At 54.2% G+C, this 114,119-nt stretch carries 114 protein-coding genes and 1 pseudogene (1 of these 115 only partly in view); 59 read left to right on the top strand and 56 right to left on the bottom strand.

Annotated features, from left to right (window positions below; all coding sequences use genetic code 11):
• Window positions 1-220, top strand: the 3' portion of a protein-coding gene (gene ssb1, locus D9980_RS17665) for a single-stranded DNA-binding protein SSB1 (protein ID WP_024483970.1). 323 nt of this gene lie to the left of the window's left edge; 220 of the gene's 543 nt are visible here — the last part of the coding sequence; its start codon lies beyond the left edge, outside the window; the stop codon is at window positions 218-220.
• A 97-nt stretch (window positions 221-317) separates the two neighbouring features.
• On the opposite strand, the gene D9980_RS17660 is transcribed toward ssb1, so the two are convergent.
• Window positions 318-629, bottom strand: a complete 312-nt coding sequence (locus D9980_RS17660) for a hypothetical protein (RefSeq protein ID WP_121607995.1) — start codon at window positions 627-629, stop codon at window positions 318-320.
• A 12-nt stretch (window positions 630-641) separates the two neighbouring features.
• Window positions 642-1,319 carry a hypothetical protein gene (locus D9980_RS17655; protein ID WP_121607994.1) on the bottom strand — a complete coding sequence of 226 codons (678 nt, stop codon included), beginning with the start codon at window positions 1,317-1,319 and terminating at the stop codon, window positions 642-644.
• Between the two features lie 390 nt (window positions 1,320-1,709).
• Between D9980_RS17655 and D9980_RS17650 the strand changes: the two genes are divergently transcribed.
• Entirely contained in the window at window positions 1,710-2,741 is a 1,032-nt protein-coding gene (locus D9980_RS17650; protein ID WP_121607993.1) for an IS630 family transposase, read from the top strand.
• A 27-nt stretch (window positions 2,742-2,768) separates the two neighbouring features.
• Here D9980_RS17650 and D9980_RS17645 read toward each other — a convergent pair whose 3' ends face one another.
• Both D9980_RS17645 and D9980_RS17640 read right to left on the bottom strand, forming a co-directional pair.
• On the bottom strand, window positions 2,769-3,518 hold the full coding sequence (locus D9980_RS17645) for a 3-oxoacyl-ACP reductase family protein (RefSeq protein ID WP_121607992.1): 750 nt from the start codon (window positions 3,516-3,518) through the stop codon (window positions 2,769-2,771).
• Window positions 3,519-3,724: 206 nt separating this feature from the next.
• Window positions 3,725-3,985 carry a YdgH/BhsA/McbA-like domain containing protein gene (locus tag D9980_RS17640; protein ID WP_121607991.1) on the bottom strand — a complete coding sequence of 87 codons (261 nt, stop codon included), beginning with the start codon at window positions 3,983-3,985 and terminating at the stop codon, window positions 3,725-3,727.
• A 363-nt stretch (window positions 3,986-4,348) separates the two neighbouring features.
• On the opposite strand from D9980_RS17640, the gene D9980_RS17635 reads away from it, so the two are divergent.
• Window positions 4,349-5,272, top strand: a complete 924-nt coding sequence (locus tag D9980_RS17635) for a LysR family transcriptional regulator (RefSeq protein WP_162304285.1) — start codon at window positions 4,349-4,351, stop codon at window positions 5,270-5,272.
• Between the two features lie 68 nt (window positions 5,273-5,340).
• Here D9980_RS17635 and D9980_RS17630 read toward each other — a convergent pair whose 3' ends face one another.
• Entirely contained in the window at window positions 5,341-6,687 is a 1,347-nt protein-coding gene (locus D9980_RS17630; RefSeq protein ID WP_121607989.1) for an adenylosuccinate lyase family protein, read from the bottom strand.
• A gap of 204 nt (window positions 6,688-6,891) precedes the next feature.
• Here D9980_RS17630 and dcuC point away from each other — a divergent pair, with 204 nt between their 5' ends.
• The 6 genes from dcuC to D9980_RS17600 all read left to right on the top strand — a co-directional run bounded on the left by dcuC (window position 6,892) and on the right by D9980_RS17600 (window position 13,626).
• Window positions 6,892-8,364, top strand: a complete 1,473-nt coding sequence (gene dcuC / locus D9980_RS17625; protein ID WP_121607988.1) for a C4-dicarboxylate transporter DcuC — start codon at window positions 6,892-6,894, stop codon at window positions 8,362-8,364.
• A gap of 104 nt (window positions 8,365-8,468) precedes the next feature.
• Window positions 8,469-8,945, top strand: a complete 477-nt coding sequence (locus tag D9980_RS17620; RefSeq protein WP_121607987.1) for a lipocalin-like domain-containing protein — start codon at window positions 8,469-8,471, stop codon at window positions 8,943-8,945.
• Window positions 8,920-9,588: a glutathione S-transferase family protein gene (locus D9980_RS17615; RefSeq protein ID WP_121607986.1), complete on the top strand. Its 669-nt coding sequence runs from the start codon at window positions 8,920-8,922 to the stop codon at window positions 9,586-9,588. Before D9980_RS17620 ends, D9980_RS17615 begins: the two co-directional genes overlap by 26 nt.
• 46 nt (window positions 9,589-9,634) lie before the next feature.
• Window positions 9,635-10,042 (top strand): VOC family protein, encoded by a 408-nt coding sequence (locus tag D9980_RS17610; RefSeq protein ID WP_024483962.1) that lies wholly within the window; start codon window positions 9,635-9,637, stop codon window positions 10,040-10,042.
• Window positions 10,043-10,430: 388 nt separating this feature from the next.
• A complete protein-coding gene (locus tag D9980_RS17605) occupies window positions 10,431-11,792 on the top strand; it encodes an NCS2 family permease (RefSeq protein WP_121607985.1) in 1,362 nt (453 codons plus the stop codon).
• A gap of 184 nt (window positions 11,793-11,976) precedes the next feature.
• A complete protein-coding gene (locus tag D9980_RS17600; protein ID WP_024483960.1) occupies window positions 11,977-13,626 on the top strand; it encodes a Na+/H+ antiporter in 1,650 nt (549 codons plus the stop codon).
• Between the two features lie 36 nt (window positions 13,627-13,662).
• Here the strand turns inward: D9980_RS17600 and D9980_RS17595 are convergent, their stop codons facing one another.
• Window positions 13,663-15,390: a SulP family inorganic anion transporter gene (locus tag D9980_RS17595; RefSeq protein ID WP_121607984.1), complete on the bottom strand. Its 1,728-nt coding sequence runs from the start codon at window positions 15,388-15,390 to the stop codon at window positions 13,663-13,665.
• Between the two features lie 252 nt (window positions 15,391-15,642).
• On the bottom strand, window positions 15,643-16,527 hold the full coding sequence (locus tag D9980_RS17590) for a LysR family transcriptional regulator (RefSeq protein WP_121607983.1): 885 nt from the start codon (window positions 16,525-16,527) through the stop codon (window positions 15,643-15,645).
• 134 nt (window positions 16,528-16,661) lie between these two features.
• On the opposite strand from D9980_RS17590, the gene D9980_RS17585 reads away from it, so the two are divergent.
• Both D9980_RS17585 and D9980_RS17580 read left to right on the top strand, forming a co-directional pair.
• On the top strand, window positions 16,662-17,084 hold the full coding sequence (locus tag D9980_RS17585) for a CidA/LrgA family protein (RefSeq protein WP_024483957.1): 423 nt from the start codon (window positions 16,662-16,664) through the stop codon (window positions 17,082-17,084).
• The gene (locus D9980_RS17580; protein ID WP_121607982.1) at window positions 17,077-17,766 is read left to right on the top strand and encodes an LrgB family protein; all 690 of its coding nucleotides are present in this window, start codon (window positions 17,077-17,079) and stop codon (window positions 17,764-17,766) included. Before D9980_RS17585 ends, D9980_RS17580 begins: the two co-directional genes overlap by 8 nt.
• 30 nt (window positions 17,767-17,796) lie before the next feature.
• On the opposite strand, the gene D9980_RS17575 is transcribed toward D9980_RS17580, so the two are convergent.
• On the bottom strand, window positions 17,797-18,486 hold the full coding sequence (locus tag D9980_RS17575; protein ID WP_121607981.1) for a CTP synthase: 690 nt from the start codon (window positions 18,484-18,486) through the stop codon (window positions 17,797-17,799).
• Between the two features lie 228 nt (window positions 18,487-18,714).
• Window positions 18,715-19,635: a kdo(2)-lipid IV(A) palmitoleoyltransferase gene (gene lpxP / locus D9980_RS17570; protein ID WP_121607980.1), complete on the bottom strand. Its 921-nt coding sequence runs from the start codon at window positions 19,633-19,635 to the stop codon at window positions 18,715-18,717.
• 279 nt (window positions 19,636-19,914) lie between these two features.
• On the opposite strand from lpxP, the gene D9980_RS27065 reads away from it, so the two are divergent.
• Together D9980_RS27065 and D9980_RS27060 are read left to right on the top strand one after the other, a co-directional pair.
• Window positions 19,915-21,819 carry a hypothetical protein gene (locus D9980_RS27065; protein WP_238393650.1) on the top strand — a complete coding sequence of 635 codons (1,905 nt, stop codon included), beginning with the start codon at window positions 19,915-19,917 and terminating at the stop codon, window positions 21,817-21,819.
• Window positions 21,768-23,315, top strand: coding sequence for an autotransporter domain-containing protein (locus tag D9980_RS27060; protein ID WP_238393649.1), 1,548 nt, complete (start codon window positions 21,768-21,770; stop codon window positions 23,313-23,315). Before D9980_RS27065 ends, D9980_RS27060 begins: the two co-directional genes overlap by 52 nt.
• 79 nt (window positions 23,316-23,394) lie before the next feature.
• On the opposite strand, the gene fis is transcribed toward D9980_RS27060, so the two are convergent.
• From fis to D9980_RS17525, 8 genes are all read right to left on the bottom strand, one after another.
• Window positions 23,395-23,691, bottom strand: coding sequence for a DNA-binding transcriptional regulator Fis (gene fis, locus D9980_RS17560; RefSeq protein ID WP_000462905.1), 297 nt, complete (start codon window positions 23,689-23,691; stop codon window positions 23,395-23,397).
• Window positions 23,692-23,712: 21 nt separating this feature from the next.
• Window positions 23,713-24,678: a tRNA dihydrouridine synthase DusB gene (dusB, locus tag D9980_RS17555; RefSeq protein ID WP_037411678.1), complete on the bottom strand. Its 966-nt coding sequence runs from the start codon at window positions 24,676-24,678 to the stop codon at window positions 23,713-23,715.
• 355 nt (window positions 24,679-25,033) lie between these two features.
• Window positions 25,034-25,768 (bottom strand): carbonic anhydrase, encoded by a 735-nt coding sequence (locus tag D9980_RS17550; RefSeq protein ID WP_121607979.1) that lies wholly within the window; start codon window positions 25,766-25,768, stop codon window positions 25,034-25,036.
• 191 nt (window positions 25,769-25,959) lie between these two features.
• A complete protein-coding gene (gene prmA / locus D9980_RS17545) occupies window positions 25,960-26,841 on the bottom strand; it encodes a 50S ribosomal protein L11 methyltransferase (RefSeq protein ID WP_021180783.1) in 882 nt (293 codons plus the stop codon).
• A gap of 10 nt (window positions 26,842-26,851) precedes the next feature.
• Entirely contained in the window at window positions 26,852-28,297 is a 1,446-nt protein-coding gene (panF, locus tag D9980_RS17540; RefSeq protein WP_024486309.1) for a sodium/pantothenate symporter, read from the bottom strand.
• A complete protein-coding gene (locus tag D9980_RS17535; protein ID WP_024486310.1) occupies window positions 28,287-28,529 on the bottom strand; it encodes a YhdT family protein in 243 nt (80 codons plus the stop codon). Before D9980_RS17535 ends, panF begins: the two co-directional genes overlap by 11 nt.
• 131 nt (window positions 28,530-28,660) lie before the next feature.
• On the bottom strand, window positions 28,661-29,620 hold the full coding sequence (locus D9980_RS17530) for a sugar kinase (protein ID WP_121607978.1): 960 nt from the start codon (window positions 29,618-29,620) through the stop codon (window positions 28,661-28,663).
• A 10-nt stretch (window positions 29,621-29,630) separates the two neighbouring features.
• Window positions 29,631-30,461: a DeoR/GlpR family DNA-binding transcription regulator gene (locus tag D9980_RS17525; RefSeq protein ID WP_024486312.1), complete on the bottom strand. Its 831-nt coding sequence runs from the start codon at window positions 30,459-30,461 to the stop codon at window positions 29,631-29,633.
• Window positions 30,462-30,863: 402 nt separating this feature from the next.
• Here D9980_RS17525 and D9980_RS17520 point away from each other — a divergent pair, with 402 nt between their 5' ends.
• The 6 genes and pseudogenes from D9980_RS17520 (at window position 30,864) to gatZ (ending at window position 37,787) form a co-directional block, all read left to right on the top strand.
• Window positions 30,864-31,718, top strand: coding sequence for a tagatose bisphosphate family class II aldolase (locus D9980_RS17520; RefSeq protein WP_121607977.1), 855 nt, complete (start codon window positions 30,864-30,866; stop codon window positions 31,716-31,718).
• Between the two features lie 68 nt (window positions 31,719-31,786).
• Complete coding sequence (locus D9980_RS17515; RefSeq protein ID WP_121607976.1) at window positions 31,787-32,677, top strand: substrate-binding domain-containing protein; 891 nt, start codon at window positions 31,787-31,789, stop codon at window positions 32,675-32,677.
• 222 nt (window positions 32,678-32,899) lie between these two features.
• Entirely contained in the window at window positions 32,900-34,393 is a 1,494-nt protein-coding gene (locus D9980_RS17510; RefSeq protein WP_121607975.1) for a sugar ABC transporter ATP-binding protein, read from the top strand.
• Window positions 34,393-35,382, top strand: a complete 990-nt coding sequence (locus D9980_RS17505) for an ABC transporter permease (RefSeq protein WP_121607974.1) — start codon at window positions 34,393-34,395, stop codon at window positions 35,380-35,382. The genes D9980_RS17510 and D9980_RS17505 overlap by 1 nt, the downstream gene beginning before the upstream one ends.
• Before the next feature lie 34 nt (window positions 35,383-35,416).
• A pseudogene (locus tag D9980_RS17500) lies at window positions 35,417-36,375 on the top strand (sugar kinase).
• A gap of 86 nt (window positions 36,376-36,461) precedes the next feature.
• Window positions 36,462-37,787 carry a tagatose-bisphosphate aldolase subunit GatZ gene (gatZ, locus tag D9980_RS17495; RefSeq protein WP_121607973.1) on the top strand — a complete coding sequence of 442 codons (1,326 nt, stop codon included), beginning with the start codon at window positions 36,462-36,464 and terminating at the stop codon, window positions 37,785-37,787.
• A gap of 312 nt (window positions 37,788-38,099) precedes the next feature.
• On the opposite strand, the gene accC is transcribed toward gatZ, so the two are convergent.
• The 6 genes from accC to D9980_RS17465 all read right to left on the bottom strand — a co-directional run bounded on the left by accC (window position 38,100) and on the right by D9980_RS17465 (window position 43,413).
• A complete protein-coding gene (gene accC, locus D9980_RS17490; protein WP_024483779.1) occupies window positions 38,100-39,449 on the bottom strand; it encodes an acetyl-CoA carboxylase biotin carboxylase subunit in 1,350 nt (449 codons plus the stop codon).
• Between the two features lie 11 nt (window positions 39,450-39,460).
• The gene (gene accB, locus D9980_RS17485; RefSeq protein WP_121607972.1) at window positions 39,461-39,925 is read right to left on the bottom strand and encodes an acetyl-CoA carboxylase biotin carboxyl carrier protein; all 465 of its coding nucleotides are present in this window, start codon (window positions 39,923-39,925) and stop codon (window positions 39,461-39,463) included.
• Between the two features lie 32 nt (window positions 39,926-39,957).
• Window positions 39,958-40,410, bottom strand: a complete 453-nt coding sequence (aroQ, locus tag D9980_RS17480) for a type II 3-dehydroquinate dehydratase (RefSeq protein ID WP_024483777.1) — start codon at window positions 40,408-40,410, stop codon at window positions 39,958-39,960.
• 276 nt (window positions 40,411-40,686) lie between these two features.
• On the bottom strand, window positions 40,687-41,295 hold the full coding sequence (gene msrQ, locus D9980_RS17475; RefSeq protein ID WP_121607971.1) for a protein-methionine-sulfoxide reductase heme-binding subunit MsrQ: 609 nt from the start codon (window positions 41,293-41,295) through the stop codon (window positions 40,687-40,689).
• Window positions 41,296-42,297, bottom strand: a complete 1,002-nt coding sequence (msrP, locus tag D9980_RS17470; RefSeq protein ID WP_021180768.1) for a protein-methionine-sulfoxide reductase catalytic subunit MsrP — start codon at window positions 42,295-42,297, stop codon at window positions 41,296-41,298.
• A 135-nt stretch (window positions 42,298-42,432) separates the two neighbouring features.
• Complete coding sequence (locus D9980_RS17465) at window positions 42,433-43,413, bottom strand: MDR family oxidoreductase (protein WP_121607970.1); 981 nt, start codon at window positions 43,411-43,413, stop codon at window positions 42,433-42,435.
• A 295-nt stretch (window positions 43,414-43,708) separates the two neighbouring features.
• Between D9980_RS17465 and csrD the strand changes: the two genes are divergently transcribed.
• The 9 genes from csrD (at window position 43,709) to tldD (ending at window position 57,090) form a co-directional block, all read left to right on the top strand.
• On the top strand, window positions 43,709-45,640 hold the full coding sequence (gene csrD / locus D9980_RS17460; protein WP_121607969.1) for an RNase E specificity factor CsrD: 1,932 nt from the start codon (window positions 43,709-43,711) through the stop codon (window positions 45,638-45,640).
• Window positions 45,641-45,962: 322 nt separating this feature from the next.
• The gene (gene mreB, locus D9980_RS17455) at window positions 45,963-47,006 is read left to right on the top strand and encodes a rod shape-determining protein MreB (protein ID WP_021180765.1); all 1,044 of its coding nucleotides are present in this window, start codon (window positions 45,963-45,965) and stop codon (window positions 47,004-47,006) included.
• Between the two features lie 96 nt (window positions 47,007-47,102).
• A complete protein-coding gene (gene mreC / locus D9980_RS17450) occupies window positions 47,103-48,095 on the top strand; it encodes a rod shape-determining protein MreC (RefSeq protein ID WP_024527964.1) in 993 nt (330 codons plus the stop codon).
• Complete coding sequence (mreD, locus tag D9980_RS17445; protein WP_024483772.1) at window positions 48,092-48,580, top strand: rod shape-determining protein MreD; 489 nt, start codon at window positions 48,092-48,094, stop codon at window positions 48,578-48,580. The genes mreC and mreD overlap by 4 nt, the downstream gene beginning before the upstream one ends.
• Before the next feature lie 10 nt (window positions 48,581-48,590).
• On the top strand, window positions 48,591-49,175 hold the full coding sequence (locus D9980_RS17440) for a nucleoside triphosphate pyrophosphatase (protein WP_121607968.1): 585 nt from the start codon (window positions 48,591-48,593) through the stop codon (window positions 49,173-49,175).
• A gap of 86 nt (window positions 49,176-49,261) precedes the next feature.
• Complete coding sequence (rng, locus tag D9980_RS17435; RefSeq protein ID WP_021180761.1) at window positions 49,262-50,731, top strand: ribonuclease G; 1,470 nt, start codon at window positions 49,262-49,264, stop codon at window positions 50,729-50,731.
• Between the two features lie 239 nt (window positions 50,732-50,970).
• Entirely contained in the window at window positions 50,971-54,783 is a 3,813-nt protein-coding gene (gene yhdP / locus D9980_RS17430; RefSeq protein WP_121607967.1) for an AsmA2 domain-containing protein YhdP, read from the top strand.
• On the top strand, window positions 54,780-55,637 hold the full coding sequence (gene nit1, locus D9980_RS17425; RefSeq protein ID WP_024483769.1) for a deaminated glutathione amidase: 858 nt from the start codon (window positions 54,780-54,782) through the stop codon (window positions 55,635-55,637). The genes yhdP and nit1 overlap by 4 nt, the downstream gene beginning before the upstream one ends.
• A 7-nt stretch (window positions 55,638-55,644) precedes the next feature.
• Window positions 55,645-57,090: a metalloprotease TldD gene (gene tldD, locus D9980_RS17420; protein ID WP_121607966.1), complete on the top strand. Its 1,446-nt coding sequence runs from the start codon at window positions 55,645-55,647 to the stop codon at window positions 57,088-57,090.
• Window positions 57,091-57,174: 84 nt separating this feature from the next.
• On the opposite strand, the gene D9980_RS17415 is transcribed toward tldD, so the two are convergent.
• On the bottom strand, window positions 57,175-57,633 hold the full coding sequence (locus D9980_RS17415; protein ID WP_121607965.1) for a GNAT family N-acetyltransferase: 459 nt from the start codon (window positions 57,631-57,633) through the stop codon (window positions 57,175-57,177).
• Between the two features lie 225 nt (window positions 57,634-57,858).
• On the opposite strand from D9980_RS17415, the gene D9980_RS17410 reads away from it, so the two are divergent.
• Window positions 57,859-58,989 (top strand): RNA-guided endonuclease TnpB family protein, encoded by a 1,131-nt coding sequence (locus tag D9980_RS17410; protein ID WP_121609044.1) that lies wholly within the window; start codon window positions 57,859-57,861, stop codon window positions 58,987-58,989.
• 121 nt (window positions 58,990-59,110) lie between these two features.
• On the opposite strand, the gene D9980_RS17405 is transcribed toward D9980_RS17410, so the two are convergent.
• The gene (locus tag D9980_RS17405) at window positions 59,111-60,445 is read right to left on the bottom strand and encodes an MFS transporter (RefSeq protein WP_202913963.1); all 1,335 of its coding nucleotides are present in this window, start codon (window positions 60,443-60,445) and stop codon (window positions 59,111-59,113) included.
• Window positions 60,446-60,587: 142 nt separating this feature from the next.
• On the bottom strand, window positions 60,588-62,129 hold the full coding sequence (locus D9980_RS17400) for a class I adenylate-forming enzyme family protein (RefSeq protein WP_121607964.1): 1,542 nt from the start codon (window positions 62,127-62,129) through the stop codon (window positions 60,588-60,590).
• Window positions 62,130-62,733: 604 nt separating this feature from the next.
• Between D9980_RS17400 and D9980_RS17395 the strand changes: the two genes are divergently transcribed.
• The gene (locus D9980_RS17395) at window positions 62,734-63,771 is read left to right on the top strand and encodes a hypothetical protein (RefSeq protein ID WP_121607963.1); all 1,038 of its coding nucleotides are present in this window, start codon (window positions 62,734-62,736) and stop codon (window positions 63,769-63,771) included.
• 188 nt (window positions 63,772-63,959) lie between these two features.
• Here the strand turns inward: D9980_RS17395 and D9980_RS17390 are convergent, their stop codons facing one another.
• From D9980_RS17390 to D9980_RS17325, 14 genes are all read right to left on the bottom strand, one after another.
• Window positions 63,960-64,919 carry a DUF523 and DUF1722 domain-containing protein gene (locus tag D9980_RS17390; RefSeq protein ID WP_121607962.1) on the bottom strand — a complete coding sequence of 320 codons (960 nt, stop codon included), beginning with the start codon at window positions 64,917-64,919 and terminating at the stop codon, window positions 63,960-63,962.
• A 12-nt stretch (window positions 64,920-64,931) separates the two neighbouring features.
• Window positions 64,932-65,462, bottom strand: a complete 531-nt coding sequence (locus D9980_RS17385) for a DUF3833 domain-containing protein (RefSeq protein WP_121607961.1) — start codon at window positions 65,460-65,462, stop codon at window positions 64,932-64,934.
• Window positions 65,459-65,968: a hypothetical protein gene (locus tag D9980_RS17380; protein WP_370454347.1), complete on the bottom strand. Its 510-nt coding sequence runs from the start codon at window positions 65,966-65,968 to the stop codon at window positions 65,459-65,461. The genes D9980_RS17385 and D9980_RS17380 overlap by 4 nt, the downstream gene beginning before the upstream one ends.
• A gap of 14 nt (window positions 65,969-65,982) precedes the next feature.
• Entirely contained in the window at window positions 65,983-66,468 is a 486-nt protein-coding gene (locus tag D9980_RS17375) for a DUF2878 domain-containing protein (RefSeq protein WP_121607959.1), read from the bottom strand.
• Window positions 66,465-67,685, bottom strand: a complete 1,221-nt coding sequence (locus tag D9980_RS17370; RefSeq protein ID WP_121607958.1) for a cyclopropane-fatty-acyl-phospholipid synthase family protein — start codon at window positions 67,683-67,685, stop codon at window positions 66,465-66,467. Before D9980_RS17370 ends, D9980_RS17375 begins: the two co-directional genes overlap by 4 nt.
• Before the next feature lie 5 nt (window positions 67,686-67,690).
• The gene (locus D9980_RS17365) at window positions 67,691-68,404 is read right to left on the bottom strand and encodes a DUF1365 domain-containing protein (RefSeq protein WP_121607957.1); all 714 of its coding nucleotides are present in this window, start codon (window positions 68,402-68,404) and stop codon (window positions 67,691-67,693) included.
• A gap of 1 nt (window position 68,405) precedes the next feature.
• Complete coding sequence (locus D9980_RS17360; RefSeq protein WP_121607956.1) at window positions 68,406-69,665, bottom strand: NAD(P)/FAD-dependent oxidoreductase; 1,260 nt, start codon at window positions 69,663-69,665, stop codon at window positions 68,406-68,408.
• Window positions 69,662-70,381, bottom strand: coding sequence for an SDR family NAD(P)-dependent oxidoreductase (locus D9980_RS17355; RefSeq protein ID WP_121607955.1), 720 nt, complete (start codon window positions 70,379-70,381; stop codon window positions 69,662-69,664). The genes D9980_RS17360 and D9980_RS17355 overlap by 4 nt, the downstream gene beginning before the upstream one ends.
• A complete protein-coding gene (locus tag D9980_RS17350) occupies window positions 70,378-70,812 on the bottom strand; it encodes a nuclear transport factor 2 family protein (RefSeq protein WP_121607954.1) in 435 nt (144 codons plus the stop codon). Before D9980_RS17350 ends, D9980_RS17355 begins: the two co-directional genes overlap by 4 nt.
• A gap of 168 nt (window positions 70,813-70,980) precedes the next feature.
• The gene (gene uraH / locus D9980_RS17345; RefSeq protein ID WP_121607953.1) at window positions 70,981-71,391 is read right to left on the bottom strand and encodes a hydroxyisourate hydrolase; all 411 of its coding nucleotides are present in this window, start codon (window positions 71,389-71,391) and stop codon (window positions 70,981-70,983) included.
• A gap of 96 nt (window positions 71,392-71,487) precedes the next feature.
• Complete coding sequence (locus D9980_RS17340; protein WP_121607952.1) at window positions 71,488-72,216, bottom strand: MerR family transcriptional regulator; 729 nt, start codon at window positions 72,214-72,216, stop codon at window positions 71,488-71,490.
• 102 nt (window positions 72,217-72,318) lie between these two features.
• Complete coding sequence (locus tag D9980_RS17335) at window positions 72,319-73,263, bottom strand: nucleoside hydrolase (RefSeq protein ID WP_202913962.1); 945 nt, start codon at window positions 73,261-73,263, stop codon at window positions 72,319-72,321.
• Window positions 73,264-73,395: 132 nt separating this feature from the next.
• A complete protein-coding gene (locus tag D9980_RS17330) occupies window positions 73,396-74,739 on the bottom strand; it encodes an APC family permease (protein ID WP_024483743.1) in 1,344 nt (447 codons plus the stop codon).
• A gap of 10 nt (window positions 74,740-74,749) precedes the next feature.
• On the bottom strand, window positions 74,750-75,652 hold the full coding sequence (locus D9980_RS17325) for an acetamidase/formamidase family protein (protein ID WP_121607950.1): 903 nt from the start codon (window positions 75,650-75,652) through the stop codon (window positions 74,750-74,752).
• Between the two features lie 13 nt (window positions 75,653-75,665).
• Here D9980_RS17325 and D9980_RS17320 point away from each other — a divergent pair, with 13 nt between their 5' ends.
• Window positions 75,666-75,926, top strand: a complete 261-nt coding sequence (locus D9980_RS17320) for a hypothetical protein (protein WP_162304284.1) — start codon at window positions 75,666-75,668, stop codon at window positions 75,924-75,926.
• A gap of 134 nt (window positions 75,927-76,060) precedes the next feature.
• Here D9980_RS17320 and aaeR read toward each other — a convergent pair whose 3' ends face one another.
• Entirely contained in the window at window positions 76,061-76,972 is a 912-nt protein-coding gene (aaeR, locus tag D9980_RS17315) for an HTH-type transcriptional activator AaeR (protein WP_024483740.1), read from the bottom strand.
• A 326-nt stretch (window positions 76,973-77,298) separates the two neighbouring features.
• Here aaeR and aaeX point away from each other — a divergent pair, with 326 nt between their 5' ends.
• The 6 genes from aaeX to D9980_RS17290 all read left to right on the top strand — a co-directional run bounded on the left by aaeX (window position 77,299) and on the right by D9980_RS17290 (window position 81,371).
• Complete coding sequence (gene aaeX, locus D9980_RS17310) at window positions 77,299-77,502, top strand: p-hydroxybenzoic acid efflux pump operon protein AaeX (RefSeq protein ID WP_021180732.1); 204 nt, start codon at window positions 77,299-77,301, stop codon at window positions 77,500-77,502.
• A gap of 7 nt (window positions 77,503-77,509) precedes the next feature.
• A complete protein-coding gene (gene aaeA / locus D9980_RS17305; RefSeq protein ID WP_024527938.1) occupies window positions 77,510-78,445 on the top strand; it encodes a p-hydroxybenzoic acid efflux pump subunit AaeA in 936 nt (311 codons plus the stop codon).
• Complete coding sequence (locus D9980_RS27320; RefSeq protein ID WP_370454271.1) at window positions 78,445-78,687, top strand: FUSC family protein; 243 nt, start codon at window positions 78,445-78,447, stop codon at window positions 78,685-78,687. Before aaeA ends, D9980_RS27320 begins: the two co-directional genes overlap by 1 nt.
• Window positions 78,624-80,411, top strand: a complete 1,788-nt coding sequence (gene aaeB, locus D9980_RS17300) for a p-hydroxybenzoic acid efflux pump subunit AaeB (RefSeq protein ID WP_370454346.1) — start codon at window positions 78,624-78,626, stop codon at window positions 80,409-80,411. Before D9980_RS27320 ends, aaeB begins: the two co-directional genes overlap by 64 nt.
• Window positions 80,412-80,617: 206 nt before the next feature.
• Window positions 80,618-81,067 carry a ribonuclease gene (locus D9980_RS17295; protein WP_121607948.1) on the top strand — a complete coding sequence of 150 codons (450 nt, stop codon included), beginning with the start codon at window positions 80,618-80,620 and terminating at the stop codon, window positions 81,065-81,067.
• A 4-nt stretch (window positions 81,068-81,071) separates the two neighbouring features.
• The gene (locus tag D9980_RS17290; RefSeq protein ID WP_021180728.1) at window positions 81,072-81,371 is read left to right on the top strand and encodes a barstar family protein; all 300 of its coding nucleotides are present in this window, start codon (window positions 81,072-81,074) and stop codon (window positions 81,369-81,371) included.
• A 33-nt stretch (window positions 81,372-81,404) separates the two neighbouring features.
• Here D9980_RS17290 and yjgA read toward each other — a convergent pair whose 3' ends face one another.
• A complete protein-coding gene (gene yjgA / locus D9980_RS17285) occupies window positions 81,405-81,953 on the bottom strand; it encodes a ribosome biogenesis factor YjgA (RefSeq protein WP_021180727.1) in 549 nt (182 codons plus the stop codon).
• A gap of 201 nt (window positions 81,954-82,154) precedes the next feature.
• On the opposite strand from yjgA, the gene pmbA reads away from it, so the two are divergent.
• Window positions 82,155-83,495: a metalloprotease PmbA gene (gene pmbA, locus D9980_RS17280; protein WP_121607947.1), complete on the top strand. Its 1,341-nt coding sequence runs from the start codon at window positions 82,155-82,157 to the stop codon at window positions 83,493-83,495.
• 527 nt (window positions 83,496-84,022) lie between these two features.
• On the top strand, window positions 84,023-84,409 hold the full coding sequence (cybC, locus tag D9980_RS17275) for a cytochrome b562 (protein WP_024527933.1): 387 nt from the start codon (window positions 84,023-84,025) through the stop codon (window positions 84,407-84,409).
• A gap of 43 nt (window positions 84,410-84,452) precedes the next feature.
• Here cybC and D9980_RS17270 read toward each other — a convergent pair whose 3' ends face one another.
• Window positions 84,453-85,217: a helix-turn-helix domain-containing protein gene (locus tag D9980_RS17270; RefSeq protein WP_121607946.1), complete on the bottom strand. Its 765-nt coding sequence runs from the start codon at window positions 85,215-85,217 to the stop codon at window positions 84,453-84,455.
• Between the two features lie 117 nt (window positions 85,218-85,334).
• On the opposite strand from D9980_RS17270, the gene D9980_RS17265 reads away from it, so the two are divergent.
• On the top strand, window positions 85,335-86,123 hold the full coding sequence (locus tag D9980_RS17265; protein WP_121607945.1) for a sulfite exporter TauE/SafE family protein: 789 nt from the start codon (window positions 85,335-85,337) through the stop codon (window positions 86,121-86,123).
• Between the two features lie 42 nt (window positions 86,124-86,165).
• Here the strand turns inward: D9980_RS17265 and rnk are convergent, their stop codons facing one another.
• A complete protein-coding gene (rnk, locus tag D9980_RS17260) occupies window positions 86,166-86,576 on the bottom strand; it encodes a nucleoside diphosphate kinase regulator (protein WP_021180723.1) in 411 nt (136 codons plus the stop codon).
• Window positions 86,577-86,997: 421 nt separating this feature from the next.
• Between rnk and D9980_RS17255 the strand changes: the two genes are divergently transcribed.
• From D9980_RS17255 to D9980_RS17210, 10 genes are all read left to right on the top strand, one after another.
• Window positions 86,998-87,345, top strand: coding sequence for a glycine dehydrogenase (locus tag D9980_RS17255; RefSeq protein WP_024483732.1), 348 nt, complete (start codon window positions 86,998-87,000; stop codon window positions 87,343-87,345).
• A 37-nt stretch (window positions 87,346-87,382) separates the two neighbouring features.
• Entirely contained in the window at window positions 87,383-87,748 is a 366-nt protein-coding gene (locus D9980_RS17250) for a glycine-rich SFCGS family protein (RefSeq protein WP_021180720.1), read from the top strand.
• Window positions 87,748-88,044, top strand: a complete 297-nt coding sequence (locus tag D9980_RS17245; protein WP_024483731.1) for a DUF4312 family protein — start codon at window positions 87,748-87,750, stop codon at window positions 88,042-88,044. The genes D9980_RS17250 and D9980_RS17245 overlap by 1 nt, the downstream gene beginning before the upstream one ends.
• 86 nt (window positions 88,045-88,130) lie before the next feature.
• The gene (locus tag D9980_RS17240) at window positions 88,131-88,907 is read left to right on the top strand and encodes a DUF4311 domain-containing protein (RefSeq protein ID WP_021180718.1); all 777 of its coding nucleotides are present in this window, start codon (window positions 88,131-88,133) and stop codon (window positions 88,905-88,907) included.
• A gap of 11 nt (window positions 88,908-88,918) precedes the next feature.
• Window positions 88,919-89,569, top strand: coding sequence for a DUF4310 family protein (locus D9980_RS17235; RefSeq protein WP_024483730.1), 651 nt, complete (start codon window positions 88,919-88,921; stop codon window positions 89,567-89,569).
• A gap of 54 nt (window positions 89,570-89,623) precedes the next feature.
• Window positions 89,624-90,763 carry an amidohydrolase/deacetylase family metallohydrolase gene (locus tag D9980_RS17230; protein ID WP_121607944.1) on the top strand — a complete coding sequence of 380 codons (1,140 nt, stop codon included), beginning with the start codon at window positions 89,624-89,626 and terminating at the stop codon, window positions 90,761-90,763.
• Window positions 90,747-91,865: a DgaE family pyridoxal phosphate-dependent ammonia lyase gene (locus D9980_RS17225; RefSeq protein WP_121607943.1), complete on the top strand. Its 1,119-nt coding sequence runs from the start codon at window positions 90,747-90,749 to the stop codon at window positions 91,863-91,865. Before D9980_RS17230 ends, D9980_RS17225 begins: the two co-directional genes overlap by 17 nt.
• Window positions 91,862-92,602 carry a KDGP aldolase family protein gene (locus tag D9980_RS17220; RefSeq protein ID WP_121607942.1) on the top strand — a complete coding sequence of 247 codons (741 nt, stop codon included), beginning with the start codon at window positions 91,862-91,864 and terminating at the stop codon, window positions 92,600-92,602. Before D9980_RS17225 ends, D9980_RS17220 begins: the two co-directional genes overlap by 4 nt.
• A 391-nt stretch (window positions 92,603-92,993) precedes the next feature.
• Window positions 92,994-94,223: a lactonase family protein gene (locus D9980_RS17215; RefSeq protein WP_121607941.1), complete on the top strand. Its 1,230-nt coding sequence runs from the start codon at window positions 92,994-92,996 to the stop codon at window positions 94,221-94,223.
• A gap of 51 nt (window positions 94,224-94,274) precedes the next feature.
• Window positions 94,275-96,191: a transcription antiterminator gene (locus D9980_RS17210; RefSeq protein WP_121607940.1), complete on the top strand. Its 1,917-nt coding sequence runs from the start codon at window positions 94,275-94,277 to the stop codon at window positions 96,189-96,191.
• 446 nt (window positions 96,192-96,637) lie between these two features.
• Here the strand turns inward: D9980_RS17210 and D9980_RS17205 are convergent, their stop codons facing one another.
• Entirely contained in the window at window positions 96,638-97,768 is a 1,131-nt protein-coding gene (locus D9980_RS17205) for an iron-containing alcohol dehydrogenase (protein ID WP_121607939.1), read from the bottom strand.
• 286 nt (window positions 97,769-98,054) lie between these two features.
• Between D9980_RS17205 and D9980_RS17200 the strand changes: the two genes are divergently transcribed.
• The 4 genes from D9980_RS17200 (at window position 98,055) to D9980_RS17185 (ending at window position 102,308) form a co-directional block, all read left to right on the top strand.
• Entirely contained in the window at window positions 98,055-98,882 is an 828-nt protein-coding gene (locus D9980_RS17200) for a LuxR family transcriptional regulator (protein WP_121607938.1), read from the top strand.
• A gap of 38 nt (window positions 98,883-98,920) precedes the next feature.
• Complete coding sequence (locus D9980_RS17195; protein ID WP_021806964.1) at window positions 98,921-100,222, top strand: FAD-binding oxidoreductase; 1,302 nt, start codon at window positions 98,921-98,923, stop codon at window positions 100,220-100,222.
• 206 nt (window positions 100,223-100,428) lie between these two features.
• Window positions 100,429-100,794, top strand: a complete 366-nt coding sequence (locus tag D9980_RS17190; RefSeq protein WP_021806963.1) for a cupin domain-containing protein — start codon at window positions 100,429-100,431, stop codon at window positions 100,792-100,794.
• 20 nt (window positions 100,795-100,814) lie between these two features.
• Window positions 100,815-102,308, top strand: a complete 1,494-nt coding sequence (locus D9980_RS17185; protein WP_121607937.1) for an aldehyde dehydrogenase family protein — start codon at window positions 100,815-100,817, stop codon at window positions 102,306-102,308.
• A 73-nt stretch (window positions 102,309-102,381) separates the two neighbouring features.
• Here the strand turns inward: D9980_RS17185 and npr are convergent, their stop codons facing one another.
• From npr to D9980_RS17130, 11 genes are all read right to left on the bottom strand, one after another.
• Entirely contained in the window at window positions 102,382-102,654 is a 273-nt protein-coding gene (npr, locus tag D9980_RS17180; protein ID WP_121607936.1) for a PTS phosphocarrier protein NPr, read from the bottom strand.
• A complete protein-coding gene (gene rapZ, locus D9980_RS17175) occupies window positions 102,651-103,508 on the bottom strand; it encodes an RNase adapter RapZ (RefSeq protein WP_021180704.1) in 858 nt (285 codons plus the stop codon). Before rapZ ends, npr begins: the two co-directional genes overlap by 4 nt.
• A gap of 129 nt (window positions 103,509-103,637) precedes the next feature.
• Window positions 103,638-104,099, bottom strand: coding sequence for a PTS IIA-like nitrogen regulatory protein PtsN (gene ptsN / locus D9980_RS17170; RefSeq protein ID WP_024483720.1), 462 nt, complete (start codon window positions 104,097-104,099; stop codon window positions 103,638-103,640).
• Between the two features lie 218 nt (window positions 104,100-104,317).
• A complete protein-coding gene (gene hpf / locus D9980_RS17165; RefSeq protein ID WP_024483719.1) occupies window positions 104,318-104,605 on the bottom strand; it encodes a ribosome hibernation promoting factor in 288 nt (95 codons plus the stop codon).
• A 23-nt stretch (window positions 104,606-104,628) separates the two neighbouring features.
• Window positions 104,629-106,065 carry an RNA polymerase factor sigma-54 gene (gene rpoN, locus D9980_RS17160; protein WP_021180701.1) on the bottom strand — a complete coding sequence of 479 codons (1,437 nt, stop codon included), beginning with the start codon at window positions 106,063-106,065 and terminating at the stop codon, window positions 104,629-104,631.
• Between the two features lie 50 nt (window positions 106,066-106,115).
• Window positions 106,116-106,841 (bottom strand): LPS export ABC transporter ATP-binding protein, encoded by a 726-nt coding sequence (gene lptB, locus D9980_RS17155; RefSeq protein ID WP_021806959.1) that lies wholly within the window; start codon window positions 106,839-106,841, stop codon window positions 106,116-106,118.
• 6 nt (window positions 106,842-106,847) lie between these two features.
• Window positions 106,848-107,387: a lipopolysaccharide ABC transporter substrate-binding protein LptA gene (gene lptA / locus D9980_RS17150; RefSeq protein WP_021180699.1), complete on the bottom strand. Its 540-nt coding sequence runs from the start codon at window positions 107,385-107,387 to the stop codon at window positions 106,848-106,850.
• Entirely contained in the window at window positions 107,356-107,934 is a 579-nt protein-coding gene (gene lptC, locus D9980_RS17145; protein WP_121607935.1) for an LPS export ABC transporter periplasmic protein LptC, read from the bottom strand. Before lptC ends, lptA begins: the two co-directional genes overlap by 32 nt.
• Window positions 107,931-108,485 (bottom strand): 3-deoxy-manno-octulosonate-8-phosphatase KdsC, encoded by a 555-nt coding sequence (kdsC, locus tag D9980_RS17140; RefSeq protein WP_024483713.1) that lies wholly within the window; start codon window positions 108,483-108,485, stop codon window positions 107,931-107,933. The genes lptC and kdsC overlap by 4 nt, the downstream gene beginning before the upstream one ends.
• 17 nt (window positions 108,486-108,502) lie before the next feature.
• Window positions 108,503-109,489 carry an arabinose-5-phosphate isomerase KdsD gene (gene kdsD / locus D9980_RS17135; RefSeq protein WP_121607934.1) on the bottom strand — a complete coding sequence of 329 codons (987 nt, stop codon included), beginning with the start codon at window positions 109,487-109,489 and terminating at the stop codon, window positions 108,503-108,505.
• Between the two features lie 15 nt (window positions 109,490-109,504).
• Window positions 109,505-110,482: a calcium/sodium antiporter gene (locus tag D9980_RS17130; protein ID WP_021806956.1), complete on the bottom strand. Its 978-nt coding sequence runs from the start codon at window positions 110,480-110,482 to the stop codon at window positions 109,505-109,507.
• Between the two features lie 381 nt (window positions 110,483-110,863).
• Here D9980_RS17130 and mlaF point away from each other — a divergent pair, with 381 nt between their 5' ends.
• From mlaF to mlaB, 5 genes are read left to right on the top strand one after another with little or no spacing between them, the layout of a single operon-like run.
• Entirely contained in the window at window positions 110,864-111,679 is an 816-nt protein-coding gene (mlaF, locus tag D9980_RS17125) for a phospholipid ABC transporter ATP-binding protein MlaF (RefSeq protein WP_024483711.1), read from the top strand.
• 4 nt (window positions 111,680-111,683) lie between these two features.
• Window positions 111,684-112,466 (top strand): lipid asymmetry maintenance ABC transporter permease subunit MlaE, encoded by a 783-nt coding sequence (gene mlaE, locus D9980_RS17120; RefSeq protein WP_021806955.1) that lies wholly within the window; start codon window positions 111,684-111,686, stop codon window positions 112,464-112,466.
• 4 nt (window positions 112,467-112,470) lie between these two features.
• Complete coding sequence (mlaD, locus tag D9980_RS17115; protein WP_121607933.1) at window positions 112,471-113,019, top strand: outer membrane lipid asymmetry maintenance protein MlaD; 549 nt, start codon at window positions 112,471-112,473, stop codon at window positions 113,017-113,019.
• A gap of 14 nt (window positions 113,020-113,033) precedes the next feature.
• Entirely contained in the window at window positions 113,034-113,663 is a 630-nt protein-coding gene (gene mlaC, locus D9980_RS17110) for a phospholipid-binding protein MlaC (RefSeq protein WP_021180691.1), read from the top strand.
• Window positions 113,663-113,965, top strand: coding sequence for a lipid asymmetry maintenance protein MlaB (gene mlaB, locus D9980_RS17105; RefSeq protein ID WP_121607932.1), 303 nt, complete (start codon window positions 113,663-113,665; stop codon window positions 113,963-113,965). Before mlaC ends, mlaB begins: the two co-directional genes overlap by 1 nt.
• Window positions 113,966-114,119 lie beyond the last annotated feature (154 nt).

The following is a 114,119-nucleotide window of genomic DNA, read 5'->3' as shown; positions in this document are numbered from 1 at the left end:
CACCATGCAGATGTTGGGTGGCCGCCAAGGTGGTGGTGCTCCAGCAGGCGGCGGCGCTCCAGCGGGTGGCCAGCAGGGCGGTTGGGGTCAACCTCAGCAGCCACAGGGTGGCAACCAGTTCAGCGGTGGTCAACAGCAGCAGGCTCGCCCGGCGCAAAACAGCGCACCAGCGGCCAGCAACGAACCACCAATGGACTTTGACGACGATATTCCGTTCTGAGTGTGCCGTTTTGTTGAAAAATACCAGCAGCCTTTGGCTGCTGGTATTTCAGTGTTAGTCACATCGCCATCTATCTCTTCGAGTTCAACTTGCTTACCTAAATGTTCTCACCGCGCGCACGTTTAATGTCTTGGTAAGCTGCGTTTGCCTCGGGGTCATCTGCTTTATAAACGATATCGGGCAAACTTGTCCTATTTCGACCATCCAGCCCAGATAGTGACATTAAGTGTTGCAGTAGATCTCTGTGCCGAGTCTTGGAGCAAAAAGGAAGGAGATAGTTATCGAGATGTTTTCCTTGGGGATTTTCAATCTCTAATGTGAGTGCTTTTAGGTAAGCATTTTTTTGTGAGGCGCCCCAGTCAATCGAAAAGCCAGCTCGGTGGCAAAGTTCGCTATGAATCAGCAGCATTGCTCTGCCGTTTCATAGTCGCCGAACGGATCGAACATTTTTCACTTCCCTCATATAATTGGTCATTAGACGGGCAAGCTGTCGCCCGCTAATCAAGTCCTTTTTCTTCAGTGCGATAAGCAGCTTCTCTGTTATGTCGAGCTCTATTTCGTCACCGGCCAATCGAGTAACGGATTCGGCAAAGTCATCCAAGCCTGTACGTTGATATCGAATGCCATGTGCAGCGGCAACTTTTTCGATAAACTTCCGTACACCTTTGGTTGGTAAATCATCGACATCTTGTGATAATAAACAATCCCAGTTAGATATTTTTTGATTATTACTATAGCGGATGGGGATCCCGTTTATTTCCAGCTTGCGTGAAACTCGCTGAGCGCCGATATCAACAATGCAAATATCTTGCCCAGCAATATGGTCTATTTTGATATCTTTGACCGGAGTGTCGAGTTTTTTAAATATCTCTTTGACTACTGTGATACAACGATCTGAAGTGTATAGCCCCTTATACTGCCGGTGCTCGTTTTTAACGTAAATGCCTAAGCCAGGCTTGGTCAGGAAGCCGGAAGCAACCAGATCCCTCAGGCTATCTGTGACTTGAGTGCGTCCGCCAAGGGCTGAAAGCTCATGGCGCAAAACAATGCTGTCTGGGCTGTTTTCTAACGCTTTTATTAATTTGTCTTTGATTGACATCTCCACACTCCGGTGGTGTGTATATTTTGACCATTTTAGTGCTTTTTAAACCTTTTTTCAAGTTGACTTCAGTTCGTGAGGTCGTGGCCTACATTGGCTCAGCTAGGATGAATGACTTTATTATTAAAATTTATTTTCAGCGTCCCTGGTCCTCTTGAAAGTACCGAAATATAATTCATCGGGTTTTACTCTATCTGATGATAAGAATATTATAGCGGTAGCGGGGATCTACAAACCGGTAATTAAGTACGTAACTAAACTGCCCCTTTTTAGTAGGAGCAGTTTGTCTAAATAGCTGTTCCAAATAGTAGATCACCAAGAGGGAACTCAGTCCGATTTAAGCGATCTGATCAATCGCTGAATATCCCAAACCACCAACCGGACTGAGTTATGCCGATCATAGCACCAATATCCGATGCCGAAAGGTCTCTGATGCAAAAAACCATCCATAAAACAGACGATAAGAACCATGCTCGCAGACTCACAGCTATGCTGATGCTTCACCGTGGTGACACGGTTAGCGATGTTGCCAAAACGCTTTGCTGCGCGCGGTCATCGTTGGGGCGCTGGGTTAATTGGTTCACGCTTTACGGTCTGGAAGGGTTGAAATCATTACCTCCAGGGCGCGGCCGACGCTGGCCGTTTGAGCATATTTGCGCGCTGTTACGTCAACTGATTAAGCATTCGCCAAGCGATTTCGGTTATCAGCGTTCTCGTTGGAGCACTGAGCTGTTAGCAATAAAAATCAATGAGATAACAGGCTGCACTTTGCACGCGTCGACGGTTCGTCGCTGGCTTCCCTCTGCTGGATTGGTCTGGCGAAGAGCGGTACCAACACTGCGTATTCGGGACCCACATAAAGAAGAGAAAATGGCCGTTATCGCCGAGGCTCTTGCCCAGTGCAGCGCTGAGCATCCCGTATTTTACGAGGATGAAGTGGATATCCACCTCAACCCAAAAATTGGTGCCGACTGGCAACTTCGTGGCCAACAGAAACAGGTTGTTACGCCGGGGCAAAACGAAAAATATTATCTGGCTGGTGCATTGCACAGCAGCACGGGAAAAGTCAGTTACGTCGGCGGCAGCAGCAAAAAATCGGGCTTATTTATCAGCTTGTTGAAACACCTTAAGGGCACGTATCGGCGGGCAAAAAGCATCACGCTGATCGTTGATAACTACATCATCCATAAAAGTCGCGAAACGCTTCGGTGGTTGAAGAAGAACCCCAAATTTATTGTTATTTATCAACCGGTCTACACGCCATGGGTGAACCACGTTGAACGGTTATGGCAGGCATTACATGACACGATAACCCGGAATCATAGCTGCCGTTCGATGTGGCAATTGCTGAAAAAGGTACGTCACTTTATGAAAACAGTAAGCCCATTCCCAGGCAGGAAGCACGGTCAGGCAAAAGTGTAGCAGTATTAGGATCAGCTATTTAGGGCATTACGCTGAGAAACCACCGTCAATCGTCAGGCTGGCGCCGGTAATATATCCTGCCTCTGGCCCCGCCAGATAAGCCACAAAGCTGGCGATCTCTTCATCCTTGCCATAGCGGCCAATGGCCATCATGGTTTTCATCAGTTCGGCAAAGTCGCCATCTGCCGGGTTCATATCGGTATCTACCGGGCCGGGCTGGACGTTATTGACAGTAATGCCGCGTGAGCCCAGATCGCGAGCCATACCCTTGGTTAAACCGACCAGCGCCGACTTGCTCATGGCGTAGATCGCTCCACCCGCAAACGGCATGCGCTCAGCGTTGGTGCTGCCGATATTGATAATGCGACCATTATCGTTCATATGGCGCGCGGCCTCCTGGCTGGCGACAAATACGCTGCGGACGTTAACGGCCAGCGTGCGATCCAGATCTGCTAACGACAATTTCTCCAGGCTACCCATTGCCAGCACGCCCGCGTTATTCACCAGAATATCCAGCTTGCCGAAGCTGTTTACCGTCTGGCGTATCGCCTGTTGCAGAGTTTCAGCGTCGGCACTGTCTGCACGGATGGCAATGGCTTGACCGCCAGCCGCCGTAATGGCTTCAACCACCTCATCGGCTTTATCGGGGGAGGAAACGTAGGTGAAAGCGACGGTAGCGCCTTCACGTGCCAGGCGTTTAACGATGGCGGCACCGATACCGCGTGAACCACCCTGGACAAAAGCCACTCTACCTGACAGAAATTGCGTTACTGACATGATATTTCTCCAGAAGTCGTGAAGGTTATTGAATCGCAAAAGCAGTATCGGGAAAGAACGGGCTGGGAATTGCCAGAGCATTCCGTGAGCAGGGCTCTGTCTGGAAAGTGCCGGTTGGCTGGTAAATTATAGAGCAGTTTGGTGAGTCTGGGTTTTGCCGCCCGCTAAAACGCGAAAAGCCCCTTGCGGGGCTCGTAATCTGACGATTAGTTAAAGATTTCTGCTGTGCCGTACAGTTTGTTCTGGCCACCGGCGGAAACGATGCGGTAAGAGTTGGCACCGGATGCGGCAGCTTTGCTTGCCAGTTCGGCTTCCAGAGCGCTCAGGTTGCTGGCACCGCTTACGGAAACCACCCCGATTTTTTGTGAGTCGGCAGTTGGTTGGCTGGTGACCTGGTCAGCGGCAACGCTGGCGAAAGAAGCGGAAGTTAACAGTACAGCGGTAGCAAAAATTTTGATGCTTTTCATGATTCAATCCTCAGGGGTTTTGTTAGGTGAGAGGCTGTTGTCTCTCGATGTGTTGAATGATAGGCCACTTGGCGGGAATGGAAAATCGGAGAGTTTTGAGTATCTACATCAAATAAACTGAATCATTGAAAGGGAGGACGAAAGTTGAAAGGGCAGCTATCTACTAACTGGCCGCTTGAGAAGTGTCTTTCATGAAAGCAGCACGACTTATTGGGTATCTAAAGGGGAGGGGGCAACGCAATACCCTTTGGGCGAACAAGTGCTGGGGCTTGTTTCTTCTTCAGTTTTACTCATTTTCCTTGTTACAATGACCAACCAGTTAGGTCAGCCCACTAACGTTAAGCTATGTATCGGGAAGCAGGCATGAAGAATAATCTATCGATAAGATCGGCCTCTTTGAGAGATTTTGAAATTATCAAGGCTATTATTGAGAAAGGTTCTGCGACCCAGGCTGCCGAGTCCCTTGGAATAAGTCAACCTGCAGTCAGTAAGGCGGTTGCCAGTATTGAAGAAAAGTTGGGTAAGACACTATTTACCCGTGAGAAAGGGCGCCTTAACCCCACCAAAGATGCTCTGTTTTTTTATGAGGAAATCGTTAATATCTTTAACTCCCTCGAGAGAATCGATGATAACAATTGGGCCAGTAAGTCCAGCAAGACGTTAAAAGTGATCACAACCCCAACCATTGCGTATTCCTATCTCGCCCCCCTGACAGCTCGCTATGCTAAAGAAAGGAGTAATGTCAAAGTCTCATTTAGTGTGGTGAACTCTGTCGATATGATGAATTTGCTCAGAGAAGGGCGGGCCGATATTGCACTGGCTAACGCAGATATAAATAACAACCTGGCAGAGTTAACGATAGAGCCAATATTTAAATCCAAAATTGTGTGTATGATGCACAAAAATCATGAATTGGCAAAGAAAGAAAAACTGGTGCTTTCAGATTTTAATTTCAGAAATATTATTATGTATACCACAAGGAATATTTTGTTTTCCAAAGTTATGAAAGCATTCAGTGGTTCTGGTGTCGAAACCAACGTTATAGCAGAGGTGTCGGATTCGCTGGTGGCTCTGAATTTTGTCAATGAAAATCTGGGGTTATGTTTGGTGCCGAATTTCCCAGTCATCCATCAGTCCAACGATAACATCATTATCAAAGACATTGATGTGGAGATTTACGATGAAATGGCCTTTTTCTATCTGCCCAATATCTTAAACCCCTACTGCAGTGATTACGTAGAGTATGTGACTGATGATTTGCAGTCTATACAACATTTTTCAAAATGAAGAAAGAGCTCATTGATGTATAAATGAGCCCTTCGGATATACCAGAGGCAGCATGGGTAAAGCGCTGTTTATCTTTTTACATTCTGCAAGACAAAATCAACACAGCTCTCGGCTTCCCCGATATAGCTTGCCTCATCAAGTAATTTATCGATGTCTATTGTTGCAACGACATCTTCCTTGATGAGTTGAGCACGAATGCAATCGGAAAACGCTGCGCCAGTTAACACCGACTCCATGGCGGCTTCGTACAATATATGGTGTGCTTCGGCACGGCCGATGTCTTTGGCAAGAGCCATCATGATAGATTCTGAGAGAATAAGGCCTTTGGTCAGCTTGATGTTTTCCAGCATTTTTTCCGGATAAACCTGTAATCCGTCGATCAGTTTAAACAGATTTTCACTGATCGAGACTGCCAGAATAGCCACTTCGGGAAGAGTGACATCCATCACATTACTTTCCGCAGCGTCACCTTCATTCATTTTGAGCATCGCCATGTATGATAAGGGAACACGGGCGCGTAGCAATTGTGAAAGGCCAACCAGGTTTTGCGCATTTTGCGGATTACGCTTCTGGGCCATCGTGGAGCTGCCAACCTTGCCATGATGGAAACTTTCTTCCAGTTCGGCCAGTTCCGTTCTTTGCAAGAAAATGATTTCCTGAGCGACTTTTTCAGTAAAGCTCGCCAATTGCCCAAGAATGGCGACGTAATGTGTTTGTGAGTCGCTGGAGGTGCGTACCGGGATCGTGTTGGATGTCAGATTAAGTAAGGCAGCCATGCCCTCCTGAATCTCCCGGCCTTTGCCTTCCATGGCAGAGAAGGTTCCTACGGCCCCTCCCAGGCTGACAGTAAAAGCCTCTGACGTGGCATTGGAGAGCCTGTTTTTGATGCGCTGAAGTTCAGCAAACCATGACGCGACCTTAAAGCCAAAAGTGATTGGCAGGGCGTGCTGCCCATGAGTTCTTCCCGCCTGAGTGTAGCTCTTTGATTTTAAAGCCAGTGCGGAAAAAGAGAGCAATGCCTTTTCCAGATAACCGGTGATGAGGTTATGGCTGGCACGAAGCTGTAAAGACGCAGCCGTATCAAAGATGTTTTGAGTGGTGGCCCCCCAGTGAATATAGCCCGCAGCTTGTTTGCCGCAAACACGTTCAAACTCTCTTAAGACCGGTACGAACGGGTGACAAGTTTCCCGGATCCCTTGCTTGATAGCGTCAATGTTCAGCAAATCTGCGTTAGCGGATTGAGTGATTTTTTGCGCACACTCTTCGGGGATAACCCCCAATTTTGCCTGTGCTTGAGCAAGAGCCGCTTCGACGTCTAGCCATGCTTGTATAGTTTTAACATCAGACCAGAGTTCAACCGCTTGGGGATTGAACCAGTGGCCGGTAATGCATGATTCGAACATACCCGTATTCATAACATACCTCTCATTACATTTTGGTTATGTATGTATTCCTTTTTTGATTATTGGTGTGAAAAAGCAGCGTAGTCAACCGTGATCTGCCGTTTTATTGCGTTTTATTGCTTTTGAGATCGTTATCACATGTTTTATTGGTTATGTGATCATATCATAAAGGTAATGATAGTTGTCGGGTGCTACTTCATGCAAAGGTGAGTCATCATGCAAAGGGTAATGTTGAATCAAGCTAAAAAGATATTGTTTATTATCATGGGGTTAATGGCGCTTGGCGCGTTGAAGCACCTGTTTGGTGACAAACCCTTTATTCTTGCTATCACCTTTCTGGTGATTGTGTTGGTTTGCGCCGGCATCGCAAAGAAATACTATGCTCAAGCTGTGATTTTAACCGGGGGCATTATTCTCTTGATTGCAACGGTTATTGCCTTTCCCGATGTCAGTATTACCAAGGCAGCGTCTGGTTCCAAATTTATTGATATCTTCATTGAAATCAAAGTGCTTTTTTCCGATAGCATTTCCAAGCTTGGCTTGATTATTATGGTTATTGCCGGCTTTTCAAGATACATGAACGATATTGGTGCTTCGGCAAAACTGGTCGGGGTTTGTATTAAGCCCCTCAAGAGAATCAATGCGAAGTACGTACTTTTAGGCTGTTGTTATATCCTGATGCAGGTTTTAGCCTTGTTTATTTCAAGCCCTTCAGGGTTGGCTCTTTTGATGCTCACAACGCTATATCCGGTTTTACGTTCTATTGGATGTTCAAAAGCGGCTGTAGCCTCAGTGATTGCCTCTGGCATATGTATTGACTATGGGCCATCCGCTACCGGGAGTGTGCTGATTTCCGAACTCACTGGATATGACCTGTTTTCATTCTTTGTGGATAAGCAGGTCCCTATTGTTGCCATCCTCTTCGTTGTCATCGGGATATCTCATATGGTGATGCAGGCATACTGGGACAGGAAAGAAGCTGTAAATGAAGATGATAGCGAAAACCAGGCCAAGAACGCTGACATTTCGAGGGATGTTCCGACATATTATGCTCTGCTGCCTGTCGTTCCAATGATCATTCTCTTCGTTTTCTCCAGCCTGGTGGAGGAGTACCTCCCCTCTTATTTGCAAATTAAAATTGATGTGGTTTCGGCGATTATTTTATCGTTCTTTATTGCTTTCCTGATTGATTCAATCAGAACCTTCGACCTCAAGAAATCAACCGATAAGGTGCTTGGGCTATTCGATCAGATGGGGCAGTCTTTTATTACCGTGGTCTCTATTCTGCTTTGTGCTCAGGTTTTGGTGGCGGGGATTATAAAAATTGGCTTTATTGATACGTTGTTTGGCTTTATTCCTAATGAGGGTCACTATGCCACGGTCATCGTCGTTCTGTTTAGTTTACTGATTTTCTGTGGCTCAGTGATCATGGGGACCGGTACGGTGTTTAATGCCTTTGCACCTCTTAGTGCTGAAGTGGCGAAAGGTGCGGGCATTTCGGTGTTTAAGATGTTGGTACCGTTGCATTTTTCAGCCAGTTTAGGGCGGAGCTTTTCGCCAATTTCAGGTGTTATTATCGCCGTGTCTGGCTTTGTAGGGGTGACGCCGTTCCAGATAATCAAAAGAAACTGTGTGCAATTAACCATTGCCTATGTCCTGATGATGGTGCTTTCTCTGTCCTATTTGTGAGTGAATAAGGCCAAAGTCAGAGCATTAAACTCATTCATAGGCATCATTGGCGATAGTTGAAATCACAACTACCTTTTAACCAGGGCGTTTAAGGAGTGTATGTGATGATGGCAGACCGGTTCATTGGCAGTTGGGCGCTGGTTTCTTCCGTATTCAAAGGGGAGGATGGGGCAATACATCACCCTTTGGGCGAGCAGGTGTTGGGACGGCTCAACTATGAGGCCAACGGCACCATGGCAGCGCAGCTCTATAGCGCAACGCGGCCAAGGTTTGCCTCGGAGGATTTGGCGCAGGGCAGCGATCGAGAGATCCGCACCGCCTTTGTGAATATGCTCTGTTATTTTGGCCGCTATCGGATTGATGAAGATAAACAGTGCGTCATTCATCGGGTCGAGGGCTGTTCGTTCCCCAACTGGCTAGGTAGCCAGCAGATCCGCTTCTACAGTTTCACTGGCGAGACACTCACATTACGCACCGTACCGTTGCAGCTGGATAACAGCGTGCAGATTGGCGAATTGGTGTGGCAACGGCTCCAGGCCGTCGAGGGAGAAAACCATGATTATCGTGCATCATCTGAATAACTCGCGTTCGCAGCGCATCTTGTGGTTTTTGGAGGAGCTCGGTGTTCCCTATCAGGTTCTACGTTATCAACGCGATAAAACCACCATGTTGGCACCGCCCGAGTTGAAAAAGATCCACCCGTTGGGTAAATCGCCGGTAGTGGTAGACGGCGATCTGACGCTGGCCGAGTCGGGTGCCATTATTGAATATTTGCAGGAAGCCTATGACGCGCAAGGGTTATTCACGCCCACGGATTTCCACGCTCGCCAGGAGTATCGCTATTGGCTGCACTATGCAGAAGGGTCGTTGATGCCGCTGCTGGTAATGAAACTGGTGTTTAGCCGTTTAGGACACCCGCCAATCCCATGGGTGATACGCCCGTTTGCCGGGGCGATCGGTAAAGGGGTACAGAAAGAGTATCTGGATAAGCAGATTGCGACGCATCGCGATTATCTGGAGCAACATCTGAATAAAAGCACCTGGTTTGTAGGCAATGAATTCAGCGCTGCGGATATCCAGATGAGTTTCCCGGTGGAGGCGTTAGCTGGGCGAGGCGGGCTGGAGGGGTGCCCGAAACTGCAAAACTATCTGCAACGCATTCACGCGCGTCCTGCGTATCAGCGTGCTCTGGAACAGGGGGGGCCGTTTAGCGTGCTGGGTTGAAGGCTTGAACTATACTCGATAGGGTCACTTTCATAGGAGGTAGCCCATGGCTACGCAAATTTTTGTTAACCTGCCCGTCAGCAATTTGCCCGCTTCTATCGAGTTCTTCCGCCAACTGGGGTTTATCTTCAACCCGCAGTTTACCGATGACACTGCCGCCTGCATGGTCGTGAGTGAGAGTATTTACGTGATGTTGCTGACTCACGAGAAATTCCTACTGTTTACCCCCAATCCCATCAGCGATGCCAACAAAGCGACGGAAGTGCTGATTTGCCTGTCGCAACCCAGTCGTGCAGCGGTAGATGCGTTGGTACGCAAAGCCATTGCTGCCGGTGGCAATACTTATAATCAGCCACAGGATTACGGCACTATGTATGGCCATGGCTTCCAGGATTTGGATGGTCATATCTGGGAGTTGATGTACATGGATGAGCAGGCGATGCAATCGCAATAATCTTTTCCGCCCCAAGCTGTCGGGGCGATCTCCCCTCTTCAAGTCGTAATGTGATAAACCTCACATCTTCAACAATGAGCGTTGCCAATCCGTTTTCGCATAAATTGTCGCGATCTTTAGTTGATCAGACGGCATAGAAGGCTAGATAATCGTTTGCCTTGAAAATCCCTCCCAGTAGCGTTTGGGATTTTTGGGGATAAGACCACCATAAATCACCCGCTGCATGCGATGAGAGTTAAACGTTTGCCTTTTACACGGCGTCTGTTGCCGCGTTCCTGAAGGGTAAGGAAGCGAACGTGACGGAAACGGTTTCGTAATGACCATGCATCAGTGGGATAACAAGCCATTTCATCCAGGCTGGCAGCAATGAAAAACAGGGGACAGCAACATGTCGAATTCTCAAGCAAATAACGCCGTGACACCTAAAGGCGGGCTTGATGCGTATTTTAAACTTACAGCACGGGGTACCAACGTGCGTCAGGAAGTGGTGGCAGGGTTAACCACCTTCCTGGCGATGGTCTACTCGGTGATCGTGGTTCCCAGCATGCTGGGTAAGGCCGGTTTCCCACCGACTGCGGTATTCGTTGCCACCTGCCTGGTTGCCGGTTTGGGGTCGTTGCTGATGGGCTTGTGGGCCAACCTGCCGATGGCGATTGGTTGTGCTATTTCACTGACGGCGTTCACCGCCTTTAGTCTGGTGCTGGGTCAGCAGATCAGCATTCCCGTGGCGTTGGGTGCCGTATTCCTGATGGGGATCCTGTTTACCATTATCTCGATTACCGGTATCCGTTCCTGGATCCTGCGTAACCTGCCAATGGGAGTGGCGCACGGCACCGGTATTGGTATCGGCCTGTTCCTGCTGTTGATCGCGGCTAACGGTGTCGGCCTGGTGGTGAAAAATCCGCTGGATGGCTTGCCGGTAGCGCTGGGAGCATTTACCTCGTTTCCAGTGGTGATGACGTTAATCGGGTTGGCGGTGATCTTCGGCCTGGAAAAACTGCGTGTACCTGGCGGCATCTTGCTGGTCATTATTGCCATCTCGCTTATCGGCCTGATTTTCGACCCGGCGGTGAAGTACCAAGGGTTGTTCGCCATGCCTAGCCTGGCGGGGCCGGATGGTAAATCGCTGATCTTCAGCCTGGATATCATGGGGGCGTTACAACCGGTGGTGTTGCCAAGCGTGTTGGCATTGGTAATGACTGCGGTGTTCGACGCCACGGGGACCATCCGTGCGGTCGCTGGGCAGGCCAATCTGCTGGATAAAGATGGCCAGATCATTAACGGTGGCAAAGCGCTGACTTCTGATTCCCTGAGCAGCATTTTCTCCGGGCTGGTTGGGGCTGCACCTGCCGCGGTTTATATCGAATCTGCCGCGGGTACGGCGGCGGGCGGTAAAACCGGCCTGACGGCCACCGTGGTCGGTCTGTTGTTCCTACTGATCCTGTTCCTGTCGCCGTTGTCCTATCTGGTGCCAGTGTACGCCACCGCTCCTGCGCTGATGTATGTTGGCCTGCTGATGTTGAGCAACGTCACCAAGCTGGATTTCGACGACTTTGTCGACGCCATGGCCGGTTTGCTGTGCGCGGTGTTTATCGTGCTGACCTGTAACATCGTGACTGGCATCATGCTGGGCTTCAGCTCGCTGGTGATTGGCCGCGTGTTCTCTGGTGAATGGCGCAGGCTGAACATCGGTACCGTGTTAATCGCGGTGGCGCTGGTGGCATTCTATGCGGGTGGTTGGGCAATTTAAGCCTTTCTTCTACGGGGCCATCCTCCGGCCCCGTTGTTCATTTCCTTCAGACTATTCTCCCTCTTTGCTGCGACGTGTTTTGAAAGGCACAACAAGCTTTATAACTGAGAAAAAAAGTGATCTACTATTCGGACACTATTACCCGCGCGCTTTGGTGATCTGAACTTAAGAGTCTAAGGAAAGCATGGAAATATTTTTTACAATCCTCATTTTGATCCTGGTGGTCTCCCTGTCTGGGGTGGTAACACGCATGTTGCCGTTCCAGATCCCGTTACCCTTGATGCAAATTGCCATTGGGGCCTTGCTGGCCTGGCCGAATTTCGGGCTGCATGTTGATTTTGACCCCGAACTGTTTTTAGTGCTGTTTATTCCGCCATTGCTGTTTGCCGACGGTTGGAAAACACCGACACGCGAATTCCTGCACCACGGACGTGAAATCCTGGGGCTGGCATTGGTGCTGGTGTTGATCACCGTTGTTGGAGTTGGGTATCTCATTTACATGATGGTACCGGGTATTCCGTTGGTTGCTGCGTTTGCGCTGGCGGCGGTGCTGTCACCTACCGATGCCGTTGCTCTGGGTGGTATTGTTGGCAAAGGGCGCATCCCCAGAAGCATCATGAGTGTGCTGGAAGGCGAGGCGTTGATGAATGACGCTTCCGGCCTGGTATCGTTAAAATTTGCCATCGCGGTGGCGATGGGCACCATGGTGTTCACCGTCGGTGGTGCCTCCATGGAGTTTCTGAAGGTGGCGATCGGGGGTCTGCTCGCCGGTGTAGCGGTTACCTGGACCTACAGTAAATCGCTGCGCGTGATGAGCCGTTGGAGCGGAGACGATCCGGCCACGCAGATTGTGTTGCTGCTGCTGTTGCCTTTTGCCTCCTATCTGATTGCCGAACATATCGGCGTGTCCGGCATTCTGGCTGCCGTCGCGGCGGGGATGACCATCAGCCAGTCTGGCGTGATCCGTAACGCACCACTGGCTATGCGTTTGCGCGCTAACAGCGTCTGGGCGATGCTGGAGTTCGTGTTCAACGGCATGGTGTTCATCATGTTGGGGCTGCAGCTGCCGGGGATCCTGGAAACCTCGATTGTGCAGGCTGAACTGGATCCGACTATCGAGACCTGGTATCTGTTCACCGACGTGGCGATTATTTACGCCGCGCTGCTGGTGCTGCGTTTCAGTTGGCTGTGGGTGATGAAAAAGGCCAGTAATCGCTTTATGAAAAAGCGCCCTCTACAGTTTGGCGATTACAGCATACGTGAGCTGTGGGTCGCTTCTTTCGCTGGCGTGCGTGGGGCGATTACGCTGGCCGGTGTGCTTTCTATCCCGCTGTTACTTAGCGATGGCACCGCCTTCCCGGCGCGCTATCAACTGGTGTTTATCGCCGCCGGGGTGATCCTGCTGTCACTGATCGTTGGCGTACTGGCGTTGCCGTTATTGCTGCGCGGGGTGCATGTCGCAGACAAGAGCGCCAGCAAGACCGAAGAGCGCATGGCGATTGCCATGGCTGCCGAGGTGGCGATTGAGAGCATTAACAAGATGGAAGAGCGGCTGGTGGCAGACACCGAGGAAAACCTCGATCCGCAGGTGCTCAAAGAGGTCAGTTCCAGGGTGACCGGAATGTTGCGGCGGCGTATTGCCAGTAAAGACGATATCGAAAATGCGCTGGCGTTGGAAAACCTCGAGCGGCGTTTCCGTTTGACCGCCTTGCGGGCGGAGCGTGGTGAGCTTTATCACCTGCGTGCTACGCAAAAAATCAGCAACGAGACGCTGCAAAAACTGCTGCACGATCTCGATCTGCTGGAAGCCTTGCTGGTTGAGCGAGAAGGCTAGCCACATCTGTACGGGGGCCGCTATGCGGCCCCTATCTTACTCAGCCAAGGCTTCGGCATCTCGCTCTCCTTGCGCTTTACTCTCCTTGCTTTGGATCAGCTTCAACGCCAGATACAGGTCGGGAACCAGGATCAGTTTATTCTCCTTGCTGCCGGAGCGATCCAGGCGAAACCAGCGTGTCAATTCGGTACGGCGGCCTGCAAGTACCAGGCCGATCCCACGCAGTTGTAAATCCCGCTTCAATTCTTCGACAGCCGCGAGCACGCTGATATCCGCATGGGTGAAGCTGGCCACCGCGTCAATCACCACCCAACGTGGCTGGTCCTGCGATCCATCTACCAGAGTGGTGATCCGCCGCTTGAAATAGGCGACGTTAAAGTAGGTCAACGGCGAATTAAAGCGGTACATAATGACGCCATCGACCGGCTGGATGCCGTTGCTCTTACCTAGCGAATGGATCATACCGTCTGCATTGACCCCCAGCAGCTGCTCGGTAGGCCGGAAAACCGTCTGTAGAAACTGTAACAGGCCCAGCAGCACAGCCAGCCCAATGCCGGGAATGATCCCTACCAGCAGCACGCTCAAGAATGTAAACAGCGCCAGATAGAACGCGGGGCGATTGCGTTTGCGCAGCCGGAAAATGCTGCGCATATCCAGCAGCGACCAAGAGGCGTAAATCAGCACCACGCCGAGTACCGGGATGGGGATAAACTGCAGCGGCTCGCTAAAAAATGCCACTACCAAAGCGATCGCCAGCGCGGCAATCACCGAGACCAGCTGGCTTTTGCCGCCGTTGGCATCGTTAACGGCGGTACGGGAGTTGGCACCGCTGATGGCGAATCCCTGCGAAAGCCCGGAGACGATATTCACCAGCCCCAGTGCGCGAAACTCGCTGTCGGCGTCAACTTCGTAGCCATTTTTTGCCGCAAAGCTCCTGGTGGTCAGCATCATGCTGACAAAGCTGACGACGGCCAGGTTGAGCGCCGGGATCACCAGATCGCGCAGCAGCCCGGGTTTAAAATTCGGCCATGACACCATGGGCAAACCGCCACCGGTATAGCCCCCAACCGTTTCAATACCAAAATGCGGCAAATTCGCCGCCCGGGTCAACGCCGTCGTCAGCACCACGGCGAACAGCGGGGCGGGCCAGTTAGGCCGGGCATAGTGGACGCCAAGCAGGATCAACAGCGTCAGTAGTGACATAAGCACCGTGGGCCAATGGCTGTTGAGTAAGTTAACCGGCAGTGCGTAAATGCGTTCAATCAGCTCGCTGGAGGGCGAGGAAAAACCGAATATCTTGCTGATCTGATTGACGATAATCGTCAGCGCTACGCCGTTGAGCAACCCATTGAGGATCGGGCGTGACAGCAGGTCTGCAATGGCTCCCAGCTTGAAGCGGCTGGCAATCAGGCACCAGGTTCCCATCATCAGGGTCATCACGATGGTCAATTGCCAGTGCAGCTCGGTATGGCCAGCCGCTAGCGGAGTGACTACTGCGGCGATGACCGCGCAGGTGGCTGCATCAGGTCCGACGATCAACTGACGCGATGAGCCAAAAATGGCGTAGGCGATCATCGGTAGAATACAGGAGTAAAGCCCGACGATGGCGCTCACGCCAGCCAGCTCGGCGTAGGCAATCGCCACCGGTAATGCCACTGCCGCCACCGAGAGGCCAGCTCGGATATCAGGTTTCAACCAGCTACGCTCGTAAGCGAGCAGGTTCATCAGGCCAGGAGCGATACTCTGGAGGGATTTCCGCTGCATATCTTTTCCATCCGGCTGAATAAAGGGGCATGCTGTCTCTTTCGTTGGCCGGAAGAGTAAATCAGCGGTTTTTTAGTGATTTTTGATGAGCATTAGCCGAAGTATAGCAGGGGATTATGACGTGAATTTGCTGCCGTTATGGAATGAGAGGGACTTTACGGGCCACAGATTGATCACGCTACTTGATAGGCGCTCTGAATCGGCTCCCTCGCCCTTTGGGAGAGGGTTGGGGTGAGGGGAAACAGAAGACTATTAAGGCTGAGGCCAATACTCCCGGCAGCAGGCAATCCAGGCCTGGGCGCTGTGGGAAAGGTAGCTGCCCTGGCGCCAGATCAGCCCCACTTGCCACTCCATTCGTGGCTCCAGCGGCAGCCAGATCAGGTTTTCTTTATCCAGCCATTGGCAGACTGGCTCCGGTAAGGTGGCAATTCCCACACCGGCCTGCACCATCGCCGCCAGAAAATCCCACTGGCCGCTGCGTACGGCAATCTTGGGTTCGAAGCCAGCCTGCTGAAAAGCGGCCATCAGCATTTTATACAGCGTGAAGTCTTCGTTATAAATCAGGATTGGCCACTCGGCCAGCTCATTGATCGCGATGCTGGTGCGGTTGAGCCAGTGTGTCGTCTTTGGTACAACCACGCACATCGGGTGGCTTAGCAGGGGCAAAAAGGTCAACGGCTGGTCAGATACTGCGGGCAGTATCGTCATCGCCAGGTCCAACTCTCCGGTTAACACCGCCTGTTCAACCGAAAGGCCGCCCAGCTCGGAGATCTTCAATTCGATACCCGGATAGGTCTGGCGGAACTGACGGATCAAACCGGCAATCTGCCTGCCGACCATGGGGGGAATACCCAGCCGCAGCACACCCCTTTTCACCGAGCTGATGTCATCCAGTTCGGCCTCTAACTGACGGAACTCATCCAGGATCGCCAGGCCGCGCTGATAGACCGCTTGCCCGCTGTCGGTGAGATGCAGCTTGCGCCCTTCGCGTACCAGCAGTGTGCACTCCAACTCATCTTCCAGATGGCGCAACATTTTGCTGATGGTGGGTTGGGTAACAAACAGCTTCTCGGCCGCGCGGGTGAAACTTTGCTGGCGGACCACTTCCACAAAATAACGCAGGGTGCGGACATCCACTTTGGGCTCTCCTGAAGGCGGTGCCGCCGGGAAACTATTCCCTTATGGCATGATGTTGATGATTTTAATTCATTTCAGGCAGGGTTTCCCGGCTGCGTATACTGTAAGCCTTGATTTTTTCTGAGGTTGCTTTCATGTCTCTGGCTTTACGCCGTGCTGCGCCTGCTTTCCTGGTCCGCCTACAGGTGCCGATTCAAGTGGTGCTGTATGCCTTGTTATTCCTGCTTGCCGATCGACTGGTGCAACAGTTTCATCTGCCTTTGCCCGCTAACATCGTAGGCATGTTGATGATGTTGGCGCTGATCCTACTGCGCATTTTGCCGCTTAACTGGGTAAAGGCGGGGTCGCGTTGGCTACTGGCCGAAATGCTGCTGTTTTTTGTGCCAGCGGTAGTGGCGGTGGTGAACTATGCCCAACTGTTGATGGTGGAGGGCTGGAAGATTTTTTTGGTGATTGCCATCAGCACCATGCTGACACTGGGAGCGACCGGGCTGGTGGTGGATCGCGTTTATCGTTTCGAGATCTGGCTGCAACGGCGGAAAATGCGTAATGAATGACGTGATCCTCAGCATCACCTGCTTGGTGGTGACATTGGTCCTCTATTTTGCCAATAAATGGCTCTACCGCCGCCGCCGTAGCCTGCTGTTGATGCCGTTGGTGCTGACGCCGATGGTATTGGTGCTGTTGCTAGTGGTGACACATATCTCGTATCAGAGCTATATCGGTGAAACGCACTGGCTGCTGTGGTTGCTTGGCCCGGCAACTATCGCCTTTGCCGTGCCGGTCTATGAAAACCTGCATATTATTCGCCGCCATTGGCTTTCTCTCAGCGTCGGGGTGTTTACCGCGGTGGTGGTAGCCGTTTACAGCTCGGTGTGGCTGGCCCGTTGGTTGACGTTACCGGATGAGGTGCAGCGTAGCCTGGCGGTGCGTTCCATCACTACGCCGTTCGCGCTGGAAGCGGCGAAACAGATGGGCGGCCAACCCGACTTGGTGGCACTGTTTGTGGTGATCACCGGCGTGTTTGGCATGGCGGTAGGCGATATTCTGTTCCTGCGCTTGTCGGTGCGCAGCGGTCTGGCGAAAGGGGCGGGGTTTGGCGCCTCTTCCCACGGTGCCGGTACCGCCAGAGCCTATGAAATAGGCCAGCAGGAAGGCGTAGTGTCTAGCCTGGTGATGATGTTGGCGGGGATTATCACGGTGATCGGGGCGCCCTTGATCGGTCGGTTAATGTGGTAATCAGGGGGCTGGGCTAGCCCCCGACAAGGGTTAACGAGCGGCCTGGATCAGGGCCACAATCAGTGGGGAAAGCTCCCCACGTAACGCCGCACGTTCTGACTGGAATAGGGTAGCGGCATAAAAACGGTGGCCTGGCAGCTCCACCGAGCGGACATCGCCTTCAATGTCATGCCCACTAATGATCAGCGGGTGTTGCTCCAAATCCGCCACAAATTCAGGGTTAACTCCGAAGTTACAGTGATAGCCTTCGTGAGTCTCCAGCTTGCCATAGGCGCGGGCGATCAGCGTGTTTGGCTGAAAAAGGATGGTGCCGGTTTTCTCAACCAGTGAACAGCTCAGCGGTGCGATCACCAAGCGGCCCCCGCTATCGGTCTCCGCGTGACCAGCATCGCGCCAACCCATCACATTGCGCGCATATTCTACCACCGCATATTGAAACCCACCGCAAGACCCTAGAAAAGGGATGTTCTGCTCGCGGGCATGGCGGATCGTCATAAATACGCCGTCATCGTAGCGATAGGGGCTGCCAGGGACCACCCAGATAGCATCATAATCCTGCAGGACAGAGACATCGGTCAGGGTTTCTGTGGGGAGCCACTGGGATTGGATATCAATATCGAGGTGTGAGGCGGTAAGTTGGAGAGCGACGGGGATGGCTTGGTGGGCAACGGCTTCGCTGCGGTAATCACCAATCAGAGCAAGACGAACCTGCGTTTTCATCGTTTATTTTCCTGAGCGGGTAAAAAAGGATGTTACAGCAGAGTTAAAAACGGGTCTGTGAATTTTTCAAAGGAGAGCACAAAATGCGCGAGGGATTGATAGGGGGCTACAGATTGACTGCCGTACCTGATTTCGGCTCCATACGGCTCCCTCTCCCTGTGGGAGAGGGTTGGGGTGAGGGGGGATTGCCGATCTCGACTGATCAACATCACCTTCCAGAAAGCGAATTTAATACAGTGAAGGCGAACCTGTCGGGCGCGTTTTGAAGCGGCGGTGCAGCCACAGATATTGCTCTGGAGCGCGCATGATCTCTTTTTCTACCACTTTATTCATGTAGGCGGCGGCGGCCACTTCATCGTCGATTGGGTAGTCTTCTAACGCCGGTTGGATCAGCAGATCGTAGCCACAGCCTTTCGGGCGGCGGATGAGCACGACCGGTACCAACGCCGGTTTAGCCATGCGGGCCAGCATAAAGGTCCCGCTGGTGGTGGCGGCCTGATCAACGGCAAACAGTGGGGCAAACACGCTGCCACGTGGGCCGTAATCCTGATCGGGAGCGAACCATACGGCTTCGCCGCGCTTCAGGGCTTGCACCATGCCGCGCAGATCTTTGCGATCCAGCATGGCTTTGTTGGAGCGCATGCGGCCTTTGGTCTGTGCCCATTCCATCGCCTTGTTATTGTGTGGGCGATACATGGCCATCATCGGCTGACACAGGCCCATCGCCCGGCCGCCCAACTCCAGCGACATGAAATGCACCCCAATCACCAGCACGCCACGGCCATTTTGCTGGGCCTGTTTCAGGTGGTTGATGCCGCTCACGTTGAACCAGCGTTTCACGCGTTTATCTGACCAGAACCAGGCCATGCCGGTTTCCAGCAGACCCATGCCGAGGGATTCGAAATTACCGATAATTTGACGTTCGCGGACTGCTGCATCCATCTCCGGGAAGCACAGTTCAAGATTGCGGCGGGTGATCGACACGCGGCGTTTCAGGAAGCGCATAGAGGTGCGGCCCATCCAGCCACCGAGCTTGTGCAGCACGGGATAGGGTAGTTGAACCAGCAGGAACAGGACCGCCAGGCCAAACCAGGTCAGCCAGTAGCGAGGGTGCAGTAACGCACGTTTAAAAGTTTGTGGACGCTTCATATCAACTCTGTATGCGAAATGGGGGTAGAAACCTGTAGCGCATAAAGAAGCGACTCAATAGCGATACCATACTCTGACACCCAGTCATAACGATCGTTTAGCCGTTGACTAAACTTTTACATCGAAGGGCGGTTCGCATTGCTATTAGCCTTCGGAAGGACGGCTGCTCGCCAGCGAAGGGGGCTCTCGTATTCACGATTATACCACACAAAACGTGGGTGTGAGAGTGGGTGGGTGATACGTCCACAAAGGGGTATCCGAGGGCTATTGGGGTATTTCTTGTTAGTTATGTTGATTCTTTGTTTAAACGAGGTATGTCCTTCTATACTTGAAGGAAATTTTTCCTTTCATTTGTACACAAGGATGGTTGATTTGAAAAAGCTATTCATCACGGCGGCGTTAACCAGTTTTTTCCCCAGTTACAATAGTTACGCTGCAGACAGTTACCTGGTCTATAACACAAATAATATCGCTGTCTTCCAAGTCCGCTTTTTTGATGTGGGTGATGGCCCTTTTATACCGAATTCACCGCAGCCAACTGAGTCGACCTGGGATCTGAATCAACAGCAGAAAGAAAAAATACTGGATGCCATGCGGTACTGGGCTGAAGTCATTACCCCCAGACCCGATCAACTGCCTGCCATCATCAACGTAGGCACTTTTGATGATGTGAACGCTGCAGGCTCCAGCGAATCGGTCACCGATGGTGTAATCACCATTACACAATTGCAGGGGGCTTTGAACGGTATTGATACCGGCGAGTTAACCTTCGGTTCTCATGGCCAATTTATCATGGGAAAAATGGATTTTGATCATATTCCCTATGTCCCAGCGCAATTACCCCGCTCCGGAAAAACGGATCTGGTCAGTGTTGCCGTTCATGAACTGGCTCATGGGTTGGGTATCTCTAATATGGCCACCGATTTGGCTGGAGAGGGGACATTTACTCCAGCTTTTGACACCGATATGCCTTTCGGCTCCTGGACTGCGCATCTGCGTGATGACAATGGAAATCCGGCACGCCCCGGTCAGGTCATACTTTGCGAGGGGTGCAATAACTCATGGGATCCGCAAGGCTTTGATGTGCGCCTCGATAAGGGATATTTCACGGGCAAACACGTGGATGAAGTGCTGGCGGGAGCCATGCCCGGCGTTCCGGTAAGAATGTTGGCTGACGATGGCTCGGTTGACGATAACTATATGAGCCATATCGAGCTGAAAAACAGCATGATGAGCCATCAGGATTACCGCAACTACACCACGTTTATGGAAGCCGAGTTGGCGTTATTGCAGGACATGGATTATCAGATCGATCGGCGTAATTTCTTCGGCTCTTCGCTCTACGGTGATGGGCAGACGCTGGTTAATCGACATGGTTACTTTTTACGTAACAAGCAGGGCGATGGCTACATCGAGGGGCAGTATAATACCGCGACATTGGGCGTTGGCTTGCATGTTTACGGCAGCAATAACCACATCTTCCAGCAAGCGGATCTGTTAACACAGGGCGCCGGTGGGGCAGGTATTCGTATCGATGGGCAAAACAACACGCTGAACGTTGAGCCAGGCACTCGCGTATACGCCGACGGGGCCAATGGCCGCGGCGTGATGTTTGCTTATGGCAAGAACCACAATCTCATTCAGCGTGGCGATGTTCAAGCGCTAGGCGCTAAGGGCGTTGCTCTCAGTTTTGATTTTGGCAATAACCTGCTGGGCAACGATGTGGATTACCGGGGATCCTGGATACATTATGTTGGTGGACAGGTTGCAACATTATTGCCGGAGCTACAGGGGGCGCTGGTCAATAATGCGGATATTAGCGGCCGGGTTGCCGCTAAAGGTGCGGCGATTTATATCTCGCCAAACGCGCTGGTCAACAATATCAATCTATTAAATGGTGCTCAGCTGGAAGGGAATATCTACTCGGATTATAACCAGTTGGATGAGCATGGCCAGCAGCGCCTGACCCAGTTTACCTTTGGGCGCCTGGCCAATTTGCAAGGGCAGGCAACCGATCAGGCAGACCCCAAATTCCGGTTCAACTATCGGGGAAATATTGAAGGTATCGACAATCTGGCGCTGAGCACTCGCGGGGGATCACTTCGCTTAATGGTCACCACCAGATTTACAGCATGTCTATCGCACCAGGCTCCACGCTGGCTGGCAACAGCGATTATACCTTGAACCCGGCGGGCCGCTTTGTGAATGACGGTATCCTTGCGCCGGGTAACTCGCTAGGGCAAATCGAGGTCACCGGCCTCTATCAACAGGGCGAGAAGGGGCAGTTGCTGTTAGAGGTCGATGGCCGTGGTGGACACGATACCCTGGTGGTTAATGGCCATGCTGCATTCAACGGTCAGCTAACGTTTGCGCCTCAGCCAGACTGGTATGCCACAGACTGGCGGCTGGATTCGGGCGAGATGCTGAAAGCCACCTCGCATAGCGGAGAATTCAGCACGGTGGACGGGTTACTCAGTTCGCCTACGCTGGCCTTGCAGGCAACGCCGCAGGGTGAGGATCGTTGGCAACTCGCGATGTTGCGTGCAGACAACGCCTACAGCCAGTATGCCCAGGACAGCAATGCGCGGCAGGTCGGCCAGGCGCTGGACCACATTGTGTCGGTTGCAGGTGCAGACATCCAGCCGCTGTACCGCACGCTGGACTTTTCTGCCGCCGACGGTGGGAGCATCAGCAGTGCTTTGCCGCAACTATCCCCTGCTGCGTACAGTGCGATGTTCGCCAGCTCTCTCAATCGTGAACAGCAGATTACGCGGATTGTCAGCGGATCTCATCCCACCACGCCAGAGCAACAGGTTGCAGGCGAATGGCATAGTTTTGCCATACCCTTTGGTGGCGGTTTCTGGCAGCAGCGCCAGGGTAGTCAGGTTGGCTATGATGCCAGCAGCTACGGCATAGTCTTTGGTGCAGACAAGCGCAGCGAACAGAATAGCGACTGGGTTTATGGCTTCCATGGTGCGGTCAGTGGACAATCGGTAACGGTCAAATCACCGGAGAACGCCAGCGGTAAAACCACGGCTTTCGATCTGGGTATCCAGGCTCGTTATGCCGCCGATCGGCAAGCGGGGATGTATTTATTCGGCAATGGCCGGTTTGGCATAGAAGATAGCCGTTTGGATCGCAGCATCAGCGTCGAGACTTATCAAGCGAGCCAACATGCCAGTTGGACCGGATTGGCGGGTTCTGTTGCGGCTGGTGGCGGTTATCGCTGGGCGTTGAATGATCAATGGAGCGCTGGACCGGTGGCCGCATTGAATTACACTACCCTGCATCGCCCAAGCGTGACGGAAACGGGCAACGACAGTAGCCGCCTGGCGCTAGGTTCGAGCACTTTTGATTCTCTGCGCTCCAGCATTGGGGTCAACAGCAGTTGGGATCTTCCGCTCTCTTCGGGCGCTGCTATTGCTGCCGATCTGCAACTGACCTGGGATCATGAGTTGCTGGATAGCGACGTATCGCAAGAAGCCTCTTTCGCCAACTACCGCGCGGCGAGCTTCAGCAACAAGAATCAGGTGACTGGGCGTGACTCCATGGGGGTGAAAGCCGGGGTTCGTTACCAAATCAATAGGGATGTGGAGCTGGGCTTGGGGGTAGAGAGCGAGCTGTTCCGTTCTGGTTATGACTCGGTAGCGGGCAACCTTTCGGCCACCTGGCGTTTCTGACAGGCCGGTATGATAAAAGAAAAAGGCGCTTATCAAATGAGATAAAAGCGCCTTTTTTCAACAGCTTGACTGACTAGTATCAGTTCATGCCGTATTTTTTCAATTTCTTACGCAGTGTACCGCGGTTGATCCCCATCATCAGGGCAGCACGGGTCTGGTTGCCACGGGTGTACTGCATCACCATGTCCAACAGTGGCTGTTCAACTTCAGCCAGTACCAGCTCATACAGATCGTTAACGTCTTGACCGTTCAGTTGAGCAAAATAGTTCTTCAGTGCTTGCTTAACCGAGTCACGCAGAGGCTTTTGAGTCACTTGGTCCTGTGAGTTCACGGTTGAAACGGTCAGTACGTCAGAATTTACGCGTTGTTCGAACATAGTTCTGTCAGCTCTTTTTTGTTACGCAAGATTTTCGAAATATGCCTCCAACGCCTCCAGCTGTTCGCTGGCATCCTCTATGGCGTTGAATGTGCGCCGAAACTGGTCATTAGGGGCATGCTCCTGTAAGTACCAAGAGACGTGCTTTCGAGCAATCCGGAATCCCTTGCCTTGGCCGTAAAAGCCGTGCAATTCCCGAATATGCCCTATTAACAAGCGCTTCACTTCGCCAAGTGGCATCGGTGGCAGCAGCTCCCCAGTGTCCAGATAATGCTGGATTTCCCGGAAGATCCAGGGTCTCCCCTGAGCAGCACGGCCTATCATCAGGGCATCAGCCCCAGTGTAGTCGAGCACTGCTCTGGCTTTATGCGGGTCAGTAATGTCGCCATTCGCGATGATCGGAATGGAGACATTCTGCTTAACTGCCCGAATGCTGTCGTACTCCGCGTTGCCGTTGAACAGGCAGGCACGGGTTCGGCCATGAATCGTCAGGGCCTGTATACCACAATCTTCGGCCAGTTGGGCAATTTCTACACAGTTACGGTTCTCTGGTTCCCAGCCGGTTCGGATCTTAAGTGTTACCGGCACATCCACCGCGTTAACCACCGCGAGGAGGATCTGTCTAACCAGATCCGGGTACTGCAGTAACGCAGACCCTGCAAGCTTCCGGTTCACTTTCTTGGCTGGGCACCCCATATTGATGTCGATGATCTGTGCACCGCTGGCCACATTAATGCGCGCCGCGGCGGCCATATCATCAGGATCACATCCGGCTATTTGCACGGAACGGATCCCTGGTTCATCGCTATGTACCATACGCAGACGTGACTTATCCGTGCGCCACACCTCCGGGTTGGAGGAGAGCATTTCGGATACAGCCATCCCAGCACCCATTGCATGACATAAGGTTCTGAATGGGCGATCTGTGATGCCGGCCATCGGGGCCGCAATCAGGCAATTTGTTAACTGGTGGTGTCCAATGCGCATAGACAAAGACTGACCATACTGTGTCCGCAAGGGCGCGTATATTACGCATTTTTTCATTCAGATGAAAGGCCAAACTTTGACCAATCGACAGTTATTGGGCAATAAAAGTGCGTTTATGCACCCTTGATGAAAATATTATGGTTATTTAACAATGCTTTGTATGATTGTGCTTAATTTGCGTACGCTAAAATATTCCATTAACGGCAGGATTTTATCTTTACGCGCCGGTAATAACAGATCGTAACATCAGGTTATTTGTAACATTCTCAGCTTAATACTTTGACAAATCGGCAAGAATGGTGCTGGGAATTACCGCCACCCCAGTGAGGGCAGCGGCAGATGTAGCAGGCAAAAATCAATCGACGATGACGCGGCCGTTGAGCGGCTGTACCGGACGATTGTTGTTATGGTGCACTACCGAGTGGAATTGACTGATTTGTTCGGCAGAAGCGCTTACAGGCTGATCTAGCACCAACCAACTGACCCCTTCAGAGCAGGGTGGCGTCGTCAGTGAACCGCTGAAGCGGTAGAAGTTAAACTGTTTCGGCAGCAGCGCTTTGATATCCAGCGGCTTGTTCAGCACGGCGGTCTGATCGACGGCGGCAGGCATTTGTTGCCAGGCCTGTGCCAGTTGCGGATTGGCTTTACCTGGTTGGAACATCAGGGCCAGCACCGCCAGGGCACCGTCTTTGTCCTTGTAGACAAAGTGCGCTTCCAGTGGGAACTGCTTGCCGTCGATCTCGTTTTCGCTCGGGGCGTGGAAATGGAACTGCTGCAGCGTGAAGGTGTCGTTATCCAACCGCAGGGTGTTACCTTCGCTGACGTTGACTTGAATGGTGTGCCCGTTGTTGACGATTTGCTGTTTGCCCGGCTGGAAAGCCAGCTCAAGCTTGCCGTGCTGGGTTTTCAGTGCGCCCTGGATGTTGACCGGGGACTGGTTTTTACCGGTTTCACACAGTGAAAAATCGGGTGAAAGCTTACCCCAATGTGCCGGGTCTTCCTGGCCTTCATAGCCCCAATGAGCATGTTCTGAGGCCCCGATCGAGAAGCTGGCGGCCAACAGGGCGGCAAGCAACATTTTTCCTTTCATTTCCTAATCCTTGTCCAATGAAAATACCAATTATCCTGGGTGGGAGGCTCATATGCTGCGGGCCGCCTTCACTCCGAGCTGGAGAATACGCCTAGCAAGTGTCGGGATAAACTGGCGGATTCTTAGGAAAAGAAAAAACCATCGGAACTGTTTAAATTTCCGATGGTTTTTGGCAAGCGGGGAAAATGTAACTAGTTGCGTTGGCCGGTAATGCGGCACCATTCTTCGCGTTCGGCCACCGGGTCGAGGTTGAACTTATCCTGATAGGCTTCGGCTACGCTGGCGGCTTGAGTCGCCAGTACGCCTGACAGGCCCAGATAGCCGCCGGATTTTGGCAGGTCGCTGATTAACGGTGCCAGTTCACGCAGCGGGCCAGCGAGAATGTTCGCCACCACCACATCGGCCAACAGATCGGCGGGTTGGTCTTTTGGCAGATACAGCTCCAGACGCTCTGAAACACCGTTACGCTGCGCGTTATCGCGGCTGGCCTGAATGGCCTGGGGATCGATGTCGATGCCAATGGCGCGGGCGGCACCGAGTTTTAATGCGGCAATCGCCAGGATGCCGGAGCCACAGCCGAAGTCGATGACGGTTTTACCGGCCAGATCCAATCCATCCAGCCATTGCAGGCAAAGCGCGGTGGTCGGGTGTGTGCCGGTGCCAAACGCCAGGCCTGGGTCGAGCATGACGTTTACCGCGTCCGGATCGGGCACGTCACGCCAGCTTGGGCAAATCCACAGGCGCTCGCCAAAACGCATCGGGTGGAAGTTATCCATCCACTCACGTTCCCAGTCTTTATCTTCCAACTGCTCGATTTTGTGGCGGAAACCGTTGCCCAGCAACGGGTGCTGTTCCAGTATGGCGACCACTTCGGCCATATCGGTTTCGGCATCATACAGGCCGATCACATCGGTATCGCCCCACAGCAGGGTTTCGCCCGGCAGCGGTTCAAACACCGGGTTGTCGTGGGTGTCCTGAAAGGTGACCGACACTGCGCCGCTTTCAACCAACGCATCGCTCAGGTCTTCTGCCTGGCTGCCGGTGGTGTTCAGTTTTAGTTGGATCCAAGGCATAACAATTCTCTCAAGAGGGTAAGGACGACGCCAACTGGCGCTTTTCGCCGTAGACGTTACCGAGATAAAACGCCAACAGGCTGAGTAACAGCGAAGGCACAATAGGGTGCAATCCGGCCAGTTGCAGGCCGAAGCTGGCTAATAGCGTATAGCATAACGCACCGGTGACCATTGAGCTAAGGGCTCCCTGCGCGTTGGCGCGTTCCCAGTACAGGCCCAACACCAACGGCCACAGGAATACGGCCTCCAACCCGCCGAACGCCAGCAGGTTCAGCCAGATGATCATTTCTGGCGGACGCCAGGCGGCCAGTAGCACCAGTAATCCGAGGATCAGCGTAGTCAGACTGGAGAAGCGTTTGATCATCTTCTCATTGTTCATCTGCAGTGGGCGTACGCCCAGATAGAGGTCTTTGATGATGGTGGCAGAGGATTGCAGCAGCTGCGCATTGATGGTCGACATGATCGCCGCCATCGGGGCGGCCAGGAAGATCCCTGCGGCGTAAGGGGGCAGCACGGTGATCATCAACGTTGGGATCACCTGATCGGGGATCTTCAGATCCGGCAGCACCGCACGGCCCAGGGCACCAGCCAGATGCATACCAAACATCAGAATAGCCACCACGATGGTGCCGAGGATAATGCCACGGTGCACGGCTTTGCTGTCTTTATACGAGATACAGCGCACGGCGGTGTGCGGCAAGCCAATTACGCCAAAGCACACCAGGATCCAGAACGAAGCCATAAACGGCAGGCTGAGGATCTGATCGCCACCTTGCGGTGAGACCAACGCTGGATCGATCTGTTGCAGCTTATCAACCGCGCTGTGCAAGCCGCCTGCCGCGTGGATCACCGCAACCAGCAGTAATATCGTGCCTATCAGCATCACCAGCCCCTGCATAGCATCGTTCAGCACGCTGGCACGGAAGCCGCCAAACGCGGTATACAGCGCAATGCTGATACCAAATATCAGCAGGCCGGTGTCGTAAGGAATGCCCGCCGCAGTCTCGAGCAGGCGTGCGCCACCGATAAACTGGACCGTCATCGCCCCAAGGAAGGCGACCAACAGACTTAGACTGGCTAGCCACACCAGCAAACGGCTCTTATAGCGGGCGAACAGCATGTCGTTAAGGGTGATGGCATTGTAGCGCCGCGCCAGAATGGCAAACTTTTTCCCCAGCACGCCAAGTGAAAGCCACACGGCGGGCAGTTGGATCATCGCCAGCAGCACCCAGCCGAGGCCGTACTTATAGGCTGCACCAGGCCCACCAATAAACGAGCTGGCGCTGATATAGGTGGCGGTCAGCGTCATGGCCAGCACAAAGCCGCCCATCGAACGGTTACCGAGGAAATATTCACTCAGGAAGTTACCGCTTTGGCGACGGGTATAGGCATACACCGAAAGGCCAAACACCAGCAACAGATAGGCAATCAGCGGCAGAATGACCTCAGTTTGCATCGCTATCCTCCAGAGGGATATCGCGGAAGATGCCGCGTACCATCAGCCAGCACAGGCCAATAAACAGCAGCGGTACCAGCAGGCAGGCCATTTCGAACCAGTGTGGCAGCCCGGTGATCCCGGCGTTGCTGTCTGGCAGATAGGCCGCCAGCGACCAGGCCAGCAGATAAAGCAGCGTCAGGCCCAGTGCCCAGCGTGCTTCGCGGTTAGCTTGAACAAAGCGTTGTTCCATCCGTGCCTCCAAGGGGTTTACGGTTATGGATTGGCAAAGGAGGGGATTTTACGATAAGGGACGGTTTTGCCAAGCCGTTATGTTGGCAATCGGCATAAAAAACCGGCCAAAGGCTGGCCGGTTGATGGGCTTTACGCCTGTTGTGCAATAAAATGCTCGATCTGCGCCAGGCTGGATAACCCTTCCATCGGCCCCTTATGGGAAACCGCCAGGGCACCGCTGGCATTGGCGTACTGCAATGCTTTTTCTGCGCTAAAGCCGGACAGGAACAGGCTGACAAAGGTCGCGCCAAAGCAGTCGCCCGCTCCGGTCGGATCGACCATCTTGCTGCTATAGCCTGGCGTGTGTATTTCCTGCGTCTGGCCGTTCTGTTGCTGGTAATGGCTGGCCCCTTTCTGGCCCCGCTTGATCACGATATGGCTCACGCCGCTGGCCAACAGTTCCTGCACGATATCCGCTTCCTGCTGGTTTTTGCTGCTGGCAAAGTGGTGCACTTCTCCCTCGCTCGGCAGGAAGATATCGGTATATTCGAGGATGTAATCGAAGGCCTGGCTCATCTCCGGGATATTGAGCATCTCTTTGCGAATATTGGGATCGAACGACACCGTCCCCTTATTGGCCTTGACGATCTGGATCGCCCGGCGCATGGCATCGATGATGCGGAATGAGAACAGCGAAGAACCCATGATGTGGAAATGTTGGCACTGGTTCAGCAAGCCCAGATCGATATGGTCGGCGGTAAAGAAGCCGCAGGCGCTGTTGGGGATATTGAAGATAAAATCGCGTTCCAGCGGATTGCGATAGCTGACAAACGCCGTACCGGTCGGTGCCTTGTCGATCACGCTGATGCCGTCGGTGATCACGCCTTCCAGACGCAGGCGCTCGATATTCAGGCGGCCAAAATCGTCGTTGCCCACGCAGCCAAACAGCGTGGAGCCAAAGCCAAGCCGCGCCACTTGAGCGGCATAGATAGCCGGTGCCCCGCTGGGGAACGGCCCAAGAAACTCGCCTGGCTGAGTGAATCCCTGATTATAATTTTTTGAAAGGAATTCAACCAGTAACTCACCCATCGTGCAGATGCTAACTGACATAAGTGCCCCTTTATTCCCCGATCGTTTCCCGGTTGGCCCAGGTAAAACATTCGTTATTGGTGTAGCGGATGCTGAAGTCGGATTCGAATAATTGCTGCTGATAATGTTCATTCACACCACGGTTGGTCACCAGATTATCTACTTGGCTGAGGTGGCCGATAGTCCCGATCGCACTGGCCTGAATGGGCAAGTGGGTAATGATGGCGGTTTTGTTCTGCGCCTTGTCCAGGCAGCGTTGGTAATGGGACGCCAACAGCGGCTGGTCGATATTCAGGATGCCGGAGCTGTCCGTAATGCTGGCCTCAAGAATGCAGTGGTTGATGGTGAACTGTTGGATCACGCTATCCAGCGCTTTACCGCTCAGCGCGGTATGCGAGCGGATCAACTCCCCACCCGCGACGATAATCTCACCGTCCAAAAACTGATCGGCCAGGATCGCATGCTGTAGGTCGTTGACGATCAGCCGCAGCTTTTTCAGCCCGCTCAGGAACGGGATGACCTTGCGGCAGATGTCGCCGTGGCCGAGAAACAGCGTATCGCGATCGGCAATCATCCTGGCGCAGTGGCGGGCGATTTCCAACTGGTTAGCCAACGTGAGCGGGGCTACTGCGAGCCCTGGCTCGATCGGTGCCGCCAACGGCTGTGTTGGGGTTGCAATGGCTCCGCCAAAGGATCGCTTGAGGTAGCCTTGCTGTTCCAGATAGCTGAGATCGCCACGGATCGTCACGCCGGAAACCCCCAACTGGGCAGAAAGATCTTCGACCTTGATCTCCCCCTGCTGGCCGACGATTTCAGCAATTTTCAATCTGCGTTTCAGCAGGTTAGATGACTTTCTGGGCACATTCGCCCCCATCGTTAAACGGTAATAAGGGCTACTATATCCTTCATACTTTCTAATTGAAAGTAATACCCACGCAGGCTTTCGTTATTTTGAAAGTCTGCGATGGATGAGCGTGAAAGCATATATTTTTACTATTATTCATATTGTTAGATGCTATTTCCGGGTGGATGTATACCCGTGGCATGGCGATCTTAAGCGCGCAAACACCGGAACATGTCTTATGTTTCGTAATCAATATTTAGTTAAGTTACGTTTTGAAAGTTATTTGATAATATTCGATCCCTGTCACGCTTTTTTGCGCGTTTTATCTCTATATTCGGTTTCACTTAGAAAGTTTGTCCGAATAAGTTTTCATTTTGTAACCACCGACTGCGGTATCAGGTGCGGGATCGAGGAGAATCGATGTACATCATTTCAAGCAAAAACATGCTGCAGAAAGCGCAGCAGCAAGGGTACGCGGTGCCGGCATTCAACATCCACAACCTGGAAACCTTGCAGGTGGTGGTCGAAACCGCTGCACAGTATCGTTCGCCGGTGATCCTGGCGGGAACGACCGGCACTTACCGTTACGGCGGGCTGGAAAACATCATCATGATCGTCAAGGCGCTGGCGCACGAGTATCAGATCCCGCTGGCGCTGCATTTGGATCATCACGAAGATCCCGCCGATATCTACCATAAGATCAACGCCGGGATCCGTTCCGTGATGATCGACGGCTCTCACTTTCCTTTTGAAGAAAACGTGGCGCTGGTCAAACAAATCGTAGAGTACAGCCACCGCTACGACGCTAGCGTTGAAGCAGAGTTAGGCCGCCTGGGGGGCCAGGAAGACGATCTGATCGTGGAGGGGAAAGACGCTATCTACACCTCTCCAGAGGCGGCGGTGGAGTTTGTTGCCCGTACCGGGATCGATTCGCTGGCGGTGGCTATCGGTACCGCGCATGGCCTGTACCAGTCCGAACCCAAGCTGGATTTTGCCCGCCTGGAACAGATCCGCGATCGCGTTGAAGTGCCGCTGGTGTTGCACGGGGCTTCTGGCCTGAGCGATAGCGATATCCGCCGCTGTATCAGTTTAGGCATCTGTAAGGTCAACGTGGCTACCGAGCTGAAAATCGCTTTCTCGGATGCTTTGAAAGCGTATTTCCACCAGCATCCTGATGCCAATGACCCGCGCCATTATATGCAGCCAGCGAAAAGCGCCATGCAACGGGTGGTGGAAAAAGTGATTGGCGTATGTGGTTGTGAAGGTCAGCTGTAAATATTAATAACTTCCCTACAAAACAGTAAGAAAAAACAAGCGGCAATAATAAAAACTGAGGATAGATCATGCATAAATTAACGGTATTAGGCTCCGTACTGGCCATCGGTTTGGCCGTATTTTCGCAGGCAACGTTAGCCAAGGAATATAAAATTGGCGCATCGCTGCTGACGCAACAGCATCCTTTCTATATTGATCTGGCCGACGCAATGAAAGCGGAAGCCAAGAAAGACGACGTGGTGCTGAATATTTCAATTGCCAATCAGGACCTGAATAAACAACTCTCCGACGTAGAAGACTTTATTACCAAGAAGGTCGACGCCATTATTATTTCCCCGGTGGATTCCAAAGGCGTACAGGCGGCGATTATCAAAGCGGAGAAAGCCGGTATTCCGGTGATTACCGTTGATGTGGCCGCCGAGGGCGTGCCGGTGGTCACTCACGTGGCTACCGACAACTACGCCGGTGGTGTCGAAGCGGGCAAGCTGATGGGCAAACTGCTCAACGGTAAAGGTAAGGTAGCGATTATCGATTATCCGGCGCTGCAATCGGTGGTGGCACGTGTAGACGGTTTCAAGAAAGGGCTGGCCGATACGCCTGACGTGAAGATTGTGGCGATCCAAACCGGCATCACTCGGGCGGAAGCGTTAACCGTGGCGCAGAATATGATGCAGGCGCACCCAGATCTGAACGGCCTGTTTGGTTTTGGTGATGATGCCGCGCTGGCTGCGGTGATCGCCGCCAAATCCGCGCGTAACGACAATATCAAGATCATCAGTTTCGACGGGATGAAAGAGGCTCGCGACGCCGTCGATAGCGACAAGACCTTCGTGGCAGTTATCCGCCAATACCCAGACCAAATGGGAGCCAAGGCTATAGATGCTGCCGTCGACCATCTGAATGGCAAGCCAGTTGCCAAGTTGATTCCAGTTGCGCCTGGCGTTTATACCGGTAAATAACACTGCTCGTTATCCCAAGCTTCAGTGGCTAACCCTTACCCCAACCCTCTCCCAAAGGGAGAGGGAGTTGGTCGGAGTGCTTGATTGGTCCGTGCTGCTTCGGGAAGTGAGTAGTAAGAAGCAAGAGGACTGGGTATTACACAGAGAAACCAACGAACTCGATCGGTCCACTCTCCCTTTGGGAAAGGGCTGGGGTGAGAGGCCACGTGGGTGGAGGAAATAATGACGGATACGGTGCTGGCGGTAACGGAAATAGCCAAAAGTTTCGGCCATGTTAACGCATTAAAAAATGTCAGCCTGAAAATACGCAAAGGTAAAGTCCATACGCTACTGGGCGAAAATGGTGCCGGTAAATCCACGCTAATGAAAATCCTGGCAGGAATTTATCCACCGACCAAAGGGGAAATACTCCTCAAAGGGCAAAACGTCACTATTAACAACCCGCAGCATTCCAGAAAGTTGGGTATCGCGATTATTTTTCAGGAACTGAGCCTGAGCAATAACATGAGCGTAGCAGAAAATATCTACGCTAATAATGAGCCAACCCGCTTTGGTTTTATTAACGATAGCCAGATGGTGAATGATTGCCAACGCCTGCTGGCGGACTTGGCCATTCCGCTCGATCCACAGCAAATTGTCGGCACCATGTCGATGGCCCAGCGCCAACTGGTAGAGATTGCCAAGGCGCTGAGCTACCCAGCAGATGTCGTGATCATGGATGAACCAACGTCGTCGCTGAGCGATAACGAGGCCGACATCCTGTTTGGCATCATCGACAAGCTGAAACAGCGCGGCTGCGCGGTGATTTATATCTCGCACCGCATGGATGAGATCATGCGGGTATCTGATGATATCTCGGTGCTGCGCGACGGCGAGTTCATTGCTACCCATGATAAACACCAGACCGATATTCACCGGCTGATTGCCCAGATGGTTGGCCGCGAAATGACCAATATCTACCCGCCACGCATCGGCGAACCTCCTTCAGCAGAGCAAGTGCCGGTGCTGGAAGTCAGGCAATTTTCGCAGGACAAACTGTTTCACGATATCCATTTCTCACTGCGTGCAGGTGAAGTGCTGGGCTTTTTTGGGCTGGTGGGATCGGGGCGTTCAGACGTAATGAAGGCCATTTTTGGCCTGACCGGTTACCAGGGTGAAATTCTTATCGATGAGGCGGTAGTCACTATTCGCAATCCAAAGCAGGCGATAGAGCATGGCATCGCCTTCGTGACGGAAAACCGCAAGGAGGAGGGGTTGGTGCTGATGCATGACGTAAGCATGAACACCCATCACGTGGCCTTTCAGTATGCGGGCTCCAGCCTGATCAACCATAAGCATGAAGAGGCGAAAACTCAGCAGGCAATCCGGCGGATGAACATCAAGGTCAGTTCGCCGCACCAACTGGTCAGCACCCTGAGTGGGGGCAATCAGCAAAAGATTGTGCTGTCGAAATGGTTGGAAAAGGTGCCACGGATCTTAATCCTCGACGAGCCAACGCGCGGCGTGGATGTTGGTGCCAAGTTCGAGATTTATAACGTCATACGCCAGCTTGCTGCACAGGGCACCGCCATTATCTTGATCTCTTCCGAACTGCCGGAAGTGATGGCGCTCAGCGATCGGCTGGTGGTGATGCGCGCCAAGCAGATCGCCGACGTTTTTGCCACCGATGGACTCACGCAAACCCAGGTCATGACCGCAGCAACAGGAGTGAAATAATGAGCGATAAAGTGCTGGCCGCCGAGGGCCATTCGGCGTTCAACGGGCCAGGGAAACTGGCAAAAGCCGCCAAACAGTACGGCGGCATACTGGCGGGCCTGGTGGCCTTGGTGATCCTGTTCAGCGTGATCAACGACAGCTTCCTGAGCGTGAATAATATTACCAATATTATTTTGCAGGTCTCGATCATTGCCATCACCGCCTATGGCATGACGTATGTGCTGCTGCTGGGGGATATCGATCTTTCGGTGGGGTCAACCATTGCATTGGTGGGGACCTTTGCCGCGCTTGGCCTGTCGTTTGGCATCCCGTTTATTCTGGTGATCCCGCTGTCGATTATGGCCGCGCTGGTGCTGGGCCTGGTTAACGGTAGCCTGACTGCGCTGGCCGGTATCCCGTCGTTTATCGTAACCGTCGCGACGATGGGCATCTTCCGGGGCATCGCCTATATCGTCACCGACGGCACGCCGATCATGATTAAAAGCGAGGCGTTTCTGGCGCTGGGCAACGGCGAGTTTCTCTATATCCCGATCCCCATCTGGATCCTGTTGGTGTTGCTGATCGTCAACCACTTCATCCTGTCGAAAACCACCTTTGGCCGCAAAATTTATATCACCGGCGGCAATAAAGAGGCCGCGATCTATTCGGGGATTAACGTTTCCGCGCTGAAAATAAAGGTCTTTATGATCACCGCCGTGATGGCGGGCATCAGCGGCATGATCCTGGCCTCGCGCCTGTATTCCGGCCAGCCTAACGCCGCGCTGAGCTATGAGCTGGATGCTATCGCTGCCGCAGTGTTGGGCGGCACCAGCCTCAATGGCGGTTACGGCACGGTGATTGGCACCATGATCGGCGCGCTGACCATCGGGGTCATCAACAACGGTATGAATTTAATGAACGTGCCTTATTTCTATCAAATGGTGGTGAAGGGACTGGTGATCCTTATCGCGGTGTATGTCGACGTCAGAAACAAGAAGAAACGTGGCTAACGATCACAGGCAGATTTGAATAAGGAACGGGACAATGAGAAAAATTTATACCATCGGCGAGATCCTGGTTGAGATCATGGCCGATAAAGTTGGCCAATCTTTTACCCATCCAGGCTTATGGAATGGTCCTTTCCCCAGCGGTGCCCCGGCGATTTTTATCGATCAGGTGACCAAGCTGGGCGGGCAGTGCGGCATTATCAGCTGCGTGGGTAATGACGGTTTCGGCACGCTGAATATCGAGCGCTTAAAGGCTGACGGAGTAGATACGCGTGGCATCCGCGTCCTACCGCATGAGACGACCGGCAGTGCCTTCGTCACTTACCACTCCAACGGCGATCGCGATTTTATTTTCAATATCAAGAACGCAGCCTGCGGGAAATTATCGGCCGAGCATGTAAACGCTGAGCTGCTGCAAGACTGCCAGCACTTCCACATCATGGGTTCATCGCTGTTTTCCTTCCATATGGTGGACGCGGTGAAGAAGGCGGCGGGGATTGTCAAAGCGAACGGCGGCACCTTGTCTTTCGATCCGAATATCCGCAAGGAAATGCTCAATATCCCGAGATGCGTGATGCGCTGCATTACGTGCTGGAGCTGACCGATATCTATATGCCGAGCGAAGGCGAAGTCATGCTGCTGTCCTCCCAAACCACGCTGGATGAAGCGATTGCGCGCTACCTGAAGGACGGCATTAAAGAAGTGGTGGTGAAACGCGGCAGTAACGGGGCGAGCTATTATTCCGCGGATGAAACCCTGCATATCGACAGCTATGCCGTAGACGAGGTTGATCCGACCGGGGCGGGTGACTGCTTTGGCGGCGCTTACATTGCTTGCCGGTTACAGGGGCACAGCGTTTCCCAGGCGCTGCGCTATGCCAATGCCTGCGGTGCGCTCGCGGTGACCCGGCGTGGGCCAATGGAGGGGACCTCCACCTTCGCTGAAATCGACGCTTTCTTGCAGCAGCAACGGGTCGTGCCGGTCGGCGCGCTGTAAATAACATTCCAACGTCTTGAATATTCAGTTCAGGACATTGCTTTACCCTGCGACTTGAAAGGCGACGGGTAAATGAGGCCATAAGTATGAAATCTATTATCCAGCAGCATAAAAGCGGCAAGCATATTGGTATCTGTTCGGTTTGCTCGGCACATCCGATGGTGATCGAAGCCACGTTGTGTTTTGACTTGGCTAGCCAGCGTAAGGTATTGATTGAAGCCACCTCCAACCAGGTGAACCAATTTGGCGGCTACACCGGAATGAAACCGGCGGATTTCCGCGAGTTTGTGTATGCCATTGCCGCCAAGGTTGGCTTCCCGCAGTCACGGTTGATATTGGGGGGCGACCACCTTGGGCCGAACTGCTGGCAGGATGAACCCGCTGAGCAGGCGATGGAGAAAGCCGAACGCCTGATTGCCGATTACGTTCAGGCCGGGTTCAGTAAAATTCATCTGGATGCTTCCATGTCCTGCGCGGACGATCCAGTTCCTTTGCCACCAACGGTGGTGGCCGAGCGTGCGGCACGGCTATGTGCGGTGGCGGAAGCGGCAGCCACCCCAGAGCAGCGGCAGGAGCTGAGCTACGTGATAGGTACGGAAGTGCCGGTTCCAGGCGGGGAAAGCCACGCTATCGCTCAGGTACACGTCACGCGACCACAGGATGCCGCCGAGACCATCGAGACGCATCGGCAGGCATTTGCTCGCTTAGGTTTGGAGCAGGCCATGGAGCGAGTGGTGGGGCTGGTGGTTCAACCGGGAGTCGAGTTCGACCATTCCACGGTGATCCACTATCAGCCGGAGCAGGCGCGCCAGCTTTCCGCCATGATTGAATCAACGCCGTTGGTGTTTGAGGCCCACTCTACGGATTATCAAACCCCGAAAGCATTCCGCCAGTTGGTGCGCGATCACTTTGCGATCCTGAAAGTCGGCCCGGCGCTGACCTTTGCCCTGCGTGAGGCGATCTTCAGCCTGGCGCTGATCGAGAAGGAGCTGATCGCCGCAGAACAGCAGAGCCACGTGCTGGCGGTGATCGACAGCGTGATGCAGGATGAGCCCAAGTATTGGAAGAAGTATTACGATCCGCGCCATTCGAAGGCGATGATCGATTTGCACTACAGCTTGTCCGATCGGATCCGCTATTACTGGCCTGAGGCGCGCATCAGCGCGGCCATCGACAAGCTGGTGGCAAACCTGAGCGGAGTAACCATTCCGTTAGGTATGCTGAGCCAGTATTTCCCGCTGCAATTCCCGCGCCTGATGGCTGGCGAGTGTGCCGGTGACCCACATAGCCTGATTATCGACAAGATCCAGGAGGTCTTGCGGGCGTATGCCTATGGGTGCGATACCCCTCACCCCAACCCTCTCCCACAGGGAGAGGGAGCTGTTAGCCCCTGCACATTTGGCAGTAATTGAGTCATCTCAGCAAATTTTATCGCCCCCTCAGCCAAGGTGTGTCACTGAGTTTTCAGACTCACTCGATCGGTTCCATCTCCCACAGGGAGAGGGAGCTGTCCGGAGTTCTTGATTGGCCCGTGCTGCTTCGGAATCAAGGTGAGTCAGCTGGTGCTAATGATGAATCACTACACTTTCAGCTTAACTCGATCGGTCCCCTCGCCCTTTGGGAGAGGGTTAGGGTGAGGGGCAAAATCCCTCTCTCCAAATAAAAAAACACCGCAGAAGTTCTCATGCGGTGTTTTTTATTAGCCCAATATCGTTAACCGATAATCAGGTTTCCTGCAGACCCAGCTTCTTCTCCAGATAGTGGATGTTGGTGCCACCATGCTGGAAGTTTTCGTCGGTCATGATCTTCTGCTGCAGTTCAATGTTGGTTTTGATGCCATCAATGATCAGCTCAGCCAGGGCGTTCTTCATGCGGGCAATCGCCACGTCACGGTTTTCACCGTAGGTGATCAGTTTGCCAATCATGGAGTCATAGTACGGCGGCACGGTATAGCCAGCGTAGATATGAGATTCCCAACGCACGCCGAAACCACCAGGAGCGTGGAAGCGGGTGATCTTGCCTGGGCTTGGTAGGAAGGTGTTCGGGTCTTCGGCGTTGATACGGCATTCCACCGCATGGCCTTGTACCTTCACTTCGTCCTGTTTGATCGACAGCGGCTGACCGGCAGCGATACGCAACTGCTCTTTGATCAGATCCACGCCGGTGATCATTTCGGTAACCGGGTGTTCCACCTGGATACGGGTGTTCATTTCAATGAAATAGAACTCGCCGTTCTCATACAGGAACTCAAAGGTACCCGCACCGCGGTAGCCGATTTCCACACAGGCTTTTGAACAGCGTTCACCGATGTAGCGGCGCAGCTCTGGGGTGATCCCCGGTGCTGGTGCCTCTTCGACCACTTTCTGGTGGCGGCGCTGCATGGAGCAGTCACGTTCAGCCAGATAGATAGCGTTGCCCTGGCCGTCTGCCAACACCTGAATTTCGATGTGGCGTGGGTTTTCCAGGTACTTCTCCATATACACCATGTCGTTGTTGAAAGCCGCTTTGGCTTCCGCTTTGGTCATGGAGATGGATTGCTCGAGATCTTTGTCGCCGCGCACAACGCGCATGCCGCGACCGCCGCCGCCGCCGGAAGCCTTGATGATCACCGGATAACCGATGCGCTTGGCGAAGGCACGGTTTTTGTCCATGTCATCGGTCAGCGGGCCGTCGGAGCCTGGTACGCAAGGTACGCCGGCTTTTTTCATCGCGCTGATGGCAGAAACCTTGTCACCCATCAGGCGAATGGTTTCGGCGCGTGGGCCGATGAAGATAAAGCCAGAGCGCTCTACCTGCTCGGCAAAGTCGGCGTTCTCGGACAAGAAGCCATAACCCGGGTGGATCGCCACGGCGCCGGTAATTTCGGCGGCGGAGATGATGGCCGGGATGTTCAGATAGCTTTTAACTGACGGTGCAGGGCCGATACAAACGGTCTCATCCGCCAGTAGAACGTGTTTCAGATCGCGGTCGGCACTTGAGTGAACGGCAACGGTTTTGATGCCCAGTTCTTTACAAGCGCGCAGGATACGTAGCGCGATCTCGCCACGGTTGGCGATAACAATTTTATCTAGCATGGTGCGCCTCGTTATTCGATGACGACCAGTGGCTCGTCAAATTCAACCGGTTGGCCGTTTTCTACCAGGATCGCTTTAACCACACCGGATTTGTCCGCTTCAATCTGGTTCATCATTTTCATGGCTTCAACGATGCACAGAGTATCACCGGCGTTCACTTTCTGGCCCACTTCCACGAAGGCTTTCGCGTCCGGGCTTGGGGTGCGGTAGAAGGTCCCTACCATTGGTGAACGAACGATATGGCCACTCATGGCCGCTGGTGCTGCTGGGGTTTCTGCGGCAGCAGGGGCAACGGCGTTGGCCAGAGCAGGTTGCTGCTGCTGGGTTGGCATTGCGTACTGTTGCATCATTGGGTAAGCCTGCACCGGTGCGGCACGGCTGATGCGAACCGACTCTTCGCCTTCAGAGATTTCCAGTTCAGAAATGCCTGATTCTTCAACCAGTTCGATCAGTTTCTTGATTTTACGAATATCCATGAGTGTGATTCCGTACTCTTTTTGTGTAGCAATTAGTGGGTTTTTGACAAACGGCGAACCGCTGCCTGTAAAGCAAATGTGTAGCCATCCGCGCCGAGGCCACAGATCACGCCTACCGCGATATCAGACAGGTAGGAGTGATGACGGAAAGGCTCACGAGCGTACACGTTGGACAGGTGGATCTCGATAAACGGGATCTGTACTGCCAACAGTGCATCGCGCAACGCCACGCTGGTGTGCGTGAACGCGGCAGCGTTAATCAGGATAAAATCCGTATTGCCGCGTGCCTGATGAATGCGATCGATGAGCGCATGCTCGGCGTTGGACTGCAGATGACTCAGGGTGATATCTAGCGCGAGCGCCTGGTTTTCCAATCCGTTAACAATCTCTGCCAGCGTAGCGCTGCCGTACTTTTCCGGCTCACGCGTCCCCAGCAGATTGAGATTGGGGCCGTTCAGAAGCAAAATGTGAAACTTATCCGCCATTGTGCTGGTATCTCCGGCAATAAAACCATCATCGTAGAAAATAACCCGATGTCACCGATTTGTCACCTGTTACGCGCAGATTTTGCTGCAGCGACAGGTTCAAGGTCGGGCATTATAACGATATCGTGGCAATTCGCAGCTAAATACTGGTCTTATCAGCGAAGATATTCAACCCTAAATCAGCAAACACCAAGTGCCGCTATTGGATTATGAGGGGTAGAACACAGAAAAGTTCCGCGCCCCTCCAGGGGATTTTTATCGCCAATCTTGCCGGATTTAGCGCGGTTTACGCCACCATGAGCGGAATTTCTTGTAACGCAGAGCTAACAACAGCAGCGCCAGCGACGCGTAAATAAAAGGCTGCGGTGACAACGTTTTTACCGACCAAAGGTAGTGGATCGGTGCCAGGATCGCCACCAGATAGACGAAGTTATGCAGCTTCTGCCAGTTGGCCCCCAATTTACGCTGTGCCCATAGCGTTGAGGTGGCCGCCAGAGCCAACAAAATCAACCAGCAGAGGATACCTAGTGTCAGATAGGGGCGAGTTACCAGTTCGCGCCCCAGCAGGCCAATGTTGCTCAGCCCCAGTTCCAGCGTCGAGTAGCTTACCAGATGCAAGGTTCCCCAGGCAAAACACCACAAACCCAGCAGGCGTCGGCAACGGATCAGCAGCGGCTGGCGCGCGTAGCGGGCCAATGGAGTGACGAGCAGGGTGGCCAGCAGCAACTTCAGCGTCATCCTGCCGGTAAAATGCTGGATATCCTTGGCCGGATCGGCGCTGAACCAGCCCTGATCGACAGACAACACCAGCCACAGAAAGGGCAGAAATGCCGCCAGGTAGATGGCCACTTTTAGCCAGGTGACCTGCTTGGGGGTTAAGCGCACTCAGAAGTTCTCCCGTAAATCGAGGCCGCGATATAGCGAAGCCACCTGGTCGGCATAACCGTTGAATAGCAGTGTCGGCTGACGTTTCACATCCAGAATGCCGCCGGAACCGATAAAGCGTTCGGTGGCCTGCGACCAGCGCGGATGATCGACATGGGGATTCACGTTGGCGTAAAAACCATATTCGTTGGGAGCGGACAGATTCCAGGTGGTTGGCGGTTGTTCGCGGGTCAGGGTGATCTGCACGATAGACTTGATGCCTTTGAAGCCGTACTTCCATGGAGTGATCAGGCGCACCGGAGCACCGTTTTGCGGTGGCAGCATCTTGCCATACACGCCCACGGTCAACAGAGCCAGTGGATGCATGGCTTCATCAAGGCGCAAACCTTCGACATAGGGATACTTGAGGCCACCGCCAATAAAGCGATCTTTCTGGCCGGGCATCTGTTCTGGATCGTATAGCGTTTGAAAAGCCACGTAGCGCGCGTTGCTATTGGGCTCGGCCAGCTTAAGCAGTTTGCCCAGTTCAAAGCCGATCCACGGCACCACCATCGACCAGGCTTCGACGCAGCGCATGCGATAAATGCGTTGCTCCAGCGGGAATCGCTTGAGTAAATCGTCGATATCCAGCGTGATGGGCTTGCCGACTTCACCGTCGATTTTCACCTTCCAGTCCGTCGTTTTCAGTGAGCCTGCGTTGGCCGCGGGATCGGCCTTATCCAGGCCAAACTCGTAGAAATTATTGTACCCCATGACTTTTTCTTCCGGCGTCAGCTCCAGCTTGGCTTGCCAGGCTTCTGGCTTGCTGAAGTCTAGCGGTTTGCCTGCTGGAGCCGGGGGCCGATCGTTACCTTTGAACCAGGAAAGCAAGTCGGCCTGTGCCTGGATGGGCAAAGCCAGCGAGGCTGCCGTGATCCCTAGCGCCTGGAGCACCTTGCGCCGCTGATAGAACACGCTTTCCGGCGTGACATCGGCTTCGGTCAGTTTTCGCTGTTGTTTCATTTTTTTTCTCCGCAAGTGATGGTGTAAGCATGGCGTGAAAGCCAACTTTCTGCGAGAGGGGGGATGTAAAGAGAGGTAAACAGGAGGTAATTTCTTGTGGGGAAAAAGCAGGCGCCGGATGCGGCGCCCCACAGATTATGAACGGATTTTTACCAGGGTGCGGCCAGTGATCTGATTGTTCATCAGCGCGGTAGCCGCGGCAGGCACGTCTTCCAGCTGAATTTCCTGGGTGGCTTGTTCATAGAAACTTTCTGGCAGAATACCGGCCAGACGTTCCCATGCGGTTTGGCGACGATGCAGCGGCGTGAGCACAGAATCAACGCCTTGCAGACGCACGTTACGCAAGATAAACGGCATCACGGTAGTCGGCAACTGGTAGCCTCCCGCCAAGCCGCAGGCGGCAACGGTGCCGTTGTAATTCATCTGCGCCAGCACGCGAGCCAGCAATTTGTCGCCGACGGTGTCGATGGCGCCGGCCCACAGCTGTTTCTCCAGCGGGCGCGGTGTTTCAATATACTCGCTGCGGGGCAGCACGGTTTTGGCACCGAGGGATTTCAGATAGTCGGTATTGCTGTCGCGCCCGCTGATGGCGGTGACGCTATAGCCAAGAGCGGACAGTAGGGCGACCGCCGTGCTGCCGACGCCGCCGCTGGCTCCGGTGACCAGAACGTCGCCGTCCTCCGGTTTCACTCCGCCTTCTTCCAGTGCCATCACGCACAGCATGGCGGTAAAACCGGCGGTGCCGAGGATCATCGCTTTGCGTTCACACAGCCCTTTTGGCAGTGGTACCAACCATTCGCCGCTAACGCGGGCTTGCTCGCCCAACCCGCCCCAGTGATTTTCGCCAACGCCCCAGCCGGTGAGCACTACGCTCTGGCCTGGTTTAAAACGCGGATCTTTGCTGCTGTGTACCAGGCCAGCAAAATCGATACCAGGCACCATTGGGAAGTGACGAATGATTTTCCCCGTGCCGGTGATCGCCAGGGCATCCTTATAGTTGAGGCTGGACCAGTTGACGTCGACCGTCACATCCCCCTCTGGCAACTGCTCACTATCAATATTCTTGACTTGTGCCAGGGTTTTTTCGCCAGCTTGCTCCAATAATAATACGCGCATGTCATTGTTCCCCGTTTTTTCATATATCATATGAATGTTTGGTTCAGTATTGTCTGACTATATGCATAATAAAAAAGCCTGTCCTGATAAAGGACAAAAAAAGAGTGCTTAATGGTTTTCTTCGTCGACCAGGCTTGATAGCTTTGTAAAGCTAACCTGATGCTTGGCAAAGAAATTGAAGTCGCTTCATGATTTTTAATATCAGGGTATTGCGTTGTTTTCAATCGAGCAGGAACGGGGCCTTGGCACATCAAAAGGTGGCTCTTCATTTTATCATCGCGCAGAAGGCACAGGGATGAGATTTACAACCAAACTCTCTGCTCTAATCACCCTGCTCGTCGCATTGGCTATGTTCTTGATGCTGATGGGGTGTTCATACAGTTTCTTTTACGTGACCCAGGAGCGCCTAGAGCGCCGTTTTGAAGCCTTGGCCACTTCCATCGATCAGGCAATGCTGCTTCAACCTCTGCAGGCTCAGGATAACTGGCTGCCCTTGGTGATGCGGCCGCTAGGCATCGTTGCGATTCATGTCGATACCGAAACCAGCAACCTTTTCTCCTACAGCCTGCCGACCATCAAAGCCCCTTGGGCATCGCTGGCTGGCTACCGCCAAACCTCGTTAAACATGATGCATCACCCCGGCACCCGGGTGAATGTCACCTACCTCGATCCGTTCGCCAGCGACGTGCGTTCATTGCAGTCCACGGCGGCGGTCACGCTGTCGATTGTCATCATGGTGGTGATCCTGCTGTTCAGTTTACGCTGGCTGCGTGAACAGGCAGTAGGTGAAGATCGCCTGGAGCGCCGAGCGCGGCGCATTCTCAACGGCGAGCGTGAACAGGTGCTGAAGGGAGACGTTCGCGAATGGCCCGCCAGCGTCAGCGGTGCGTTGGATCGCTTGCTGGCCGATTTGGCCGAAGCACGTGAGGAGCGTAGCCGGGTAGATACCCTGATCCGTGCTTTTGCCGCTCAGGATGCGAAAACCGGCCTCAATAACCGGCTGTTCTTTGATAACCAGCTCACTACTCAACTGGAAGATGTCGGATCACACGGCATCGTCATGATGGTGCGCCTGCCGGATTTCGATACCCTGCGTGAAATCCACGGCAATCCAGCGGTGCAGGAGCTGATGTATTCGTTGGTCAACCTGCTGTCCACTTTTGTCATGCGCTATCCTGCCGCCTTACTGGCCCGTTACTTCCACAGTGATTTTACCGTTCTGCTGCCACACCGCACGCTGAAAGAAGCGGACGGCATCGCGGCGCAGCTGGTCAACGCGATCGACTCCTTGCCCTCAACGGCGCTGATTGACCGTGAGGCGTTCTTGCATATTGGTATTGTGGCCTACCGTAGTGGGCAGACCACGGAAGAAATCATCGATTACGCCGAACAGGCGACCCGCCACGCCGTACTTCAAGGCGAAAACGGCTGGTACGTTTATGATAGCGATGTGCCAGAGAAGGGGCGCGGCAGCGTTAAATGGCGCACACTGCTTGAACAGGTGCTGGCCCGTGGCGGTCCTCGTCTATATCAAAAGCCGGCGGTGACGGTGGAAGGTGATGTGCATCACCGCGAAATCATGAGCCGGATTTATGATGGCGCACAGGAACTGTTGCCTGCCGAGTATATGCCGCTGGTCAATCAGCTTGGCTTGGCGGAAAGCTATGACCGCCAGCAGATGAATCGGATTATTCCTTTATTGGCACTGTGGCCGGAAGAGACGCTGGCGTTTCCACTATGCGTTGATTCATTATTGCAGCGCAGTTTTCAACGTTGGCTGCGCGATACCCTGTTACAGTGTGAAAAAAGTCACCGCAGGCGAATTCTGATTGAACTTGCAGAGGCAGATGTGTGTCAACATATCGACCGTTTGCGTCCGGTGCTGCGATTGCTGACCGGATTGGGCTGTCGTCTGGCGGTTTCTCAGGCCGGGTTGACGGTGGTGAGTACCTCTTATATCAAGTCGTTACCGGTGGAGATCGTCAAGCTTCACCCAGGGTTGGTACGGAGTATTGACCGGCGGGATGAGAATCAGCTGTTCGTACAGAGCCTGACCGGTGCCTGCGAAGGCACTCAAGCGAAGGTTTTTGCCGCCAGCGTGCGTACGCGCAACGAATGGCAGACGCTGAAAGAGCGCGGGATCCTAGGTGGGCAGGGGGACTTTTTCGCTTCGCCAGAGCCGATCGATATAGCTCGCAAAAAATATTCGCGTCGATATCGTGTTTAACCTGATGACCGGGCAAAAATTAACGTAGAATGGCCCGTCTTTTCCTGTGGGCGTCAGTAGGTGCTTACCACCGGTGACAATCAGGAAAAATGTTAGATTTTATGAGCTGTGTTACTGCCGTTTGGTACGTTGATTTGGTGGCTAGCTGAGCCTTTGTTGAGGGATATCAGGCCCCATTCGCTTTCCGTGCATTCGGTCACAAATAACGCAGACTAATTTTCACCGAAGTAGGACGTTTTTGCGCCTTGTCGCTGCTTCGTGTGGTTGGTAAAGTAGGCGGATTTTATTTTCCGCCCCCAGCTTGCAGGATTATCCTTTCGTTATGTTTAAGAAATTTCGTGGCATGTTTTCTAATGACTTGTCCATCGACTTGGGTACCGCCAATACCCTGATTTATGTTAAAGGACAAGGCATTGTACTGAATGAACCGTCGGTGGTTGCCATTCGTCAGGATCGTGCCGGCTCACCCAAGAGCGTTGCGGCCGTAGGTCATGACGCCAAGCAAATGCTGGGGCGTACGCCTGGCAATATCGCTGCTATTCGCCCAATGAAAGACGGCGTGATCGCCGACTTCTTTGTCACCGAAAAAATGCTGCAGCATTTCATCAAGCAGGTTCACAGCAACAGCTTTATGCGCCCTAGCCCGCGCGTACTGGTTTGCGTACCTGTTGGTGCCACCCAGGTTGAACGCCGTGCGATCCGTGAGTCCGCTCAGGGTGCAGGCGCGCGTGAAGTCTTCCTGATTGAAGAGCCTATGGCTGCGGCGATCGGTGCGGGTCTGCCAGTATCGGAAGCCACTGGCTCCATGGTGGTTGATATCGGTGGTGGTACCACTGAAGTGGCGGTGATCTCGCTTAACGGCGTGGTGTACTCCTCTTCCGTACGTATCGGCGGCGACCGCTTTGACGAAGCCATCATTAATTACGTGCGCCGTAACTACGGTTCACTGATCGGTGAAGCTACTGCAGAACGTATCAAGCACGGCATCGGCTCGGCCTATCCGGATGACGAAGTGCGTGAAATTGAAGTGCGTGGCCGTAACCTGGCAGAAGGTGTGCCGCGTGGTTTCACCATGAACTCCAATGAAATTCTCGAAGCTTTGCAGGAACCTCTGACCGGCATCGTCAGCGCGGTCATGGTTGCGCTGGAACAGTGCCCGCCGGAACTGGCTTCCGACATCTCCGAACGCGGTATGGTGCTGACCGGTGGTGGCGCATTGCTGCGTAACCTGGATCGCCTGCTGATGGAAGAGACCGGTATCCCGGTCGTGGTGGCTGAAGATCCTCTCACCTGTGTGGCTCGCGGTGGTGGCAAGGCGTTGGAAATGATCGACATGCATGGCGGCGATTTGTTCAGCGAAGAATAGTGAGCAGCCCCAGAATGGAGGGATCGTAGCGGATGACGGCATTAACCTGGCATCTGGTGCGTTCCTCTTTCTGTTGTCGAGGAACGTGCATAATTTATGAAGCCGATTTTTAGCAGGGGGCCTTCCCTGCAACTACGACTTTTCCTGGCAGTGATCGTGGCGATTGCACTGATCGTTGCCGACAGCCGGCTCGGTACGTTCGTTAAAATACGAAACTACATGGACACCGCCGTCAGCCCTTTTTACTTCTTGGCTAATGGGCCGCGTAAAGTTTTGGACAGCGTATCGGAAACGCTGGCTACCCGCCAACAGCTAGAGCTGGAAAATCGTGCTCTGCGGCAGGAACTGTTACTCAAAAACAGCGATAATCTTCTTCTTGGCCAATTCAAACAGGAAAATGCCCGTTTGCGTGAGCTGCTGGGCTCGCCGTTGCGCCAGGACGAACACAAAATGGTCACTCAGGTGATCTCCACCGGTTCAGACCCCTATAGCGATCAAGTAGTGATTGATAAAGGGTCGGACAACGGGGTTTATGAAGGCCAGCCGGTTATCAGTGATAAAGGCGTGGTCGGGCAGGTGGTGGCGGTGGCTAAAATGACCAGCCGCGTCCTGCTGATCTGTGATGCTTCCCATGCATTGCCGATCCAGGTATTGCGCAATGATATCCGGGTGATTGCCGCAGGCAGTGGCTGTACGGATGATCTGCAGCTGGAACATTTGCCGGGCAATACCGATATCCGCGTCGGGGATGTGTTGGTCACCTCCGGTTTGGGCGGGCGCTTCCCGGAAGGGTATCCGGTAGCTGTGGTGTCCTCGGTAAAAGTGGATAACCAACGCGCCTATACCGTGATCCAGGCGCGGCCAACCGCTGGTCTGCAACGCTTGCGCTATCTGTTGTTACTATGGGGCGCCGATCGCAACGGCACCATGCCGCTGCCGCCGGAAGAAGTCCATCGCGTTGCCAATGAACGCCTGATGCAGATGATGCCGCAGGTATTGCCACCGGCTGATGCCATGGGCCCACCGGCTCCGCTGCCCGCTCCCGCTACCGGTACCGTTCAGCCGCCACCGGTGGGGACAACCCGATGAATCGCTATCGCAGCAACGGGCGCTGGATTATCTGGCTGTCATTCCTGGTGGCATTAGTGCTGCAAATCATGCCGTGGCCGGAGCAAATCTACATGTTTCGGCCATCCTGGCTGCTGCTGATCCTCACTTACTGGGTGATGGCGTTACCCCATCGGGTTAACGTCGGCACCGGCTTTATCCTGGGGCTGATTATGGATTTGATCCTGGGTTCCACGCTCGGCGTACGTGCGCTGGCCATGGGCATCATCGCCTATCTCGTCGCGTTCAAATTCCAATTATTCCGCAATATGGCACTGTGGCAGCAAGCGCTGATCGTTGTGCTGCTATCATTGGCCATGGACGTGGTGGTGTTCTGGGCGGAGTTTTTAGTGATCAACGTCTCTTTCCGCCCCGAGGTGTTCTGGAGTAGTGTGGTCAACGGCGTGCTTTGGCCGTGGTTATTCCTGCTGATGCGTAAGATCCGCCGTCAGTTTGCCGTACAATGAGGTTATAACGATGTTTTCGCTCTATCTTGCTTCCGGTTCCCCCCGTCGTCATGAACTGCTGACTCTGCTCGGCGTACCGTTCGAAGTCATTCTGACGCATACTGAAGAGCAGCGGCAGGAAGGGGAGGCGGCGGAAAATTACGTTCGCCGTCTGGCGCAGGATAAGGCCAGGGCGGGTGTATCCCTGGCGCAACAGGATTGGCCCGTGCTGGGGGCAGATACTATCGTGGTGTTGAACGGCCAGGTGTTGGAAAAACCGCGGGATGAAGAGCATGCGGCGCAGATGCTGGCAGCCTTGTCCGGGAAACAGCATCAGGTGATGACCGCCGTGGCGATCGCCGATAAACAGGGCGTTTTATGCCAGATGGTGGTCACCGACGTGACCTTCCGCAACCTGTCACCACAGGATATCTGCGACTATATCGCCACGGGCGAACCGATGGATAAAGCGGGCGCTTACGGAATTCAAGGCAAGGGTGGTTGTTTCGTCAGAACGATAACCGGAAGTTATCATGCGGTGATGGGGTTGCCGCTGGTCGAAACACATGAGCTGCTCAGTCATTTTGTCGCATTACGAGAGGTAAGAACCGGTTGATGCCACCACTAGATTTCCCGTCGCCGCCATAGCGTGAGCACAGGAAAGATAAGGGGCAGGCGCTACACCGGCTCTGAGGAGAAAGCATGACAGCTGAGCTACTGGTAAATATTACGCCGTCGGAAACGCGGGTTGCCTATATTGACGGCGGCATTCTGCAAGAGATCCATATTGAGCGCGAAGCCAAGCGTGGCATCGTGGGCAATATCTACAAAGGGCGTGTCAGCCGCGTGTTACCCGGCATGCAGGCGGCCTTTGTCGATATTGGCCTGGATAAAGCGGCCTTCCTGCACGCCTCCGATATCATGCCGCACACCGAGTGTGTTGCCGGTGATGAACAAAAGAATTTCTCCGTGCGTGATATCGCCGAACTGGTACGTCAGGGGCAGGACCTGATGGTTCAGGTGGTAAAAGATCCGCTTGGCACCAAGGGCGCACGCCTCACTACCGATATCACTCTACCTTCGCGCTACCTGGTCTTTATGCCGGGCGCAGCACACGTGGGGGTTTCCCAACGCATTGAAAGCGAAGCCGAACGCGAGCGTCTTAAGCGCGCCGTGGCGGGATATTGCGACGATCTGGGCGGCTTTATCATCCGCACCGCGGCGGAAGGGATCGGCGAAGAAGAGCTGGCGCAGGATGCCGCCTTCCTCAAGCGCTTGTGGACCAAGGTCATGGAGCGCAAAAAGCGTAACCAGACCAAGTACAAACTGTATGGCGAGCTGGCGTTGGCGCACCGTATCCTGCGCGACTTTGCCGGGGCGGCGCTGGATCGTATCCGCGTCGATTCACGCCTGACGCATGACCAACTGGTGGAATTTACCGGCGAGTACATCCCGGATATCACCAATAAGCTGGAGCTGTATACCGGCAGCCAGCCGATCTTCGATCTGTACGACGTCGAGAACGAGATCCAACGTGCGCTGGAGCGCAAGGTTGAATTGAAGTCCGGCGGTTACCTGATCATCGATCAAACCGAAGCCATGACCACCGTGGATATCAACACCGGGGCCTTTGTTGGCCACCGCAATCTTGATGAGACCATCTTCAATACCAACATCGAAGCGACGCAGGCCATTGCCCGCCAGCTGCGGCTGCGCAACCTGGGTGGCATCATCATCATTGATTTCATCGATATGAACAATGATGAACACCGCCGCCGGGTATTGCACTCGTTGGAGCTGGCGCTGAGTAAAGATCGGGTAAAAACCACGATCAACGGTTTCTCTCAGCTAGGCTTAGTGGAGATGACGCGTAAACGCACGCGTGAAAGTATTGAGCATGTGCTGTGTAACGACTGCCCGACCTGCCAAGGGCGCGGAACGGTGAAAACGGTGGAAACGGTCTGCTATGAGATTATGCGTGAGATCGTGCGCGTGCATCATGCTTATGATTCCGATCGTTTCCTGGTCTATGCATCTGCGGCCGTAGGTGAAGCGCTGAAAAGTGAAGAGTCACACGCGCTGGCGGAAGTGGAAATCTTCGTTGGCAAACAGGTCAAGGTGCAGATCGAACCGTTATACAGCCAGGAACAGTTTGACGTTGTGATGATGTAATACCCCTCACCCCAACCCTCTCCCATGGGGAGAGGGAGCTGTTAGTTCCTGCTCTTTGGGAGGTAAAGAAGTCATCTAGGCAACCGTGATCGGCCCCGCATCCAAGGTGGCTCATCCGGTGCTCATGAAGGATCACAATACTTTCAGCCTAACTCGATCGGTCCCCTCTCCCTGTGGGAGAGGGTTAGGGTGAGGGGCACAAGCGTTAGGTTATATATTTGGTCATTAAGGAGAAATGCGTGAGGCGACTGCCCGGGATCCTGTTAGCCACAGGCGCCATTTTGATAGTTGTTGTGGCGTTGCTGATCAGCGGGTTGCGTCTGGTGCTGCCTGAGCTTAACCACTATCGCCCGCAATTGCTGGAGAAGGTGCAGGCGATCGCCGGGGTGCCCGTCGAAGCCGACTATGTCCAGGGCAGTTGGGAAACCTTTGGCCCAACGCTGGAAGCCCGCAACATCCGTTTGGCCTTGCCAAAAAGCACGATCCAGATCGAGCGGGTCACGCTGGCGCTGGACGTGTGGCAATCCCTGCTGCATTGGCGCTGGCAGTTCCGCGATCTCACCTTCTATCAACTGCAGCTCGATCTTAACACGACGCTCGGGGGTGAAGGCAGTAATGGAAATGGCCTTACCCCGAACGGGGTCAGCGATCTGTTCCTGTATCAATTGGATCACTTTGATCTGCGCAACAGCCGCCTCTCGTTCCTTACCCCATCAGGCTCGCGTGCTGAATTCCACATCCCGCAAATGACCTGGCTCAACAGCCAAAACCGCCACCGCGCAGAAGGTCAAATCAGCCTGACCAGTCTGAATGGCCAGCACGGTGCGGTCCAGCTACGCCTGGATCTGCGGGATGAGCAGGGGTTGCTCAACACCGGCACCATTTATATGCAGGCCGATGAGATCGACATGAAGCCCTGGTTCAGCCGCTGGCTGCAAACCAATACCGGTCTCGAAAGCGCCGATTTCAGCCTGGCTGCCTGGCTCAATATCAAGAATGGTGCAATCTACAGCGGTAATGCCCTGCTTAATAAAGGCACCGCCAGTTGGTCGGCGGGTGGCGATCAACACCGGCTGGACGTCGATAATCTGGCGCTGGCACTGAGCCGTGAGGGCAACGGCTGGCAGGTGCATGTGCCAGCCCTGAACCTGAAAACCGATGGCCAAGCCTGGGCACCGGGAACCCTTACTGCGCTGTGGTTGCCGGAAAATACCCAATTTATCGGGCCAAACCAGAGTGAAGAACTCCGTATCCGTGCCACCGGCATCCAGTTGGAACGGTTGGAAGCGTTGCTGCCTACCTTCTCGTTCCTCAGCCCGGAAGTGCTGGAGCACTGGAAAGACTTACAACCTAGCGGCATGCTCAGGGCGCTGGCGCTGGATATCCCACTGCAACAGCCGGAAAAAACCCGTTTTCAGGCGTGGTGGCAGGATCTGAGCTGGCAACATTGGAAACTGTTGCCGGGCGTCGATCACTTTTCCGGCGCGTTAACCGGGGGCGTGGAAAACGGCCGTCTGACGCTGGGGCTGAACAACAGCACGCTGCCTTATGGCGATATGTTCCGGGCACCGTTGGAGATCGGCCGTGCAAGCGGGGCGTTGACCTGGCAAAACAACGCTCAAGGCTGGCAATTGGCAAGCCAAAGTCTGGATGTACAGGCCAAATCCCTGTGGATTAACGGTGATTTCCGCTATCAGCAACCGGCCAACGGCGAGCCTTGGCTGGATATTCTGGCTGGCATCCGTTTGTATGATGCCGCCGATGCCTGGCGTTATTTCCCTGAACCGCTGATGGGTAAACATTTGGTGGATTACCTCAGCGAAGCGATCCAGGGTGGGCAGGTTGATAATGCTTCCCTGATTTATGCGGGCGATCCACAGCACTTCCCGTATGAGAAGAACGAAGGGCAGTTTCAGGTGTTTGTCCCACTACGCCACGCTACCTTCCAGTTCCAGCCGGAATGGCCAGCGCTGGACGATCTGGCGATCGACCTCGACTTTGCCAACAATGGCCTGTGGATGAATGCGCCGCAAACCAAACTGGGCAATGCGACGGGCAGAAACATTAGCGCCGTCATTCCGGACTATAGCAAACAACGCCTGTTGATTGATGCCGACGTTGCGGGGACCGGGCAAGCTATCCACGACTATTTCATGCAGACCCCACTGGATGACTCTGTCGGGGCGGCATTAGATGAGCTGCAGGTGGGTGGCAATGTAAGTGGGCGCTTACATCTGAATATTCCGTTGGACGGTGAGCTGGTTAACGCCAGCGGTGAAGTGACGCTGAATAACAACTCGCTGTTGGTCAAGCCGCTGGAGAGCCAGCTAGAGAGAGTGAGCGGCAAGTTCCGTTTCGACAACGGCAACCTGCAGAGCGATACCCTGACGGCCAACTGGTTTGGGCAGCCGCTGACGGTCAACTTCGATACGCTGGAAGGCAAACAGGATTATAAGGTTAACGTTGGGCTGAAAGGCGATTGGCAACCGGCCAAGGTTGAAGGCCTGCCGCCAGAGTTTGCCAAAAAGCTGGCAGGCAGCGCGGCCTGGCAGGGTAAAGTGGCGATCAACCTGCCGCATAAAGGCGAGCCGAACTATGAGATTGGTGTGAATGCCGATCTGAAAAAAGTAAGCAGTCACTTACCTTCTCCCCTGAATAAAGCCGCAGGGGAAGCGTTACCGGTTAGCGTAAAAGTGAATGGCGGCCTGCAAGGATTTATGCTCAATGGCAGTGCGGGCAAGCAAAACCACTTCAACAGCGAATGGCTGCTGGCCAAACAGCAGGTGACGCTGGCACGTGCCGCCTGGCAAACCGGTGGTTCCGCTACCCCAACGTTACCCAAAGATAAATCCCTGGTGCTCAATCTTCCCGCGCTGGATGGCGAGCAATGGCTGGGGCTATTGGCACCGGCGATGAAGCAAAGCAGTGGTGCAGGCAAGGTGGGCAACTTTGTGTTCCCAACCAGCGTAACGCTCGAAACCCCACAGCTGACGCTGGGCGGACAGGCGTGGCATAACCTTCAGCTGGCGGTCGTGCAGCAGTTGGCGGGAACGACCGTTACCGCCAAGGGTAAAGAGATTGATGGTAGCCTGTCGATGCCGGATAAGGGCGTGTGGCGCGCGGATCTCGGCTATCTTTACTACAACCCGCAGTTTGCCAGCGGCGACGGCAGTGCTGGCGGAACCAACCCGTTGGACTCGAAGGAGCGGATCTCGTTCCAGGATTGGCCTTCGCTGATGTTGCGTTGTAAATCCTGCTGGATGATGGGGCAGAATCTTGGCACGGTGGAGGCCGATCTCAAACGTGAGGGTGACTCGCTGGTGCTAAGCCATGGCTTAGTGGACACTGGCTATGGCCGTATGAGCGCCACCGGCCTGTGGAAACAGAACGCTCAGGAAGAGCGCAGTGCGTTAAAGGGCAAACTGCTGGGTAGCAAAATCGATCGTACCGCCAGTTTCTTCGGCGTGATCATTCCATTAAAAGACGCACCCTACGATATCGATTTTGATCTGCACTGGCATGGGCAGCCATGGAAACCGCAGATCAACACGCTCAATGGCACCATGAAGGTCGATCTGGGCAAAGGCGAGATTGATAACGTCGGTGGTGGCCGGGCTGGGCAGTTGTTACGCCTGGTCAGCTTTGATGCCCTGCTGCGTAAATTACAGTTCGACTTCCGTGATACTTTCGGTAATGGATTTTACTTTGACTCCATACGCGGCACTATCTGGGCGAAAGATGGCATAATGCATACAGATAACTTTTTGGTGGATGGGCTGGCGGCGGATATCGCCATGAGCGGCCAGATCGACCTGGTGAAACGCCAGATTGATATGCAGGCCGTGATAGCGCCAGAGATCTCGGCGACGGTTGGCGTGGCGACCGCGTTTGTGATCAACCCGATTGTGGGGGCGGCGGTGTTTGCGGCCTCGAAAGTGCTGGGGCCGTTGTGGAGCAAGATCTCGTTTATCCGCTATGACATTACCGGTAGCCTGGACCACCCAAGTATTCATGAGGTGTTGCGTAAGCCAAAAGAGGATAAATCGCCATGAAAAATGCTAACGTTGCGTTATTACAGCTGTGTAGCGGTGAGCAGATACGGGACAACCTGGCCCAGATTGAGCAGCAGATCAAGCAGCTCAATCCCGGGATAAAACTGGTGATGACTCCGGAGAACGCCTTACTGTTTGCCAACTCGGCCGCCTACCGTGAACATGCGGAAACGGAAGGTCACGGGCCGCTGCAGCAGGCGGTGCGTGATATGGCTCGCCGTTATGGGGTATGGTTGCTGGTTGGCTCTATGCCATTGATCAGCCGCGAAGATCCGACACGCATCACCACCAGCAGCCTGCTGTTTGACGATCAGGGCGAAATCCGTGGCCGTTACGACAAACTGCACATGTTCGACGTGGATATCAATGATATCCATGCCCATTACCGCGAGTCGGATACCTATCAGCATGGCCAGCAATTAACGGTGGTTGATACGCCGGTTGGCCGCTTGGGCATGACGATATGCTACGACCTGCGCTTCCCTGGCCTGTATCAGGCGCTGCGCGCGCAAGGTGCGGAACTGATCTCGGTGCCCGCCGCATTTACCCGCGTGACCGGTGAGGCACACTGGGAGATTTTGCTGCGTGCCCGCGCTATCGAGAACCAGTGTGTGATCCTGGCTCCTGCGCAGGTAGGCCGTCACGGGGCCACCCGCCGCACCTGGGGACATTCCATGGTGGTAGACAGCTGGGGCAATGTGCTGGCAGAAAACCCCGACGCGGTCTCCGCGCTGAAAGTGCGCGTGGATACCGGCAAGTTGCATACCATCCGCAAACAGATGCCGGTGATGCAGCACAACCGATTCCAGCCGACGCTGATTGCGCCGGTTGAAAACTCCTCCAATAAAGAGTGAAAAAATTATGAGCCTGTCGTTTGTCAGTGAGCAGTTACTCGCTGTGAATAAGCTGAGTCATCAAGACCTGTTCTCCGTATTGGGTCAACTGGCCGAACGCCGCCTCGATTACGCCGACCTCTATTTTCAGTCCAGCTACCACGAAGCCTGGGTGATTGAGGACGGCATCATTAAAGATGGCTCGTACAATATCGACCAGGGCGTTGGCGTGCGCGCGGTCAGCGGTGAAAAGACCGGCTTTGCCTATGCGGACCAAATCACCCTGAACGCCCTGAACCAAAGTGCTCAGGCTGCTCGCAGCATTGTGCGTGACAGCGGCAATGGCAAAGTCCATACGCTGGGTGAGATCGGCTATCAGGCGCTGTATCCTTTACTCGATCCGCTGCAAAGCCTGCCGCGGGAAGAGAAGATCGCGCTGTTGCACCGGGTAGACAAGGTCGCGCGTGCTGCAGACAAGCGCGTGCAGGAAGTGACGGCCAGCATCACCGGCGTATATGAGCAGATATTGGTTGCGGCAACGGATGGCACTCTGGCGGCGGATGTTCGCCCGCTGGTGCGCTTCTCCGTCAGCGTGCTGGTGGAAGAAGACGGCAAGCGTGAGCGCGGAGCCAGCGGTGGTGGTGGCCGTTTTGGCTATGACTACTTCCTGGAAGTGGTGGATGGTGAAGTACGTGCCGATGCTTTTGCCAAAGAAGCGGTGCGTATGGCGCTGGTCAACCTCTCTGCCGTGGCGGCTCCTGCGGGTACCATGCCTGTGGTACTAGGCGCGGGTTGGCCGGGCGTGTTGTTGCATGAAGCTGTCGGTCACGGGCTGGAAGGCGACTTCAACCGCCGTGGCACTTCAGTATTCAGTGGCCAGATGGGTCAACTGGTGGCTTCTGAACTGTGCACCGTGGTGGATGATGGCACCTTGCAAGGCCGCCGTGGTTCACTGGCGATCGATGACGAAGGTGTGCCTGGCCAATACAACGTGCTGATTGAGAACGGCATCCTGAAAGGCTATATGCAAGATAAGCTCAACGCACGGCTGATGGGCGTAGCGCCTACCGGCAACGGCCGCCGCGAGTCTTATGCTCACCTGCCAATGCCGCGTATGACCAACACCTACATGCTGGCGGGCAAGTCGACGCCAGAAGATATTATCGCCAGCGTAGAATATGGCCTGTATGCGCCGAACTTTGGCGGTGGTCAGGTCGATATCACCTCCGGGAAATTTGTCTTCTCTACCTCTGAAGCCTATCTGATCGAAAATGGCCGCGTCACCAAACCGGTGAAGGGTGCCACGTTGATCGGTTCAGGTATTGAGGCGATGCAGCAGATTTCGATGGTGGGCAACGATCTGGCGCTGGATAAGGGCGTGGGTGTGTGCGGTAAAGAAGGGCAGAGCCTGCCTGTAGGGGTTGGCCAACCTACGCTGAAGCTGGATTCACTCACCGTGGGTGGCACGGCGTAATAAGCGCGGTTTAATGTATCAAGCCCTGACCCTCGCGGGTTGGGGCCAAAGCTAATTTGTGAAACCGGATAAGACCAGCCAGGATTACGTGTCTGTATACTCCATATCCTGATGGGGTATGCCATCCTCAAGGTATTCGCCGGATAACGTTTTGAAACCGAATCCTTCATAGAATTTGACGAGGTGAGACTGTGCTGAGAGCTTTATCGCCTTGCCCGGTTCATAACCGTGGATTAAGGACATCGTTTTTTCCATCAGCCTGACACCCAACTTCTGACCCCTGACGGAATCATCAACAATCACTCGCGTGATTTTGGCCGCATCCGGAGAATCATCCACATGCAGCACTCTCGCGTAGGCGACAAGCTTAGCGTCGCTGTATCCGGCAACGTGAAGGCTGCTATTAAGCAGATCCTGTCCATCAATATCCTGAAACGGGCACGTCTGCTCTACGACAAACACCGCCATGCGCAGCGCCAGAATATCATGCAACTGCTGCGCGCTGAGGCTGCAGCCCTTCAATGCTTTCCAGCTTATTTCCATCTTTAACCCTTACTTTGTTTGTTAACCATGAAATTACGGCCCTGCTGGCATTAACACGTCCGGCTGATGACGGCCAGAATGGTAATGGTGAAACAGCTAGTCATTCAGTCATCATCATCAGATTGCCTCCGGGAAACCTGGGCCTTTAGGCCGGGGAGGAAAGGAGGCAGTTTTCAAGCTAACTTCTTTTTGTCTTTTCACTATAACTCCTGTAATTTTGTACATATGAAACGCGCCTACAAATATCGGTTTTATCCAACACAGGATCAGATTGAGTTTTTAGCTCACACCTTCGGCTGTGTGCGTTTTGTCTACAATTCAGTTCTCCGCTGGCGAACTGATGCGTACCGCGAACGACAGGAGAAGATCGGCTACATTCAGGCCAATGCCCGACTAACCGCCCTAAAAAAAGAGCCTGAATTTACCTGGCTGAATGATGTTTCCTGCGTCCCGTTACAGCAGACTCTTCGCCACCAACAGACCGCCTTTTCTAACTTCTTTGCGGGGCGTGCCAGGTACCCAACATTCAAAAGCAAACACCACAAACAATCTGCTGAATTTACGGCGAGTGCCTTTAAATACCGTAACGGCACGCTGTACATGGCTAAAAGCACAACGCCACTCCATGTTCGCTGGAGTCGTGAACTCCCCTCGACACCTTCAACCGTCACCATTTCCAAAGACGCATCAGGTCGATATTTCGTGTCCTGTTTGTGCGAATTTGAATCAAAATCACTGCCTGTTACCGCAAAAATGACGGGCATTGATATGGGTTTAAAAGATTTGTTCGTCACAGATAGCGGATTTAAAACCGGCAATCCCCGCCACACGGCGAAGTACGCGAAACGTTTAGCGTTGTTACAGCGCCGATTGAGCAAGAAGCAAAAAGGTTCAAGGAACCGTGCTAAAGCAAGATTAAAAGTCGCAAAGCTCCACGCTAAAATTGCTGATTGCCGAATGGACAGCCTGCATAAGTTGTCCCGCAAACTGATAAACGAGAACCAAGTTGTTTGCGTTGAATCCCTGAAAGTGAAAAACATGCTCCGTAATCCCAAACTGTCGAAAGCGATATCCGATGCCGGATGGAGTGAATTTGTGCGGCAGCTACAGTACAAGGCGAAATGGTCTGGACGTTCTGTTGTTGCCATAGATCAGTTTTTCCCGTCCTCAAAACGCTGTAGCTGTTGCGGCTTCACCATGGAAAAAATGCCTCTTGATGTTCGTCACTGGCACTGCCCTGAGTGCGGTGCTGACCATGATCGAGATATCAACGCGGCGCGTAATATCAAAGCTGCCGGGCTGGCAGTGTTAGCCCACGGAGAGCCTGTAAATCCTGAATCGCAGCACGCGGCTTAGGTTCGGCTCTGTGAAGTGGGAATTCTCGCCCTTTAGGGCGGGAAGCAGTCAATGTTACCTTACTTCTGTGCGGCGGTGCACCATGGCACCGCGTTTAGGCTTTATTTCTCAATCACGCTATTCATTGCTGCCGGGGGCATTGATTGGCCGGTTTATCTTTGCTGCCTGCGGGTTGTTTCACCCGTGCAGCCCCGATAATGGCAAGGGTTTGCAGCACGATGGCAAACCACAGGCCTGCGCTAGGTGACCCCGTTCTATCCTCGAGGAGACCGAACACATAAGGCCCGAAGAACCCACCGGTAATGCCAAGGCAAGCCAGTAATCCCAGCCCGCCAGCGAGCATAGGGCCGCTCATCAGCGTGGCCGGGTAGGTAAAGATGATGGATTGCACGACGAAGAACATCGAGGCACCGATACAGAAGCCGATCAGCCCTAATACTGGGCCACCCAGCACGCCAATCAGGAAACCGACGGCCATCGACATAAAGCCGGACACCAGCATGACGCGTGAGCGGGAGGCGGTATTGGCATATTTAGGCAGGAAGAAACCGCCTAAGGCTGCCGCGATCCACGGAATGGCGGTTAACAGGCCGAGCATCAGGGTGCTCATTTTGCCGTAGCTGTTGATAATGCTTGGCAGGAAATAGGTCAGGCTGTAGACCGAAATCTGATGGGTGAAATAAATCGCCACGATCAGCATGAAGGTCTTATTGGTAAACGCCGTTTTAAAGGAAAACTTCTGGTTCTTATCCACCCCGACCGGTTGCTCTGCGGCCAGCTTGTTTTCAATATACTCAATGTCGGTTTGGGTCAGCCATTTGGCATCGCGTGGTTTATTGGGCAGAACGGCATACACATAAAACGCCAGCAGCACCGCCGGGAGCCCTTCCACGATAAACATCCATTGCCAGCCGTGCAGTCCACCCAGGCCATCCAGCATCAGCAATGCGCCGCCCAATGGCGCCCCGACAATATTGGCGATACAGACACCGAGCAGGAACATGCCGACGGCTCTGGCACGGTCTTCACGACCAAACCAGTAGGTAAGATACAGGATGATACCGGGGTACAATCCAGCTTCTGCTGCCCCTAGTAACAGGCGCATAACATAGAAAGAGGTGGGACCGGTGACGAAGGCCATACCTGCGGAAATCACCCCCCAGGTGAACATGATGCGGGTGATCCAGAAGCGGGCCCCGACCCGTGCCATGATCAGGTTGCTGGGGATCTCCATGGTGGAATAGGTCAGAAAGAATAGACCGGCTCCCAACCCATAGGCGGTCGCGGAAAGCCCAAGATCGATGGACATCGAGGCGCGGGCAATGCCGATATTGGTTCTATCGATAAAGCTGATGATATAAACAATGATCAGTAATGGCATCAGGTGTTTATATATTTTTGCATTCGTTATTGCCGCCTGGCTTTTCGATGCAATATCTAACGGCCGGTTTGACATGATAAGGCTCCTCCTCGTAATGAGGCGATTAAACAGGGTAGAGCTGTTCTGTATTATTATTAGAGGTACAGGTGCTCTATTGTTTTAATGGTTGCGCTTCACGTTTCCTGACGTTGGCGCGTTTATTGGAAACCGCTTGTTTTCATATTGGCGGTGTCAATTTTTGTCGTAAAGCTAATTTATCTATTTTGCCATTGGCATTTTTCGGTAATTCTGCCGCAAAGACGATCTTTGAGGGTATTTTAAATTTGGCAATTTTATTGGAGAGCCAATGAGTAATATTATCGCTCACCAAGGGTTTATTCCGGTGTGCCACAATAAAAGCGACGGCTTCTTCTCCGTAGATTTCGCTGCTGCTGGGAACTATGGCAATTTCCTTGACGCCAGGGTAATTCGAGATCAGGTTTTCCACTTCAATGCAGTATATTTTTTCACCGCCGCGGTTGATCATGTCCTTGCTGCGATCTTTGATATACAGATAGTTATCCTGATCGAGGCAGGCGATATCGCCAGTGTAGAACCAGCCGTCGTGGAAGAACTGCTGATTGGCCGCCGGGTTCTTCCAGTACTGGCTCATCACCACCGGCCCTTTCAGCCATAGATGACCAATCTCACCGGCAGCAAGCACCTGGTGATTATCGTCGCGAATTTGGCAACTCAGGCCGGGGATGGGTAAGCCAGAACTGCCTATCTTATCGCTGCTGCGCACATCGACCGGGAAAATGCTGGCCGGTGAAGAGGTTTCTGTCAGCCCATAGATCGGCCTGATTTCCGTAGTGGGGAATAACTGCGCGAGCCTTTCGATAATGCCCACGTTCAAATGCCCGGCACCGCAAGCGATCATCCGCAAGCTGGCGTAGCTCGCCGCCTGTGGGTACTTTTCCGCTTCCTGCAACAGTAGGATAAACACTGTTGGTGAACCATGCAGGAAGGTAATGTTATGGCTGCTGACGGTTTTTAAAATCTCTTCTGCATTGAATCTTTGCTGCAAATGTAACGTACCGCCAAGGTGAATAAACAGGCAGAGCAGAGCCGATAGGCCGGTAATATGGCAGATAGGGATCGGCAGGATGGCGCTGTCTTGTTCGGTTAACTTGAGAGCCTGTTGGTAAGCCGTGACAGCCGCAATAAAGTTACCGTGAGTGAGCGCTGCTCCTTTCGGGGAGCCAGTGGTGCCGGAAGTATAAATAATCGCAGCAATGTCATCCGCTACGATGGCGGCAGGCTCTACGGGGTGGATCACCTTTTGGTCATCTGCATTACTGAGCATCAGTTGCCAATCGGCCAGCGACACCACATGGCTTTGTTTCACGGGGTCCAGCGTCGCCATCCACGGCTGACTGTTGGGATCGTAAAAAACCGCCTTGGCATTAACACTGGACAGGATGATATGGCTGTCTTGCGATTTTAACTTGGTGCTTAACGGCACCACGATAATACCCAGCGCCATTGCCGCATAAAACAGCGAGCAGAATTCAGGCCGGTTACCCAGGGCCAAGACGATCACATCGCCTTTGACGAGGTTAAAACTTTCTTTCAGGCAGGCGGAAGATAAATTAACGTTATGATTTAACTGATTATAACTGTATTTATGGCCTTCAAAGAACAGGGCGGTATGCTCAGCTCGGCGGTTAACGCTCTGCTGTAAACTCTGATAGAGGTGTGTGATTTTTGCCTGCTGCATAGGTTGCCCCTTCACCGACATTTACTGATGGTGGTGAGTATAGGGAAAGGCAACGGTGCAAGAATGCGCAAAATTTCACATCTTTCTTCGGCAAACAGGGCTGACGCTTTGTATAAAATGCCAACCCGGGGAGGGCAAAAAAATCGATGTTATGACGTGCTGGTTAGCAAATGTTATCGAAAATGATAAAAATTATGATGAAAAAGGTGAGTTACGGGTTTTGCTTTTATGCAGATGCATAAAAACAGGGGGCGGATGACGCTCGGGCTAATCAGATACGTCGCCACGTCAGCCAGAGTTACGGGCGAAAGAGGAAGGGCAGAGTCGGTTAGCGGGCGTTGGCCAACCGACACTGAAGCTGGATTCACTTACCGTGGGTGGCACGGCGTAATAAGCGCGGTTTACTGTATCAAGCCCTGACCCTTGGAGGGGTGGGGCCAAAGCTAATAGCCTAATGTGATCGTCAACTAAGAGCGAAGAGCGGTCGTTATCACTTACTATGCAGTTTAAATGCCAATGCCCTAAGCGGTGTTAATTGGTAATCGTTTCAAATATCCGCTACCCTTGCGTTACAAGCGTTAACATTCAAATAAGAATATCTACAATGAAAAAGAAAAATAGAGATCCTGAAAAATTTGACACACTTGAGTTGTTTTCATCGCTTTCATTGAAACATCATTATAGTGTTAATGATCCGTTAGCATTAAATGCTTTCATATCGAGAATTAAAAAATCTCTTGAAGGTTCTTTTAAAAATAAAACGTTAGCTTATGGGAAAAGAACTGAAGCTCTTTTTGCTTACGTTGTTGGAGCATTAGGAGAAGTTCAATTTCTTAAGCAAGAGGATTCTGGAGAGCTTTTTTTTGGGGGGGAGGACATACAGGCCCCTGATTATAGATTGATATTGAATAATCAAGAAAAAATTCTTGTGGAGGTGAAGAATTGCCATAATAAATCCCCAGACCAAAAATTTAAACTGAAGAAAGATTATATTACAAAACTTCAAAAATATGCTGATATAAATGGGCTTCCGCTAAAAATTGCCATCTATTTTTCAGGATGGAAAATGTGGTGCCTTGTTCCTTTAGATGTCTTCAAAGAAAAAGATGATGGCTATCTAATTGATTATAAAACAGCTGGTATTTACTCTCAAATGGATATGTTAGGTGATGCATTCATATTTATGCACAAGACTAATATTGAATTGCATTTGTATACGGATGACCCAAGGTCTGTTATAGCTATCGGTAAGTTAGAAGGTGAAATAACCTGGGATATAGAGGCTTTTCGGATATTTTCCGATGGGGTTGAAATTGTAAATAAAAAAGAGAAGATTGTTTCTTTTTATTTGATGATACATGGAAAATGGAAAAGAACATTAATGGAAGAGATGATTGAGAATAACATTGCAATTGGTTTGAAAATAACCTGCCTAAGTAATTTTGGACCGGTGAATAACTGTGGGCCATATAGCCGGATAATATCATCTGTTTTTAATCAATTCACAACTGATAAAAATGGAGATATATCTAATCTCGGTTTGGATATTGACCCTATATTGTTTAGTATTTTTGCTCCCAAAAACTATAAAAGTGAAATACTTCCAATTATACGACTTCACATTTCCCTTGAATCGCGATAGCTATTGCCATTGACCTGCTCCTCTAATTCTACATAGTACAATGTTAGCAACGTCCGCTCCTGGCACGGAGCAGACTATCAAAACTAGATTAGCGTTAGTGGGGGGGGGTAACCTGGTTAGATCCCCCCTGAGCCTGCTCATACCTATGGCCGAAAAACGCGAGCAGTTCGGCCACAAATCATACGCACTTAATTAACCGCCAGCCGCAAAGCCAAATTATGCGGATAGGGGTCAAAGTATTTTTGCGTCAGCAGGTAGGTGTCTGGGTATTCGCCTAGGTAATGCTTCAGCAGTGTTAGCGGTGCGAGTATAGGCAGCAGCCCCTCGCGATAGTGGAGGATCACGTTATTCAGCTCGCCGCGCTGACGCGGGTTCAGTTGGTTACGAAAATACCCCTGAATATGCATCAGCACGTTGGTGTGGTTCTTGCGCGAGGCGGGCTTTCTCAATATCGTCATCAGTTTTTCGCGATAAGCCACGAAGAATGCATCCAGGTCTTCCCACTCGTGCAACGAGGCGACAAACGGTCCAATTTCTCGGTAGCCTGCTTGGTGGTGCGCCAGCAGCTGGAGTTTGTACCGGCTGTGGAAGTCCAGCAGCGCATGGCGGGTCAGGCCGTTGGCCTTCAGGGTGTTCAACTCGTGCAGGGCGAAGATGCGCTCGACAAAGTTTTCCCGTAGCACCGGGTCGTGCAGGCGGCCATCTTCTTCGACCGGTAACCACGGGTATTTCTCCAGCAGCGCCCTGGTAAAGACGCCCACGCCCTCTTTACGCCCGCGATTGCCTTTTTCATCGTACAACCGTACGCGTTCCATACCGCAGCTCGGCGATTTGGCGCAGACGATAAAGCCCGACAGTTCGTCCAGACGTGAGAGATAGGAATCCGTGAATTCGGCCATTTTCTCCGTCATATCGTCGTGAGGAGCTTGGCTGAAGTGCAGCCGGAAATTCCCTTCGGTGGTCTGAACCAGGCGCAGTGCCGGACGGGGAGAGGGCAGGCCGATGGCCATCTCTGGGCAGATGGGTTTGAAGGTCACCCACTGTGCCAGCCCGTCCATGACAAAGCTCATGCGTTTATGTCCGCCGTCAAACCGCACGGTCGAGCCGGTTAAACATCCGCTGATCCCAATGACGGGTTGCTTATTCATGTCGCGATCCTCTTACCGTTCTTTTCGGGTGAAGAAAAGCGTCACCTGACCGACAGTGATGCCGAATTTCTTCATCTCTGTTTTATTAAAAAGATGCGTGTCATCCTGCAGGTACATCCAGTCATCAAAGTGAAGCAGCCAGGTACTGCCATTGGCTTTCACGTTCATGCTGTAACGCCAGTTAAAGGCGTTGCCTTCCGCCACGCCACTGGCCACACCTTCAATATCGCCTGCGGTGCCCTCGTAGCGATTGGTACCGACGCGCCGGATATGCCACACCCGTTGCTGCTTCTCGCCATCGTCATAGACAAAGTGTTCATTTAGCGTCAGCGTGTCGCCGATGACGTTGCCAGTGATTTCCACGTGGAAGCGGCGCAGCTGTTTTCCGCTGCGGTCCTGTACCATGCCCCATGCCTCGGTTTTTCCCTGGAAGTAGTGGAAGATATCGAGCGGCGGTTGTTGATGCCGATAGTCGCTGATGTCTGTGCTACAACCCACCAGAAGCATCATCAATGCCAGGCCAAGTGTCAGAATGCGTTTCATTTCTCACCTCCGATCAACTGCTGACGTAGTTCGGGATATTGCGTGCGTGGATCGAGCCAGATGGCCAGAAAGTTGGTACTGAAGGCTGCAGACTGGCTGGGGCCGAGCGGGGTAAAGCTTTTTTCTGCCGCCGAGGCGCGATACCAGAACTGCCCCTGCTTACCCTTGAGAACAAAGGTGAGCTGCGAGCCCGGCGTGACGTCCGGCCAGAGTGACTGGAGCATGCGCAGCCAGGCTTCGCTCTGTGGTTCGCGCTCCAGGATACCCTGCGCCTGCCACTGGTCACGGGTGGCTTCGACCAGTTGGTCGCGATCGATGTCGCGTTTGTAGGTAATAATCAGCGCCTGATCCTGCTCCGGCCCGTGATACCGACCATCCGGCGTGCTCAGTTGGGAGGTATAAACGGTAAACGGCCCCCATGTCAGGCTGGCATCACCCACTTTGCGCCAGCTTAACCAGTCGGCGGCATGGGCGACGGGCGAGATGGCCGCCAACCACAGCAACATCAGTAAAGAGGCTCTCAATGTCGCCTCCCCGTCAGAATATGGAACAACAGCATCAGAACCAGCCAACCCAGTGCCATCCAACTGACGACGATAAAGGTCGGCTCCCGGAAAGTCATGGCACCCAGACGTTCGCCAATCACATACGCTACGGGACCGCCAGCGGTTGCCAGCAAAGCCAACATCCACCGCGGCAGCGTGGTCGTGAGGGTCAAGTGGGTCCAGACGGTAGCGAACATCAGCCACAGCGCCATCATCCACACGGGCAACAGCGCGTCACTGTTAAAGCCGATCAGCCCCGTCAGCACCCAGAGAGCATCCAGACTGCAGCCCGCCGCGGCCAGCAGCAGGGCGTAAACACGGTGTGCAGGCGACAGCATCAGACAGGCCAGGATCGCCAGGGCGAGCCACAGGAACAGGCCGCGTTCGCGAAACAGCACTACCAGAGTCCAGTAGAGATCGAACGCGAGAGCCATCAGCACGACCTGCACAGAGCGGTTCATACGCGCTCTGCGGTCAGTTGCACCACGCTGATGGTGCGTGCGTTAAAACCGGCTTCGCAGTAGCCAAAGTAGTACAGCCACATACGGCGGAACCTTTCATCGAAACCGAGCTTTTCAATGTCCTGCCAGGCGTGCAGAAAACGTTGCCGCCAGTGCGTCAGCGTGCGGGCATAGTCTGGCCCCATATCGAACAGATTACGGACGACAAAATCGGTGTGACGCGTCATCAGTTCACTCATTGCCGTGATGCTCGGTAGGAACCCGCCGGGGAAGATGTAACGCTGGATAAAATCGACGCTTTTGCTGTAGTCGTGGTAGCGCTGATCCTGAATGGTGATGGCCTGAATCGCCATTCTGCCGCCCGGGCGCAGGCGCGCCTGACAGGTGCGGAAGAAATCCGGCAGGTAGCGTTTACCCACGGCTTCAATCATCTCAACTGATACCAGTTTGTCGAATTCTCCGGTCAGGTCGCGGTAGTCGCACAGCAGAACCTGAACTCTGTCCTGCAATCCAGCGCGGGCAATCCGCTCTGTAGCCCAGATGTACTGCTCCCGCGACAGCGTCGTGGTAGTGACGCGGCAACCGTAGTGACGGGCGGCGTATTCCGCCATTGCCCCCCAGCCAGTGCCGATTTCCAGCAGGTGATCGCCTGCGGTCAGCGCCAGTTGTTCGCACAGGCGTTCCATTTTTGCCTGCTGGGCTTGGGAGAGAGCCTGGTCGTCGGCAGTGAACAGCGCGCTGGAGTAGAGCAGATCTTCATCGAGAAAGTGCGCATAGAATTCGTTACCCAGATCGTAATGGGCGGAGATGTTTTCCCGCGCCTGTTTGCGGTAATTACGCCGCGTCCAGTGGCGAAGCCGCTCCATGGGATTGCCCAGCAGGTGAAAACCACTTTCCAGCCTTCCCAGCACCTTGCCGTTGAGGGCCAGGATCTGCAAAAGCGGGGTTAACTGATGCGTCTCCCACTCACCCTCCATCCAGGATTCGGCCGCGGCGAGGCTGCCGCCGGTGAGCAGACGCCAGTAAACACCCGGCGCGAGGATCTGCACTTCAGCACGCAGCGCGGAAGATTCATCGCCAAAATGGAGGGTCTGCTGTCCTTCACGCACGGTGAGCGAGCCCTCGCGGATACCGCTCAGCAAACGAAAGAGTAGCCAGCGTGCGATACGGGCGTTACGAGGGATATCGGATTCAAGCGCAAAGGCAGGATCGGTCATGAGCGCTAACTCCTTCTAACGGGATGGTTGTACAACGGCACGCGTTTAAGCCACAGCCGTAACGCTTGCCAGTAAATCGCCAGGACGGTTTTCAGGGTCATCAGCGGTATGCGCAGCAATATCGATCTCAGGGTCGCGCGCGTTAGGTGCTCACGGCGAAGCGCGAGCGTGGCGTCGAACACCTTCGACTCCTGATGATTTTCGATATGCATATGCAGCGTTTTACCGGGGGCGTTGAAGCGCCAGTGATAGACCATATCCATCGGATTAAACGGGGAGACATGGAAGGCTTTCGGCTGCGGGCGAGCCGCCTGGCCATCCACTGCATAGTAATGGCGCTCGTTCCACGGGGTATTGCGCACTTCGGCCAGTACCCAGCGCAGGATGCCCGTATTGTCATAACAGTAATAGAGATTGATCGGATTAAAATGGAAGCCGAAATAACGAAGCTGGGTCAGGAGCATGACGCGGCCATCGGGACGTTCCCCGGTCAGGGTTTGCAGCCTGTCGAGGGCGTTCTCTTTCAGCGGTGTGCCGAGTGGGTAATCCGCATCATGGAAGGCGGCAGCGGCAAAGCGATTACGGCGGATCCCCGCCGACGGCAGCGCATCCAGCTCGTCCAGATCGATCCAGGCCATAAACACGTTATAGCGAAAATGGTGTGATTTCGGCTGGAAGCGACGATGGCGTAACACTCCATGGTAAAGGCAGCTGTTCATCTTACAGGTCCTCCCCGGCAGCGATCCCTTTCACCACGTCCAGCGCGCTGCGTACCCCATCTTCGTGAAAACCGTTGTACCAGTAAGCTCCACAGAACCAGCTCCGCTGGTGACCGTTAATCTCGCCGCGGCGCGACTGGGCGCGCCAGCTTTTTGGGTTAAACATCGGGTGCTCGTAGACAAAGCGTTTCCAGACGTAGCGCTCGTCCACCGGCGTTTCCGGGTTCAGGGTGACGCAGAACAGAGGGCTACCCTCAGGTAACCCTTGTAAGATATTCATGTTGTAGGTGACGCAGGCGCTGGCCTGGTCCCGTTCGCTCAGGCGATAGTTCCAGCTTGCCCAGGCACGCTCGCGCACCGGCAGCCAGCGTGGATCGCTGTGCAAAACCACCTCGTTATGCTGCCAGCCAATATCGCCCAGCACCTCGCTTTCCGCAGGAGTAGGATCAGCAAGCATCGCCAGCGCCTGTGAGGAATGGCAGGCGAAGATCACCTGGTCGAACGTGTGGCTCGACTGCGCAAGTTGGATTTCAACGCCGCCGTTGTGGCGGGTGACCTGCTGTACCGGTGCGTTGAGGTGCAGGGTCAGGCGGTCACCCAACTGGGTCAAAATGGCACGTACGTATTCGCGAGAACCGCCGGGCACCACATACCACTGCGGACGTTGGGTAACATCCAGCAGGCCGTGATGCTCAAAGAAGCGCAAAAACAGCGGAAGCGGGAAGCGGCGCATCTCCTGCAGCGACGAGGACCAGATGGCAGCCCCCATCGGCAGGATATAATGACGCGCGAAAAACGCGCTGAAGCCGTGCTGTTCGAGAAAAGTCTCCAGTGTGGCGTTTTCGTTAACGTCGCCCGCCAACGCCTCTTTTGCCAGGCGGTTGAAGCGCATGATATCTCGCAGAAGCCCCCAGAACGCCGGATTAACCAGGTTACGACGCTGTGCAAACAGCGAGGTGAGGGTGTGGCCGTTATACTCAAGCCCGCTTTGCGGATTATGTACGGAGAAGCTCATCTGCGTTTTTTGCCCGCTGATGCCCAGCTCGCTGAGCAGGCCCATAAAGCGCGGATAGGTGCGGTCGTTGTAGACGATAAACCCAGTATCGATGGCATACGTGCCCTGCGGCGTGGTGACATCTACCGTGGCGGTATGCCCACCCACCGTGGGTTCCGCTTCGAAAAGTGTGACCTGATGATGTCCGGCCAACCGCCAGGCACAGGTGAGACCTGCGATACCGCTACCGATAATGGCGATGTTCATGAGCGAACCATCCTGCGCAACAGCCTGCGCTGAAGGAAATTCGGGAGCCCTGAAAGCAGCTTCATGACCAGGCTGAATCCGGTGGGAAAGGCGATGTGCTTTTTCCCTTTCGCCAGCCCGCGACGGATCGCCTTTACGGCATCGTCGACGCTCACCTGGCCGGGCATGGCAAAATCATTTTTACGGGTAAGTGGTGTATCCACAAAGCCCGGTGAAACCACCGTGACGGCAATGCCTTTGGGTTCCCAGTCAAGGCGCAGGCTATTGGCAAACCAGGTGAGGGCGGCTTTTGACGCGCCATACGCCTCTGCTCGTGGGAACGGCAGCCAGTGTGCCATCGAACTGACCAGCGCCACGCGACTTCCTGGAAGGAGCTGGGCCTGCAGTGCGGCCAGACAGTTCACTGGCCCCAGGAAGTTGGTACTCATCACACGTTCCACCAGAGCGGCATCCACCACACCCTGCTCCAGGTATTCGCAGGTTCCCGCACAAAGAACGATCAGATCGGCAGTGCAATCTGCAAGCGCCAGACGGCAGGCCTCCCTGTCCGTCATATCGAACACGCGTAACGTGATATTCGAGCTGTACTGTTGCAGTGCTTCCAGCCTGGCCCGGTCTCGCCCGCAGGCAATGACGTGGCAGCCGTCATTGGCCCAGGACTTCGCGAGCCCGGCGCCAATGCCGGAGCTTGCGCCGGTGATGAGGACGGTCATCATGAGCGCATTCTCCTTTTTACACTTCGCACCGCCCAGCCAAGAAGGGGAAGATGCTCGTAAATCATCTCCCCGGCATCGTAGTAATCGCGCTGGAGAATAATCAGGTTGTCCTGCACCTCGACAATTGAGCATCCTGCGAGGACTAGTGTTTCTCCCCCTGAAATCCGCGGGTGAGACCAATGCATTGCCCAAGTTACGGCAAAACGATGGCCTTCGCAGAGGGGGGTATCGATGGTAAAGCTGCAATGCTTTACGTTGGCCAAGAGATGAGTGAAGTAACGCTGGATCGCCAAAAGACCCTGATGCTCACCAAACGGGTCGCTCAGCCTGGCATCAGCATGATAGATCTCCGCCAACGCAGATGGCGGCTGGTTATCCAGCTTGCTGTAGTAATCAACAAACCTGTTGATGATGGATGGCATAGAGCTCATGAGCCTCACCTGGAAGTGAACAACGTAGCGTTATTGCATAGTTAAAACTTACACAACTATTTCTATTTGTCCAACTTTGGGAGGGTGATAATTATTTTCTCAGTAGCTTCAACGTATTAAGTTTGCATGCTCATGCGGTTAACTGCGCAACATGAGCATGCTTTATCTTTAACTTCCTTTGTAGGTAGAGTATCCATACTGACTTAAAAGCAGTGGGATGTGCAGTTTTTCATTGGTCTTGGTGACGGTGAACATCACCGGGATCTCCGGGAAGAACGACGTTTGCTGCTGTTGGTGGAAATAGTCACCGGTTTTGAAGGTCACTTTGTAAATGCCTGGCAGCATATCTTGGTCCTGTGGATAGAGAGATTTAATACGCCCGTCTTCGTCCGTTTTACCGCTAGCCAGCGTGACCCAGCTGTTTTGCTGCTCTTTTTCAAGCGTGACGGTAACATTCGGCGAGGGAATACCTGTCTGTTGGTTCAGAATATGGACGCTCAGCGTGCCAGATGGGGCACTGAATGCGGCAGGAGCCATTGCCATAGAGGTTAATAGAATAAGGCCGGTAGCTTTTTTCATCATGATTTCCTGTAGGGATTAACAAACAGGAAAAAGGTAGCATCCCGGTGAAAAATAAATATTCAAACTTTTGTGATAATTAACGGAAGAACAACGTCAAAGTGTAATGACCTCAAGAGACATCACCTGTTGTTGCCACAGTTCAATCTGTTGTTTGCGGGCGGGGGTGAGTTTACCTGTCATGATAAGCAGCCATTTTCGTTCAGGAAACAGCTCCGGAGCCAGACTGGCAGGCGGAACAGGAAGGACATCAATGTGCTGCCCTTGACCAGTACGCTTCAGGGCTTCCAGCCAGATTTCACACGGGTCTGACAGGTACCAGCCGGTGATCAGATAGTTATCCCCTGCCGCTTTTTTGTCCCTTTCGAGGCAAAATGAGGTATAGGATATGATAATGCCATCCAGGATCTCGCGCAGGGTCATCATCGCTGGAATATTGGCAGAGACTTTACTGCGCAGCGGGCGCAGTACTTCCGTGACCAACTCCGGGCGAGGATATTCGCGGCCAGAAGCGTAAATCTGCTGGCGCAGCGATTCGATTTTTCCCTCTTTAAGCAACTGCAGCATTCTCTCTTGCAGAGTGTGCCAGTTGTTTGTCTGGCCTTCTGCAGGGCGAGCAAGCAGGGGTTTCACCTGGCTGATGGTTACCCCTTTTTTTACCCAGTCGAGAATTTTGAGCGCCTGCTGGACATCATCATCGCTGTACTGGCGATGCCCACCATCGGTGCGCATCGGTTTAAGCAGGCCGTAACGACGCTGCCAGGCGCGTAGTGTGGTTGCGTTTATTCCGCAAAGCCGGGCAAATTCGCCGATAGAGTAAGCCATGAGAGACATCCGATAACAAAGATCACTTTCAATATACTACGCATAATACCGGCTTGAATGAAGTGTCGGGCGTTTGCACGACACTTTACTCCCAACCGTGCCTCAAACCTCAACTTCACCAATTCGTTGCAACGCATCCACAATCAGATCCCAAAAGGCGGTTTCATCAAGCTTCACTGCCACCTGGGTATGGCAATCCGCCGGGGCCGGGAAGCGGAAGTCCGCAACCGTCATTCCCAGCGTCAGGGTACCGGTCAGCTCAATATCGATGGGCACCTTACGCACCGTCATCACGTTGGGGTTGATCACATAGGCGACCGCGCAGGGATCGTGTACCGGTGGCGAAGTGAAACCCTGCGCCTGCTTATACATATGGCCGAAGAACTCGAGCAGTTCGACGACAAATTTCGCAGGGCCGGTGCCAATGGCGGCGATGCGCGCGCTAACTTCTGGTGTGGCCAGCGCCTGATGCGTCAGATCCAACCCAACCATGGTTAACGGCCAGGGTTCGTTGAACACGATATGCGCGGCTTCTGGATCGATTTTGATATTGAATTCAGCCACTGCGCTCCAGTTACCCACGTGGTAACCGCCGCCCATCAGCACCACTTCCTTCACGCGTGTGGCAATGCGGGGTTCCTTGCGCACCGCCATGGCGATGTTGGTCAGGCCTGCGGTGGGCACCAGCGTTACGGTGCCTGGTGGGTGCGCCATGATGGTATCAATGATCAGATCGACGGCATGGATATCGGCCAGTTGCAGAGTGGGTTCCGGTAGGACTGGCCCATCGAGGCCCGATTCGCCGTGAATGTCGGGTGCGACTTCAATTTGCCGTACCAGCGGCCGCGAGCAGCCTGCGGCAAAGGGCACGCCGGTGATGTTGGCAATGCGTGCCACTGCCAGCGCATTTCGCGTGACCTTATCCAGAGTCTGGTTGCCGACGACGGTGGTGACGGCCAGCAGTTCAATATCTGGGTTGCCCCATGCCAGCAGCATCGCGATCGCATCGTCATGCCCCGGGTCGCAGTCCAGTATGATTTTCTTCATGATTTTTCCTGATACAGGGGGATTTTTTCGAGCATAACCTAGAGGCGGGCAGAGGGGTATGAGCAGCGGGCCGTTTTGTTAATGTCATCAAAGGATTGGATTAATCTGCCCCAGAAGGGGCAGATTGCTGGCTTAGTCCTCCAGCTTCAGCACCGGCTCTCTCTTCAGCACTACGCGCAGCACGAAGTAATACACGATGCCGATCGCCAGCCAGCTAAGGCCGAGGATTTTGGCTTCGATATCCATCTCGTACAGCACAAAGGCGATGATCGACAGGCCGACCAGCGGGAACAACAGGTGTTTTACCCAGGCCTTGGACTTCTGGCGGATGATGTAGTGGTTAATCACCGACAGGTGCAGGATCAAAAAGCCCATCAGCGCCCCGAAGTTGACCAACCGGCTCAGGTTGTCGATGCTGCCGTTGAAGTACAGCCCGGAACCGAGGGAGATCACCGCGACCAGCAGGGTGCTGACGTAAGGGGTTTTAAAGCGTGGATGCACCTTGGCCAGGATCTTCGGCAATTGGCGGTCACGCCCCATGGCGAACAGAATGCGGGAGATGGCGGCCTGCGCGACTAACGCATTGGCAATCCCCCAAGAGAGTGCTGTCGCCCAGATGGTGGCCTGCTTTAACCCGGAGCCGCCCGCCAGATTGGCGGTATCGTAGAACGCGGTATCCAGATTGGTAAAGTTTTGGCCTGCTGCCAGATCGGCGGCAATCCAGGTTTGCAGGATAAACAGCGACCCTACCAACAGCAGCGCATACAGCGAGGCTTTCCCTACGGCATCGGCTCCGCCTTTGCTCTCTTCGGACAGTGTTGAAATACCGTCAAAACCCAGGAACGACAGCACTGCAATCGACACCGCACCCATTACCAACGGCAGGCTGAATTTCTCGGCGTTGTAGAGCGGGTTCAACGTCAGGCCACCGGCACCTTCGCCGGAATAGAGCGCCGTCAGGCCCATCACCACAAAGATGGTCAAGATCACGATCTCTGCCACCAAGATGTAGCGATTGGCCTTGGCGGTAAACTGGATCCCCACCAGGTTGATCGCGCTGTTGATCACGATAAAGGTCACGATCCACGCCCAGGCGGGTACTTCTGGCAGGATCGGGCCGAGCGCCGCCGCGCTGACGATATACAGCAACGACGGCACCAGGATGTAATCGAGCAGGATCAGCCAGCCGGCAAAGAAGCCGACGGTTTCATGGATGCCGCGCTGGGCATAGGCATAGACCGAGCCGGAAACCGGGAAAGCGCGGGACATTGACCAGTAGCTCATGGCGGTGAAGAACATCGCCACCATACCGATCAGATAGGCCAGCGCCACCATGCCCTGTGCGCCTTCCCACACGTAGCCAAACACGCCAAACGGCGCAATCGGTACCATAAAGATCATGCCGTAAATCACCAGATCTTTCAGGGTGAGGGTACGGTGCAGTTCCTGCTTATAACCAAATTGTTCTACAGACATGGCGCTATCCCTAATCCAGCTGGAGGTTTAACTGCTCGGCAACGCTGCGTGGCAGTGCGAAACGGCAGGTTTTCAGCGGATCGACCACCTGACAGATTTGCAGATCGCCGGTGATGCTCAGCAGATTGATGGCGTCGGCCAGCGAGACCTGGCTATAGTCCGCCACGAAGTGCGCCATATTGCGCGTTGCCAATTCGGCCGCCTCGTCCAGCGTTTTGGCGGATGCCAGGGTATATAGCGTATCGGCGGTGCTCATCATTGGGGTTGGCAACGCGCGGTTTTTGACTACGCTCAGGTTCACCACCACTTCGCCGGGAATTTCCAGCCCGCATACCGAGACTTCACCATCGCCCATTGCGGCATGCAGATCGCCGAGCGCAAACAGCGCACCGGGAACGTTAACCGGCAGCCACAGCGTGCAGCCTTCGGTGATGATTTTGCAGTCCATGTTGCCGCCGTGGGCATCTGGTGTACCGCAGGAGACCGGCTCTTCGGCTGGGGCGACGCCAATCACGCCGATCATCGGCTTTAACGGCCAACGAACGCCGCCGGGCAGCAGTGCGAAGCCGTCTTCCAGCGGCACTGTGCGGATCTGAGGTTGTTGAATCTCATCGCCAATGACGCCCAGGCCCGGAGCAGTGACCATGACCGCCTGATGGCTGGTTGGAGTAATACGTTTAATCTCTACCCGTAATACATCGCCGGGATTTGCATCCTGCACGTAAACCGGCCCGGTAGCCGGATTGATGCGGCTCCAGTCCAGTTCGGTGAAGGCGGCCTGTTCGGAAGCGATTTGATCTTCGAAGCAGTCACAGGTTTCAAAACAAACGTCGCTGCCGCTGGCAACGGTGGCCACAGGGGCGTTATCGCGCGACATGGCATATACCAGGTGCGTACGTGAGATCTTTTCCATGGTGATTCCTATAATGAATAATGAAGCCTGGTTTTTATTATTTATGGCAATAATGATAATGGGGCGCACCCGCGCCAATTCATCAATAAATCACACCCGCAGGGGCGTAAGCAAGCACGCGAAAGCGCTAGCAGAATGGGCACTTTGGTTGAATTGGCAGGATATGCTTCAAACAATTATCGCGGTGGTTTATTACCCGCAACTCTGGCGGAAATTTCCGCATAATCGATCGGTTAACCCGAATGAATACAGCAGAGTTCTCAGTAGAGAATAGGAATCAAATGAAGGTAAATACTTTCGATAATCAGCATTAATAAAATGAGTAACCGGTTTTATAGCAGTAAACGCTATATATCAGCTAGAGCAAACTGATTACCCTGGAGTGAACTCCAGGGATAAAGGGGAGCCTCAGCGATAGCCCTGATACACTTCCGCCACGCGTTTAAAGTATTCCGTCAGGTAATTGATACACACCTGTACCTTGAGCGGCAGCTTGTCCTTCTCGGTGTACAGTGCGTAAACCGGGCGGGGTTCTGAATGGTAGCGCTTGAACAGGATCTCAATCTCGCCGCGTTTGATCTCTTCGATGACCCACATCAGTGGCGCATAGGCAATCCCTGCTCCGGCCTTGAGCCAACGGATCATGGTTTGTGAATCGTTGGTCACGAAGCGCCCTTGCGGGGAAATACGCGTGCTGATGCCTTCTGGAGCCATCAATTCAAACTCACTGTCTGGCCGTACGCTGTATTCCAACCAGGAAAAATTCACCATATCCGCCGGTTTTTGCGGTGTCCCGTGTTGAGTCAGGTAGCTTTTGGCGGCGCAGACCACCATCGGCATCGAGCCCAGGCGTTTAGAAAACAGGCTGGAGTCCTGCAGTTCGCCGGTGCGGATCACCACGTCCAGGCCGTCGGCAATCAGATCTGGGGCTGGAATGCCGGTGACCAGATTAACCGTCAAGCCAGGATATTCTTGCAGCATGTCGGCGGTCATGGTCGCCAGGACGTTTTGCGCCATAGTGGAGGAGCTGCCGATGCGCAGCGTACCGATGGGCGTATTGTTCAACGCATAGAGCTGCTCATGGACCTCGGCGGCTTCCTGCAACATGCGGCGGCAGCCCTGATAGTAGATTTTACCGGCTTCGGTCAGGCCGATACTGCGCGTGCTGCGGTTGAGCAGCTTCACCTGTAGATCATTTTCCAGTTTGGACACTGTCTGGCTGATGGATGAAACGCTCATGTCGAGCTGGCGTGCCGCCGCGGTAAATGACCCACATTCAACGACTTTGGCAAACACGGACATCCGTTTTAGTCTTTCCATTGTTCACTCTGGCTTAAAAGTGATTTAGATCACAGATTATAGATGAGTTGATAGTAAGCAGGCTAATATAACGCGTCGGGTGTAAAGATCTTCTGAACGCTTGAGCGTGGTCAGCCATGCCGCGGTATACTGCCGTGGCTGCGCGATCCCTCCGGTCATCCATACATTCCCTCTCGCGGAAGCCTGCTGTTAGCTTAACCCTTTTTCAGGTTTATGGCCTGGTCAACTACCAGATCATAACGTTTGGCGTCCGTGCGCTAGAATGTAAATAGAATGTGAAATCAGCAGGGAAAACCCCGGTGCAGTAAACAATTAAGGATAAAGTGATGAGTTTGCTTCCGGTTATGGTCATTTTTGGACTGTCGTTCCCACCGGTATTTTTTGAGCTGTTAGCGTCGTTGGCCCTGTTCTTCGTCATACGCCGCCTGTTGCAGCCGACCGGGATTTACGATTTTGTCTGGCATCCGGCGCTGTTCAATACCGCGCTGTATTGCTGTTTGTTTTATCTGATTTCGTGTCTTTTCGTTTGAGGCTGCTGTGAAAACTCTGTCATTAAAAATAATCCGCATTGCGATCACCTTGCTGCTGGTCCTGCTGGCAGCTATCGCCGTGTTCAAGGCTTGGGCGTTTTACACCGAGTCGCCGTGGACGCGTGATGCCAAATTCACCGCCGACGTGGTGGCGATTGCTCCGGACGTCAGCGGCTTGCTGACCGACGTGCCGATCACCGACAACCAGTTGGTGAAACAGGGCCAGATCCTGATGGTGATCGACCAGCCACGTTACCAACAGGCACTGGCCGAAGCCAACGCCGATGTGGCCTATTATCAGACGCTGGCGGCCGAGAAGAAGCGTGAAGCGGGCCGCCGTGTACGCTTGGGGATCCAGGCGATGTCACAAGAAGAGATCGACCAATCCAATAACGTGCTGCAAACCGTGCAGCATCAGTTGGCCAAGGCGATCGCCGTGCGCGATCTGGCGCAGCTGGATCTGGAACGGACCACAGTGCGAGCGCCAGCAGACGGTTGGGTCACCAACCTGAACGTCCATGCGGGGGAATTTATCACCCGTGGTTCTACTGCGGTGGCGCTGGTGAAGAAAAACAGTTTCTATGTCATCGCCTATCTGGAAGAAACCAAGCTTGAAGGGCTGAGCAAAGGCGATCGTGCCGAGATCACCCCGCTGGGCAGCAACCGCATTATGCACGGCACCGTCGATAGCCTGGCCGCGGCGGTGAATAACAGCAGCAGTACCCCAAACAGCAAGGGGCTGGCGTCGATCGACAGCAACCTGGAGTGGGTGCGTCTGGCACAGCGCGTACCGGTAAAAATCATCCTCGATGAGAAAGATCAGCAACACTCTTATCCGGCGGGCACCACTGCGACCGTGGTCATTACTGGCAAGAACGATCGTAGCATCGACAGCGGTTCGCCGTTTATCCGGCTGATGCATCGGTTGCGTGAGTTCGGCTAATGAACAGCCCAACCTTTCTGCGTCTGCGGTTTGCCTGCAAGCTCAGCTTTGCGATTGTCTTCGCCCTGTTTGTCGGTTTTCACCTTAATCTGGAAACCCCGCGCTGGTCGGTGCTGACGGCGGCCATTGTGGCTGCCGGCCCGGCCTTTGCCGCCGGGGGGAACCTTTCTCAGGCGCGATCCGCTATCGTGGCTGGCTGCGTATTATCGGCACCTTTATCGGCTGTTTTGTCGGTTTACTGATTATCGTTACCTGCGCCCGTGCACCGGTGGTGATGTTGATGCTTTGCTGCGTCTGGCTGGGGGTCTGTGTCTGGATCTCCTCGCTGGTGAAGGTCGAAAACTCCTATGCCTGGGGTCTGGCAGGCTACACGGCGCTGATTATCATCGTCACGTCCGCAACGACCACCACTTCACTGCTGGCCGCGCCACAGTTCGCCGTAGAGCGCTGTAGCGAGATCGTACTCGGTATTCTTAGTGCGATACTGGCCGATTTGCTGTTTTCCCCGCGTTCGATCAAACAGGATATCGATCGCTCGGTAGATCAACTTATAGTGGGGCAGTACAAGCTGATGCAGATGTGTATCAGCGATGCAGAGAAAGAGGAGATCGACCGCGCCTGGAGCGATCTGGTTAAAAGCACCACCGCCATTAACGGGATGCGCAGTCACTTGATGTTGGAGTCGTCACGCTGGCAGCGGGTCAACAGCCGCTTGCATGCGCTGCATACGCTTTCGCTGACGTTGATCACCCAGGCCTGTGAAACCTACCTGATTTTGCTCAATCATCCGGATGTGGTGAAGGAAAATATCCGCGAGCTGCTGATGGTCCCGGCGGAAACCGCGCAGGAAGTTCGCAAGCGCCTGAAGCTGGTGCGTCAGGTGCTGTCAACCAACCGTAGTGATGAACATCTGCCAACGGTCACCGGCTGGGTGGGCGCGGCGACGCGCTATCTGCTGGTGGCAAAAGGCGTGCATACCAACAGCGGTATCAACGCGGTAGAAAACGAGATACTGGCCGGGGAAGTGGTGGTGAAGCGGCCGTCGGCGGAAGGCCACCATGCGATGATCAACGGGCTGCGAGCCTGGGCGGCGACCTCAATAGGTTGCCTGTTCTGGCTGTGGACCGGCTGGACGTCCGGCAGCGGCTGTATGGTGATGATCGCCGTAGTGACCGCATTGGCGATGCGCACGCCAAATCCAAAAATGATGGCGCTCGACTTCCTGCTGGGCGTGCTGGTGGCGTTGCCGCTCGGTGCGCTGTTTTATATGTTTATTCTGCCAGAGACCCAGCAAAGCATGTTCTTGCTGTGCCTGAGCCTGGGTATCATGTCCTTTGTCATCGGGATCGAAGTGCAGAAACGCCGTTTGGGATCGCTAGGCACCCTGGCGAGTACTATTAACATCATCGTGTTAAGCAATCCGATGAGTTTCCATGTCTCCTCGTTTATCGACAGCGCCATCGGCCAGATTATCGGCTGCTTTGTGGCGATGATCGTGCTGTTCCTGATCCGTGATACCTCACGTGAGCGCACCGGCCGCACGTTGATGAATCAGTTGGTCAGCAGCGCCGTTTCGGCGTTGACCACCAAGGCGGCGCGCCGTAAGGAAAACCATCTGCCTGCGCTCTATCAGCGCCTGAACCAGCTGCTGATGATGTTCCCGAACGACATTGCCAAATACCGGCTGGCACTCAACCTGATTATTGCCCACCAGCGGATGCAGATGACCGAGATCCCGGAGCGGGAAGAGCTTTCGGTGTTCCACAAACAGATCCGCAGCACCGCCGACCACGTGGTCACCGCCAAGAACGATGTGAAGCGGGCTTACTACTACGATCGGTTACTCAAAGAGATGAATGAATATCAACAAAAGCTGGTGGATAACCTCGCTCCGCTTAGCGTCACCGGGCCGGTAAAACGCCTGGCCGATATGCTGCATCGCTACCGTCACGCGCTGATTGATTGATATCTTCACTTTCCCGCCAAAGGCTATACTGCATGGTTTACGTCCCCCGACGACGGGGGCTAAAATGTATGCAGGAAGGCCTCACAAACCATAATAATTCCGTATCAATCGCGGTTTTTGCTCGGGCGTCAGGCCTTTTGGATGCGAAATGGTTACATCTTGGTCATCTTTGATTCATTAATTTTTGCTATATATGCAGGGACGGTATGAATAAACGTACGCTTATTGCGATGTTGATTGCTTTGCTGGTGGCGGGGTTCAGTGCGCTGCAGGGGGAGGGCGATCGGGCACTGACCAACGATTCGACCCCGGCGGCAGAGAGCATTGAACAACTGACGCAGCAGCAGCGGGTGGTCAGCTATGTGCAACAGCACCAGCGCCTGCCTGACTACTACATCACCAAAAAACAGGCTCGTGAGCAGGGTTGGGATGCGCGTGACGGTAATCTGTGCAAGGTATTGCCGGGCAAGGCCATTGGCGGCGACCGTTTTTCCAACCGTGAAGGGCAGTTACCGACCGCCAACAACCGGATATGGCGCGAAGCGGATATCAACTACCAATGCGGCCGACGCGGTGCCGATCGGCTGTTGTATTCCAGTGACGGTCTGATTTATGTCACGCGCGACCATTATAAGAACTTCATGCGGATGGAGTGAGCCGATGGGAAAAATAGAGTTCGATTTTAACCAGATCGCGGACTTGCCAGCGTTCTATCGCCACTTTGCCGAGCGGTTTGCACTGGGTGAAGGATTTGGCGCCAACCTGGACGCGCTGTGGGACGTGGTGACCGGCGACATCAGCCTGCCGGTCGAGATTGAATTTCTCAATCTCAACGCCCGCAGCAAACGCCGCTTTGGTGCCATTATTCTGTTGTTTGAAGAAGCGGAGGAAGAGCTGGAGGGCAACCTGCGGTTCAATATCCGTGAAACGAGCAGCACAGCGACGCATCAGCGGGGATGAACGGGGTCCATCCCGCAGCGATGCCGCTGACGATCACTGTTGTGCCTCTGCCAGCTCTCGTAAGTACTGGAAGATTTGGCGGAATGATTTTGGCGGCTTGTTAGCGGCCTGCTCTTTCTGTGCGTTACGTATCAGGGCGCGCAACTGTTGGCGATCGGCCTGTGGATACAGATCCAGCACGGACGGGATCGCGTCATCACCCTCTGCTACCAAGCGATCGCGCAGCGCTTCCAGCTTGTGGAACAGCGAAACCTGTTGGTTATGGCGGTTCTTCAGCTTGTCGAGTGCAGTCTGGATCGGTTCGACATCGCGAGCACGCAGCATTTTGCCGATCAGTTGGATCTGGCGGCGGCGGCCTTCTTTCTTGATCTTCTGCGCCAGTTCGATGGCGGCACGCAGATCTTCATCCAGCGGGATGCGTTCCAAGGCGTTTTTACCCAGTTCAACCAGTTCGGTTCCCAGGTCTTTCAGCGCTTCGGCATCACGTTTAATTTCACTTTTACTGACCCAGATAATCTCGTCATCGTCCTCGTTTTCGTTCTCCGGGACTTCGTCGAGCCAGTCTTCAGGCTGTTTGTTCATGGTAGGCTCCGTTAAAAAGAGGCTAATCCTAACAGGTTGCCGGCTTTATGCGAAATTCCACGCGGTTCCTGTTAGACTCAAAAGTACATCGGGCTGTGGCCAGCGGGCGCAGCCTGAAATTATTTTGGCGCGTTATTGCGCGCAAAACCATGCCGACACGGCACTTTTCTCAACGATTTTCTGATTAAGTATGGCCGATTGATGAAAGTAGTCACCCAAGTTGCAGAGCAGCGCAAAGCGCTGGAACAAGCCGTTTCACAGGCACTGGAGCTGGCACGCGCCGGTTCCGATGCGGCAGAAGTTGCCGTGAGCAAAACCACCGGTATCAGCGTCAGCACCCGCTTCGGCGAAGTGGAGAACGTCGAATTCAATAGCGACGGTGCGTTAGGCATTACCGTCTATTATCAAAACCGTAAAGGCAGTGCCTCTTCCACCGATCTTAATCCGGATGCCATTGCCCGCACCGTGCAGGCGGCGCTGGATATCGCTCGTTACACTTCACCAGATCCCCACGCTGGCCCGGCGGAAAAAGATCTGCTGGCGTTTGATGCGCCGGATCTGGACCTGTTCCACCCCACCGAGCTGGATGCCGAACGCGGTATCGAGCTGGCAGCCTGGGCCGAGCAGGCTTCGCTGGCGGCCGACAAGCGGATTACCAATACCGAAGGCGGCAGCTTCAACAGCCATTACGGTATCAAGGTCTTCGGCAACAGCCACGGCATGCTGCAGAGCTATTGCTCCAGCCGTCACTCGCTCTCCAGCTGTGTGATTGCCGAGCATGATGGTGATATGGAACGGGATTACGCCTACACCATTGGCCGGGCGATGGGTGATATGGCCAGCCCTGAGTGGGTTGGTCAGGAATGTGCCCGCCGTACGCTGGCGCGTCTTTCCCCACGCAAGCTGTCAACCATGAAAGCGCCGGTGCTGTTCGCCTCAGAAGTGGCTACTGGTCTGTTTGGCCACCTGGTCGGGGCTATCAGCGGCAGCAGCGTCTATCGCAAATCTACCTTCCTGCTGGATTCGTTGGGTAAACAGATCCTGCCGGAGTGGATGACCATTGAAGAACATCCGCACTTGCTGAAAGGGTTGGCCTCTACGCCGTTCGACAGCGAAGGCGTACGCACCCAGCGCCGTGACATCGTCAAAGACGGCGTGCTGGAAACCTGGCTGCTGACCAGCTACGCCGCGCGTAAACTGGGGCTGCATAGCACCGGCCACGCGGGCGGGATCCATAACTGGCGCATTGCCGGTCAGGGCGATGACTTTGCGGGCATGCTCAAACAGTTGGGCACCGGTCTGGTGGTCACCGAACTGATGGGGCAGGGCGTCAGCGGGATTACCGGCGATTACTCACGTGGGGCTTCTGGCTTCTGGGTAGAAAACGGTGAGATCCAGTATCCAGTCAGCGAGATCACCATTGCTGGCAATCTGAAAGATATGCTGCGCAATATCGTCAGCATCGGCAGCGATATCGAGCTGCGCAGCAATATCCAGTGCGGTTCCGTGCTGCTGCCGGAAATGAAGATCGCAGGGCAGTAATTCCCCTCACCCCAACCCTCTCCCACAGGGAGAGGGAGCTGTTAGCCCCTGCTCTTTTGGAAGTAAAGAGGCAATATCAACAACCTCGATCGCCCCCTCATCCAAGGTGAATCAGCCGGTGCTCATGACCACAGGGAGAGGGAGCTGTTAGCCTCTGCTTTTTGGAAGTAAAGAGGCTATATCAGCAACATCGATCGCCCCCTCGTCCAAGGTGAGTCAGCCGGTGCTCATGACCACAGGGAGAGGGAGCTGTTAGCCTCTGTTTTTTTGGGAAGTAAAGAGGCTATATCATCAACATCGAACGCCCCCTCGTCCAAGGTGAGTCAACTGGTGCTTATGAAGAATCATGATACTTTCAGCTCAACTCGATCGGTCCCCTCTCCCTTTGGGAGAGGGTTAGGGTGAGGGGTATCTCGGCTCCTCCCAACTCCCCGTTTCAACCTTCCTTACAAATATCAGGTATCGGTTTTACCTTTCCATGCCTATGTTTATAACGGGTTAACTAAAACAATAACTGGAAGGTGAGCATGAAGAAGACATTGAAAGTATTGGCAGCACTGACGCTGCTGGGAGCCAGTTCGTGGGCGATGGCGGCCAATCTGGCTGATGACATGGATACCCTGGCCGCCAATTACAAAACCGTACTAAACACCGACTCTACCGATACCTTCAAGCAGAGCCTGCAGAATATGCGCGCTGCCGCCACGGATGCCCAGAAAGGCACACCGCCAAAGTTGGAAAGTAAAGCGCCAGACAGCCCGGAGATGAAGGAGTTTCGTCAAGGGCTGGCGACGTTGATCGGGCAGATCGATCAGTCAATGGCGCTGGCGAATCAGGGCAAGCTGGAGGACGCGCGCAAAGTGGCGCAGGACTTCAAGCAAACCCGTGATGCCAATCATAAAAAATTCCGCTAAACGTCAGAATATCCTCGGTGACCGCCGATGGCGGTCATTGCTATCACCCCAGATAAGAAGACGGTGCCAACCCTAACACCCGGCGGAACATCGCCGAAAAGGCCGCACTGCTCTCATAGCCTAACTCGATTGCTACCTGGGTAACGCTGTTGCCCGCCGCCAGGCGTGCCAGCGCCAATACCACACAGGCTCGTTGACGCCACCGCGAAAACGACATCCCGGTCTGCTTGCGGAAGAAGCGGCTAAAGGTGCGCAGGCTCATATACAGGCTGGCGGCCCAAAGCCCTGGTGGCGCGTGGGCGTCTGGCTGGCGTAAAAAGGCCTGGCACAGAGCGCTGAGCCGGGGATCTTCCGGCAGGGGAATATGCAGCGGTAATGCCTGCATCTGGGCAATCTCATGCAGCAGCAGCGCTACCAAGGCTCCATCCCGTCCTTCCTGTTGATACACCAGCGGCATATCAACGGCGGCCATCAGCAACTGACGCATCAGCGGGGTTACGCTCACCACTTGGCAGACCTCGGCGATGGGCGCGATCAGCGCGTCCGGCTCGATATACAGGCTGCGAGTGCTCACTCCCATCATCCTGACTTCATGTGCGACCTGCGGCGGGATCCATACGGCGCGCTGCGGTGGCACCACCCAATTTCCCTGCTGGGTAAATACCTGCATCACGCCGGTGGCACCATACAGTAGCTGCGCACGCCGGTGGCTATGCAAGGGCAGCAGATAGTCCGGTGGATAGTCGGTGCCAATGGCAATTACCGATCTTGGCGTGTGGTCGAGGGAATCAATGGAGATATTGCGCATAGCCTACCTTATCATTTTGGCCGAAACGCTATGATAGTTGACCGATGATAGTGTGCAAGCCATAAGGTGGCCGCCTATCCTGCTAGCTGACCAATGACAGCGAGGAGTTGCAGGGTGATGGCTGATATTTTACTGGTGCTGTTTACCGGCTTTTTGACCGGCATGACCACCATTCTGTTCGGTTTTGGCGGTGGCTTTGTGGTGGTGCCTTTTGTCTATCATGTGGTTTCCGCCTCCGGTAATCATGCCGATCAGGCGATGCATATTGCCGTGGCCACCTCGGCGGCGGTCATGATTTTAAACGCCAGCTATGCCAGCGTTACCCAGTGGCGCAGTGGCAATATCCTGCGTGAAACCATCACTCCGCTGATCTTTTATATCGGCGCGGGGGCGGTCATCGGTGCCTTTGCCGCGATGCAGCTTGCAGACACCACCATTCGCGGGCTGTTTATTCTCTATATGGTGATGACCATTGCCGACTGTCTGCTGCGCAAAGGATTTCTGACCAAACCCGCCAAGACGGCGTTATCCAGGACGACGGTGTGGGTCGGTGGGCCATTAATTGGCGTGATTGCCGCTATGCTGGGGGTGGGGGGCAGCGTGATGACCGTTCCACTGTTGCGCCGTCAGGGTTATGACATGAAGCACTGCGTCAGTGCGGCCAATCCGCTATCGATCCCGGTCGCGGTGGTGGCGACGGTTTTGTATAGCTATCTCGGCATGGGGAAGGTGAGCGGGCCGCACTATTTCGGCTATGTGAATCTGTTGATTTTGGGGTTACTGCTGGTGGCGGGTATCGCGGGGATCGTGTTTGCCAAACGGGTGTTGCCCTGCGTAGATGACAGGTTACACGCCAGAATTTACGTGTTGCTGCTGGTGGTAGTGCTGATTGCGATTTGCCTGTAAAGGCGCAAACAGGGCGGCTGAATGGCCGCCCGGAAACCTGACTTAGCGGTGATACTCGCCCGCAGCCTCAGGTTGATACAGCAATTCCAACACTTCAATGCGGGCTTCTTCGCCGTTTGGCAACTGCCAATTGATCTGTTTACCCACGTGCATTCCCAGCAGTGCTGCACCCAGAGGTGCCATCACCGACAGCTGTTCAGCGCTGTCTTTGAGAGAGGCAGGGTAAACCAGCGTGCGCACATGTTCTTCTGAAGTATGCAGATCGCGAAAACGTACGCGGCTGTTCATGGTGACGACGTGTGCAGGGATCTGCGATGCCGGCACAATGTCAGCGCGATCCAGTTCAGCGTTCAGCGCGGCGGCGACGTCAGTATTGGCAAAGGCTGGCTGTGCCAGTAGCGCATCCAGGCGTTCCGCATCCAGCTCATTAATGGTAATGGTTGGTTTGGTCATTCCACTCTCCAGTCCAATCAAAGGGCGCCCTTTCTGCGCCATAAATTCGGAAAACAACACAAAAGCAACACCCCCGCACCTTTGGGAGCGGGGGTGTGAAAAATGTCGGTTTGTCCTACTGATAGTAGGCTGTTAGGGCCGGAAAAGAAAGAGATCTCGATCACGAAGTTTTTTGCGCCGCGACACCAACTGGCAACTCTGCGTTGCAAACTCTTTTTGCAATCTCATTTACTTAGCGTAAAAACCCCCGATTTTGCGAAATGGATCCCCTGGCGTCACTTAATTTCCAGTTCGAACTGGAAAAAAACGCGCTACACAAGCAATGCCCCAAGAGTTAGGGTAAAGACATCAAAGAAAGCGGGTAAAGGTAAAGCGCTTTACCGTTAACGGATAAATAGCTGGATCCAGAGGTGACTGCAAAGTGAATGACGGAACTGCTTCGGTAAGTAACAGGGAACAGACTGACATCAGTGAGGCCGCAACGATTACCACTCAACTGTTGGCCGATATTACGGCCATGTTGGGTGAAGAGAATATTTACACCAATGCGGTACAACAACAAATGTTGGAATCCCATATCCGTGCAATGGTGTTGCGCTCAATAACGGGTGAGCCCTTGCCGGAAGTTGATAAATCACTGTTTGATGAAATTTCTGCCGGATCGATGCAACTGGCAGAGCGAGTGGTAAATAAGTTTGCCACGCTACCGATTGAAGAGGCGTATCTGCTTTCGGTTCATTTTGAAGTGGCTAAAGATAACGACCAATAACGTTTGATTCATTAAAATTATTCAGGAGAAAAACCCCATGGGACAAATTACCGTAGTGATCGGCGATCGGCTGGGTAAAGGCCAGAAAGTGGGCCAAGGCGTTGAAAATGCAGGTGCCAAGGTGATTGTGATCCCTGGTATGGCGGCAGATATGAAACTGGGTGACGTGATGAAAGCAGAGAATGCGCAACTGGGTATTTCCTTCTGCGGCAGCGGCGGCGCTGGGGCGATCACCGCACAAACCAAATATGGCTATAAATCCAGATATGGTATGCGTTCTATCGAAGAAGGCGTGACGGCAATTAACGAAGGCTGCAACGTATTAGGCTTTGGCTTTATGGATAAAGAAGAATTAGGCCAGCGGCTAGTGGAAGCGTATGTCAAAAAATACGGCAATCCGTAATGAAAGAAACTTATACCACCTCGGTTAACGTGGAGGGCAAAGGCGATAGTAAAGCTAAAGCCTTTGCCGGTGCATTAGCTAATGTACAGGGCGTGATTTTAAAATCCACCAATAATGTTCTGCTGCGCATCGAGCCGCAGGATGTCAAAATATTAAAGGCGGAAGAGAGAACCACCAAAGAAAAATTTCTTTTCTTCTTCCTGGCGCGTGAAAGAAAAAGCTATGCCGTTTCATTAGAAATAACCGTGAACGTGACGATCATCAATACCGAAAAGGTGGTCTTCACCCAGAAATAAAAACGTTATATCCGTCGTGTTTCAAGCTATAGCCGCTATGGCTGCGTCTTGGGATCCACTGGGCATGACATAAGAAGGATATTCTGATGTTTTTAATCATCTTATTTAAGTCGATTATTATCGGCGGGCTGGTTGGCGTCGGTGTAGGGGCCGGTGCCGCACGTATGTTCCACGCACCGACGACGCAGGGTATGGGAGCATTCCGTACCTTGGGTGAGCTGAACTCCTGCGAAGGCGATCCGGCTTCTCATTTCTCATTTGGTCTGGGCTTCTTCTTCAACGCCTGGGCGTCTTCTGTGGCGGCGGGGGCCTTTACGCAGGACGTTGACCATCGCATTATTCCTAACTGGGGCGCGGCAGCCCTGATGATCAAAAACCGCAACGTTGCGGAAACCATGCACGATCCAAAAAAGATGGCTATCGCGTGTGGGATCATCGGCATTTTGGTCGTGGCCTTCCTTAACACCACCGCTTCGGCAGTGCCTGCGGCCTTGCAGGTTACGGCCATCAAAGTCTTGGTTCCCGCGGCCAACCTGCTGGTGAACACCGTCATGCCGGTGATTTTCTGGCTGGCGGCGATTGAAGCGGGCAAACGTTCTGGCTTCTGGGGCACCATCTTCGGTGGTCTGGCGCAGTTGATCATGGGTAACGCCGTACCGGGTCTGGTGCTGGGTATCCTGATTGGCAAGGGCGTTGAAGAAAGCGGCTGGAATAAAGTCACCAAGATCATGATGGTGGCGATTGTGCTGCTGTTCGTGCTGAGCGGCTTCTTCCGCGGCTTTGATATGAAAGTTCTCGAATCCTTCAGCCTGGGCGTGCCTGGCTGGCTGGATGCCATTCATAACACCCTGAGCGGAAAATAAGGAGCTGAATGATGGAAGCACAAGCAGACAAAGGCTTCTGGTATGCCGACTGGTCGTTCCCGATTTTTGTTGGCCTGCTCTCGTCCGGCGTGTTCGCCGGGACACACATGTATTACCTGTATGGCATCGGCGCGTTTAACGAAGTGGCTTTCGTTTCCATGCTGCGTGCCGGGATGGACACCGGGGTTTACGGTGCGGTGGCGGCGTTCGGTGCCAGCTTCCTGTTCGCCCGTATTATCGAAGGTTCTCTGGTAGGGATCCTGGATATTGGCGGGGCGATCCAGACCGGGGTTGGCCTGGGTGTTCCTGCGCTGTTGCTGGGCGCGGGGATTGTTTTCCCGGTAGCCAACTTTGCTGCCTCGCTGGTTACTGGCCTGGTCATTGGCTTGGCGATTGGTTACCTGATTATCCTGGCGCGTAAATTTACCATCAATCAGAGCAACTCCACCTATGGGGCGGACGTGATGATGGGGGCGGGTAACTCTTCCGGGCGTTTCCTTGGGCCGTTGATCATCCTGTCTGCCATGGCCGCTTCGATCCCGATCGGTCTGGGATCCCTGCTGGGCGCGCTGTTGTTCTACATCTGGGGCAAGCCGATCACCGGCGGCGCGATCCTGGGGGCCATGATCTTGGGGGCATTCTTCCCGGTAGCCATTTCTTAATCAAGTCCCAAGCCCTGGGTTAACCACCCAGGGCTTGGCAAGGAGTAGCGAAGTATGTATGACCTAATCATCCGGCGCGCCAGGCTGGTGGACGACACACTGGCCGATGTGGCTATTGAGGCGGGTAAGATTGCCGTCGTCGGGCAGTTGGCGGCTGATGCCAGTGCCCACAAACAACTGGATCTGGCGGGGAACTACCGCCTGAGCGCTGGCTGGATCGACTCTCACGTACACTGTTATCCCTCTTCACCGATTTATCATGACGACCCGGATCTGGTGGGCGTGAGCAGTGGCGTCACCTCGGTGGTGGATGCTGGCAGCACCGGCACCGACGATATCGATGAATTCTATGCCCTGACGCGCAGCGCCAAAACCAACGTCTTTGCCTTCCTCAATATCTCGCGCATTGGTTTGCTAAGGCAGAATGAACTGGCCGATATGGCGGATATCAATAAGCAGCAGGTCAAACAGGCCATCGATGGCAAGCCGGGATTTATCATTGGTATCAAGGCGCGTATGAGCAGCAGCGTCGTGGGCCAGAACGGCACCAAACCGTTGGTATTGGCTAAAGAGATCCAACAGGAAAACCAGCAACTGCCGCTGATGGTGCATATTGGCAACAACCCGCCGGATCTGGACGAGATCGCCGATCTGCTGACCCAGGGCGACATCATTACCCACTGCTACAACGGCAAACCGAACCGCATTCTGACCCCGGCCGGTACGCTGCGCGAGTCGATCCAACGTGCGTTAAAACGTGGGGTGCTGCTTGATGTGGGTCACGGTTCGGCCAGCTTCAGCTTTGAGGTTGCCCGCCAGGCTATCGCGCTGGGGATCTTCCCGCACACCATCAGTTCCGATATCTACTGCCGCAACCGTCTGGCTGGCCCAGTGCACAGCCTGGCGACGGTGATGTCCAAATTCTTTACCGTTGGGCTTTCTCTGGCGCAGGTCATTGGCTGCGTAACGGAAAATGCCGCTGCGGCGTTGCGCCTGACTACCAAGGGGCAGCTGAAACCCGGCTTTGATGCCGACCTGACCATTTTTGATCTTCGCCAGGGGCCGCAGGTGTTTGCCGACTCCGAAGGGGAGTCCGTGAATGGCGAACAACTGTTGGTACCGCTGGCTGCCGTGGTGGCCGGAGAAGTCCTATTAACCGATCAAGGAAAAGCCGCTCATGTCTTCAGTCTATGAAAAATATAACTTAAAGCAGGTGATCAATACTTCCGGTCGCATGACCATTCTCGGCGTTTCTACGCCACGCCAGGAGGTGATTGACGCCGTGGATTACGGCCTGAATCATTACTTTGAAATCAAGGATCTGGTCAACAAGACCGGCGCCTATATTGCTGGCCTGCTGAATGTGGAAGACGCGGTGATTGTTTCCTGCGCCTCTGCCGGTATTGCCCAGTCGGTGGCGGCGGTGATCGTCAAGGACAACGCCAACCTGTTGGTCAACCTGCATTCCGCTACGGTGAACGAGCCGCGCGAGATCGTGTTGCCGCGTGGCCATAACGTCAACTTTGGTGCGCCGGTGGATACCATGGTCGCCCTTGGCGGCGGTAAGGTGGTGGAAGCGGGTTATGCCAACGAATGCTCCCCTGAACAGATCGAAGCCAGCATCACCCCGCAGACTGCCGCCATCCTGTACGTCAAGTCTCACCACTGCGTGCAGAAAAGCATTCTCTCCGTCGAACAGGCAGCCGTGGTGGCACGTAAGCATAACCTGCCGCTGATCGTCGATGCCGCTGCTGAAGAAGATTTGATGTGTTACTACCAGATGGGGGCCGACCTGGTGATCTACAGCGGTGCCAAGGCCATCGAAGGGCCCACCAGCGGGCTGGTGATCGGCAAGAAGCAATACGTAGAGTGGGTGAAGCAGCAGTCAGGCGGTATTGGCCGGGCGATGAAAGTGGGCAAAGAGGGCATCCTTGGCCTGACGCAGGCTATTGAAAGCTACCTGACGTCGGAGAAAACCACTGGTGCGCAAATGGTAGAGCGCATGACGCCGTTTATCAGCCAACTGAATACCCTGAATGGCATCAGCGCCAAAACCGTCTGGGACAGCGCAGGGCGCGATATTGCCCGCGTTGAAATTACCTTTGATGAAGCGGTGTTGGGGATGTCGACTGTGGAAATCGTCCAGCGGCTGAAAACCGGTGATATCGCCATCTATTTCCGTGGCTACAAGGCCAACGAAGGCAAGATTGAGGTGGATGTCCGCAGCGTGAACGAGCAGCAGCTGATGACCGTCTTTACCTGTATTAAAAATCTGTTTACGGAGAACCAAGCATGAAGCTTAAGCCTAATTACTATAAAGACCGTGTTTGCCTCAACGTGCTGGCTGGCTCAAAAGCCAACGCGCAGGACATCTATAATGCGGCGCAGGGGCACGTGCTGGTGGGCGTTCTTTCCAAAAACTATCCAGACGTTGAGAGTGCCGTGGCGGATATGTCACGTTATGCACGCCTGATCGAGAACGCGCTTTCCGTGGGCCTGGGGGCTGGCGATCCCAAGCAGTCGAATATGGTCAGCCTGATCTCCGAGCAAGTCCAACCCCAGCATGTTAACCAGGTATTCACCGGCGTCGGTGCCAGCCGTGCATTGCTGAAGCAAAACCAAACCGTCGTGAACGGCCTGGTTTCTCCGACCGGCCGTGTGGGCTGGGTGAAGATTTCTACCGGGCCGCTGAGCGCTCAGGCAGCGGATGGCATCGTGCCGGTAGAGACTGCCATTGCACTGTTGAAGGACATGGGCGGTAGCTCGATTAAGTATTTCCCGATGGGTGGCCTGAAGCATCAGGACGAATATGAGTACGTGGCGAAAGCCTGTGCCGAGCATGACTTTATGCTGGAACCGACCGGGGGTATCGATCTGGAAAACTTCGAACCGATCCTGGAGATTGCGTTGAAAGCCGGTGTTAAGCAGGTGATCCCGCATATCTACAGCTCCATCATTGATTCCACCAGTGGCGATACTCGCCCGCAAGATGTCAAAACTCTGCTGGAGATCACCAAGCGGCTGGTAGGGTAAATCCGTTGCCCCTCACCCCAACCCTCTCCCACAGGGAGAGGGAGCTGTCCGGAGCTGTTATCAGGTGCAGGAGTTAGTCTGTGGCTTGTTTAACGATCTTGAGGGGAGTTGGTACGGTGTTGTAGTTAGGTGTGGCGGTTGGATACTGAGGTTAAGTTGTGGCACGTTCGGTCCCCTTTGGGAGAGGGAGCTGTCCGGAGCTGTTATCAGGTGCAGGAGTGAGTCTGTGGCTTGTTTAACCATCTTGAGGGGGGTTGGTACGGTGTTGTAGTTAGGTGTGGCGGTTGGATACTGGAGTTAAGTTGTGGCACGTTCGGTCCCCTCTCCCTTCGGGAGAGGGCTAGGGTGAGGGGCATCTTTTTGTCCCTATCTATCGGTCAAAAGGATAACTATGCGAAACTGGCAGGCTTCGAAATTACGAATCGCTCCGCTGTGGAGCGCGCTGTCCCTGGCGTTGTTGGCTATCGCCAGCCCGGCGTTACATGCTGAGGATGCAATGAAACCCACGCCGTCTCATTTTGCCTATATTGGTACCTATAACCCGAACGGTGAAGGGGTTTATCGCATGCAGGTGGATGCGAAAACCGGGGCACTGAGCGCCAAGACGCTGGTCAGCAGCCTACCTAATCCGGCCCAGTTGGTCACCGATGCCAAAGGAAAGACGCTGTACGTTGCCAGCGAAGTGGCAGATTTTAATGGCACCCAGCACGGGGGCATTGTCGCCTATCGCATCAACCCACAGGACGGTAGCCTGACGCCGCTTAATCAGGTGGATTCACAAGGCGCGGGGCCGGTTTACCTTTCTCTGACGCCGGATGGTCGTCATCTGCTGGTGGCCAACTATGTCAGCGGCAGCGTTGCGGCGTTCCCGGTGGACAGCGAAGGTAAATTGGGGCCAGCCAGTTCTGTGCAACAAGATGTTGGCCCTGCCGGCGCGGCCAAACCTGCCGCCGCAGTGGAAGGCAGCTTTGCCATCAGCGATCACAATGGCCCACATGCGCATATGATCGCCAGCGATCCGAGCGGCAAGTTTGTGTTCTCTACCGATCTGGGGCTGGATCGCATCTACCAATGGCGTTTCGATGCCGCCAGCGGCAAGCTGACGCCGAACGATCCGCCGTGGATCGCCGCCTCTTCCGCTGGAGCTGGCCCGCGCCACTTCATATTTCACCCAAATGGAAAAATTGTCCTACTAATCAACGAGGAAGCATCTACACTTACCAGCTACCGCTTTGATAGCCAAAAGGGGACACTGAAACAATTACATGCAGTTTCAACTCTGCCTGCCGATTATAAGGGTACCAGCTTTGCCGCTGGCATTGCCTTGGCTGCGGATGGTAAAAATCTGTATGTCGCTAACCGTCTGCACAACAGCATTGCGCAGTTCAGCGTAAGCGGCGAGGGCGAACTGAAACCGGTGGCAGAGACCTGGACGCGAGGCGATTATCCGCGCACCATCACTTTGGATCCGAGTGGCCGCTATCTGTATGCCATGAACCAGCGTAGCGATAACGTAACCCGCTTTAGCGTAGACCAGCTCAGCGGCAAGCTCAGTTTTGTTGAAGGCTACACCCCGGTGGGCAGCCCTTCACAAATGGTGTTCTTGCCAGCTGCGAAGTAACCAGTTGCCCGCCTGACCCCCTCAGGCGGGCACGTTCATAACGGAAAGAGAATGGTGAGATTTCCCTACCCACGTTTGGCATCGTTGTTCGATGCTTTGCAGTCCGAAACCTTGCCGCAGGACGAGCTGGCAAAGCGTTTTGCCGTGTCTACCCGCACGGTACGCGCAGATATCACCGCGCTGAACGATATTCTGGAGAGTTATGGTGCGCAGTTTGTCCACAGCCGCGGGGCAGGATATCGCCTGCAGGTTGATGATCAGGCCCGGTTTAGCGCACTCCAGCATCGGGAACGTAAACAGCACGCCACGCCGCGCAGCGCGCAGGAGCGGGTGCATTATCTGTTGATTCGCTTTTTGACCTCAGCCTTCTCGATGAAGCTCGAAGATCTGGCCGATGAATGGTTTGTCAGCCGGGGTACGCTGCAAAACGACATGGCTGAGGTGAGGGAGCGCCTGGCGCATTATCAGTTAACCATCGAGACCAAGCCGCGCTACGGTATGAAGCTGTTTGGTGCGGAAATGGCGATCCGCTCCTGCCTGACCGATCTGCTGTTTCAACTGCATCTGGCGGATGCGGAAAACCCATTGCTGAACAATGACATCCTTCATCAGCCGCAGGTACTGACCTTTGCCGGGCTGCTGCACCCGTTGCTGTCGCAATATGCCATTCGTCTGACCGATGAGGGTGAGCAATACCTGATTTTCTACTGTGCCGTGGCGCTGCGGCGCATCACGGACGGCTATCCGCTGCAGGATTTTGACGTGGAAGACGGTGATGATGCGGTGCGTAAAGCGTCAACCTGGCTGGCAGGTGAACTGAGCAAGGCCGCGGGTAAAGAGATTGCGGCAGCGGAAGAGGCCTATTTGCGGGTCAACATAGCTGCCAGAAGGGTGCAGGAGGTACAGCCGACCAAAATCAACGCCGATGATGAAGAGGCGCTGGTGGATTACATCCTGTCCTACATCAACTCGCACTATAACTACAACCTGCAGAACGACAAGCAGCTGCGGGCCGATCTACTCACCCATATCAAAACCATGATCACCCGGGTGAAATACCAGATCAATATCCCGAACCCGCTGTTGGCCAACATCAAGCAGCATTATCCGATGGCCTATGATGTGACGCTGGCGGCAGTTTCGAGCTGGGGCAAACACACGCCTTATACCCTGAGCGAGAACGAAATCGGCTACCTGGTGCTGCATATTGGCGTCGGCCTGGAGCGGCACTACAACATTGGCTATGAGCGCCATCCGCAGGTGATGCTGGTGTGCGATACCGGTAACTCCACGGTGCGGATGATCCAGGCGCAGATTGCGCGCAAGTATCCGCAGCTGGTGGTGACGCGCATCGTTTCGCTGCGTGATTACGAAATTCTCGCCAGTATCGACGAAGATTTTATCATTTCCAATGCGCGCATCAGCGAGAAGAACAAGCCGGTCGTGGTGATGTCGCCGTTCCCAACGGAGTATCAGCTAGAGCAGTTGGGCAAGCTGGTACTGGTCGATCGCACCAAACCGTACATGTTGGAAAAATTCTTTGATGCCAGCCACTTTATGATCGTCAACGAGCCGCTAACGCAGGAGCAGCTGTTTAGCAAAGTTTGCGCTCAGTTGGAGCAGGAAGGCTATGTGGGCAGCGATTTTTACCCTTCGGTCGTTGAGCGGGAGGCGATCGTTTCTACCCTGCTGGGGGAGGGGATTGCTCTGCCGCACTCTCTGGGGCTGTTGGCGAAAAAGACCGTGGTGGTCACGCTACTGGCGCCACAAGGTATTCCATGGGGAGAAGGCGAGGTGGCACACGTCATTTTCTTGCTGGCGATCAGCAAAAGCGATTACGAGGAAGCGATGGCGATCTACGATCTGTTCGTCACCTTTGTGCGCGAACGTTCGATGACCCGCCTGCTGGGCAGTGACAATTTTGACAGTTTCAAAGCGGTAGCGTTGGACTGCCTGAGCCGCATTTAACGGCTTCCCCCTCTGCATTCCTGTCTCTTATACACATCTCAAGTTGCGGTCAAATGGCCGTAATTTGAGAAACATAGCAGGCTGATTTTAAAGAGAATTTTTCCGAGCGCCCTATTGATGCGCTTGAAATAATTCCCATAAAAAACAGTAAGATGCCGAGTTGTGTATAAGAGACAGGAATGCAGAGGGGGAACACCGCATTAATCGTCTTTCTTCTTGCCGAATATCTTCATCAGCGCGCCGACGATCAGCCCTAGGGCGATGCCGCCTAAAATCCAGTCAACCAAACTCATTGTTGTGCTCCTGCGATCCGCCAATTCTGATTATATTCAAAATGATGACAAAGTGGCAATGCAGCCGAAGTGGTTGAAGTCTCACATGTTCAACCGTAGGGGCGCTGCATGCTGCGCCCGATTAGCCGCATGCTGCGCCCGTTTAGCGCATCATTACGTTTCAATCAAGAACGCCCCATCGATCATTAACCTCCGCTGCTCGGTAGTGTAGCTGAGCCAGGAATTCTTGCTGTTGGACTTCTCCAGTACGATGGCCAGTTCCGCCTTGCTAAGGGATAGCTCGTCCTGCCAGAACGGGGCGATGGCGTGGCGGGTGATAAAGTCGATCAAAAAGCGCGCCGGGCTGTCCTGCTCTTCAGGGAATAGCCGCAGGGCCAGTTCGGTCATTAATGCACGTTGTTGCGGCTGCTCGCTTTTCCCCAGCAATTCAAGGAACGGTAACAGCAGGCGGCCGCAGACCTGGCCGTGGTGGTAATCACGTAATGCGCCAACCTCGCCCGCGATGCCGTGGATCACACCTAAGCCCGCCATACTCAACGTCAGTCCACCCAGATAGGAAGCCTGCATAATCGCTTCGCGGGCCTCATCGCTCTGTTTCAGCACCGGCCAGGCGCAAAGGAACTGATGGATGCCGCTCAACGACATCTCGCGCGACAGGCTGCTGGCGGTCTTGGAAAGGTAGGCTTCAAACAGATGGGTGAAGGCATCGATAGCGCAATAGGCCAGTACATGGTCTGGCGCTCCTTTCAGCAGGTCAGGATCGAGGATCGCCACCTGCGGCACAAAGTTGTTATGCCGCAATGAGGCTTTCACCTTGGTGACCTGAGTATCGGTGATCACTGCGTTTTGGGTTACCTCGCTGCCGGTGCCTGCGGTGGTGGGGATGGCGATCAACGGCAGCGTTGCGCCACTGATTTTGCTGTCACCCACTTTTTCCATATAACGCAGGGTGGGCAGCGGGTGTTCGATCAGGGCAGCGAACGCCTTGGCGGCATCCAGCACGCTACCTCCGCCGATGGCTACCACTCTTTGCACCTGGCCTCGCCAGCGTGCCACCCATTGGTCGATTTCTTGCGGGGAGGCCTCATGGGCGACAATTTCTCTGCCCACCAGCAACGGCGTCAGCGCCGGGGCCAGTTCAGCATAGAGGGGACCGTTAAGGAACGATCGGCAGGTGAACAGCAGCGTGGTTTGCGACTCGGCCTGGAGCAGTGGGATCAGTTGCTGGATGCTGCCCTTGCCAAACCAGGCCTGCCGGTTGGCGATCATCAGACTAGTGGTCATGCTCTCTCCTTGGCGCATTTGGGCATCGAAACCACAGCATAATTCAGCCTGGCTGGGCGAACCAACGCTTTTCCGTCGCTTAACTCGAAATTGTTAAGATATTAACCAACTCGTATTGTGTGGTTAATCGTTGCAAGGGTCCAACTTGTGATTTGATTAACATGTAAACAGTAACACCCTTGCATTCTGGCCAATTGAATGCTTTTTATAGCCTGTTGGCCCAATGTCGGTCGCTGATACGTTGGGAAAGATTGATTGTTAATTTATTAATGATTGCGGGGGCGGAATGAATATTCAGGTCGAAAGATTATCGGCGGTGATCGACGCAGTAGCGACCCGCCAATTCTATGCCAGCCTGCTGGGCTACCTGGAGGGCTTCTTCGCCTTTGATAATGCCATCGTCTATGCCTTCGAATATGGTCAGGCACCGCGCTGCCTGATGAAAACCGAGAAAGAAAACAGCGATGCGGTAAACCAGATTTACCAGCAGGGTGCTTACCTTGAAGATCCTTTTTACCAGGCGCTGAACGGCGGCGGCCATGGCGATGTGTTTACGCTGCGGCAACTGGCTCCCTGTGGTTTTTACCAGACGGATTACTACCGTAACTTTTACCGTAAAACCGGCTGGCACGACGAGGCTGGCGTGTTGCTGCAACTGACGCCGGAACGCGGACTAGGCATATTTTTCGGCTCGGCCCGGCAAACGGTCGGCGTGCGTTATCCCCAACTGGCTGACCTGCGTGGCGCGTTGACGCTGGTAAAAAGCGTGGCGCGGCTGCATGGGGAAGTGGTGGTCGCGGCTAATGTGCCCACTCCCTCCGCCCCGCTGTTAGATAGCGCAGCCCAGGCGCGCTATGCGTTAAGCCCACGTGAACGTGAGATCGTCGATCTGATCCTGAGCGGCAACGGATCGCAGCAGATCGCCGAACGGCTGTTTATCAGCCTGGGCACGGTAAAAAATCATCGCAAGAATATTTACGGCAAGCTGAATATTGGTTCTCAGGCCGAGTTGTTCAGCCTGTTCTTGAGTACCCCCTGCGCCGTACGGCATAATGTTAAAAAAGTGTTGCGAATATCCCTAAAGGGACATAGCCGCCCACCCACGCTCTGCTGATAATCCAGGCTAAGGCAATGGGTAAAGGGAGTGCAGCAATGAATAATCAAATCGAATCGTTAACCTACTACGCGGCGACCAAGAAATACGATCTGCGCTTCCCCACGCTGGAAGAGGATCTGGATGTTGACGTGGTGATCATCGGCGGTGGCTTCTCCGGCATTAATACGGCGCTGGAACTGGCGGAAAAAGGCATCACCAATATCGCTATTCTGGAGGGCCGTCATCTGGGCTACGGCGGGACGGGCCGCAACGGTGGCCAGGTGATGGCCGGGATCGGCCACGATCTGGAGAAGATCAAACGCCACGTTGGCCCGGCAGGGTTAGAAACCATCTTCAAGATCAGCAACCTTGGTGCCGGGATTATCCGCGAGCGGATTAAAAAGTACGCCATCGACGCCGATTTCTGCTTTGGCTATGGCTACCTCGGCAGCAACGCCAGGCAGGAAAAGACCCTGCGTTCCTGGCTGAAAGAATTCAAAGCGGTCTCACCGGATGAAGAGATCGAGCTCTATACCGGCTCCGAAGTGAAACAGGTGGTGGGGTCTGATGCTTATACCTGTGCGTTGAAACACATGGGAGGTGGCCACGTTCATTCGCTCAACCTGCTGTTGGGGGAGGCGCAGGCGCTGAGTGGTTACGGGGTGAAAATCTTCGAAAACAGCAACGTGCTGAATGTGGAATATGGCCCGCGTATTACCGTGCGCACCGCTATGGGATCGGTACGCGCCAACAAGATGCTGTGGGCATGCAACGGCTTCCTCAACGGCATGGATCCCTTTATCTACAAAAAGACCATCAATACCTACGCCTTCCAGTTGGCGACAGAACCGCTGTCTGACGAGCTGATCCGCCAGATCAGCCCGATCCGTGGGGCTTACAGCGATATCCGGCCGGTGATCGACTATTACCGCGTCACCAACGAGAACCGCCTGTTGTTCGGTAGCGCCACCCGGCTGGTCGAATATATCCCTTCAGACCTGAAGGCCTGGAACCGCAATCTGATGCTGAAAGTGTTCCCGTATCTGAAGGACGTGAAGATCGACCTGGCCTGGGGCGGGCCGCTGTGTTGCAGCGCCAACCTGTTCCCGCAGATTGGCACTCTGCCGCAGCACGATAACGTGTTTTACGTGCAGGGCTATTCCGGCTTTGGGGTGACGCCGAGCCATATCGTTTGCAAGGTGTTGGCGGAAGGAATGAGTGAGGGATCCGATCGTTATGACCTGATGAGCTCGATCCCGCACGTGGATATTTTTGGCAAAGACAAGCTGCGCCGTGTGATGACCACCGCGGGCAAGGTTTGGCACCAGACTTCCGGCTACTGGAAGGGGCGTCGTTAGTCTGTGCCCCTCACCCCAGCCCTCTCCCACAGGGAGAGGGAGCTGAACGGAGCGCGTGGTTGGCTCGTACAGCTTCGGAAAGTAGGGATTAACAGGAAAGGCAGGGTATTACGCTGAAATATCAACAAACTCGATCGGTCCCCTCTCCCTGTGGGAGAGGGTTAGGGTGAGGGGTAATTCTTACCACTAATCTAAAAGGAAAAACCATGAAACCATTACTGCTTAAGCAAGCGCTACCAGAACTGCAACAGATTGGCAGCGTCAGCAACCTGGGGGCCACGGTGGTTGCCGGTGAACCCAACGTCGGCGTGGCAATGATTTTTGGCGCGCCAACGGACAACCTGAACTGCGGTGTCTTCAGCTGCACCCGTGGCACCTTCGTGATGGAATACCCGTTTGCGGAACATGCCACGGTGTGGGAAGGCACGGCAACGCTGACCAATGAGAACACCGGCGAGTCGGTAAAGTATCAGGCCGGGGATTCCTGGTTTGTTGAGAAGGGCACCCCGGTACGCTGGGAAATCACCTCGGATCGTTTTGTGAAGCACTATCTGGCGATTGTCGAAGGCTAACCCGCAAGGAGGGCGATACGATGACGGATATTACATTGTTGCCACAGGTCACGGCCTTTCTGGAACGCCAGCAGGGCCATTACATTCATGGGCAACCCCTAGCCGGGGCAGGAGTAGAACGGTTTGCGGTGGTTAACCCGGCAACCGGGCTGGCTATCGCGCAGGTGAATGAAGGCGGCCAGGCTGAAGTCGATGCGGCAATGCAGGCGGCCTTTGACGCTTTCCACGGTAGTTGGGCACAGGTTTCGCCATTGGAGCGTGGTAACTGCCTGACGCGCCTGGCCGATCTGTTGCAAACCCATCGTGAGGAACTGGCGCAGCTGGAAAGCCTGTGTTCCGGCAAAACCATTCAGCTGTCTCGCGGGCTGGAAATCGATATGGCCTCGCAGTTCCTGCGCTACTTTGCCGGTTGGTCGAGCAAAATCAGCGGGGAAACGCTGAACGTTTCGTTGCCTTCCTTCCAGGGCGAGCAATACAGCGCATTTACCCGGCGTGAGCCGTTGGGTGTCGTGGTCGGTATCATTCCGTGGAACTTCTCGATCATGATCGCCATCTGGAAACTGGCTGCGGCGCTCACTTGCGGCTGTACGGTGGTGCTCAAGCCAAGTGAATACACGCCGCTAACCATGCTGCGGGTGGCCGAGCTGGCAACGCAAGCGGGCATCCCGGCAGGTGCCCTCAACGTGATCAATGGTTCAGGCGCACGTCTTGGCCCTATGCTTATCGCCCATCCGCGTTGCGCCAAAGTGACCTTCACCGGCTCGGTGCCTACCGGGATCGCGGTGGGGAAAGCGGCGATGGAGCAAGGGATTGTGCGTACCACGCTGGAACTGGGGGGTAAGAATGCCGCCGCGTTTCTGGCGGACGTCTCGGTCGACAAAATGGTCGACGGGATTATCGAGGCGGGCTACCTGAATCAGGGCCAGATCTGTGCCGCAGCAGAGCGTTTCTACCTGCCTGCCAGCCATATCGATGAGGTACTGGCAAAGCTGACGCAGCGCTTGGCGGCCATGAAGGTAGGCTCACCGCTGGATGAGAGCACGGAAGTGGGGCCGCTGGCCAACGAGGCACATTACCGCAAGGTACTGGCGCTGTTTGACAAGGCACGGGCTGATGGCAGCCAGATCGTCTGCGGCGGTCAGGCGTTGGCAGGTCCTGGCTTCTTTGTTGCGCCGACGGCGATCCGCGCTAACGGGCCGCATGATGCGTTAATGCGTGAGGAGACCTTTGGTCCGGTGGGCACTTTCCTGGCCTATGAGGATGAAGAGCAGATGATCGCCATGATCAACGATTCGCCTTATGGCCTGGCCGCTAGCCTGTGGACTAACGATCTCAGCAAGGCGATGCGCATGATCCCGCGGATTGAAGTAGGTACCTTGTGGATCAACATGCACACCTTCCTCGATCCGGCGTTGCCGTTCGGTGGGGTCAAATCGTCGGGGATGGGTAGAGAGTTCGGCAGCGCGTTTATCGAACATTATACCGAGTTGAAATCGGTGATGGTGAGGTATTGATAGCTAGGCGGACGGAGCATACAGCTAGACGGGCGCAGCATGCGGCGCCCCTACAAGATTTGTCGTCGGGTGATTAGTCTTCGTCGAAGCCTGAATTAAACAGCTCAATCACCGCTGCCAGTGCCTGTACTTCCTCCGGCCCGGTAGCTTCAATTTCGATCTGGCGGCCCTGGGCGGAATCCAGCATCAGCAGCGCAATCACGCTGCTGGCTTCCGCTTCGGTGCCGCTGTCATTACGCAGCAGCACTTCGGCGTCAAAACTCTGCACCAGCTCAAACAGCTTCATTGCCGGGCGGGCGTGCATGCCCAGCTTGTTCTTGATCTCAACCGTCTGCTTGACCGTCATTGTTGTTTACGCTTTTCCAGTGTGCGGTGACGTGATTGCACATTTTTGCCGCGTGAACGGAAATAATCCGCCAACTGTTCAGCCACGTACACCGAACGGTGCTTACCGCCGGTACAGCCAATGGCGACGGTCAGATAGCTGCGGTTGTTGGTCTCCAGCATCGGCAGCCACTGTTCCAGATAGCTACGGGTCTGGTAGATGAAGTTGTGCACTTCGGTGTGGCGATCGAGGAACGAGGCCACGGGCTTGTCCAGGCCGGTCATCGGGCGCAGTTTAGGATCCCAGTGCGGGTTGGGCAGGAAGCGTACGTCGAACACGTAATCGGCATCGATAGGAATGCCGTGCTTGAAGCCGAAGGATTCGAACACCATCGTCAGCTCGCGTTCGCGTTTGCCCAACAGACGGGTACGCAGCATTTCCGCCAACTCGTGCACCGACATTTCCGAGGTATCGATAATCAGATCGGCACGGGAACGCAGTGGCTCAAGCAGATCGCTTTCTTCATCGATCGCGCTTTCCAGCGACAGGTTCTTGGCAGAGAGAGGATGTAGGCGACGGGTGTCGCTGTAGCGGCGGATCAGGGTGTTGCGATCGGCATCAAGGAACAGCAGCTGCGGCGTGAAGCTCTCCGGCAGCTGGGTCATTGCATATTCAAACACTTCCGGCGATTCCGGCATGTTACGGACGTCGATGCTTACCGCAGCGGAGCTATTACGTTCGGCCAGCGTCTGGGCCAGCTGTGGCAACAACACCACGGGCAGGTTATCAACGCAGTAAAAACCCATGTCTTCCAACGCCCGCAAGGCGACGGATTTCCCCGAACCGGAACGGCCGCTGACAATCATCAGCACCATGTGGTAACTCCCCTGGCATCTCAATGGCGCTCATCGCCACCGTTAGGATCTATTATCCGGGCCACGGCCCGGATATATCGTAAGTAAAACAGTAGCGTTTTCATGGCGGAAAGTCACGCCAGCCGCTGGTTACTCGGTGATGATCTGATACAGCTCTTCGTCGCTCAGCGCTGCGCGCAGGCGGCGGCACACGGTTTTGTCGGCCAGCCGTTTGGCAACCAGCGACAGCGTATGCAAGTGAGTTTTACATTGATCGGCCGGTACCAGCAAGGCGAACAGCAGATCGACCGGTTGATTATCAATGGCATCAAAGGCGATAGGTTGCTCAAGGCGGATAAACACGCCAACGGCCCGCAAAGTGTCCTCTTCCAGTTTGCCGTGTGGGATCGCGATACCGTTGCCGATACCGGTACTGCCCATACGTTCCCGGGTGAGTACTGCGTCAAACACCACCTGCGAAGGTAGGTTAAGCTGCTTGGCCGCCAGCTCGCTGATAATTTCCAAAGCCCGTTTCTTGCTGGTGCAGTGTACCGAGCTTCTGGTGCACTCGATGTTTAACACCGAGCTTAATTGCATTATTTCGTTGTTCATCTCATCTTCACTTAAAACCGCGTCCTGTCGCTTTATTGCAAGCCTGCTTTACCATTGGAAAGTAGGCTTGCGCTGATAACCTTCATGAAACGGTTTTTCGCCTGTTTAACCCTGATGGCTTATCGGCGCATACCTATACAGGTGCTGCGCCGAGGGTTGCCGTGTAGCCAATGCGACTACGATGTGGGCTATTACGCATTGCATAACGGCCCAGAATGTCAGTGTTGCTTTAGTTTGTCTTTATGTTTGTTCAATTGACGCGCCAGTTTGTCGATCAGACAGTCAATTGCGGCATACATATCTTCTTTTTCCGAGGTGGCGTGCAACTCGCCCCCATTCACATGCACCGTTGCTTCCGCAATCTGCTGCACTTTTTCCACACTGAGTACGACATATACCTGGTTAATGCGGTCAAAATACTGCTCGAGTTTGGCAAACTTGGTGTTGACGAACTCACGCATTGGTTCGGTGATTTCGACGTGGTGTCCGGTAATGTTGAGCTGCATAATGTCTTCCTTCTCTATAGAGGTCAAACCAACTGTTTACGCTGGTTGGACGGCGGGATGGACAAAGACTCTCGGTACTTGGCAACGGTGCGCCGCGCCACCATGATCCCCTGATCGGAAAGCATCGTGGTCAGCTTGCTGTCGCTAAGCGGTTTGGCAGGGTTTTCCGCCGCGATCAATTTCTTCACTAACGCCCGGATCGCCGTAGAGGAGGCTTCGCCACCGCTGTCGGTATTCACATGGCTGGAGAAGAAATACTTCAATTCGAAAATACCACGCGGGCTGTGCAGGAACTTCTGCGTCGTCACGCGTGAGATTGTCGATTCATGCATTTCCACGGCCTGAGCGATATCCGCCAGCACCATGGGTTTCATAAATTCTGCACCCTGTTCAAAGAACGCCTCCTGCTGTTCGACAATACAGCGGGTCACCTTGAGCAGCGTGTCGTTCCGGCTTTCCAGGCTCTTGATCAGCCACTTTGCTTCCTGCAAATTGCTGCGGATATACTGGCCGTCGGCATCGTTGCGCACCGTGTTGCCGAGTGCCGCATATTGCTGATTGATTTTCAGCCGTGGGATGCTGTCTGCATTAAGCTCTACTACCCACTTATCTTGCACCTTGCGCACCAGCACGTCCGGGATCACATACTCGGATTCACCGGTATTGATCGACTGCCCAGGGCGCGGATCGAGCGAGTGGATCAACACCATCGCTTCTTTCAGTGTATCTTCTTTTAAGCGAGTTGTTCGCATCAGGCTGCGAAAGTCGTGGTTGGCCAGCAAATCCAGATGCTCGCTGACGATCAGGCGGGCTTCCGCCAGATAGGGCGTGTCTTTGGCGTACTGGGAAAGCTGGATCAACAGGCAATCACGCAGATCGCGCGCCGCGACGCCGACCGGATCAAAACGCTGTACGCGTTTCAATACCGCTTCGACCTCGTCCATCGTCACATTATCGTCACCCATACTCTCCAGAATATCTTCCAGCGGTACGGTGAGATAGCCGGTGTCATCAACGGCGTCGACGATCGAGGTGGCGATGGCGGCATCGGTGTCAGAGAACGGCGTCAGATCCACTTGCCACATCAGGTAGTCCTGCAGCGTTTGCGTGGTTTCGCCCTGGTAGACCGGAAGTTCATCATCGCCATAGTCGGTACCGGTGCCGGAAGGGGTACCCGCGGTATAGATCTCATCCCAGGTAGCATCCAGAGGCAGCTCTTCGGGCATGTCCTTCTGTTCCAGCGCTTCGCGGGTGTCTAGCCCTTCGGTCTCGACGCTTTCTTTGGTGTCGATCTCTTCGTGCTGATCTTCGGTCTGTTCAAGCAGCGGGTTGCTCTCTAGTGCCAGTTGGATCTCCTGCTGGAGCTCAAGCGTGGACAGCTGCAACAGGCGGATCGCCTGCTGAAGTTGGGGGGTCATGGCCAGTTGCTGGCTGAGCCTGAGTTGCAAACCTTGCTTCATAATCTTCTGCTACTTCCGTTAACGGCGGCCTGTTGGCCTGCCGCTGGAACCTACAGGCGGAACTCTTCGCCCAGATAAACGCGTTTCACCTGCTCATCGGCCAGGATGGCGTCCGGCGTGCCGTGGGCAATCAGCTTGCCCTGGCTGACGATATAGGCACGTTCGCACACGTCCAGCGTCTCGCGCACGTTATGATCGGTGATCAGCACGCCAAGGCCGCTGTCGCGCAGGTGCTCGATGATTTTCTTGATATCGATAACGGAAATCGGGTCAACCCCGGCGAAAGGTTCATCCAGCAGGATAAATTTCGGGTTGGCGGCCAACGCACGGGCAATCTCCACGCGGCGGCGTTCACCACCGGAAAGCGATTGGCCCAGGTTGTCACGCAGGTGGGAGATATGAAACTCTTCCAGCAGCTCGATGGCCCGATCGTTGCGTTGTTCACTAGTGAGATCGTTGCGGATCTCCAGCACTGCCATCAGGTTGTCGTAAACACTCAGGCGGCGGAAGATAGAGGCTTCCTGCGGCAGGTAGCCGATACCGCGGCGTGCGCGGGCGTGCAGCGGCAGGATACTGATATCTTCGTCATCGATCACGATGCGCCCGGCGTCGCGTTGAACGATGCCAACCACCATGTAGAAAGTGGTGGTCTTACCGGCACCGTTTGGCCCCAGCAGGCCAACGATCTCGCCAGATTTCACTTTCAGGCTCACGTCTTCAACGACTTTGCGGCCTTTGTAGGCTTTCGCCAGGTTTTCTGCGATGAGTGTTGCCATAAGTAATTAGTTACTCTTCTTTTGACCGTTTTTGTCTTGCAACTGTGATGGCACCAGAACCGTGGTCACGCGTTTGCCTTTATCGCTGAACGCCTGCATCTGCTGCTGTGGCACCAGATAGGTAATACGGTCGCCCTTCACGTTGCTATCGAGCTGTTCCAGATAGGCGTTGCCGGTGAGGGTGATCAGCTGCGGCGCGACGTCGTAACGAACTTTCTGCGCATGGCCTTTCACCGGCTTGCCGTTGTCCTGCATCTGGTAGAAGGTTACCGGATTGCCGAACGCTTCAATATAGGTTTTGTTCTGATCGCCACCCGGGCGTGTGACCACGACCTTGTCGGCCTTGATCTCGATGGTGCCCTGCTTGATCACCACGTTGTCGGTAAAGGTGCTGACGTTGCTCTGCATATCCAGCGACTGTTTCAGCGAGTCGATACTTACCGGTTGGTCAGAGTCGGATTTCAACGCCAATGCGGGGGAGCTGGCGGTCAAAACGAGGCTGACGATCAACAGATTACGGAGTTGGCTTTTGGTTCTGAATTTCATAGTTGGTCTTGACCTTATCAATCAGCTCAGCGGTTTTGTTCCGCAGATTGCCACGCATTTTCATGCCGTTAGAGGTGAAATTCGTGCCGAACAGGGTTACTTCATCATCGGAAGAAACATCCTGGGTGACCAGATTAATCTGGGCATTATCGGTTTTAATTTTTTCCAGCTGTGAGGTGGTTGTCAAACTGTTCACCTCTACGTGGCCGTACAGATACAGCATGCGGTTTTTGGTCAGCTTGGCGCGATCGGCGCGTATTGACCAGGTGGCCACGGCATGCTCATCAAACAGCGTCATCACCGGCTGGGTGAACCAGCTTAACTCATCGGCGGTGTAATATTTAACCTCTTCTGCCACCAGCTTGTAGCTTAGCTGCCCGGCCGGATTGTATACCACGGTCACGGTATGCTGGCTCTGATAGGTCGGGTCTTGGTTATTGACCGGTACCGAATTGCCGTCATCGCTGAAATCGGCCATGTTCCAGCCAATCAGCGCCAGCGCGATCACGGTCAGCAAGATGGTGATCCAAAGTTTGGTTTTACTCATATTGACAGCCCTTTGGCGTCCTCCAGCTTGTTTTGCGCCAGCAGGATCAGGTCGCACAGCTCACGCACCGCACCACGGCCACCGTTGATTCGGGTGACATAATGGGCACGAGGTAACAATAATGGATGCGCATCGGCCACCGCGACGGCCAGACCGACTTCGGCCATGACCGGCCAGTCGATCAGATCGTCGCCGATGTAGGCGATTTCATCTGGCATCAGGGACAGTTTATCCAACAGTTCACGGAAGGCCAAAAGCTTATCGGACTGCCCTTGATACAGATGGGTGATATCCAACGTTTTTGCCCGGTCTTCCAACAGCTTGGCCGAACGCCCGGTGATGATGGCCACCTCGATACCCGAGGTTTTCAGGCAGCGGATGCCATAGCCGTCACGGACGTTGAAGGCTTTCAGCTCTTCACCGTTATTACCCATGTAGATCAGGCCGTCTGACAGCACGCCGTCGACATCACAAATCAACAGGCGGATTTTCCCGGCGCGGGCCATGACTTCTTCAGCTACCGGCCCGTAACAGGTTTCAACCAGACTCATGCAGTGGGTTCCTTTCATTAAACGACGCCAGCGCGCAGCATGTCATGCATATGTACCACACCCAGCAATTGGTCGCCATCGGCAACCAGCACGGCGGTGATATGGCGTTGCTGCATCAGATTGAGCGCATCGACTGCCAGCAGGTTCGGGCGTACCCGGATACCGCCCAGCGTCATGACGTCGGTGATGTTGGCATTATTCAGATCGATGCCCATATCGAACACCCGGCGTAAGTCACCGTCGGTAAAAATACCGGCGATTTTCATCAGATCGTCGCAGATCACCGTCATGCCCAGGTTTTTACGGGTGATCTCCAGCAGCGCGTCGCGCAGAGAGGCTTCGGGGCTGACGTGCGGAATTTCATCGCCGCTGTGCATGATATCACTAACGCGCAGCAGCAGGCGGCGGCCCAATGCTCCACCAGGGTGAGACAGGGCGAAATCTTCCGGGGTAAAGCCCCGGGCTTTCAACAGCGCTACGGCTAACGCATCGCCCATGACCAAGGTGGCGGTGGTGCTGGTGGTAGGAGCCAGACCCAGCGGGCAAGCCTCCTGCGGTACCTTGATGCACAGATGCACATCTGCCGCCTTGCCCATCGAGCTTTCCGGGTTGTTGGTCATGCAAATCAGTGGGATCTGCTGGCGTTTCAACACCGGGATCAGCGCCAGAATTTCGTTCGACTCACCGGAGTTGGAGATCGCCAGCACGATGTCCTGCGCCGATACCATGCCCAGATCGCCGTGGCTGGCTTCAGCAGGATGCACGAAGAACGCCGGGGTTCCGGTACTGGCCAGCGTGGCGGCAATTTTGCAGCCGATATGGCCGGATTTACCCATGCCCATGACCACGACTTTACCGCAGCATCCGGCGATCGCTTCACATGCCCGGGTAAAATCTGCATTGATGTACTGATCGAGCTGGGCCAGGCCATCACGCTCAATCTGAAGCACTTCTTTGCCGGCCTGCTGAAAGTCAAAGCCCGGTTGCAACTGGATAGATGACATACTCATTCTCAACTGTTAGCCGAACGTACTGAAAGGGTTAAAGAACAGCACTGCAAGATACGCAATAAAGCCACATAATAACAGAGCTCCCGCCAGATGACCGATACGATGTTTGCGGCCAATACACAGCGCGGCAAGCAGGATACCGGCCGCCAGCATCACCCAGTAATCGCGCTGGAAGGCGGCGGGATCGATACTGCCCGGTGATAGCAGGGCAGGGACACCCAGTACGATCACCGTGTTAAAAATCGTCGAGCCGATGATATTCCCTACCGCCATATCATCTTCGCCTTTTAGTGCTCCGGCGATCGAGGTGGCCAATTCGGGCAGGCTGGTGCCGATGGCGATAATCGTCAGGCCAACCACCAGTTCACTCAGGCCAAAGTAGTGGGCAATCACTGAAGCGTTGTCGATGATCATCCTTGATGACAGCGGCAGAATAATGAAGGCCAGCACCAGCCAGAGAATGGCTACCGTGTTGCTGCTGTCCTGCGGCAGTTCGGCGAGTTGCTCCACCGTCAGGCTGTCGTTGCCTTCACGTTGCGCCAGCCTGGCGATTTTCAGCATCAGCAGAATAAAACCGGTGGCGGCCAACAGCAGCAGCACGCCATCGAACCGGCTCAGGGTGTTATCCATCAGCACGTAGCCGCACAGCAGGATAACCCCCAGCATCAGCGGCAGTTCACGCCGTAACACTTCGGAGCGAACCGACAGCGGATGGATCAGGGCTGCCACCCCCAGGATCAGTAAAATATTGGTGATGTTGGAGCCAATCACGTTACCCACCGCCAGGTTGGTCTGCCCATTGAGGGCGGCGGTGACCGACACGATCAATTCTGGCAACGAAGTGCCTATACCGACTATCGTCATGCCGATAATCAACGGGGGAACCCCCAGCGAACGGCTAATCACCGCCGCACCATAAACTAATCTATCCGCCCCATACACCAGTAAAAATAAACCAACGATCAACAGCACTATCGCGAGAAACATTCAGGGTCCTATATTGGGGTATTATCCCGGTTCGTTGGTTAAAGGCCATCATCGGCCAGCTTGCACACCCCTCGTTGCACACAACAACGAATTTTCCCGGTAAAAGATCGAACCATAAGACTGCGACTCATCCTGATGAACTGGCTTTGTAGGGGCGCCGCATGCTGCGCCCTCAGAAACATTCTCAGTTTGTCATCAGTCAGACTTTATTTTTTTGCGTTATTTCCTAATTTTGACCGTCTGGAGCCTAAAAGTAAAACCTATGGCATCATTGGTAGCGCATTGAGGGTAAGTTTCGGTAAAAATAAGACGTATCGCCCCCTATTGCTTTACCATCACGGATGATTTGGCAAAAAAATAGCCTGTACAGGATCAATAAACATGCACCAGAAGGCAGATAATCTGGTCGAAGTGCGCGGCATGAGCTTCTCTCGCGGCGATCGGCTGATATTCGAAGACATCAACCTGACGGTTCCCCGTGGCAAAGTGACGGCCATCATGGGGCCGTCCGGCATTGGTAAAACCACGCTGTTACGCCTGATTGGTGGCCAGTTGACCCCGGACAGCGGCGAGATCTGGTTTGATGGGGACAACATCCCGGCGCTGTCGCGCCATCAGTTGTATGAGTCACGCAAGAAGATGAGCATGCTGTTTCAGTCGGGAGCGCTGTTTACCGATCTGACGGTATTTGAGAACGTGGCTTACCCGCTGCGTGAGCACAGCCGCCTGCCGGAGCCGATCCTGCGCAGCACGGTGCTGATGAAGCTGGAAGCCGTAGGGCTTCGTGGTGCGGCAGATCTGATGCCGAACGAACTTTCTGGCGGCATGGCGCGGCGAGCTGCCTTGGCGCGTGCTATCGCGTTGGATCCGACATTGATCATGTTCGACGAACCCTTCGTTGGCCAGGATCCGATCACCATGGGCGTGCTGGTCAAGCTGATCGATGAGCTGAATAACGCGCTCGGGATCACCTGCATCGTGGTATCCCATGATGTGCCAGAAGTCTTGAGTATCGCGGATTACGCCTATATTGTGGCGGATCACCATGTGATTGCCGAAGGCTCGGCAGCGCAATTACAGAACAATCCTGATGCACGAGTGCGTCAGTTTCTGGATGGTATTGCCGATGGGCCGGTACCATTCCGTTACCCGGCCGGTGATTATCAGACAGAGCTTTTAGGGGAAGGGAGTAAATAACCTCATGTTTTTAAAGGCGTTAGCGTCGTTAGGACGCCGTGGCATCAACACCAGCGCAGCCTTTGGACGCGCCGGGCTGATGCTGTTCCACGCGCTGATCGGGCGCCCGGAGCCGCGTAAACAATGGCCGCTGCTGCTCAAACAGCTACACAGCGTGGGCGTGCAGTCGCTGCTGATCATCATGGTTTCCGGCTTGTTTATCGGCATGGTGTTGGGGTTGCAAGGTTATATCGTCCTCACCACCTACAGTGCCGAGGCGAGCCTGGGCATGATGGTGGCGTTGTCATTACTGCGTGAGCTGGGGCCGGTAGTGACCGCTCTGCTGTTCGCTGGCCGCGCCGGTTCAGCTCTGACGGCCGAAATCGGTCTGATGAAGGCCACCGAGCAGCTCTCCAGCCTGGAAATGATGGCGATCGATCCGCTGCGGCGTATCGTTGCCCCACGTTTCTGGGCCGGTCTTATTAGCATGCCGCTGCTGACGATTATTTTCGTGGCCATCGGTATCTGGGGCGGCGCGATTGTCGGCGTGGACTGGAAAGGCATCGACAGCGGTTTCTTCTGGTCGGCGATGCAAGGGGCCGTTGAATGGCGTCAGGATTTACTTAACTGCCTGATCAAGAGCGTGGTGTTTGCCATTACCGTTAGCTGGATTGCGATCTTCAATGGTTATGATGCCGTACCGACCTCTGAAGGGATTAGTCAGGCAACGACAAGGACCGTGGTACATTCGTCACTGGCGGTGTTGGGATTGGATTTCGTGCTGACTGCACTGATGTTTGGGAATTGATTTGATGCAAACGAAGAAGAGTGAAATCTGGGTTGGGGCGTTTATGCTGATTGCGCTGTGCGCCATCATCTTCCTCTGCCTCCAGGTGGCCAATATTAAATCGATCGGTAATGAACCGACTTACCGTATCTACGCCACCTTCGATAATATCGGTGGTTTGAAAGCGCGTTCACCAGTGAAGATTGGTGGTGTGATGATTGGCCGGGTTGCGGCTATCTCGCTCGACCCGAAGACCTACACACCACGCGTGGCGCTGGATATCCAGCAACAATACAACCAGATCCCGGACACCAGCTCGCTGGCGATCCGCACCTCAGGGCTGCTGGGTGAACAGTATCTGGCGTTGAACGTCGGTTTTGAAGATCCCGAGATGGGCACGACTATCCTTAAGGATGGTGGGACCATTCAGGACACCAAATCAGCCATGGTGCTGGAAGACTTGATCGGCCAGTTCCTCTACAAGAGCGGTGGTCAGGATAGCCCGAATTCACCGGATGGCTCCGCTGCAGCTCCGGCACCGGATGCCGCTGCGCATTCCGCTACAACTCACTAATCGAGGAAACCTGCATGTTTAAACGTTTTTTAATGGTTGCCCTGCTGGTGGTTGCACCGCTAGCTAATGCGGTCGATCAGACTAACCCATACAGCCTGATGCAAGACGCTGCGCAGAAAACCTTCACCCGCCTGAAAAGTGAGCAGCCAAAAATCAAGCAGGATCCTAACTACCTGCGCACCATCGTGCATGAAGAGCTGATGCCGTTCGTGCAGGTGAAATATGCCGGTGCGTTGGTGCTGGGCCGTTACTACAAAGACGCCACGCCAGCCCAGCGTGAAGCTTACTTCACTGCCTTCCAAGCCTATCTGGAGCAGGCGTATGGTCAGGCGTTAGCCATGTACCAGGGCCAGACCTATCAGATCGAACCGGAACAGCCGCTAGGCAATGCCGATATCATCGCGATCCGCGTGACCATCATCGATAAAGGGGGCCGCCCACCGGTGCGTCTGGATTTCCAATGGCGCAAGAACAGCAAAACCGGCCACTGGCAGGCGTATGACATGATTGCCGAAGGCGTCAGCATGATCACCACCAAGCAGAATGAGTGGGCATCGACTCTGCGCCTCAAAGGCGTAGACGGTTTGACCCAGCAGCTGCAAGCGGCCGCCAAACAGCCGATCACCCTGGATCAGAAAAACTGATGGCCGCAGCGCTGAGCTGGGTATCACAACAGCAAACGCTGGTGCTGAGCGGCGAGCTGGATCGTGAGACGTTATTGCCGCTGTGGCAGCAACGTGAGACGCTGTTGGCAGATAAAACCGTGATTGATGTCGCTCAACTGCAGCGCGTGGACTCTTCCGGTCTGGCCCTGCTGCTGCATTTACGTGAGCAACGGAACCAGCAGGGAATCGAGATAAAAATTTCCGGCATCACCGATCGGCTGCAAACGCTGATCACGCTCTACAATTTGTCAGCAATAATGCCTGTCGAAACCGCTAGTTAGCCACATTTATGGCTGTTCGACCGGGAAAAATCAGTTAAAGGCCCCTGTTGCTCAGGGGCTTTTTCTTTGGTTTAAGAAAGCGGCGGATTCCACTAAGATAGACGCCAAGAAGTCGCCCCGGGTGACTATGATCCTTCGATGCAGAATTGGATAC

This window comes from Serratia sp. 3ACOL1, assembly GCF_003668775.1.
Taxonomy (GTDB): domain Bacteria; phylum Pseudomonadota; class Gammaproteobacteria; order Enterobacterales; family Enterobacteriaceae; genus Chania; species Chania fonticola.
The sequence above is the reverse complement of the archived record's forward strand: the minus strand, read 5'-3'. Positions and strand labels throughout refer to the sequence as shown.

Bases quoted from the DNA above. Each gene is read 5' to 3' on its own strand.
- D9980_RS17660 (WP_121607995.1), bottom strand. From the start codon at position 629: ATGCTGCTGATTCATAGCGAACTTTGCCACCGAGCTGGCTTTTCGATT.
- D9980_RS17655 (WP_121607994.1), bottom strand. From the start codon at position 1,319: ATGTCAATCAAAGACAAATTAATAAAAGCGTTAGAAAACAGCCCAGAC.
- D9980_RS17650 (WP_121607993.1), top strand. From the start codon at position 1,710: ATGCCGATCATAGCACCAATATCCGATGCCGAAAGGTCTCTGATGCAA.
- D9980_RS17645 (WP_121607992.1), bottom strand. From the start codon at position 3,518: ATGTCAGTAACGCAATTTCTGTCAGGTAGAGTGGCTTTTGTCCAGGGT.
- D9980_RS17640 (WP_121607991.1), bottom strand. From the start codon at position 3,985: ATGAAAAGCATCAAAATTTTTGCTACCGCTGTACTGTTAACTTCCGCT.
- D9980_RS17635 (WP_162304285.1), top strand. From the start codon at position 4,349: ATGAAGAATAATCTATCGATAAGATCGGCCTCTTTGAGAGATTTTGAA.
- D9980_RS17630 (WP_121607989.1), bottom strand. From the start codon at position 6,687: ATGAATACGGGTATGTTCGAATCATGCATTACCGGCCACTGGTTCAAT.
- dcuC (WP_121607988.1), top strand. From the start codon at position 6,892: ATGCAAAGGGTAATGTTGAATCAAGCTAAAAAGATATTGTTTATTATC.
- D9980_RS17620 (WP_121607987.1), top strand. From the start codon at position 8,469: ATGATGGCAGACCGGTTCATTGGCAGTTGGGCGCTGGTTTCTTCCGTA.
- D9980_RS17615 (WP_121607986.1), top strand. From the start codon at position 8,920: ATGATTATCGTGCATCATCTGAATAACTCGCGTTCGCAGCGCATCTTG.
- D9980_RS17610 (WP_024483962.1), top strand. From the start codon at position 9,635: ATGGCTACGCAAATTTTTGTTAACCTGCCCGTCAGCAATTTGCCCGCT.
- D9980_RS17605 (WP_121607985.1), top strand. From the start codon at position 10,431: ATGTCGAATTCTCAAGCAAATAACGCCGTGACACCTAAAGGCGGGCTT.
- D9980_RS17600 (WP_024483960.1), top strand. From the start codon at position 11,977: ATGGAAATATTTTTTACAATCCTCATTTTGATCCTGGTGGTCTCCCTG.
- D9980_RS17595 (WP_121607984.1), bottom strand. From the start codon at position 15,390: ATGCAGCGGAAATCCCTCCAGAGTATCGCTCCTGGCCTGATGAACCTG.
- D9980_RS17585 (WP_024483957.1), top strand. From the start codon at position 16,662: ATGTCTCTGGCTTTACGCCGTGCTGCGCCTGCTTTCCTGGTCCGCCTA.
- D9980_RS17580 (WP_121607982.1), top strand. From the start codon at position 17,077: ATGAATGACGTGATCCTCAGCATCACCTGCTTGGTGGTGACATTGGTC.
- D9980_RS17575 (WP_121607981.1), bottom strand. From the start codon at position 18,486: ATGAAAACGCAGGTTCGTCTTGCTCTGATTGGTGATTACCGCAGCGAA.
- lpxP (WP_121607980.1), bottom strand. From the start codon at position 19,635: ATGAAGCGTCCACAAACTTTTAAACGTGCGTTACTGCACCCTCGCTAC.
- D9980_RS27060 (WP_238393649.1), top strand. From the start codon at position 21,768: ATGTCTATCGCACCAGGCTCCACGCTGGCTGGCAACAGCGATTATACC.
- fis (WP_000462905.1), bottom strand. From the start codon at position 23,691: ATGTTCGAACAACGCGTAAATTCTGACGTACTGACCGTTTCAACCGTG.
- dusB (WP_037411678.1), bottom strand. From the start codon at position 24,678: ATGCGCATTGGACACCACCAGTTAACAAATTGCCTGATTGCGGCCCCG.
- D9980_RS17550 (WP_121607979.1), bottom strand. From the start codon at position 25,768: ATGAAAGGAAAAATGTTGCTTGCCGCCCTGTTGGCCGCCAGCTTCTCG.
- prmA (WP_021180783.1), bottom strand. From the start codon at position 26,841: ATGCCTTGGATCCAACTAAAACTGAACACCACCGGCAGCCAGGCAGAA.
- panF (WP_024486309.1), bottom strand. From the start codon at position 28,297: ATGCAAACTGAGGTCATTCTGCCGCTGATTGCCTATCTGTTGCTGGTG.
- D9980_RS17535 (WP_024486310.1), bottom strand. From the start codon at position 28,529: ATGGAACAACGCTTTGTTCAAGCTAACCGCGAAGCACGCTGGGCACTG.
- D9980_RS17530 (WP_121607978.1), bottom strand. From the start codon at position 29,620: ATGTCAGTTAGCATCTGCACGATGGGTGAGTTACTGGTTGAATTCCTT.
- D9980_RS17520 (WP_121607977.1), top strand. From the start codon at position 30,864: ATGTACATCATTTCAAGCAAAAACATGCTGCAGAAAGCGCAGCAGCAA.
- D9980_RS17515 (WP_121607976.1), top strand. From the start codon at position 31,787: ATGCATAAATTAACGGTATTAGGCTCCGTACTGGCCATCGGTTTGGCC.
- D9980_RS17510 (WP_121607975.1), top strand. From the start codon at position 32,900: ATGACGGATACGGTGCTGGCGGTAACGGAAATAGCCAAAAGTTTCGGC.
- D9980_RS17505 (WP_121607974.1), top strand. From the start codon at position 34,393: ATGAGCGATAAAGTGCTGGCCGCCGAGGGCCATTCGGCGTTCAACGGG.
- gatZ (WP_121607973.1), top strand. From the start codon at position 36,462: ATGAAATCTATTATCCAGCAGCATAAAAGCGGCAAGCATATTGGTATC.
- accC (WP_024483779.1), bottom strand. From the start codon at position 39,449: ATGCTAGATAAAATTGTTATCGCCAACCGTGGCGAGATCGCGCTACGT.
- accB (WP_121607972.1), bottom strand. From the start codon at position 39,925: ATGGATATTCGTAAAATCAAGAAACTGATCGAACTGGTTGAAGAATCA.
- aroQ (WP_024483777.1), bottom strand. From the start codon at position 40,410: ATGGCGGATAAGTTTCACATTTTGCTTCTGAACGGCCCCAATCTCAAT.
- msrP (WP_021180768.1), bottom strand. From the start codon at position 42,297: ATGAAACAACAGCGAAAACTGACCGAAGCCGATGTCACGCCGGAAAGC.
- D9980_RS17465 (WP_121607970.1), bottom strand. From the start codon at position 43,413: ATGCGCGTATTATTATTGGAGCAAGCTGGCGAAAAAACCCTGGCACAA.
- csrD (WP_121607969.1), top strand. From the start codon at position 43,709: ATGAGATTTACAACCAAACTCTCTGCTCTAATCACCCTGCTCGTCGCA.
- mreB (WP_021180765.1), top strand. From the start codon at position 45,963: ATGTTTAAGAAATTTCGTGGCATGTTTTCTAATGACTTGTCCATCGAC.
- mreC (WP_024527964.1), top strand. From the start codon at position 47,103: ATGAAGCCGATTTTTAGCAGGGGGCCTTCCCTGCAACTACGACTTTTC.
- mreD (WP_024483772.1), top strand. From the start codon at position 48,092: ATGAATCGCTATCGCAGCAACGGGCGCTGGATTATCTGGCTGTCATTC.
- D9980_RS17440 (WP_121607968.1), top strand. From the start codon at position 48,591: ATGTTTTCGCTCTATCTTGCTTCCGGTTCCCCCCGTCGTCATGAACTG.
- rng (WP_021180761.1), top strand. From the start codon at position 49,262: ATGACAGCTGAGCTACTGGTAAATATTACGCCGTCGGAAACGCGGGTT.
- nit1 (WP_024483769.1), top strand. From the start codon at position 54,780: ATGAAAAATGCTAACGTTGCGTTATTACAGCTGTGTAGCGGTGAGCAG.
- tldD (WP_121607966.1), top strand. From the start codon at position 55,645: ATGAGCCTGTCGTTTGTCAGTGAGCAGTTACTCGCTGTGAATAAGCTG.
- D9980_RS17415 (WP_121607965.1), bottom strand. From the start codon at position 57,633: ATGGAAATAAGCTGGAAAGCATTGAAGGGCTGCAGCCTCAGCGCGCAG.
- D9980_RS17410 (WP_121609044.1), top strand. From the start codon at position 57,859: ATGAAACGCGCCTACAAATATCGGTTTTATCCAACACAGGATCAGATT.
- D9980_RS17405 (WP_202913963.1), bottom strand. From the start codon at position 60,445: ATGTCAAACCGGCCGTTAGATATTGCATCGAAAAGCCAGGCGGCAATA.
- D9980_RS17400 (WP_121607964.1), bottom strand. From the start codon at position 62,129: ATGCAGCAGGCAAAAATCACACACCTCTATCAGAGTTTACAGCAGAGC.
- D9980_RS17395 (WP_121607963.1), top strand. From the start codon at position 62,734: ATGAAAAAGAAAAATAGAGATCCTGAAAAATTTGACACACTTGAGTTG.
- D9980_RS17390 (WP_121607962.1), bottom strand. From the start codon at position 64,919: ATGAATAAGCAACCCGTCATTGGGATCAGCGGATGTTTAACCGGCTCG.
- D9980_RS17385 (WP_121607961.1), bottom strand. From the start codon at position 65,462: ATGAAACGCATTCTGACACTTGGCCTGGCATTGATGATGCTTCTGGTG.
- D9980_RS17380 (WP_370454347.1), bottom strand. From the start codon at position 65,968: ATGTTGCTGTGGTTGGCGGCCATCTCGCCCGTCGCCCATGCCGCCGAC.
- D9980_RS17375 (WP_121607959.1), bottom strand. From the start codon at position 66,468: ATGAACCGCTCTGTGCAGGTCGTGCTGATGGCTCTCGCGTTCGATCTC.
- D9980_RS17370 (WP_121607958.1), bottom strand. From the start codon at position 67,685: ATGACCGATCCTGCCTTTGCGCTTGAATCCGATATCCCTCGTAACGCC.
- D9980_RS17365 (WP_121607957.1), bottom strand. From the start codon at position 68,404: ATGAACAGCTGCCTTTACCATGGAGTGTTACGCCATCGTCGCTTCCAG.
- D9980_RS17360 (WP_121607956.1), bottom strand. From the start codon at position 69,665: ATGAACATCGCCATTATCGGTAGCGGTATCGCAGGTCTCACCTGTGCC.
- D9980_RS17355 (WP_121607955.1), bottom strand. From the start codon at position 70,381: ATGATGACCGTCCTCATCACCGGCGCAAGCTCCGGCATTGGCGCCGGG.
- D9980_RS17350 (WP_121607954.1), bottom strand. From the start codon at position 70,812: ATGAGCTCTATGCCATCCATCATCAACAGGTTTGTTGATTACTACAGC.
- uraH (WP_121607953.1), bottom strand. From the start codon at position 71,391: ATGAAAAAAGCTACCGGCCTTATTCTATTAACCTCTATGGCAATGGCT.
- D9980_RS17340 (WP_121607952.1), bottom strand. From the start codon at position 72,216: ATGGCTTACTCTATCGGCGAATTTGCCCGGCTTTGCGGAATAAACGCA.
- D9980_RS17335 (WP_202913962.1), bottom strand. From the start codon at position 73,263: ATGAAGAAAATCATACTGGACTGCGACCCGGGGCATGACGATGCGATC.
- D9980_RS17330 (WP_024483743.1), bottom strand. From the start codon at position 74,739: ATGTCTGTAGAACAATTTGGTTATAAGCAGGAACTGCACCGTACCCTC.
- D9980_RS17325 (WP_121607950.1), bottom strand. From the start codon at position 75,652: ATGGAAAAGATCTCACGTACGCACCTGGTATATGCCATGTCGCGCGAT.
- D9980_RS17320 (WP_162304284.1), top strand. From the start codon at position 75,666: ATGAATAATGAAGCCTGGTTTTTATTATTTATGGCAATAATGATAATG.
- aaeR (WP_024483740.1), bottom strand. From the start codon at position 76,972: ATGGAAAGACTAAAACGGATGTCCGTGTTTGCCAAAGTCGTTGAATGT.
- aaeX (WP_021180732.1), top strand. From the start codon at position 77,299: ATGAGTTTGCTTCCGGTTATGGTCATTTTTGGACTGTCGTTCCCACCG.
- D9980_RS27320 (WP_370454271.1), top strand. From the start codon at position 78,445: ATGAACAGCCCAACCTTTCTGCGTCTGCGGTTTGCCTGCAAGCTCAGC.
- D9980_RS17295 (WP_121607948.1), top strand. From the start codon at position 80,618: ATGAATAAACGTACGCTTATTGCGATGTTGATTGCTTTGCTGGTGGCG.
- D9980_RS17290 (WP_021180728.1), top strand. From the start codon at position 81,072: ATGGGAAAAATAGAGTTCGATTTTAACCAGATCGCGGACTTGCCAGCG.
- yjgA (WP_021180727.1), bottom strand. From the start codon at position 81,953: ATGAACAAACAGCCTGAAGACTGGCTCGACGAAGTCCCGGAGAACGAA.
- pmbA (WP_121607947.1), top strand. From the start codon at position 82,155: ATGAAAGTAGTCACCCAAGTTGCAGAGCAGCGCAAAGCGCTGGAACAA.
- cybC (WP_024527933.1), top strand. From the start codon at position 84,023: ATGAAGAAGACATTGAAAGTATTGGCAGCACTGACGCTGCTGGGAGCC.
- D9980_RS17270 (WP_121607946.1), bottom strand. From the start codon at position 85,217: ATGCGCAATATCTCCATTGATTCCCTCGACCACACGCCAAGATCGGTA.
- D9980_RS17265 (WP_121607945.1), top strand. From the start codon at position 85,335: ATGGCTGATATTTTACTGGTGCTGTTTACCGGCTTTTTGACCGGCATG.
- rnk (WP_021180723.1), bottom strand. From the start codon at position 86,576: ATGACCAAACCAACCATTACCATTAATGAGCTGGATGCGGAACGCCTG.
- D9980_RS17250 (WP_021180720.1), top strand. From the start codon at position 87,383: ATGGGACAAATTACCGTAGTGATCGGCGATCGGCTGGGTAAAGGCCAG.
- D9980_RS17245 (WP_024483731.1), top strand. From the start codon at position 87,748: ATGAAAGAAACTTATACCACCTCGGTTAACGTGGAGGGCAAAGGCGAT.
- D9980_RS17240 (WP_021180718.1), top strand. From the start codon at position 88,131: ATGTTTTTAATCATCTTATTTAAGTCGATTATTATCGGCGGGCTGGTT.
- D9980_RS17235 (WP_024483730.1), top strand. From the start codon at position 88,919: ATGGAAGCACAAGCAGACAAAGGCTTCTGGTATGCCGACTGGTCGTTC.
- D9980_RS17230 (WP_121607944.1), top strand. From the start codon at position 89,624: ATGTATGACCTAATCATCCGGCGCGCCAGGCTGGTGGACGACACACTG.
- D9980_RS17225 (WP_121607943.1), top strand. From the start codon at position 90,747: ATGTCTTCAGTCTATGAAAAATATAACTTAAAGCAGGTGATCAATACT.
- D9980_RS17220 (WP_121607942.1), top strand. From the start codon at position 91,862: ATGAAGCTTAAGCCTAATTACTATAAAGACCGTGTTTGCCTCAACGTG.
- D9980_RS17215 (WP_121607941.1), top strand. From the start codon at position 92,994: ATGCGAAACTGGCAGGCTTCGAAATTACGAATCGCTCCGCTGTGGAGC.
- D9980_RS17210 (WP_121607940.1), top strand. From the start codon at position 94,275: ATGGTGAGATTTCCCTACCCACGTTTGGCATCGTTGTTCGATGCTTTG.
- D9980_RS17205 (WP_121607939.1), bottom strand. From the start codon at position 97,768: ATGACCACTAGTCTGATGATCGCCAACCGGCAGGCCTGGTTTGGCAAG.
- D9980_RS17200 (WP_121607938.1), top strand. From the start codon at position 98,055: ATGAATATTCAGGTCGAAAGATTATCGGCGGTGATCGACGCAGTAGCG.
- D9980_RS17195 (WP_021806964.1), top strand. From the start codon at position 98,921: ATGAATAATCAAATCGAATCGTTAACCTACTACGCGGCGACCAAGAAA.
- D9980_RS17190 (WP_021806963.1), top strand. From the start codon at position 100,429: ATGAAACCATTACTGCTTAAGCAAGCGCTACCAGAACTGCAACAGATT.
- D9980_RS17185 (WP_121607937.1), top strand. From the start codon at position 100,815: ATGACGGATATTACATTGTTGCCACAGGTCACGGCCTTTCTGGAACGC.
- npr (WP_121607936.1), bottom strand. From the start codon at position 102,654: ATGACGGTCAAGCAGACGGTTGAGATCAAGAACAAGCTGGGCATGCAC.
- rapZ (WP_021180704.1), bottom strand. From the start codon at position 103,508: ATGGTGCTGATGATTGTCAGCGGCCGTTCCGGTTCGGGGAAATCCGTC.
- ptsN (WP_024483720.1), bottom strand. From the start codon at position 104,099: ATGAACAACGAAATAATGCAATTAAGCTCGGTGTTAAACATCGAGTGC.
- hpf (WP_024483719.1), bottom strand. From the start codon at position 104,605: ATGCAGCTCAACATTACCGGACACCACGTCGAAATCACCGAACCAATG.
- rpoN (WP_021180701.1), bottom strand. From the start codon at position 106,065: ATGAAGCAAGGTTTGCAACTCAGGCTCAGCCAGCAACTGGCCATGACC.
- lptB (WP_021806959.1), bottom strand. From the start codon at position 106,841: ATGGCAACACTCATCGCAGAAAACCTGGCGAAAGCCTACAAAGGCCGC.
- lptA (WP_021180699.1), bottom strand. From the start codon at position 107,387: ATGAAATTCAGAACCAAAAGCCAACTCCGTAATCTGTTGATCGTCAGC.
- lptC (WP_121607935.1), bottom strand. From the start codon at position 107,934: ATGAGTAAAACCAAACTTTGGATCACCATCTTGCTGACCGTGATCGCG.
- kdsC (WP_024483713.1), bottom strand. From the start codon at position 108,485: ATGAGTCTGGTTGAAACCTGTTACGGGCCGGTAGCTGAAGAAGTCATG.
- kdsD (WP_121607934.1), bottom strand. From the start codon at position 109,489: ATGTCATCTATCCAGTTGCAACCGGGCTTTGACTTTCAGCAGGCCGGC.
- D9980_RS17130 (WP_021806956.1), bottom strand. From the start codon at position 110,482: ATGTTTCTCGCGATAGTGCTGTTGATCGTTGGTTTATTTTTACTGGTG.
- mlaF (WP_024483711.1), top strand. From the start codon at position 110,864: ATGCACCAGAAGGCAGATAATCTGGTCGAAGTGCGCGGCATGAGCTTC.
- mlaE (WP_021806955.1), top strand. From the start codon at position 111,684: ATGTTTTTAAAGGCGTTAGCGTCGTTAGGACGCCGTGGCATCAACACC.
- mlaD (WP_121607933.1), top strand. From the start codon at position 112,471: ATGCAAACGAAGAAGAGTGAAATCTGGGTTGGGGCGTTTATGCTGATT.
- mlaC (WP_021180691.1), top strand. From the start codon at position 113,034: ATGTTTAAACGTTTTTTAATGGTTGCCCTGCTGGTGGTTGCACCGCTA.
- mlaB (WP_121607932.1), top strand. From the start codon at position 113,663: ATGGCCGCAGCGCTGAGCTGGGTATCACAACAGCAAACGCTGGTGCTG.